General features: G+C 73.4%; 84 protein-coding genes and 1 CRISPR repeat array (1 of these 85 cut by a window edge). Of the genes, 53 read left to right on the top strand and 31 right to left on the bottom strand.

The window, feature by feature from the left end:
* Positions 1–1,137 precede the first annotated feature (1,137 nt).
* The 11 genes from cas3 (at position 1,138) to ACWEPF_RS10520 (ending at position 15,280) form a co-directional block, all read left to right on the top strand.
* The gene (gene cas3 / locus ACWEPF_RS10570) at positions 1,138–3,981 is read left to right on the top strand and encodes a CRISPR-associated helicase Cas3' (RefSeq protein WP_452172292.1); all 2,844 of its coding nucleotides are present in this window, start codon (positions 1,138–1,140) and stop codon (positions 3,979–3,981) included.
* 212 nt (positions 3,982–4,193) lie between these two features.
* Positions 4,194–5,792 carry a type I-E CRISPR-associated protein Cse1/CasA gene (gene casA / locus ACWEPF_RS10565; protein WP_452172291.1) on the top strand — a complete coding sequence of 533 codons (1,599 nt, stop codon included), beginning with the start codon at positions 4,194–4,196 and terminating at the stop codon, positions 5,790–5,792.
* Positions 5,789–6,559, top strand: a complete 771-nt coding sequence (casB, locus tag ACWEPF_RS10560) for a type I-E CRISPR-associated protein Cse2/CasB (RefSeq protein WP_452172290.1) — start codon at positions 5,789–5,791, stop codon at positions 6,557–6,559. Before casA ends, casB begins: the two co-directional genes overlap by 4 nt.
* 148 nt (positions 6,560–6,707) lie before the next feature.
* Positions 6,708–7,865 (top strand): type I-E CRISPR-associated protein Cas7/Cse4/CasC, encoded by a 1,158-nt coding sequence (cas7e, locus tag ACWEPF_RS10555; protein WP_452172289.1) that lies wholly within the window; start codon positions 6,708–6,710, stop codon positions 7,863–7,865.
* Positions 7,862–8,689, top strand: coding sequence for a type I-E CRISPR-associated protein Cas5/CasD (gene cas5e / locus ACWEPF_RS10550; RefSeq protein ID WP_452172288.1), 828 nt, complete (start codon positions 7,862–7,864; stop codon positions 8,687–8,689). The genes cas7e and cas5e overlap by 4 nt, the downstream gene beginning before the upstream one ends.
* A complete protein-coding gene (gene cas6e, locus ACWEPF_RS10545; protein ID WP_452172287.1) occupies positions 8,686–9,342 on the top strand; it encodes a type I-E CRISPR-associated protein Cas6/Cse3/CasE in 657 nt (218 codons plus the stop codon). The genes cas5e and cas6e overlap by 4 nt, the downstream gene beginning before the upstream one ends.
* A gap of 62 nt (positions 9,343–9,404) precedes the next feature.
* On the top strand, positions 9,405–10,322 hold the full coding sequence (gene cas1e, locus ACWEPF_RS10540; protein ID WP_452172286.1) for a type I-E CRISPR-associated endonuclease Cas1e: 918 nt from the start codon (positions 9,405–9,407) through the stop codon (positions 10,320–10,322).
* 46 nt (positions 10,323–10,368) lie between these two features.
* On the top strand, positions 10,369–10,683 hold the full coding sequence (cas2e, locus tag ACWEPF_RS10535) for a type I-E CRISPR-associated endoribonuclease Cas2e (protein WP_452172285.1): 315 nt from the start codon (positions 10,369–10,371) through the stop codon (positions 10,681–10,683).
* Positions 10,684–10,704: 21 nt separating this feature from the next.
* Positions 10,705–11,404: direct repeats of the CRISPR family, unit length 29 nt; unit sequence GTCAGCCCCGCGCGAGCGGGGGTCAGCCG.
* A 405-nt stretch (positions 11,405–11,809) separates the two neighbouring features.
* A complete protein-coding gene (locus tag ACWEPF_RS10530; protein ID WP_452172284.1) occupies positions 11,810–12,355 on the top strand; it encodes a SigE family RNA polymerase sigma factor in 546 nt (181 codons plus the stop codon).
* A gap of 63 nt (positions 12,356–12,418) precedes the next feature.
* A complete protein-coding gene (locus ACWEPF_RS10525) occupies positions 12,419–13,570 on the top strand; it encodes a hypothetical protein (protein WP_452172283.1) in 1,152 nt (383 codons plus the stop codon).
* Positions 13,571–13,684: 114 nt separating this feature from the next.
* Positions 13,685–15,280, top strand: a complete 1,596-nt coding sequence (locus ACWEPF_RS10520) for a penicillin-binding transpeptidase domain-containing protein (RefSeq protein WP_452172282.1) — start codon at positions 13,685–13,687, stop codon at positions 15,278–15,280.
* Between the two features lie 124 nt (positions 15,281–15,404).
* Here the strand turns inward: ACWEPF_RS10520 and ACWEPF_RS10515 are convergent, their stop codons facing one another.
* From ACWEPF_RS10515 to ACWEPF_RS10505, 3 genes are all read right to left on the bottom strand, one after another.
* A complete protein-coding gene (locus ACWEPF_RS10515; protein WP_452172281.1) occupies positions 15,405–16,019 on the bottom strand; it encodes a hypothetical protein in 615 nt (204 codons plus the stop codon).
* A gap of 84 nt (positions 16,020–16,103) precedes the next feature.
* A complete protein-coding gene (locus ACWEPF_RS10510) occupies positions 16,104–18,287 on the bottom strand; it encodes an RICIN domain-containing protein (protein ID WP_452172280.1) in 2,184 nt (727 codons plus the stop codon).
* Positions 18,288–18,519: 232 nt separating this feature from the next.
* Positions 18,520–18,843, bottom strand: coding sequence for a putative quinol monooxygenase (locus ACWEPF_RS10505; protein WP_345282270.1), 324 nt, complete (start codon positions 18,841–18,843; stop codon positions 18,520–18,522).
* Positions 18,844–19,048: 205 nt separating this feature from the next.
* Here ACWEPF_RS10505 and ACWEPF_RS10500 point away from each other — a divergent pair, with 205 nt between their 5' ends.
* Positions 19,049–20,791 carry a glycoside hydrolase family 16 protein gene (locus tag ACWEPF_RS10500; RefSeq protein ID WP_452172279.1) on the top strand — a complete coding sequence of 581 codons (1,743 nt, stop codon included), beginning with the start codon at positions 19,049–19,051 and terminating at the stop codon, positions 20,789–20,791.
* 73 nt (positions 20,792–20,864) lie between these two features.
* Here ACWEPF_RS10500 and ACWEPF_RS10495 read toward each other — a convergent pair whose 3' ends face one another.
* Both ACWEPF_RS10495 and ACWEPF_RS10490 read right to left on the bottom strand, forming a co-directional pair.
* Positions 20,865–21,338, bottom strand: a complete 474-nt coding sequence (locus ACWEPF_RS10495) for a hypothetical protein (protein ID WP_452172278.1) — start codon at positions 21,336–21,338, stop codon at positions 20,865–20,867.
* 285 nt (positions 21,339–21,623) lie between these two features.
* Positions 21,624–22,346 carry a hypothetical protein gene (locus tag ACWEPF_RS10490; RefSeq protein ID WP_452172277.1) on the bottom strand — a complete coding sequence of 241 codons (723 nt, stop codon included), beginning with the start codon at positions 22,344–22,346 and terminating at the stop codon, positions 21,624–21,626.
* 136 nt (positions 22,347–22,482) lie between these two features.
* Between ACWEPF_RS10490 and ACWEPF_RS10485 the strand changes: the two genes are divergently transcribed.
* From ACWEPF_RS10485 to ACWEPF_RS10460, 6 genes are all read left to right on the top strand, one after another.
* Positions 22,483–23,739: an MFS transporter gene (locus ACWEPF_RS10485; protein ID WP_452172276.1), complete on the top strand. Its 1,257-nt coding sequence runs from the start codon at positions 22,483–22,485 to the stop codon at positions 23,737–23,739.
* A gap of 139 nt (positions 23,740–23,878) precedes the next feature.
* Positions 23,879–24,154 carry a hypothetical protein gene (locus ACWEPF_RS10480; protein WP_452172275.1) on the top strand — a complete coding sequence of 92 codons (276 nt, stop codon included), beginning with the start codon at positions 23,879–23,881 and terminating at the stop codon, positions 24,152–24,154.
* Entirely contained in the window at positions 24,151–24,612 is a 462-nt protein-coding gene (locus ACWEPF_RS10475) for a type II toxin-antitoxin system VapC family toxin (RefSeq protein ID WP_452172274.1), read from the top strand. Before ACWEPF_RS10480 ends, ACWEPF_RS10475 begins: the two co-directional genes overlap by 4 nt.
* 101 nt (positions 24,613–24,713) lie before the next feature.
* Complete coding sequence (locus ACWEPF_RS10470; protein WP_380149954.1) at positions 24,714–25,454, top strand: ABC transporter ATP-binding protein; 741 nt, start codon at positions 24,714–24,716, stop codon at positions 25,452–25,454.
* A gap of 1 nt (position 25,455) precedes the next feature.
* Entirely contained in the window at positions 25,456–26,853 is a 1,398-nt protein-coding gene (locus tag ACWEPF_RS10465; protein ID WP_452172273.1) for an FtsX-like permease family protein, read from the top strand.
* 43 nt (positions 26,854–26,896) lie between these two features.
* Positions 26,897–28,081 (top strand): sensor histidine kinase, encoded by a 1,185-nt coding sequence (locus ACWEPF_RS10460; RefSeq protein ID WP_452172272.1) that lies wholly within the window; start codon positions 26,897–26,899, stop codon positions 28,079–28,081.
* A gap of 7 nt (positions 28,082–28,088) precedes the next feature.
* Here the strand turns inward: ACWEPF_RS10460 and ACWEPF_RS10455 are convergent, their stop codons facing one another.
* Both ACWEPF_RS10455 and ACWEPF_RS10450 read right to left on the bottom strand, forming a co-directional pair.
* A complete protein-coding gene (locus ACWEPF_RS10455; protein ID WP_452172271.1) occupies positions 28,089–28,754 on the bottom strand; it encodes a response regulator in 666 nt (221 codons plus the stop codon).
* A 383-nt stretch (positions 28,755–29,137) separates the two neighbouring features.
* A complete protein-coding gene (locus ACWEPF_RS10450; protein WP_452172270.1) occupies positions 29,138–29,845 on the bottom strand; it encodes a substrate-binding domain-containing protein in 708 nt (235 codons plus the stop codon).
* Between the two features lie 47 nt (positions 29,846–29,892).
* Between ACWEPF_RS10450 and ACWEPF_RS10445 the strand changes: the two genes are divergently transcribed.
* From ACWEPF_RS10445 to ACWEPF_RS10395, 11 genes are all read left to right on the top strand, one after another.
* Positions 29,893–30,660: an IclR family transcriptional regulator gene (locus tag ACWEPF_RS10445; protein WP_452172269.1), complete on the top strand. Its 768-nt coding sequence runs from the start codon at positions 29,893–29,895 to the stop codon at positions 30,658–30,660.
* Between the two features lie 169 nt (positions 30,661–30,829).
* Positions 30,830–32,053 carry a 4-hydroxybenzoate 3-monooxygenase gene (locus tag ACWEPF_RS10440; RefSeq protein WP_452172268.1) on the top strand — a complete coding sequence of 408 codons (1,224 nt, stop codon included), beginning with the start codon at positions 30,830–30,832 and terminating at the stop codon, positions 32,051–32,053.
* Between the two features lie 31 nt (positions 32,054–32,084).
* Positions 32,085–33,119 carry an amidohydrolase family protein gene (locus ACWEPF_RS10435; RefSeq protein ID WP_452172267.1) on the top strand — a complete coding sequence of 345 codons (1,035 nt, stop codon included), beginning with the start codon at positions 32,085–32,087 and terminating at the stop codon, positions 33,117–33,119.
* Between the two features lie 54 nt (positions 33,120–33,173).
* A complete protein-coding gene (gene ligK, locus ACWEPF_RS10430) occupies positions 33,174–33,863 on the top strand; it encodes a 4-carboxy-4-hydroxy-2-oxoadipate aldolase/oxaloacetate decarboxylase (RefSeq protein WP_452172266.1) in 690 nt (229 codons plus the stop codon).
* 2 nt (positions 33,864–33,865) lie between these two features.
* Positions 33,866–34,795 (top strand): amidohydrolase family protein, encoded by a 930-nt coding sequence (locus ACWEPF_RS10425; RefSeq protein ID WP_452172265.1) that lies wholly within the window; start codon positions 33,866–33,868, stop codon positions 34,793–34,795.
* Between the two features lie 5 nt (positions 34,796–34,800).
* On the top strand, positions 34,801–36,102 hold the full coding sequence (ligA, locus tag ACWEPF_RS10420; protein ID WP_452172296.1) for a protocatechuate 4,5-dioxygenase subunit alpha: 1,302 nt from the start codon (positions 34,801–34,803) through the stop codon (positions 36,100–36,102).
* 1 nt (position 36,103) lies between these two features.
* Positions 36,104–37,066 (top strand): Gfo/Idh/MocA family oxidoreductase, encoded by a 963-nt coding sequence (locus ACWEPF_RS10415; RefSeq protein ID WP_452172264.1) that lies wholly within the window; start codon positions 36,104–36,106, stop codon positions 37,064–37,066.
* 52 nt (positions 37,067–37,118) lie between these two features.
* Positions 37,119–37,883 (top strand): SOS response-associated peptidase, encoded by a 765-nt coding sequence (locus ACWEPF_RS10410; protein ID WP_452172263.1) that lies wholly within the window; start codon positions 37,119–37,121, stop codon positions 37,881–37,883.
* Between the two features lie 65 nt (positions 37,884–37,948).
* Positions 37,949–38,746, top strand: a complete 798-nt coding sequence (locus ACWEPF_RS10405) for a DUF5984 family protein (protein WP_452172262.1) — start codon at positions 37,949–37,951, stop codon at positions 38,744–38,746.
* A 154-nt stretch (positions 38,747–38,900) separates the two neighbouring features.
* Positions 38,901–39,545: a DUF1062 domain-containing protein gene (locus tag ACWEPF_RS10400; RefSeq protein WP_452172261.1), complete on the top strand. Its 645-nt coding sequence runs from the start codon at positions 38,901–38,903 to the stop codon at positions 39,543–39,545.
* Positions 39,546–39,610: 65 nt separating this feature from the next.
* A complete protein-coding gene (locus ACWEPF_RS10395; protein WP_452172260.1) occupies positions 39,611–40,207 on the top strand; it encodes a DUF309 domain-containing protein in 597 nt (198 codons plus the stop codon).
* 24 nt (positions 40,208–40,231) lie between these two features.
* Here ACWEPF_RS10395 and ACWEPF_RS10390 read toward each other — a convergent pair whose 3' ends face one another.
* The 5 genes from ACWEPF_RS10390 to ACWEPF_RS10370 all read right to left on the bottom strand — a co-directional run bounded on the left by ACWEPF_RS10390 (position 40,232) and on the right by ACWEPF_RS10370 (position 44,128).
* On the bottom strand, positions 40,232–40,453 hold the full coding sequence (locus tag ACWEPF_RS10390) for a DUF6458 family protein (protein WP_452172259.1): 222 nt from the start codon (positions 40,451–40,453) through the stop codon (positions 40,232–40,234).
* A 119-nt stretch (positions 40,454–40,572) separates the two neighbouring features.
* Positions 40,573–41,229, bottom strand: a complete 657-nt coding sequence (locus tag ACWEPF_RS10385) for a class F sortase (RefSeq protein WP_452172258.1) — start codon at positions 41,227–41,229, stop codon at positions 40,573–40,575.
* A 16-nt stretch (positions 41,230–41,245) separates the two neighbouring features.
* Positions 41,246–41,887 carry a hypothetical protein gene (locus tag ACWEPF_RS10380; RefSeq protein ID WP_452172257.1) on the bottom strand — a complete coding sequence of 214 codons (642 nt, stop codon included), beginning with the start codon at positions 41,885–41,887 and terminating at the stop codon, positions 41,246–41,248.
* 144 nt (positions 41,888–42,031) lie between these two features.
* Positions 42,032–43,297 (bottom strand): pyroglutamyl peptidase, encoded by a 1,266-nt coding sequence (locus ACWEPF_RS10375; protein WP_452172256.1) that lies wholly within the window; start codon positions 43,295–43,297, stop codon positions 42,032–42,034.
* A gap of 69 nt (positions 43,298–43,366) precedes the next feature.
* Positions 43,367–44,128 carry a globin domain-containing protein gene (locus ACWEPF_RS10370; protein ID WP_452172255.1) on the bottom strand — a complete coding sequence of 254 codons (762 nt, stop codon included), beginning with the start codon at positions 44,126–44,128 and terminating at the stop codon, positions 43,367–43,369.
* Positions 44,129–44,321: 193 nt separating this feature from the next.
* Here ACWEPF_RS10370 and ACWEPF_RS10365 point away from each other — a divergent pair, with 193 nt between their 5' ends.
* Entirely contained in the window at positions 44,322–45,347 is a 1,026-nt protein-coding gene (locus tag ACWEPF_RS10365) for a phosphatase PAP2 family protein (RefSeq protein ID WP_452172254.1), read from the top strand.
* On the opposite strand, the gene ACWEPF_RS10360 is transcribed toward ACWEPF_RS10365, so the two are convergent.
* The 5 genes from ACWEPF_RS10360 to ACWEPF_RS10340 all read right to left on the bottom strand — a co-directional run bounded on the left by ACWEPF_RS10360 (position 45,316) and on the right by ACWEPF_RS10340 (position 50,057).
* On the bottom strand, positions 45,316–46,515 hold the full coding sequence (locus ACWEPF_RS10360) for an alpha/beta hydrolase (RefSeq protein WP_452172253.1): 1,200 nt from the start codon (positions 46,513–46,515) through the stop codon (positions 45,316–45,318). The genes ACWEPF_RS10365 and ACWEPF_RS10360 overlap by 32 nt on opposite strands.
* Positions 46,516–46,640: 125 nt before the next feature.
* The gene (locus ACWEPF_RS10355; RefSeq protein WP_452172252.1) at positions 46,641–47,327 is read right to left on the bottom strand and encodes a response regulator; all 687 of its coding nucleotides are present in this window, start codon (positions 47,325–47,327) and stop codon (positions 46,641–46,643) included.
* On the bottom strand, positions 47,324–48,577 hold the full coding sequence (locus ACWEPF_RS10350) for a sensor histidine kinase (RefSeq protein ID WP_452172251.1): 1,254 nt from the start codon (positions 48,575–48,577) through the stop codon (positions 47,324–47,326). Before ACWEPF_RS10350 ends, ACWEPF_RS10355 begins: the two co-directional genes overlap by 4 nt.
* On the bottom strand, positions 48,574–49,326 hold the full coding sequence (locus tag ACWEPF_RS10345; RefSeq protein WP_452172250.1) for an SDR family NAD(P)-dependent oxidoreductase: 753 nt from the start codon (positions 49,324–49,326) through the stop codon (positions 48,574–48,576). The genes ACWEPF_RS10350 and ACWEPF_RS10345 overlap by 4 nt, the downstream gene beginning before the upstream one ends.
* A gap of 110 nt (positions 49,327–49,436) precedes the next feature.
* Positions 49,437–50,057 (bottom strand): hypothetical protein, encoded by a 621-nt coding sequence (locus tag ACWEPF_RS10340; protein WP_452172249.1) that lies wholly within the window; start codon positions 50,055–50,057, stop codon positions 49,437–49,439.
* A gap of 186 nt (positions 50,058–50,243) precedes the next feature.
* Between ACWEPF_RS10340 and ACWEPF_RS10335 the strand changes: the two genes are divergently transcribed.
* Positions 50,244–50,777 carry a hypothetical protein gene (locus tag ACWEPF_RS10335; protein ID WP_345281506.1) on the top strand — a complete coding sequence of 178 codons (534 nt, stop codon included), beginning with the start codon at positions 50,244–50,246 and terminating at the stop codon, positions 50,775–50,777.
* Between the two features lie 153 nt (positions 50,778–50,930).
* Here ACWEPF_RS10335 and ACWEPF_RS10330 read toward each other — a convergent pair whose 3' ends face one another.
* Positions 50,931–51,749 carry an alpha/beta fold hydrolase gene (locus tag ACWEPF_RS10330; RefSeq protein WP_449796427.1) on the bottom strand — a complete coding sequence of 273 codons (819 nt, stop codon included), beginning with the start codon at positions 51,747–51,749 and terminating at the stop codon, positions 50,931–50,933.
* Between the two features lie 96 nt (positions 51,750–51,845).
* Between ACWEPF_RS10330 and ACWEPF_RS10325 the strand changes: the two genes are divergently transcribed.
* Complete coding sequence (locus ACWEPF_RS10325) at positions 51,846–53,438, top strand: phytoene desaturase family protein (protein ID WP_452172248.1); 1,593 nt, start codon at positions 51,846–51,848, stop codon at positions 53,436–53,438.
* A gap of 92 nt (positions 53,439–53,530) precedes the next feature.
* On the opposite strand, the gene ACWEPF_RS10320 is transcribed toward ACWEPF_RS10325, so the two are convergent.
* Genes ACWEPF_RS10320 through ACWEPF_RS10305 form a run of 4 tightly spaced genes read right to left on the bottom strand, consistent with a single transcriptional unit; the run spans position 53,531 to position 57,423 of the window.
* Positions 53,531–54,379: an ABC transporter ATP-binding protein gene (locus tag ACWEPF_RS10320; protein ID WP_452172247.1), complete on the bottom strand. Its 849-nt coding sequence runs from the start codon at positions 54,377–54,379 to the stop codon at positions 53,531–53,533.
* Complete coding sequence (locus ACWEPF_RS10315; RefSeq protein ID WP_452172246.1) at positions 54,366–55,406, bottom strand: taurine ABC transporter substrate-binding protein; 1,041 nt, start codon at positions 55,404–55,406, stop codon at positions 54,366–54,368. Before ACWEPF_RS10315 ends, ACWEPF_RS10320 begins: the two co-directional genes overlap by 14 nt.
* A 47-nt stretch (positions 55,407–55,453) precedes the next feature.
* Positions 55,454–56,281 carry an ABC transporter permease gene (locus tag ACWEPF_RS10310; RefSeq protein WP_452172245.1) on the bottom strand — a complete coding sequence of 276 codons (828 nt, stop codon included), beginning with the start codon at positions 56,279–56,281 and terminating at the stop codon, positions 55,454–55,456.
* On the bottom strand, positions 56,278–57,423 hold the full coding sequence (locus ACWEPF_RS10305) for an LLM class flavin-dependent oxidoreductase (protein WP_452172244.1): 1,146 nt from the start codon (positions 57,421–57,423) through the stop codon (positions 56,278–56,280). Before ACWEPF_RS10305 ends, ACWEPF_RS10310 begins: the two co-directional genes overlap by 4 nt.
* A 652-nt stretch (positions 57,424–58,075) precedes the next feature.
* Here ACWEPF_RS10305 and ACWEPF_RS10300 point away from each other — a divergent pair.
* Complete coding sequence (locus tag ACWEPF_RS10300; RefSeq protein ID WP_380149964.1) at positions 58,076–58,798, top strand: LURP-one-related/scramblase family protein; 723 nt, start codon at positions 58,076–58,078, stop codon at positions 58,796–58,798.
* Between the two features lie 110 nt (positions 58,799–58,908).
* Here the strand turns inward: ACWEPF_RS10300 and ACWEPF_RS10295 are convergent, their stop codons facing one another.
* Positions 58,909–59,577 (bottom strand): HAD family hydrolase, encoded by a 669-nt coding sequence (locus ACWEPF_RS10295; RefSeq protein ID WP_452172243.1) that lies wholly within the window; start codon positions 59,575–59,577, stop codon positions 58,909–58,911.
* Between the two features lie 183 nt (positions 59,578–59,760).
* Between ACWEPF_RS10295 and ACWEPF_RS10290 the strand changes: the two genes are divergently transcribed.
* The 4 genes from ACWEPF_RS10290 to ACWEPF_RS10275 all read left to right on the top strand — a co-directional run bounded on the left by ACWEPF_RS10290 (position 59,761) and on the right by ACWEPF_RS10275 (position 62,934).
* The gene (locus ACWEPF_RS10290; protein ID WP_452172242.1) at positions 59,761–60,519 is read left to right on the top strand and encodes a DUF4190 domain-containing protein; all 759 of its coding nucleotides are present in this window, start codon (positions 59,761–59,763) and stop codon (positions 60,517–60,519) included.
* Between the two features lie 216 nt (positions 60,520–60,735).
* Positions 60,736–61,482 carry a hypothetical protein gene (locus ACWEPF_RS10285; protein WP_452172241.1) on the top strand — a complete coding sequence of 249 codons (747 nt, stop codon included), beginning with the start codon at positions 60,736–60,738 and terminating at the stop codon, positions 61,480–61,482.
* A 274-nt stretch (positions 61,483–61,756) separates the two neighbouring features.
* Entirely contained in the window at positions 61,757–62,509 is a 753-nt protein-coding gene (locus tag ACWEPF_RS10280; protein ID WP_452172295.1) for a glycosyltransferase family 2 protein, read from the top strand.
* 110 nt (positions 62,510–62,619) lie between these two features.
* The gene (locus ACWEPF_RS10275; protein ID WP_452172240.1) at positions 62,620–62,934 is read left to right on the top strand and encodes a hypothetical protein; all 315 of its coding nucleotides are present in this window, start codon (positions 62,620–62,622) and stop codon (positions 62,932–62,934) included.
* Positions 62,935–62,982: 48 nt separating this feature from the next.
* Here the strand turns inward: ACWEPF_RS10275 and ACWEPF_RS10270 are convergent, their stop codons facing one another.
* From ACWEPF_RS10270 to ACWEPF_RS10260, 3 genes are all read right to left on the bottom strand, one after another.
* On the bottom strand, positions 62,983–63,570 hold the full coding sequence (locus ACWEPF_RS10270; protein WP_452172239.1) for an SMI1/KNR4 family protein: 588 nt from the start codon (positions 63,568–63,570) through the stop codon (positions 62,983–62,985).
* 2 nt (positions 63,571–63,572) lie between these two features.
* Complete coding sequence (ligA, locus tag ACWEPF_RS10265; protein ID WP_452172238.1) at positions 63,573–65,627, bottom strand: NAD-dependent DNA ligase LigA; 2,055 nt, start codon at positions 65,625–65,627, stop codon at positions 63,573–63,575.
* A gap of 92 nt (positions 65,628–65,719) precedes the next feature.
* Positions 65,720–66,361, bottom strand: a complete 642-nt coding sequence (locus ACWEPF_RS10260) for a WHG domain-containing protein (protein WP_452172237.1) — start codon at positions 66,359–66,361, stop codon at positions 65,720–65,722.
* 131 nt (positions 66,362–66,492) lie between these two features.
* Here ACWEPF_RS10260 and ACWEPF_RS10255 point away from each other — a divergent pair, with 131 nt between their 5' ends.
* The gene (locus ACWEPF_RS10255) at positions 66,493–67,524 is read left to right on the top strand and encodes a medium chain dehydrogenase/reductase family protein (protein WP_452172236.1); all 1,032 of its coding nucleotides are present in this window, start codon (positions 66,493–66,495) and stop codon (positions 67,522–67,524) included.
* Positions 67,525–67,672: 148 nt separating this feature from the next.
* Positions 67,673–70,051: a cellulose binding domain-containing protein gene (locus ACWEPF_RS10250; RefSeq protein ID WP_452172235.1), complete on the top strand. Its 2,379-nt coding sequence runs from the start codon at positions 67,673–67,675 to the stop codon at positions 70,049–70,051.
* A 16-nt stretch (positions 70,052–70,067) separates the two neighbouring features.
* Here the strand turns inward: ACWEPF_RS10250 and ACWEPF_RS10245 are convergent, their stop codons facing one another.
* Positions 70,068–70,847: an IclR family transcriptional regulator gene (locus ACWEPF_RS10245; RefSeq protein ID WP_345281529.1), complete on the bottom strand. Its 780-nt coding sequence runs from the start codon at positions 70,845–70,847 to the stop codon at positions 70,068–70,070.
* A gap of 120 nt (positions 70,848–70,967) precedes the next feature.
* On the opposite strand from ACWEPF_RS10245, the gene ACWEPF_RS10240 reads away from it, so the two are divergent.
* The 9 genes from ACWEPF_RS10240 (at position 70,968) to ACWEPF_RS10200 (ending at position 81,701) form a co-directional block, all read left to right on the top strand.
* The gene (locus ACWEPF_RS10240; RefSeq protein ID WP_452172234.1) at positions 70,968–72,308 is read left to right on the top strand and encodes a sugar ABC transporter substrate-binding protein; all 1,341 of its coding nucleotides are present in this window, start codon (positions 70,968–70,970) and stop codon (positions 72,306–72,308) included.
* The gene (locus ACWEPF_RS10235; protein WP_452172233.1) at positions 72,308–73,285 is read left to right on the top strand and encodes a carbohydrate ABC transporter permease; all 978 of its coding nucleotides are present in this window, start codon (positions 72,308–72,310) and stop codon (positions 73,283–73,285) included. Before ACWEPF_RS10240 ends, ACWEPF_RS10235 begins: the two co-directional genes overlap by 1 nt.
* Positions 73,282–74,157 (top strand): carbohydrate ABC transporter permease, encoded by an 876-nt coding sequence (locus ACWEPF_RS10230; protein WP_452172232.1) that lies wholly within the window; start codon positions 73,282–73,284, stop codon positions 74,155–74,157. The genes ACWEPF_RS10235 and ACWEPF_RS10230 overlap by 4 nt, the downstream gene beginning before the upstream one ends.
* A 63-nt stretch (positions 74,158–74,220) precedes the next feature.
* A complete protein-coding gene (locus ACWEPF_RS10225) occupies positions 74,221–75,159 on the top strand; it encodes a 5-dehydro-4-deoxyglucarate dehydratase (protein WP_452172231.1) in 939 nt (312 codons plus the stop codon).
* Entirely contained in the window at positions 75,159–76,415 is a 1,257-nt protein-coding gene (locus tag ACWEPF_RS10220; protein ID WP_452172230.1) for a glucarate dehydratase family protein, read from the top strand. Before ACWEPF_RS10225 ends, ACWEPF_RS10220 begins: the two co-directional genes overlap by 1 nt.
* Positions 76,412–77,578: a hypothetical protein gene (locus ACWEPF_RS10215; RefSeq protein WP_452172229.1), complete on the top strand. Its 1,167-nt coding sequence runs from the start codon at positions 76,412–76,414 to the stop codon at positions 77,576–77,578. The genes ACWEPF_RS10220 and ACWEPF_RS10215 overlap by 4 nt, the downstream gene beginning before the upstream one ends.
* Positions 77,575–78,396, top strand: coding sequence for an NAD-dependent epimerase/dehydratase family protein (locus ACWEPF_RS10210; protein ID WP_452172228.1), 822 nt, complete (start codon positions 77,575–77,577; stop codon positions 78,394–78,396). Before ACWEPF_RS10215 ends, ACWEPF_RS10210 begins: the two co-directional genes overlap by 4 nt.
* A 28-nt stretch (positions 78,397–78,424) precedes the next feature.
* Positions 78,425–79,954: an aldehyde dehydrogenase (NADP(+)) gene (locus ACWEPF_RS10205; RefSeq protein ID WP_452172227.1), complete on the top strand. Its 1,530-nt coding sequence runs from the start codon at positions 78,425–78,427 to the stop codon at positions 79,952–79,954.
* 154 nt (positions 79,955–80,108) lie between these two features.
* Positions 80,109–81,701 carry a M4 family metallopeptidase gene (locus tag ACWEPF_RS10200; RefSeq protein WP_452172226.1) on the top strand — a complete coding sequence of 531 codons (1,593 nt, stop codon included), beginning with the start codon at positions 80,109–80,111 and terminating at the stop codon, positions 81,699–81,701.
* A gap of 69 nt (positions 81,702–81,770) precedes the next feature.
* On the opposite strand, the gene ACWEPF_RS10195 is transcribed toward ACWEPF_RS10200, so the two are convergent.
* On the bottom strand, positions 81,771–82,421 hold the full coding sequence (locus ACWEPF_RS10195) for an AAA family ATPase (protein ID WP_449796444.1): 651 nt from the start codon (positions 82,419–82,421) through the stop codon (positions 81,771–81,773).
* Between the two features lie 184 nt (positions 82,422–82,605).
* Between ACWEPF_RS10195 and ACWEPF_RS10190 the strand changes: the two genes are divergently transcribed.
* Together ACWEPF_RS10190 and ACWEPF_RS10185 are read left to right on the top strand one after the other, a co-directional pair.
* Positions 82,606–83,184: a TerD family protein gene (locus ACWEPF_RS10190; protein ID WP_345281550.1), complete on the top strand. Its 579-nt coding sequence runs from the start codon at positions 82,606–82,608 to the stop codon at positions 83,182–83,184.
* A gap of 115 nt (positions 83,185–83,299) precedes the next feature.
* Positions 83,300–83,542 carry a hypothetical protein gene (locus ACWEPF_RS10185; RefSeq protein ID WP_452172225.1) on the top strand — a complete coding sequence of 81 codons (243 nt, stop codon included), beginning with the start codon at positions 83,300–83,302 and terminating at the stop codon, positions 83,540–83,542.
* A gap of 46 nt (positions 83,543–83,588) precedes the next feature.
* Here the strand turns inward: ACWEPF_RS10185 and ACWEPF_RS10180 are convergent, their stop codons facing one another.
* Complete coding sequence (locus ACWEPF_RS10180) at positions 83,589–84,383, bottom strand: metal-dependent hydrolase (RefSeq protein WP_345281552.1); 795 nt, start codon at positions 84,381–84,383, stop codon at positions 83,589–83,591.
* A 244-nt stretch (positions 84,384–84,627) separates the two neighbouring features.
* On the opposite strand from ACWEPF_RS10180, the gene ACWEPF_RS10175 reads away from it, so the two are divergent.
* Complete coding sequence (locus ACWEPF_RS10175) at positions 84,628–86,499, top strand: CASTOR/POLLUX-related putative ion channel (RefSeq protein ID WP_452172224.1); 1,872 nt, start codon at positions 84,628–84,630, stop codon at positions 86,497–86,499.
* 82 nt (positions 86,500–86,581) lie between these two features.
* On the opposite strand, the gene ACWEPF_RS10170 is transcribed toward ACWEPF_RS10175, so the two are convergent.
* Together ACWEPF_RS10170 and ACWEPF_RS10165 are read right to left on the bottom strand one after the other, a co-directional pair.
* A complete protein-coding gene (locus tag ACWEPF_RS10170; protein WP_452172223.1) occupies positions 86,582–87,373 on the bottom strand; it encodes an SDR family NAD(P)-dependent oxidoreductase in 792 nt (263 codons plus the stop codon).
* Between the two features lie 62 nt (positions 87,374–87,435).
* Positions 87,436–87,972 carry an ArsR/SmtB family transcription factor gene (locus ACWEPF_RS10165; protein ID WP_452172222.1) on the bottom strand — a complete coding sequence of 179 codons (537 nt, stop codon included), beginning with the start codon at positions 87,970–87,972 and terminating at the stop codon, positions 87,436–87,438.
* A gap of 109 nt (positions 87,973–88,081) precedes the next feature.
* On the opposite strand from ACWEPF_RS10165, the gene ACWEPF_RS10160 reads away from it, so the two are divergent.
* The gene (locus tag ACWEPF_RS10160; protein ID WP_452172221.1) at positions 88,082–89,341 is read left to right on the top strand and encodes an MFS transporter; all 1,260 of its coding nucleotides are present in this window, start codon (positions 88,082–88,084) and stop codon (positions 89,339–89,341) included.
* 252 nt (positions 89,342–89,593) lie between these two features.
* Positions 89,594–93,210 carry the 5' portion of an RHS repeat-associated core domain-containing protein gene (locus ACWEPF_RS10155; RefSeq protein ID WP_452172220.1) on the top strand. The gene runs 2,611 nt beyond the window's last position, so only the first 3,617 of its 6,228 coding nucleotides appear in the window; it begins with the start codon at positions 89,594–89,596; its stop codon lies beyond the right edge, outside the window.

The raw sequence follows: 93,210 nt of genomic DNA, 5'->3' as shown, positions 1-93,210 counted from the left end.
CCACAACCACCTCCGCGATCACAACCTGGAAGCAGCCTGCCGCGCAACAGACGAAGGATCAATTACCCGGCCAAGGAACCGAGACGAGCCACTAGATAGAGCCGCGCGGCTGACCCCCGCGCTTGCGGGGAGGACCATCTCGGTGCTCTCCACGGGGTCGGGGACGGCGGCTGACCCCCGCGCTTGCGGGGAGGACGCGGCGAGGGCGGCGAGGTCGATGTAGCCGAGCGGCTGACCCCCGCGCTTGCGGGGAGGACCAAAGCGAAGTTGCGGGGGGCTCGCGCCTGATCGGCTGACCCCCGCGCTTGCGGGGAGGACCCTTCGCGACCTGCGGCGCGACAGTGCCTTTGCTGTTTCTTTGCCTGGGTGTTGGTGGTGCTGTGTTGTCAAGGAGCGGTCGTCAGCGTGCCATGAGCTGATCCAGTGTTTTGGGTGCCCTGCCTGTGGCAGGGCACCCAAAACACTGTCGACGTTGTGTCAGGCGCCGTGGCGCAGTTGGAAGTACCAGCCACCTGCGGCGCCCAACACCGTACAGGCGGGGGTGAGGAAGAGCCGGAGCCTGGGGCGCTTATGGAGGGTGAAGGTCAGGGTGCCCACCTTAAGCGAGAAGTAGGGCTGCCGAGTGGTGGCGGGGGCCTTGGCTGTGGTCACGAGGTGTGCACCGCCTGGCTGGCTGTGGCGTCGGCGGTCTGACGGCCTGGCGCTGTCGTGTTGGCCCGGTGCCAGGCCACGGCGGCTGACCCCCGCGTCTGCGGGGAGGACTCCGGCAGCACCTGCCGTGCGACGGTAGTCAGCGGCTGACCCCCGCCTACGCGGGGAGGACCACTCGCCCTTGTACCGGCCTCAGGTCTCCTTCGGCTGACCCCCGCCTACGCGGGGAGGACAGCGAGCGAGGGAGCAGCACCATGAACGACGACGGCTGACCCCCGCCTACGCGGGGAGGACCCTTCGCGACCTGCGGCACAGCAGTGCCTTTGTCACTTCTGTGCCTGGCTATTGGTGGTGCTGTGTTGTCAAGGAACGGTCGATATCGTGCCACGGTGTGGGGGCGGCGGTTGTGGTGGGCTGTTGTCAGTGGGTGGTGGTAGCTGTCTGTTCATGAGTGCTGTGCGGGGTGTGGTGGGGGGTTCCGGCGGGATGGTGCCGGATGTGCGGTTGGCGGGGAAGCGGGACGGTCTGCCCGCGGCGTACCCGGTGATCTGTCATCTGCTGGATGTCGCGGCGGCGGCGGGGGCTCTGTGGGATGGGCTGCTGAGTGAGCGGATGCGGGTGCGTCTGGCGGATGAGCTGGGTGTTTCGTTGGGGATGGCTCGTCGGATGGTGATGTTGTGGGCGGGCTTGCACGATGTCGGGAAGATCATTCCGGAGTTTCAGGAGCGGATCGCCGACGGGTCACTGCAGCACCTGGCGGGGCCCGGGTACGAGGCGGGTCCGCGTGGTGAGTTCTTGACCCACCAGGATGCGACGCACTGGTCGTTGGTGGAGTTCTTCGAGGGCTGCGGGTATGGGCGGGTCGACACGTTGGTGAAGTCGTCGCCGAGCCATCAGATCGCACAGCTCCTCGGTGGCCACCACGGCTCCTTCAGTCCGGTGTTGCAGAGCGCGCAGTTGAAGGCCCCGGCGAAACACCAGCCGGGGCTTGGGATTGGGGCCGGCTGGCGGGAGCAGCGGTTGGTGCATGCGGAGGTGGTGCGTCGGCTGACGGGGGCTGGTGGGGTTCCGAAGAAGGTGCTGCCGGGGTGGGCCGCGGTAGTGGTGGCCGGGCTGGTGGTGGTCGCGGACTGGCTGGCGAGCCAGGAGGAGGTGATCGTCGACCGGATGCCACCCGAGGGGTGGGTCGCGGGGGAGCCGGAGCTGGGCGGGCACTTCGAGGCGGCGGTGGGGGTTGCCGACGGGTGGGTGCGTGAGGCTGGGCTGGGGCGGGCGGTGTTCGAGAAGCGAACCTTCGGCGAGCAGTTCGACTTCAAGGCGAATCCGCTGCAGAAGAGCCTGGCCGAGGACTTGCCGAAGGTACTGGCGGAGGCGAGAGCGGGAGCGAAGCCAGAGGCTGGCGCTGGTGTCGGGTCGGGCCTGCTCCTGGTGACGGCGCCGACGGGGGACGGGAAGACGGAGGCGGCGCTGCACGCGGCGTCGGTGCTGGCGCGGTCGTCAGGTGCGTCGGGGTTGTACTTCGCGTTGCCGACGATGGCGACGGCCGACTCGATGTTCAAGCGGGTCAGGAAGTTCTCGGGGCGAAACGTCGGCGGGGACCGGGCGCTGGCATTGCTGCACAGCATGGCGTGGCTGAGTCCGGAGTACGCCCTGCCGGCCCAGGTGGTGGACGGCTCTCGGGTGCTGGCCGACCTGGAGGCGAGCGAGTGGCTGCGGACGGGTAAGCGCGGGCTGCTGGCGCCGTTGGCGAACGGCACGATCGACCAGGTACTCGCTGGTGTGCTGCCGCTGAAGTACGGGTTCCTGCGGTTGTTCGGCCTGTCGGACAAGGTGCTGGTCGTGGATGAGGCGCACGCGTACGGGCCGTGGATGCACAGCCTGCTGGTGCGGCTGCTGCAGTGGCTGGGTGCGCAGCGGGTGCCGGTGGTGTTGTTGTCGGCGACGTTGACGGGGTCGGTGGCCGCGTCGTTGGTGAACGCGTACCGGCGGGGGGCGGGGCACCGGGTGCCGGCGGTGGTGGAGCCGTGCTACCCGGGGTGGTTGTTCGTGGACGCTGCGAGCGGGGAGGTGTCGAAGCCCCGCGAGGTGAAATCGGAACGTGAGCGGACGTTGCACGTCCGGACGGTGCGGGTGGAGTGGGACGTGCGGGCCGAGCCGGGTAGCGCGGTGGCTGCGGGTGGGCGGCGCGAGGTGTTGCGGCGGCTGCTGACTCCGGTGGCGGCTGAGGGCGGGTGCGTGCTGGTGGCGTGCACGACGGTGGACGAGGCGCAGCGTACGTACCGGGATCTGCAGGCGGCGTTGCCTGAGTTGGCGTGCCGGGACGGGGGCTTGCGGTTGCTGCACTCGCGGTTCCCGGCGTTCGAGCGGGAGCGGATCTCGGGAGAGTGCGAGGCCGCCTACGGGAAGCCCGTAAGCAAGGAGGCGGCGGCCGGGGTGCGGACGGGTTCGGTGCTGGTGGCCACTCAGATCGTGGAGCAGTCGCTGGACTTGGACTTCGACCTGGTGGTGTCCGACCTGGCGCCGTTGGCGCAGCTGCTGCAGCGGGCAGGCCGGGGCAAGCGGCATGAGCGGGAGGGGCGGCCCGGTTGGTGCCGCGCCGATGGCGCGGAGTTGGGGGATCCGCGGTTGGTGGTACTGGAGCCGCTCGGCGCGGATGGAACGGTGGCCGCGCCGCGCAGTTGGGGGACGGTGTACGACGCTTCGCTGTTGCGGCGCACCAGTGTGTTGCTGGGCCGGCCGGGGTCGGCGGCGATCGCGGTGCCCAGGGACGTGCAGCGGTTGGTGGACGAGGTGTACGCCGAGGACTTCGGCGCCGGTCTGGACGATGCCGCGAAGCGGGAGCTGGCCCGGATGGACGCCGAGCGCCTCGCCGGCGAGGTGGCTGAGGGCCAGTTGGCTGACTTCACGGCAATCCGGCCGCCGTACGAGGTGAGGGGGGATCTGTCGCTTCTCAGTCAGCGGCCGGTGGCGGAGGAGTTGCTGACGACCCGTCTGGGGGCGGACAGCGGCAGGGTGGTGTGCGTGTACGTGCAGGAAGGCAAGCGAACCCTGGACGCCGAGGGCAGGGTGCCGGTGCCGGGGGAGGGACCGGGCGGTGGCCGGATGGGGCGGGAGGAGATCGCGCTCGTCATGCGGCACACAGTGCCGCTGCCCGGCCGCTGGCTGGAAGGAGCGGGGGAGGGGTGCGCGGTGCCGGATGCCTGGAAGAAGTGGCCTGTGCTCGCGGGGCTGAAGGTGCTGCCGATGCGGCAGGACGGTCAGGGGGCGTGGAGCTGTGTGGTTGGGGGGCGCGCGATGTCGATCTCGGACATCGGAATTTCCTCCAACTAGCTTTTCAAACACCACACTTCCGCTAGGTTTGGATACGCCGTACCGGGAAGGGCCAACTGCCCTTCCCGGCAACGGTGTTGCCCCCCGCTCGCGCGGGGAGGAAGAACGCCGTCGTGGGCTGCTCCAAACCCCACACGGCTCACCCCCGCTCACGAGCGGGGACCGCGCAGAGCCTACCGATCGCCACCATCCCCTGCCTCGCCGGAGGCCGCATGTCCAGCGCACCAGCCCCGACGTTCAACCTGTTCGACGAGCCGTGGATCCCCGTCCGATGGCTCCCTGCGGCAGGGCCTGCCGGCAGTCACCCGCCCGAAGTGGGGCTGCGGGAACTCCTCCTGCGGGCCCACGAGATCGAGCAGATCGCCATCGCCGTCCCGCCGGCCCTGTCCGCGCTCTACCGCGTCCTGTACGCGATCACGGCCCGCACCACCGGCCTGGACGAGGCCTACAAGGACGACGAGGACGACGACTGGTCGGAGCGCCGCGACGCGCTCACCGAACAGGCCGGCGGTGCCGGCCGGATCGACCCCGCCCGCGTCGAGGCCTACATCGAGAACTGGCACCACCGCTTCGACCTGTTCGACCCCGAGCGCCCGTTCCTGCAGGACCCGCGGCTCGCCCGCCAGTGCGACCCGGCGAACACCGCCGGCGTGGACAAGCTGATCACCACCCGGCCCGCCGGCAACAACCACGCCTGGTTCCAGCACGTCGACAGCGCCAGCCCTGACCTGCCCACCCCCGCCCAGGCCATCCTGCACCTGCTGGTGTGGCACTACTACGGGCCGTCAGGACGCTGCTCCAGCCGCACCGTTGACGGGGTGAGCGCAGCCAACAGCACCGCCGGCCCCCTGCGCGGCAGCCTCTCCTACCACCCGGAAGGCACCTCCCTGTTCGAGACGCTGCTGGCGGGACTGCCGGAGCCCGGACAGGACGACGACCCGGCCACCGACCTGTGCCCCTGGGAGCAGGAGGAACTGCCCCACCCGATCAAGGCGCCGCTCGCTCTGCGCGGGCCGTGCTCAGGGCTGACGGCCCGCTCCCAGCACGCCCTGCTGCTGGTCCCTGCCGAGGACGGCCGAAGGGTCCAGGACGCGTTCATCACCTGGGCCTGGCACACCGGCAAGGTCCCCCGCGTCGGCGACCCCTACCTGATCTGGCAGACCAGCAAGGAAGGCAACCCCTATCCGCGGCCCGCCGACGCCCACCGCGCGCTGTGGCGCGACCTGGACGCCCTGCTGCTGAAACACCCGCCGGGATCGGCCAAGCCCCAACAGCCGGACGTGTTCCGGACGGCGGTGGAGGTCTCCGAGTACCTGCGGGTGCGGGCGCTCGGCTTCGAGCAGGACGGCCAGGCGAAGGACATCACCTTCGTCGACGCCACCACCCCGCCCGTGCTCGAACTCGCGGAGAAGGACGACGACGAGGGCCAGGCGGTGATGGTCGGCCGGCTACGGGTCGCCGGCGAGCTGTATGGCCGGCGTCTGGAGCGGGCGGTGAACAAGGCCTGGGCCCAGTTCAGCGACGCCCCCAAGGTCCGCGACTGCACCTGGACCGACGAGGCGGGCGCCCGTTACTGGCCCGCCGCCGAGGCCGAGTTCTGGAAGCGCGTCGCCACCCGGGACTTCGACAACGCCGCCGCCTCCTTCCGCAGGCTGGCCGAGCAGGCCTACGACACCGTCACCCACCGCGTCACCGCGACCCTGCGCGGAGCCAAGGCGTGCACCGCCGCCCGCATCGAGCTGTACGGCGGCCCGGTGAAGTCCATCCCGAAGAGCGGCGGCCGCCGCACCCCCAGCACGGAGACCCCATGAGCGACACCGCTGCCGACACGGCAGCCACCCCCGAACCGACCCCAGCCCACAACCCCGGTGCGAGCGGCGGCACCACTCCGTCGCTCGGCCGTGCCCGGGCCTTCACCACCTGGATCGACAAGCGCAGCTTCGAGGACCCCGGCGTGCGTTCGGCCCTGCGCCGCGGTGTCGGCAAGGACATCGATGCCGTTCCCTTCATGCACCGCTACGTCGCCTCCTGGCTCACCGACGCGCAGGCCCGCGACCTGGACGTGCAGCGCGCGCACTACACCGTCGCCTCCCTCATCGCCGTCCAACGCCGCGATCAGTACGCAGCCGCCCACACCCCCAGCACTTTTAACGTGGAGACCGGCAGCGAGAACACCCCCGCCACCGCCGCGCCCACGAGAAACCCGGCCAACCGCACGCGCAGCCTCGGGCACGCCTTGGCGGACGGCGTCGCCCGGGGAGCAGCCGGCAACGGGCTGAGGGAGTCCAGCGCGGAGACGCGCCTGGGCATGCTCACCCGGCAGAGCCCCGAGGGCCTGCACCGCCACCTGCCCGGGGTGGTGCGCCAGTTGCGCTCCAGCGGTGTGGAGGTCGAGTGGGCGCAGTTGCTCGTCGACCTGGCCAGGTGGCGGCGTCACTCCGGCGAGGTCAAGCGTCGGTGGTTGCAGGACTACTACCGGGCGCGGCAGGCCGACGGCGTGGCCCGGGCCCGGGCCGCCGACGACCAGGCCGATGACCAGGTCGCCGGGCAGGACCCGGAGGGGACGACCTCTGCCTGACCTGGCCGGCGGCGAACTGCCTGCTGCCCTTCTGCCGGTCGTGGCCGGCACCGACCGACCCACCGGCACCAGCGCCCAACCGCCCTCGCGGACCAACTCGACCTTCCCGAACCCTCGTTCATCCGTACCGTGTCCCAGGAGAAGAACAGTGCCCTCGTCCCACACCGCGCCCGCGCGCTTCCTCGACCTGCACGTCGTCCAGAGCATCCCGTTCGCCAACCTCAACCGCGACGACAACAACTCCGTCAAGACGGTCCGCTACGGTGACGCCGAGCGCACCCGCGTCAGCAGCCAGTCCTGGAAGCGCGCCATCCGCACCTACTTCCAGGACTCCTTCGGCGAGCGGGCCCTGCGCACCCGCCGCATCGGTGCCCGCGTCACCCGCCTGCTGGAGGAGCGCGGCTGGCCCGCCGACCTCGCCCAGCGGGCCGGACAGCACGCCGCCGCCGGCAGCAGCATCAAGTTCGAGACCGCCGCCAACTCGCCCGTGGTGACCACCAACGCCATGGTCTACGTGCCCGAGAGCGCCGTCGCGGAGCTCGCCGACCTCGCCGAGCAGCACCGCCCCGCCCTCGAGGCGGCCAAGGACATCAAGAAGAGCAACGACAAGAGCGTCCTGCCCAAGGACGCCGTCGACGCCATCCTGCGCAGCCGCAACGGCGTCATCAACCTCTTTGGCCGCATGCTCGCCGAGGTCGACGACGCGGGCGTCGACGGCGCCGTCCAGGTCGCCCATGCCCTGACCACCCACGGCACTGACGTCGAACTCGACTACTTCTCCGCCGTCGACGACGTCACCTCCGCCTGGGGCGACACCACCGGCAGCGCCCACATGGGCCACGCCGAGTTCAGCGCAGGCGTCTTCTACCGCTACGCCACCATCGACCTCGCCGACCTCGCCACCAACCTCGGTGACGACCCGTCAGCCGCACGGGACCTCGCCGAAGGCTTCGCCGAGGCGTTCATCCTCTCCCTGCCCCGCGCCAAGAAGACCGCCACCGCGCCCCACACCATTCCCGACCTCGTCCACCTCGCCGTCCGCGGCGACCGCCCCCTGTCCTACGCCGCCGCGTTCGAGCAGCCCGTCCGCTCCCACGACCTCGGCGGCTACGCCGCCCCCTCCCGCACCGCGCTGGCCCACTACGCGCACGCCGCCAACCGCCTCCTCGGCGGCCGGGGCCTCCTCGCGGCCGGTTGGGCCAGCGTGGAGGACAAGGACCTGGACGGTCTCGGCACCCGCGCCGACTCCTTCCCCGACCTGCTCACCCTCGCGCTCGACGCGGCGTTCCCGAAGGCCGACGCGTGAGCCTGGAACCGGTCGGCCAAGGCCTGCTGCTGCGCCTGGCCGCGCCGCTGCAGTCATGGGGGGAGAACAGCCCCTTCAACGAGCGTGGCACCGCCGCATTCCCCACCCGCTCCGGTGTCATCGGCCTGCTCGCCGGCGTCCTCGGCCTCGCACGCGGCGACGACATCTCCCACCTGACCGCCCTGTCGCTGACGGTGCGGGCGGACCGGCCCGGTGTCCTGCTGCGGGACCTGCACACCGTCGGCGGCGGCCTGCCCGCCGCCCGCACCGTCACCACCGCCGACGGCAAGAAGCGCTCCGGCGCGACCGCCACCCTGCTCTCCCACCGCTACTACCTCGCCGACGCGGCCTTCACCGCCGTCGTCACCGGCACCCCGGAGCTCCTCCAGCAGTGCGCGAACGCACTGCGCACCCCGCGCTGGCCGCCCTACCTCGGCCGCCGCTCCTGCCCGCCGGAGGGCCCACTGCTGCTCGGCCTGGTCGACGACCCGCTGCGGCACCTGGTCGACCTGCCCCTGGCCCGGCGCCGCACGAGCACCGGACAGGGAGTGCGGGTCGACTTCCACGGCGACCAGCCCCTCGGCCACCTCGCACCGCACCCCGCCGGCCAGCAGCACGACAGCGGCGATGCCCCGGTCGGGACGGTGACCGACGAGCCCGAGACCTTTCACCCCCGCCGCCGCGCCTACCGGGCCCGCACCCGCTACCAGCGCACCCTCACCCTGCCCGCCGAACAGTGCGCCGGCCTCGGAACCGCCTACCTCACCACCCTCGGCACCTACCTCCGAGCGCACACCACCGACCCCGAGAGCCCGAACGCATGAACCTGTGGCTGACCCGCATCGTCCCCGACCAGCGCAGCCGCGACGCCCGCCGCGACCACACCAACGCCGTCGACCTTCACCACCGCCTCATGTCCCTCTTCGACGACGACATCCCCGCCACCGAACCCCGACGACACCTGGGGGTTCTCTTCCGCACCGAGACCACCGACACCGGCGTGCACATCCTGCTGCAGAGCGCCCGCGAACCCGACCTCGACCGGCTCCCCGCCGGCTACGGCATCGCCGCCACCAAGTCCCTCACCCCGCTCCTGGATGCCATGCGCCCCGGTCTGTCCGTCAGCTACCGCATCGCCGCCAACCCCATCCGCAAGCCCGGCCGCACCACCCGCGAGCTCTACAAACTCAGCGCCATCGTCCCCCTCCACGGTGCTGCCGCCGACGAATGGTGGACCCGCCAAGCCGAAGCCTCGGGCCTTGCTCTGACCGCCCTCCGCTCCACCCCCATGGACGCCGCCCAGGGAACCCGCCGAAGCGACCAGAACCGCATCAAGCACGCCCGCGTCCTGTTCGAAGGCACTGCCACCATCACCGACACCGACGCGCTGCGCACCCGCCTCACGGAGGGCATCGGCAAAGGCAAGGCCTACGGCTGCGGCCTCCTCAGCCTCGCCCCCCACCGGCCCGGCCGATGACACCCCGACGAGCCCCCGATGCGGGCAGCGCACGCCGACGCCTGGCCGCACCAACCGTCGCCATGCTCCCGCGCATCGCCGACTCCCTCTCCTTCCTCTACATCGACATCGCCCGCATCACCCAGGACGACACCGGAGTCTGCGCCGAAGTCACCACCACCAACCGGGGCACCGAACGCGTCTACTTACCCACCGCCGCCATCAGCTGTGTCCTGCTCGGCCCCGGCACCTCCATCACCTCCCGTGCCATGGCCACCCTCGCCCGGCACGGCACGACCCTCCTGGTCGCCGGCTCCGGCGGTGTGCGCTGCTACGCCGCGGCCCTCCCCGAATCCCTCAGCACCACCTGGCTCGAACGCCAAGTCCGTGCCTGGTCCGACGACACACAGCGCCTGGCGATCGCGACCCGCATGTACGCACGACGGTTCGGCTCAGCCCCACCCGGCTCCAACCTCGACAGACTCCGAGGACTCGAAGGCCAACGCGTCAAGGCCCACTACCGCCTCCTCGCCCAGCAGTACCGCATCGGCCGATTCCGGCGCAGCTACGACCCTGACTCCTGGGACACCCAAGACCCCGTCAACCTTGCCCTGTCCTCCGCCAACACCTGCCTTTACGGCATCGTCCACGCCGCCACCCTCGCCCTCGGCTGCTCACCCGCCCTCGGCTTCATCCACAACGGCAACCAACAAGCCTTCGTCTATGACATCGCCGACCTGTACAAGGCCGAACTCACCATCCCGCTCGCCTTCTCCCTCCACGCCTCAACCAACCCCGAGGCCGACGCCCGCAGAGGATTCCGGGAAGGCCTGCGTCTCTTCCGTCTGCTGCCCCGAATCGTCACTGACATCCAGCAACTGCTCAGCCCGGAGCAGGACATCGAGCTCCCCGATCCAGAGGAGCAGCTCGTGGACCTGTGGGACCCGGTGGCCGGTGTCGTGCCCGGCGGAACCAACTATGCGGGAGGCGAGCATTCGTGAACTGCCGTGCGGTACAGGGGTGTAGGGACAACTGCGAGGCGACGCCATGCCATCCATGATTGTCCTGTCTGTCACCGCCGTACCCGACCACGTACGCGGCGCCCTCACCAGGTGGCTTCTCGAAGTCACACCCCACCTCTACGTCGGCACCGTCTCCGCCCGGGTCCGCACCGAGCTCTGGCACACCGTCAGCGCCTGCATCGGCGACGGCGTCGCGGTCCTGGCATACCCAGCAGCGAACGAGCAGGGCTTCGAGCTCAGCACCGCAGGAGACCAGCGGAGACGCCCGGTCGATTTCGACGGGTTGACCCTTGTGGCGGTTCCTGTCGTGACAGATGGTCAAGAACTGGCAAAGCCGTAGAAACGTCGCAGCTCACGAAGGGTCAGCCCCGCGCGAGCGGGGGTCAGCCGAGCGCGTCGCGGTGCTCGGCGTCGATGGTGGCGTCAGCCCCGCGCGAGCGGGGGTCAGCCGACGAGGCTCCCCCCGCCCGCCCCGGAGCCGAAGTCAGCCCCGCGCGAGCGGGGGTCAGCCGTGGGAGGAGACCCGCCCGCAGCGCACCGCCGAGTCAGCCCCGCGCGAGCGGGGGTCAGCCGGCGGTCCGCGACCTCCACCGCCCCGGTGACGCGTCAGCCCCGCGCGAGCGGGGGTCAGCCGTACCGCGTCCAGGCCCACCTCTACGGCCTCGGGTCAGCCCCGCGCGAGCGGGGGTCAGCCGCGGTTCGAGGTGCGGATCTGGGCGCCGTACTGGTCAGCCCCGCGCGAGCGGGGGTCAGCCGATCTCGTCGAGGTAGTCCCGCACCGATCGATTGTCAGCCCCGCGCGAGCGAGGGTCAGCCGAACTCCCTCACGTCGTGCCCGAGTTGCCCGGAGTCAGCCCCGCGCGAGCGGGGGTCAGCCGGAGCTGATGTCGAACCGGGCGACCTGGCCGGTGTCAGCCCCGCGCGAGCGGGGGTCAGCCGGCCAGTAAGAGCCCCGAGGATCTCGTTCGCGAGTCAGCCCCGCGTGAGCGGGGGTCAGCCGGACCCGGCCAACAACGCTCGGGCCGCCAAGGTGTCAGACCCACGCGAGCGGGGGTCGGCCAGCGGAGTCGGGCGGCCGGGTGGCCGAGGTTGGCGAGTGCCGCCCGGCTGAGCGCGGGGTTGCCGCGGGTGAGACGGAGCGCAGGACTCGGATGGCCGGGGGCCGAGGGTGCGGGCCTGAGGGGTGCTCAGGGTCGGGGCCGGGGTGGGCGGTTTCGTGGTGCGGTGCGTGGCGAGGGCAGGCCGGGGATCGCCGTCGGCAGGGTCGGGGCATCGCGCCCGGCGGCGTGCCGCTGGTCCGGCTGCAGGTGGAGCACCACCTCCTGCGCCTTTGGCGGTCGGCGTCTGCGGCGTCGCCCGCGTTACCGGCGTGTGCTGCACGCCACACGGGCCTCGAAAAACTCGTGTGTAACGTTCGGACCTGGTCGGTTGCTCTGCTCATATGTACGGACCGTTAGGGGGTGGGCATGGCTGGCAATCACGTCGCCGCAGAGTCGAGGGACGCCGGGTTCCTTGAGCTGACGGCTGGGCGGACGGCCCAGCTGTACCGCTCGGCGTGCCTGCTGACGGGTGGGGACAGGTATCTGGCCGAGGATCTGGTGCAGGAGACGCTGGCCCGGATGTACGTGATCTGGCGGCGGCAGAACTCCTGGCTGACGGGCCGTTCGCGGATCGAGGATCCGGGGGCGTACGCGTACCGGGTGCTGGTCCGTACGTTCCTGGCGCACCGCAAGCGGCGGTCCAGCAGCGAGCTGCCGATCGGCGAGCTGCCGGAGGTGAGCGGCGAGGAGGGTGACAGCGCGCTGCGGCTGACGCTGCTCCAGGCGCTCGCGCAGCTGCCGCCGAGGGACCGGGCGGTGGTGGTGCTGCGGCACTGGGAGGACCGCAGCATCGAGGAGACCGCCGAGGTGATGCGGTCCAGCCCGGGCGCGGTCCGGACCAGGACGACCAGGGCGCTGGCCCGGCTGCGGGGCCTGCTCGGGGATTCGCTCAGCACGCTCGCGTCCAGCTGAGGCGCTTCCTTCCCGAGGTGATGGGGCCGATGACGACCACGACGACAGTGACGAGGCTTCCGCGTGTCGAGTGACCAGAAGTTCGAGGATGAGCTGACGTACGCCATGTCGCGCGCCGGTGAGGCGTTCCGCACCGAGACGATGCGGCTGGACCTGGCCGGGCTGGAGCGCGGTCGGCGGGCCTGGCGGCGGCGCAGGGCGGCGGCCGTGGTGAGCGGTGCGACGGTGCTGGCCCTGGCCGGCGGGGCCGTGTACGTGATGGGCCCGGGGGCTCCGACCGTCTCTACCGGGCCGGCGGCGCCGGTCACGGCCGAGCGGCTGCGGCCGGTGCTGCGGGCAGCGCTGCCGGCGGGGTTCCTCGCGGAGGTGAAGGGCGCCGAGGGCCTGGAGGTCACGGTCGACGGGGCCCGGGTCAACGTGGGCTTCGGCGGTAGCGCGACGGTCGGTCCGCTGTCCCTGCTGGTGGAGCGGAGGACCCCTGAGGCGGCGATGCAGGCGCCCGAACTGCGCTGCGCGAACGCGAGGATCGGCCCGCAGGACGACTGCCGCACCGAGACCCTCGCCAACGGGTCGAAGCTGATACTGGTTCAGGGGGTGGCCTCCGCCGACGGGGTGGAGCGAGGCCTGTCGGCCAGGCTGGCCGCCCCGGACGGGCGACTGATCGAGATCACCACGTCGAACAAGTCGGCCTCGCCGGGCGGGGCCGCGCTGCCGCTGACGGCCGATCAGGCGACTGCTGCCATGACCTCACCCGCCTGGGACGCCGTGGTGGCGGACCTCCCGACCGTCGAGGCGTCCGGCTCTGCGGAGTGGTTCCCGAGCGAGGAGGTCCTCGCCGTCGCGACCCCCCTCCTGCCGAGCGGGCTCGTTCCGGCCGACGTCACGGGCAAGGACGGGTACGTCAGCTTCACCGTGAAGGACGCCGAGGGCCCGGGTCTGGTGGAGGTCGACGTTCGGGACGGGCGCTTCTACCTGCTGAACCCGCCGGTCGAGTACGCCGACGCGCAGACCCTGCCGGACGGCACCCGGTTGCTGGAGAGCAAGGACGAGGGCTGGTGGACGGTCCGCGCACTGCGGCCGGACGGGCTGATCGTCATCGTGGCGGCGCACCGGAGCGCCGACCTGATGCGGCCCCTCACGCGCCACAGCCCGGTGCTGACCATGGATCAGCTGAAGGCCGTCGCGACCGCTCCCGCGTGGAAGCTCCCGGGCTGAGCGGTCCCCGCCGACGGGCGGGCCGATGGACATGTCTTTCGAACGTACGTCATCCCAGGGGGGAACCAGATGCACAAGGCTGCCAAGGTCGGAATCGCCGTCGTGACGGCGTCCATGTTCACAGGGGGTGGCCTGGCCGCGTACAACCTGTGGAACGGGATCACCGGCGGTTCGAAGGGCTCGGACGGGACGTCCGCCGTGGCGTCGGCGGCGACGCCGGTGGCCGAGGCCCCGTCGGCCGAGACGGCCGCCAAGGAGGCGAAGGCGTTCCTCGCCGCCTGGGCGGCGGGCGACTACGAGGAGGCCGGGCAGCACACCGATCAGCCGGGAGCCGCGAACCTCGCCCTGGCCCGGTTCCGGGACGACCTCAAGCCGACGGCGGTGGCGCTCGTCCCGGCCGCCGCGACGGGCGCGACCATCGGGCCGGACGGCTTGACGGTGAGCTTCAAGGCCCGGGTGGAGTTCGCCGGAGCGGCCCGCCCCTGGGAGTACGACGGCAGGGTCGCCATGGTGAAGCTGAGCGACGGCCGGGCCGTGGTGCACTGGGACCCGAGCGTGGTGCACCCGAAGCTCACCAACGCGGGTAAGGCGCTCGCGGTGCGGCCGGTCACCGCGTCGCTGTCCAAGGTGGTCGAGCGGAAGGGCCGGCCGGTGGCCGAATTCCCGTCCATCGCGGCCCTGTTGGGGCAGGTGGACTTCGGCACGACGGGTGCCCCGACGGAGGCCGGCCAGGGAGTGGTGGTCACCCAGTCGGGCGGCGCGACGGCGCCTGAGCCCCTGTTCACCATCACCGAGCCCAAGAACGGGGAGCAGCGGAAGCTCACCATCGACGCCGACCTCCAGCGCGCCGCCGAGGCGGCCGTCAAGGAGCGGTCCGGGCCCGCTTCGATCGTCGCGATCGAGCCCAGCACCGGCCATGTGCTCGCGCTGGCCAACAATCCGGCGTCCAGCCAGAACCGGGCGTTCACCGCCGTCATCGCCCCCGGCTCGACCATGAAGGTGGTCACCGCCGCCGCCCTGCTGGAGTCGGGCCTGACCCCCGACACCCCGCTGGCCTGCCCGAAGAACACCGACGCCGGTGGCCGCCTGGTGCCCAACGACTTCCCGGACGCCCGGCTCGGCTACACCTTCAAGGACGACTTCGCGCAGTCCTGCAACACCGCCTTCATTGAGGCCGGGCGGACCAGGCTCTCCGCCGGCAGCCTGCCGGCCATCGCCAAGGACGTCTTCGGGCTCGGCCAGGTCTGGCGGACGGGCCTCAGCAACTTCGACACCAAGATCCCGGCCGAGACCAACGCCGAGCAGATCGCGATGGCGTACATCGGGCAGGGCCGGATCCAGACCAACGCGCTGGCGATGGCCTCGGTCTCGGCGACGGTGCAGAGCGGTGTCTTCCGCCAGCCGATCCTCGTCCCCGGCCTGCCTCAGTCCAAGGCCGCCCGCCGCCTCGACGGCACGGTCCTCGGCCAGCTGCAGTCGATGATGCGGCGCGCCGTCCAGAGCGGCACCGCCGCCGAGGCCCTGGGCGGCATCTCCGGCGCGGCCGGAAAGACCGGCACCGCCGAGGTCAGCGGCCGGACGGCGAACAGCTGGTTCACCGGGTACCGGGGAAACCTGGCAGTGGCCGCCGAGGTCGAGGGCGCCGGCCACGGCTCGGACGCCGCCGCGCCCGCGGTGGGCAAGCTGCTCCAACTGGGCAACAACGGCTGAGCCTGCCCGACCCGTGCCCGGGCCTGCCCCGCGCGAGCGGATGGCCCGCACCGTGCTCGGTGGCTGCTGTGCCGGGCCGCCCATCGGTTGGTGCGGTGTGCGCTGCGGCAGTTGACGTCGTGGGTCAGCGGGAGCGTCGGCGGCGGCGGGCCACCAGGGGGGCGCCGATGGCCACGGCGGCCGTGCCGGCTCCGGCGACGACGAGCGTGGCGATGAGGGTCCCGTGGCCGGTGGTGGGGGGCGTTCCGGTGGTCGTGGTGGTGGTCGGGGTGGCTGAGACGGTAGCTGCGACGCTCGGGGAGACGGTAGGGGAGACGGTAGCGGGGCCCGGGGTGGAGGGGGCGGCGGTGGGGCTGGGGGCGGTGCCGGGGACGGCGGTGACGTCGAGTTCGGCCTCGCCGTGGCCGAGGGCCGGGAAGCCCGAGTCGACGGCCACCGACCAGTGGCCGGGCGGGAGTTGGCGGGCGGTGGTGTAGGTGCCGGGCGGGCCCGGGACGGGGACGAGGGGCCAGGGCCCGACGGTGCGGCCGTCGGTGCTGGTGGCGTTGACGGTGGCGGCGACCTTCTCGTCGACCGGGTCGTGGTCGTTCTGCCAGGTGGCCGTCACGGTGAGGTGGCCGTCGACCAGGGCGGTGACGGCGAAGGCGATGGTGTCGCCGTGGGCGGCGGCGGAGTGGGCCGTGCCGAGGGAGAGGAGGGCGATGGCGGCGAGGGCGGCGGCGAGGGGGCGGCGGCGCACGGGAGCTCCTGGGGCGAGGGAGGGGGAAGGCCGGTGGTGGTGCGGGGAGGCACCCCGCACCACCACCGGCCGAGGGACGGTGCGTCAGGCCGCGGCCTGGATGCTCCAGTTCTGGTACGACTGCCCGTTGGGCTGCTGGAGCTCCAGCAGCCAACCACCGTAGTACCAGCGCTTGCTGGTGCCGAGGACCAGCGTGGAGCCCTTGGCGGTGAGGACGAAGCTGTGGTCGGCCGCGCCGATCCGCCACTTCTGGGCGTCGGAGGCGGAGCACGGCTGCTGCGCCACGTACTGCCCGGCGACCGCGGAGCCGCCGAGCTGGAGGCACTTGTCCGACTTGGCCGAACGGATCCGCAGGTAGCCGTCACCGGCGTCGTCGAAGAGCCACTGCTGGTTGCTGTACCCGGTGCGCTGGTAGCCGATCAGCACGGCGCCGTCACGGGTGGAGCCGCCCCACATGTCGGCCGCCTGGCCGGTGAGGTCGTTGGTCACCAGGTAGCGGGTGCCCGGCGTGGTGGGCGAGGGGCCGGCGGCCTTGAGGCTGCGGAACGCGGTGGCCTGGCCCGGGCGGCCGACCTTGCCGGAGGCGTCCTGGACGGCGACGGCGACCTTGTACTGGGTGTCCGGCTGCAGGCCCACCAGGCGGACCACGGTGGAGCCGACGATCGCGAGCGAGCGCCCGTCGACCTGGACGTCGTAGCCGCGCGCACCGGCGACCGCGGGCCAGCTGAGCACGGCCGAGACGGCGGTGGTCTGGCCGACCGTCACCCGGGGGCCGGTGCTGGGACCGGTCGGGGAGGGCGAGGCGGTGGGGCTCGCGGTGGTGGGGGTCGGCGTCGGGGAGGCGGTCGCCGAGCGGCTGGGGCTCGGGCTGGGCGTCGCGCTCGAACTCGGGCTGGGCGAGGCTGACTTGGTCGGGCTCGGGCTCGGGCTCGCGGTGGTCGGGCTCGGGCTCGGCGTCGGGTTCGGGGTGGTGCCGCCGTCGCGGAGCAGGAAGCGGTTGTCGGCGACGTTCCAGTGCGTGGCCAGGTAACTACCGGGCTGCGGCGCGGTGTTGTAGTAGTCGTCGTGGTTGCAGTCGAGGCGGTCGTCCGAGGCCCGGTTCGGGCAGACGGTCTGCATCTTGGGGTAGTACGGCGAGTCCGAGTAGCACATGATGTCCCACTCGTCGACGCAGTGCGCGCCCCTGCTGGTGTGCGGGGCGCTGTTGTTGACGGCGCCGAGGTTGTGGCCGAGCTCGTGCGCGGCGGTCGAGCCGCCCCAGCAGCCGTTGTCGGTGCGGCCGTAGGAGGGGCCGAAGTTGGAGAGGTTGTCCTGGCCCGGGCGCTCGTCGCCGTTGAAGGTGCCTATGCCGCAGTACACGTTCGCCTCGGCGAAGATCATGTACTTGCGGTCCTTGCGGTTGAAGCCCTGGGCGGCCAGCGCCTTGTTGCTCGCGCCGAACTCCTGGAGCGCCGCGTCGGACAGCTCGACGTTCAGCACCGAGGCCGAGCAGTCGGACTCGGTGACGTAGCGGACGTGCCGGGTGCCGCCGGTCTCCTGGGCGCTGGCGTTGTAGATGACGTCGGTGTCCGCGGCCCACTTCTTGAACGAGGCCAGGTACTGCCCGAAGCGGTCCTTGCCGGGCCCGTGCACGTACAGCACCTGGACGCGGTTGCCGGTCGAGCCGTCGCCGTCGCAGACCACCTTGGAGCCCTCGGCCGCGGCAGCGGCCGGTGCGGCGCCGGAGGCGTCGGCGGCGGGTGCGGCGGCCGCGGCCGTGAGCTGGCGTCCGCTGCGCAGGTCGATGACGGGTGCGGCGGCGGTCAGCAGGTCGGCGGGAGAAGGGAGTTCGCCGCCGGAGGCGGTCGGGTCCGCGGCCTTCTGTCCGCCGGTGACGGCCGGCGCGGTGTCCTTCTGCACGTCCTTGCCGGGCGGCGGGGCGTCCGGGCCGTGGGTGCACTGGTGCTCGCCCTCGCCGGCCTTGTAGACGCCCGCGCAGCGGTCACCGGCCTCGGCCGGGACGAGGCCGGTGTAGACGAGGCCCTTGGCCGGGTCGTTCTTCGGGACCGAGCTGACCGGGACGGGCTTGTCCTTGTGCTGCGGTGCACTGGCGGCGGTCGGTTCCACCAGCTCCTGCACCACCGGCGCGTCCGCCGAGACGTGCGGGGCGTTGTCGTAGCCGGTGGTGAGGGCGAAGGTGCCCGCGATCAGTCCTGCCGCGACCGCCGCGGCGGCGAAGGCCACTCCGCGACGGCTCCGGCGGCGGTGTGACTGCCTCTTGCGTGACATGGGTCTCCTCGTCGGCAGACGGGGAAGTAATGCGTGCCGACGCGTAGGAGACCCGTGGCGGAGCGGGGATAACGGAAATGTCGCCCGGTTCTTCGAAGAAAATCTGCCGGACGCCGCCCGGCCGCAGACGGTAACGGCCGGGCGGCGCAGGGTAGTTGCGCATCCGATGTCGGATGCGGGGGTTCTGTGTCGGTGCCGGGCGCAACCGGTGGGCGGTGGTCGCCGGGCGGGGTCAGTCGATCTGGAGCTCGCCCATGCGGCTCCAGCCGTGGGCGCCCTCGATGGTGGTGCTGACGATCTCGGGGGTGCGGGTGACCAGGGGGCGCATGGTCTCCAGGCCGGCGGCGAAGTGCGGGGACGTCACGTGGGCCTCGGCGGCACCGTCGGCGAAGGCCTCGACCAGGACGTAGGTGTCGGGCTCCTCGAGGCTGCGGGACCACTCGAACCAGAGGTTGCCCTCCTCGGCGCGGGTGGCGCGGGTGAACTCCGCGACCAGCTCGGGCCAGGCGTCGACGTACTCGGGCTTGACGGGGAATTTCACCACAATGAAGATCATTCGCCGATTGTAGGCATCTCCGGCGCCGCCCGTGGACGGGCGTCGGGGTCCGGGCGCGGGGAAGGGGAACGTGGCAGGTCAGGACGGTCACCGGATGGATCCGTGCGGTTGTGGCCGGTACGGGGTGTCACTAGCGTTCGATGCGTCCTGCCCGGTCCGGGCCCGGCCGGTTGTCCTCCTCGTGTCGTGTGCCATCGGAGATACCGTGCTCAGTTCGTTCCCACGCGCCGTCAGACTCTGCGCGCTCACCGGCAGTCTGCTCCTGCTCGCCGCCCCGGCCGTCTCGGCCGCCCCCTCGCCCCAGGTCACCGTGGAGTCGCTGACCCCCGCCACCGCGCTGCCGGACACCCCCGTCACGGCCCGACTGGCCGTCAAGTCCTCCACCTGCTTCACGGTCGCCGTGCTGGGCGTGGGCATCCGGGACGCGGCCGGGAACAACCTGGACTTCCCGGGGGCGGCGGCCAACCAGCGGATCTGCCCGCAGGGGCTGACGGTCACCACCGGGGCGCGGTCCTTCCCCGCCGGGACGTACCGGATGTTCGGCTTCTACCAGGAGCAGGGCGGGGCGTGGAAGAACCTGCCGGAGCAGGTCCTCACGGTGGCCGAGCCTCCGCTGGAGGTGACGGCCGACCGGCTGGAGCCGAAGAGCGCCGAGCCCGACGCGCCGGTGGCGGGGCAGCTGACGCTGCACGCCTCGAAGTGCTTCACGGCGGCCGTGGTCGGCGTCGGCGTGCGCGACGCGGCCGGGAACAACCTGGACTTCCCGGGGGCCGCGGCCAACCAGCGGATCTGCCCGCAGGGGCTGACGGTCAGGACCGGAACGCGGACGTTCCCGGCCGGCACGTACCGGGTGTTCGGCTTCTACCAGGACCAGGCCGGGGCGTGGAAGAACCTGCCGGAGCAGGTCCTCACCGTGGCCGAGCGTCCGCTGGTGGTGACGGCGGACCGGCTCGCCCCGGACGGCGCCGTCGCCGACGCGCCCGTGGTGGGGCAGCTGACGCTGCACGCGTCGAAGTGCTTCACGGCGGCGGTGGTGGGCGTCGGCGTGCGGGACGCGGCCGGGAACAACCTCGACTTCCCCGGTGCCCTGACCGACCGTCGGATCTGCGGCGAGGACGTGACCGTGAAGACCGGCACGCGGGCGTTCAAGGCCGGCACGTACCGGATGTTCGGCTACTACCAGGACCAGGCCGGGGCCTGGCACAACCTGCCCGAGCACGTCCTCACCGTGACGCCCTCGTCGACGGCGGACCCGTCCGCCCCGGTGGACGGCAAGAAGCTGGTCTGGCGGGACGAGTTCGACGGCCCGATCTCGCCGACCAAGTGGAACCGCGCCACCAGCAGCGCCTACCGGTACGGGAACTACAACCCCGACGACGACAAGCTCGACCGGATCGACCCCGACAAGGTCGCCGTCAAGGACGGCGCGGCGGTCTTCTCCGCCACCGCGAGCAACTTCACCCTCCCCAACGGGCGCAAGGCCTGGGACACCGGGCTGATCACCACCGAGTACACCTCCGAGCGCTTCATGGTGAAGACCGGCGACTACGCCGAGACGCGGATCCTGATGCCGAAGGAGATGGGCGCCTGGCCCGCGCTGTGGACCTGGCACCAGGGCGGCAGCGAGATCGACTCCTTCGAGTACCACCCGGACAACCCGAACCTGCTGGAGCTGACCAACCACGTCAACCCGGCGCAGAAGTTCTGGAACGACCACACCGCCGTGAAGCCGGGGGAGTGGACCACCATCGGCACGTACTACGGCGCGGACTCGGTCGACTGGTACGTCAACGACGTGAAGGTCTTCTCGGACAGGACCGGGGTCGGCCCCCGGTGGTCCGCCTACCTGATCCTCAACCTCTCGCTCTGCTCCGGGGACTACCACCCCTCCCCGAAGGGTCCCGGAACGGTGAGCTTCGCCTCCGACTACGTCCGGGTGTACCGCTGAGACCAGGCCGGCGGAGCGGTGCCGGAGGGGTGGTGACGGGGCGATCGTGATGCCCCGTCACCACCCGTTCGGGCTACCCGGTCGTCTCCGGGTCGGCCACCGCGACGGCGAACTCACCGGTGTCGACCGCGTCGGGCGCGTCGTCCGTGAAGACGGCCACTCTGCCGCCCTCCAGCACGCCGGTGGCGTCGGCGGCGATCCGGCCCGGGACGGTGGCGGTCGCCGTGTTGCCGGCCGGGAGGCCCCGGCGGTAGTGGCAGGTGACCGTCTGCCGCTCGGCCGCACAGTTCTCCGGGAAGTACGGACCCTCCGGCGTGACTCCCTCCGGGAACGTGACCACGACGGTGAAGGCGCCGCTGCGCGCCGACCCCTCGTTGACCACCAGGGTCCGGAGGGTCGCCGCCTCACCGGCCGGAGCCGGGTCGGGGTCCTGGGCGATCACCTTCAGGGGCCCGCCCGCCGCCACCGCGCCGGGCGCCGCCTGGACCACCGCCCCCGTCAACGCGCAGCAGACGGCTGCTGCCACCGTCACCAACCTTCGAACCATCGGACCAGCTCCTCACCGGACGGGCCGTCACCTGGACGGCAGACGGACGTCCGTCCACGTAAGCAGCCGCCCGCCGCCCGTCTCCGCACCGCGACGCCCGCCACACGGAGCCCTCGCCCGATGGGCCCAGCGGCGCGCGGTCAGAAGCCGCAGTACGTTCCGGAACCCGTGCTGCCGGGCAGGTTCCCGTCCTTGACCCACCCGTACAGGTTCCTGGGACGGTCCTCCAGGTAGGTCCAGCGGGAGCCGTCGCCCGTTCGCTCCGCATGGTCCGCCAGGCGGCCTTCAGAGCGAGCGAGTTGGGTGGGAATGCGGTAGGGGACCCTCCCCTTCCCCGGTGCGGGGGACGGCGGCGAAGACCGGGGCGTCGGCGGCGCGGACCAGGCGGTACCAGGGGAGGTGGCGGTCGAAGCGGGCCCGGCTGCCGGGGGCGGCGGCGCGGAGGTCGGCGATCAGGGCCGACTCCGGTACGCGGTGGGCGAGTTCGGTCAGCACCGGATCGACGGCAGGGGCGCGCAGGGCGGCGGCCGGGTGGAGCGGGAGCTCGGGGCCCTCGGGGTGGAGGGCGTCCCAGAAGTCGTCCGCGTAGGACTGCGGGTCCTCGTCCGGGCCGTACTCGTCGGCGAGGTCCTCGGCGGTGGTGAGCAGGCGGTCCAGCCAGGAGGCCAGGGAATCGGCCTGGACGAAGAGGCCGCCCTCGCGGTACTGCATCAGCACCTGCCCCCAGCCGCCGTCCGGGGCCAGGTCGACCCAGGTGAGACCGCCGCCGCCGTCGTCCGAGACCACCCAGTGCGGCTCGGGCAGTCCGTGGTCGGAGCCCTGGCGCGGATGGCCGGTGAGGGTGAACTCCACCGGCGGGACGGTGAACCCGCCGATCCGGCCGACCAGTTCGGCCACCTCGGCGGGTGCCGGGACGGGCAGCCGGGCGCCCGGGAGGACGCGCGGGTCGTAGGGCACCCGGGCGGCCAGGGCGTGCAGGCGGGCGAGGACGGACTCTCCGGTGATCACGCCCGCGAGGCTACCCGGCGGGCGCCCCGGCCGGTGGCCTCCGGCGCGGGCCGTGCGGGGAAACTCAGGAGACAGGGAGGGAGGGCGCTCCCTAGCATCGGGCTGCTCATGCCCGCTCCTGCCGATTGGTCCCGCCGTGAAACCCCTGCTGCCCCCGGTGCTCCGCGAGGAGCCGCAGTTCGCCCGGCTGTTCGCCGGGCAGGCGCTCTCGGTCCTGGGGGACCGGATCACCATGGTGGCGCTGCCGTTCGCGGTGCTGGGCATCGGCGGATCCATGGCCGACGTCGGGCTGGTGGCCGCGGCCGGGCTGGTCCCGATGCTGCTGTTCACGCTCGCGGGCGGGGTGTGGGCGGACCGCTTCCCCCGGCACCGGATCATGCTGGTCTCCGACCTGGTGCGCTGCCTCACCCAAGGGGCGGTGGCGCTGCTGCTGCTCACCGGTCAGGCTCAAGTCCCCTACCTGGTCGTGTTGATGACGGTCTTCGGCACGGCCGACGCGTTCTTCATGCCGGCCGCCACCGGGCTGCTGCCGCTGCTGGTCCCCACGGAGCGGCTGCGGGAGGCGAACGCCCTGCGGGGCCTGGTGCAGTCGGCGAGTCTGGTGCTCGGCCCGGCGCTGGCGGGCGGACTGGTCGCGCTGGCCGGGCCCGGGGGAGCGCTCGCCGTCGACGCGGTCAGCTTCGCGGTGAGCGCGGCCTTCCTGGCCCGGCTGCGCCCGCGCACCGCACCGGCCCCGGACGCCCCGGCCGGGGCGAGCTTCCTGGCGGAGCTGCGGGAGGGCTGGAGCCAGGTGCGGACCCGGAGTTGGGTCTGGTCCGGCATGGCGGCGATGGGCGTCTACCACGTGGTGGTGCTGCCCTCGATCTTCGTCCTCGGGCCGGTCCTCGCCGAGCGGGAGTGGGGCGGGGCCGAGGGCTGGTCGATCGTGACGGTGGCCTTCGGCATCGGCGCGGTGGCGGGCGACCTGCTGGCCTACCGGCTGCGCCCGGCGAAGCCGCTGGCCCTCGGCGCCGCCGCGCTGGCGGTGGCCTCCTGTCAGGCCGTCATCATCGGCGCCGGTCCGTCGGTCTGGGTGGTGGCCGTCCTGGAAGCCGTCACGGGGGTCGGGGTCTCGCTCTTCTTCGTCCTCTGGGAGACCAGCCTCCAGACCCACATCCCCGAGCACGCCCTCTCCCGGGTCAGCTCCTACGACTTCCTGCTCTCCTCCGGCCTGATGCCCCTCGGCCTGGTCCTGGCCGGCCCCATCGCCACCGCCGCCGGCCTGCGCCCCACCCTCTACACCATGAGCGCCATCGGCGTGGCCTCCGCCCTCCTCCTCCTGGCCGTCCCGGCCGTCCGCCACCTCACCGACCACACCGAACCGGCCGCCGACCCGGAGACCGTGGCGGCCTGAGCCCCCGAGCAGTCGGTCGACAGCCACGACAGGGTGAAGCCGGACGGATCAGGCCCTGGGAGAGCTCTGGCCGAGGGACACTTCCCTCCGAGGACCGGCCACCAGCCCGGAGCTGGTGGGTGCAGACGAGGAGGCCGGGATGGACGGGCAAGGGCAGTCGGCGGAGGAGCCGCCGCCGCGACCGATCACCGCTGCGGTGACGGTCACCGGGCCGGAGGCCGCCGCGCTCCGCGAACTGGCCGCTGTTCTCGGTCGGTCGGCGGAGGCACTCGCGCTGGAGTACACGGTGGGTACCCTGAAACTGCCGGCCACCAGCATCGGTGAGAGCGAGTTCGCCGACTGGGCCCTGTTCGACGGCCCCGAGGACCTGGCCAGCAGCGTGGATCGTGACCTTGCCGAGGGATTCGGCCGGTGAGCGGGGACGCACCGGTGGCGCAGCCGGGTCTCGCGGTGACCGACACAGGTGTGTTGCTGGCTGCGTTCAACGCACGCGACAGCCTCCACCAGGCCGGGGTGGTCACGCTCAACCTACCGAAGACCCTGATCATCTCGCCGTTGGTCCTGGCCGAGTTGGACCACCTGCTCCAATCCCGGTCCGGGGAGCAGGCCGCCGTTGACGCCATCGCCCGCATCGGCGCGCTTGCCGGGCAGGGACGAGTTCAGGTCGCCCTGGTCGACCGTTCGGTCTTGGCGGAGGCGGAGCAGTTGATGCGCCGTCACCTCGGCCAGGCGCTCGGCCTAGCCGACTGTGTCAACGCGGTGCTCGCCTGGCGCCTCACCCGGCCTGCGCTGTTGACCTTCGATAAGCACTACAGCAGCCTCCTCGCCCCGCGTCGTCCCGGGGAGAAACCGCTCGAGGTACATCCCGGCTGACGGGAGGGCCACACGTGGCGGGGCGGGGTACGGAAAACCGAACCCCCGGGTCGGGTGTGAGCACGGTCGATCGTGGTGGGCGGGGTGTCGAGGATGGGGGCATGGAAACCAACGAATCCCTCGTCACCGCCTCCGTGCGGGAGTTGCACCGGTCCTACGGGCGCGGCGGTCGGACCGTCCACGCCCTGCGCGGGGTGAGCCTGGAGCTGCGCCGGGGGAGCTTCACCGCGGTCATGGGGCCCTCCGGGTCGGGGAAGACCACGCTGCTGCACTGTCTGGCCGGGATGGACCGGCCGAGCAGTGGGTCGGTGTGGTGGGGCGGGACGGAGGTCTCGCGGCTGCCGGAGCGGCGGTTGGCGGAGCTGCGGCGCAGTCAGGTCGGGTTCGTCTTCCAGGCGTTCAACCTGATGCCGGCCATGACGGCGGCGCAGAACGTGGAGCTGCCGGGGCGGCTCGCGGGGCGGCGGGTGGAGCGCGCGGCCGTACGGGAGGTGCTGGCGCGGGTCGGACTGGCCGGGCGGGAGGGGGACCGGCCGGGGCAGCTGTCCGGGGGGCAGCAGCAGCGGGTGGCGATCGCCCGGGCGCTGCTGGCCCGTCCGTCGGTGCTCTTCGCGGACGAGCCGACCGGGGCGCTGGACCGGACCACCGGACACGAGGTGCTCGGACTGCTGCGCGAGGGCGTCGACCGGGACGGGCAGACCTGTGTGATGGTCACCCACGACCCCGTCGCGGCGGGGTACGCGGACCGGGTGGTGGTGCTGGCCGACGGTCTGCTCGTCGACGACCTCGACCGCCCCTCGGCGCAGCTGGTCGCCGACCGCCTGGCCCGGACGGGAGCCTGAGATGGCCGACACCACTGCCGTGCTGCGCCTCGCCCTCGGGCAGCTGCGCCTGCGCCCCGCCTCCTTCCTGGGCCTCGGGGCGGCGCTGCTGCTCGCCCAGGCGACCGTCACCCTGTTCGGCTCCCTGGTCGCGGCCCAGGTCTCGGCGCCGCCCGGCACGCGGGCGGCGGAGGCCGGGCCGGGGCTGGTGCTGATCGCCGGAGCGTTCGGCGAGATCGCCGTACTGGTCTCGCTCTTCACCGTGGTCAACGCCCTCGGCTTCACGGTCCGTCAGCAGTACCGGGACCTCGCCCTGCTGCGCACCGTGGCCGCCACGCCCCGGCAGGCCAGGCGGCTGGTGCGGCGGCAGGTGGTGGCCGTGGTGCTCGCCGTCGGCCCGGCGGGGTGGGTGCTCGGGACGGCGGGGGCGCGGTGGTTCCTGCGGGAGTTGACGGTGCGGGGGATGGCGCCGGTCGGCCTGGAGGTGCCGGGGACGCCGCTGCCGTCGGTGGTGGCGCTGGTGGCGGCGCTGCTGGTCGCCCTGGCGGCCACCGAGCTCGCGGTGCGCCGGATCTCCCGGATCGCCCCGGCCGCGGCCCTGGTGGAGAGCGGGGACGAGGCGGGCGGGACCGGTCTGCTGCGGGTGGTGGCCGGATTGGCGGGTCTGGCGGGAGGCGCGGCGCTGGTGCGGCTCGCCGCCACCTCGACGCCCGACAAGTCGGGCCAGGCCGCGCTGTTGGCGGCCCTGGTCCTGCTGGCGGCCGTCGGGCTGCTGGGGCCGCCGGCGGCCCGGGCGGTGACGGCCCTCCCCGGTCTGGTGGTGCGGCTGTCCTCCCGCCGGACGGGCTGGCTCGCCGACGCCAACCTGCGCGGCTACGCGCACCGCCTGTCGTCGGCCGTGGTCCCGATCGCACTGCTCACGGGCCTGGCGGGCACCATGGTCCTCATGACCACCACCGTCGAGCGGCTGACCGCCGCCGCCCTTCCGCCTGGCAGCGGGCTCGAGACCGTCACCTCGGAGACCGACACCTGGCTGCGGCAGTCCGAGTTCGGGATGCTCGCCGGCTTCGCGGCGGTGGCGACCGTCAACACCCTGGTGGCCCTCACCGCCGACCGGCGCCGTGAGTTCGCCCTGCTCACCCTGGTCGGGGCGACGCGCCGTCAACTGGCCCGGATGCTCGGTGCGGAGGCGTTGCTGACGGCCGTCGCCGGGGTGCTGCTCGGGTCGGCGGTGGCGTTCACCGCGGCCGGGGCGTTCAGTCGCGCGCTCACCGGGTCGGTGCTGCCGGCGGTGCCGTGGGGGACCTTCGGGTGGATCGTGGCCGGGGCGGCCGCACTGACGCTGCCGAGCGTCCTGGGGACGGGCCTGCTGGTCTCGGCCGGCCCGGCGGTGGCGGCAGTGGGCGGTCGGCGTGGCTGAGGTGGCGAGGGCGGGGAGGGCGGGGAGGGGAACGGGCCGGTTCGTGTTCGCCGTCCTGGGGCTGCCGGTGGCGGTGCTCGGCGGGGTGTACGCGCTGGCGGTGCTGTACGCGGGGACGCTGCTCTCGCTCACCCTGCTCGGGCTGCCCCTGGTGGCCGCCGGACTGTACGGTGCGCGCGGGCTCGCCGGGCTGCAACGGCGGCTGGTGGGGCAGCTGTTGGGGGAGGTGGTGGAGCCGCCCGCCCCGCTGCCGCGCGGCGGCGGGGCCCTCGCCCGGATCAGGGCGGGGCTCACCGATCCGGTGGGCTGGCGCAGCCTGCTGTACCTGGGTCTGCGGCTGCCGGTCGGCGTGCTGACCTTCGCCGTGGCCGTCCCGCTGCCGCTCGGCGGCGCCTGGTTGGTCGCCTTCCCGTTGGTCGCGCTGGCGATGCCAGAGGCGGAACGGCCGCAGTGGTGGTTCACCGCCGCCGGTGTCGTGCTGGGTGTCGGGGTGCTGGTCGCCGTGCCGGCGGCGCTCCGGGCGATGGACCGTCTGAACCGGTACCTGGTGCGGCAGTTGCTCGGACCGGCCGGGACGCAGCAGCGGGTGCGGCAGCTGGAGCGGGCGCGTTCCGCCCTGCTGGCGGGGGCGACCGACGACCTGCGCCGTCTGGAGCGGGACCTGCACGACGGCACTCAGGCCGAGCTGGTGGCCATCGCCATCACGCTCTCCCTGACCGACGACGCGCTCGGTGCCGGGGCTCCGGACGCGGTCGACCCGGAGCGGATGCGCGTCCTGCTCGACCGGGCCAGACAGCAGACCGACTCGGCCATCACCGGCCTGCGCCGCCTGACCCGGGGCATCCACCCCGTCGCCCTGGACGAGGGGTTGGCGGCGGCGTTGCCCACCCTGACCGGGGCCGCCCCCGTCCCGGTCAGCACGACGGTGGACCTGCGGGAGCGGCCGGACCCGGCGATCGAACGGGCCGTGTACTTCTGCGCCGCCGAGCTCCTCACCAACCTCGCCAAGCACAGCGGCGCCGACCGGGCCGAGGTGGGCCTGCGGTCGCGGGCGGGGAGGGTGCGGCTCAGTGTCAGCGACAACGGGCGGGGCGGGGCGGTGGCCGCACCGGGTGGCGGGCTGGCGGGGCTGCGGGAGCGCTTGGCGGCCGTGGACGGCACGCTGCGGGTGGACAGCCCGCCGGGTGGGCCGACCACCGTCACGGCCGAACTGCCGACCGCGCTCTGAGCGCGCGTCAGGCGGACTCGGCGAGGTAGGTGAGGACGGCCTTGACCCGGCGGTTGTCCGAACCGGTGGCCGGAAGGCCGAACTTGGCGAACACCGCCGCGACGTGCTTCTCCACCGCCCGCTCCGAGACCACCAGCGCCTCGGCGATCGCCCGGTTGGACCGGCCCTGGGCCATCAGCTCCAGCACCTCGCGCTCGCGCGCGGTGAGCTCCTCCACCACACTGCGGCGGCGCCCGTTCCGCAGGACGGCCGTGAGGATCTCGGGGTCGAGCGCGGTGCCGCCGTCCGCGACCCGGTGCAGCGCCTCGACGAACTCGGAGGTGCGGGCGACGCGTTCCTTGAGCAGGTAGCCGACCCCGGTGGCCCCGTCCTCCAGCAGCCGTGCGGCCCAGGCGGCTTCGAGGTGCTGCGAGAACACCAGCACCGGCCGCCCGGGCCGGGCCGCCCGCAGCTCCACGGCCGCCCGGATGCCCTCGTCGGTGTGGGTGGGCGGCATCCGGATGTCCAGCACGCAGACGTCCGGGTCGTGCGTGGTGACGGCGGCCGTCAGCTCCGCCACCGTGCCCACCGCCGCGACCACTTCGCACCCCCGGGCCCGGAGCAGCTCCACCATCCCCTCGCGGAGGATGACGGAGTCCTCGGCCAGCACCACCCGCAACGCACGCTCGTTCATGCCCCGATTAAACGCGGATCGGGCGCAGCCCGTGACACGGGGGTTGCCGGGGCACCCCCTCGGTGACCTGCCCGTCCGCTGTGGCAGGCTCGGCCGGATGATCGGTGGACCTGATGGTGAGAACTCGTCGGCAGCGGTGCGGGAGCCCGCCCCTGTCGCGGCCTGCGGGGTGAACGGCGTGCCCGGGGTAATGCATGCCCTCGGGCCGCGAGGGGGCACCCTGTGCGGGGTCGCGGCGCGGTGCGTCACCGTCCACCTGACCCACTTCGACCCCGCCTTCCCGGGGTCGTGCCGTCGCTGCTGCCGGCTGGTGGAGGCGGCGGGATCGGCGGAGGCGGTGGGTGAGCGGTGACCTCACACCTCCGTTGACGGGCGCGCGCACGTCACCGGGGGCGGTGGGGGCTCAGGCCGTGGGTGCGGGGTGACGCCTCGTCGGCGGCGAGGAGGCGGAGGAGGTGGCGCGCCTCGGTGGGGTGGGGGGAGGTGGCGAGGACGGCGGCGGAGAAGGTGGTGGTGATGGCGGTGGGGCCGGGGAGGGGGCCGAGGAGGTGGATGCCGGGGTGGCCGGTGAGTTCGCTGCGTTGTTGGAAGGCGAGGTCGGCGGTGCCGTCGCGGAGGAGGGTGGCGACGGGGACGCCGGGCGGGGTCTGACGGAGGGTGAGGCGGCCGGTCAGGCCGAGGCGGTCGAGGAGGTCGAGCAGGGCGGTGCCGCTGGGGCCGGTGGAGTGGGCGACGGTGCGGGCGGAGAGGAGGAGGTCGTACAGGTCCTCGGGGGTGGCGAGGGGACGGGCCGCGGTGGTGTCGGGGACGGCGGCGACGGTCTCGGAGTCCCAGAGGGGGAGGGGTGTGGTGGCGAGGTGGCCTTCCCGGTGGAGAGCGGCGAGGGCGTCGGCGCCGAGCACGGCCACGTCCGCCCGGGCGCCGGCCCGGATCCGGCGGGCGGTCTCGACGCCCCCGGCGGCCTCGAAGCGGACGGGCAGGCCGGGCGTGCTGCCGAGGCGGGCGGCGAGTTCGGTGAGCAGGGGGCGGACGGCCATCGAGGAGAGGCCGAGGAGGGCGGGCGGGGTCGGGAGGAGGCCGGGCTCGTTCAAGGGGATGCCTTCGCTGCTGGTGGGAGGAGGTCTGGAAGACTGGCGGGATGAGTACGACCCGGGTCACGGCGGCCGGCAAGGTCCTCCAGGTGCTGGCGCTCTTCGACCGCGAGCATCCGTCGCTGACGCTGTCCGAGATCGCCCGCCGCACCGGCCAGGCGGTCAGCACCACGCACCGGGTGGTGGCCGAGCTGGCGGCCTGGGGCGCGCTGGAGCGGGCCGAGGACGGCTCCTGGCACGTGGGGCTGCGGCTGTGGGAGATCGCCTCGGGCTGTCCGCGGACCCAGATCCTGCGCGACGCCGCGCTGCCGTTCATGCAGGACCTGTACGAAGTCACGCACGAGAACGTCCAGTTGGCGGTCCGGGAGGGCACCGAGCTGGTCTTCGTGGAGCGGATCGCCGGGCACCGGTCGGTGGACCTGCTGACCATGGTGGGGACCCGCTTCCCGGTCGGGTCGACCGGGATGGGCCGGGTGCTGCTGGCGTACGCGCCGCGGGAGCTGCAGGAGGAGGTGCTCGCCGCGCCGCTGCGGGCCTGGACGGAGCACACGGTGACGGACCCGAAGGAGCTGCGCGCGCAGCTGGACCTGATCCGGCGCGAGCAGGTCTTCGTGAGCGACCGTCAGCTCCAGGACGCGACCGTCGCAGTGGCGGCCCCGGTGCGGATCGGCCGGACCGGGCCGGTCGGCGCGGTGCTGGGGATCGTGATCGCCGCGCGGGGCGCGGACCGGGCGCGCGGGCTGCGCGAGCCCCTGCTGCGGGCGGTGCACGGGATCTCCGAGGAGTTGGGACGGCGGGCCCGGACGGCGCTCTGAGGACGTCCTGAGGGTGCCGATCCTGCCCGCGCGGGGCCGGTTGCGGGCCCGCCTTTCCGCCTGACGGAAAGGGTGGCGACGCGGCGGGGTGCGGGGTGTCAGCGTTCGGGGCGTCCCCGGTGCGACCCGCCCGGGGCGTTCCCAGACCCCCACCCTCCCGGGAGCCGCCGTGCCCGCAACGACCGTCGACGAGACGCCCGTCGACACCGTGACCGAGGTGCCCGTCGCCGTGGTCGGGGCCGGTCCGGCGGGCCTGATGCTGGCCCACCTGCTGGGCCGGGCGGGCGTGCCCAGCGTGGCCGTCGACCTGCGCACCCGGCAGGAGATCGAGACCACCCACCGGGCCGGCATCCTGGAGGCCGACGTGGCCCGGGACCTGGTGGAGACCGGGGTGGGCGACCGGATCCTGCGCGAGGGCCACGAGCACACCGGCACCGAACTGCGGGTCGCCGGCCGCCCGCACCGGATCGACTTCCGGGAGCTGGCCGGTGCCTCGGTCTGGCTGTACCCGCAGACCGAGGTCTTCAAGGACCTGGCCGACGCCCGCGAGCGCGACGGCGGGACGGTGCACTTCGGCGTCCGCGACACGGAGGTGCTGGACGTCGGCACGACCGCGCCCCGGGTGCGGTTCACCGCCGTCGACGGGACGCGGCACGAGCTGCGGGCCCGCTACGTGGTGGGCGCCGACGGCTCCCGCTCCAGCTGCCGCGACCTGGTGCCCGAGCGGCACCGGACCCGGCACGGCGCCGAGTACCCGTTCGCCTGGTTCGGTGTGATGGCCCAGGCACCGTCCAGCGCGCCGGAGTTGGTCTACGCGCACTCCGCCCACGGCTTCGCGCTGATCAGCCAACGGACCGAGGCCGTCCAGCGGATGTACTTCCAGTGCGCCCCGGACGAGCGCGTCGAGGACTGGCCGGACGAGCGGATCTGGGCCACCCTCCAGGCCCGGGTGGCGGGCGAGGACGGCTTCCGGCTGACCGAGGGCCCGATCCTGGAGCGGACGGTGCTGCGCTTCCGCTCCTTCGTCCAGGAGCCGATGCGCTGGGGCTCGCTGCTCCTCGCCGGGGACGCCGCGCACACCGTGCCGCCGACCGGTGCGCGCGGGCTGAACCTGGCGCTGCACGACGTCAAGGTGTTGGCCGGGGTGCTGGTGCGCGCCCTCGGACCGGAGGGCGAGCCCGCGTTGGACGACTACCAGCCGGCCGCGCTGCGCCGGGTCTGGCGGGCCCAGCACTTCTCCTCCTGGATGACGCGGCTGCTGCACACCCCGCCCGGCGCCACCCCCTTCGAGCTGCGCCGCCAACTCGGCGAACTGGACTGCGTGGTGGGCACCCGGGCGGGCCGCGCCTACCTGGCCGAGCAGTACACCGGCTGGCCCTCCGCCGACCGCTGACCCACCCTCCGACCCCTCAGGAGCGCCACCCGTGATCATCGACAGCCACGGCCACTTCACCACCGCCCCGGCCCAGCTCGCCGCCTGGCGCGAACGCCAGATCGCGGCGGCCGAGTCCGGGGCCGAGGCCCCCGACCCCGACGAACTCTCCATCTCTGACGAGGAGTTGCTCCAGGCGGTCGGGGAGAACCAGCTGCGGATGATGGACGAGCGTGGGACCGACCTGATGGTCTTCTCCCCGCGCGCCAGCTTCATGGCCCACCACATCGGGGACTTCGCGGTCTCCGCCGCCTGGGCCCGGATCTGCAACGACCTGGTGCACCGCGTCGCCACCCTCCGGCCCGACCGCTTCGCGATGGGCGCGATGCTCCCGCAGTCGCCGGGCGTCGACCCGGCGAGCTGCCTGCCGGAGCTGCGGCGCGCGGTGGAGGAGCTCGGCGCGGTCGCGGTGAACCTCAACCCGGACCCCTCCGGCGGCAGTTGGACCGCTCCACCGCTGACCGACCGGAGCTGGTACCCGCTCTACGAGGCGCTGGTGGAGTACGAGGTCCCCGCGATGGTCCACGTCTCCACCTCCTGCAACCCGGCCTTCCACACCACCGGCGCGCACTACCTGAACGCCGACACCACCGCCTTCATGCAGCTCCTCCAGGGCGACCTGTTCGCCGACTTCCCCACCCTGCGCTTCGTCATCCCGCACGGCGGCGGCGCCGTCCCCTACCACTGGGGCCGCTTCCGCGGCCTGGCACAGGCGCTCGGGCGCCCCGAACCCGAGGAACTCCTCGGCCGCAACGTGTACTTCGACACCTGCGTCTACCACCAGCCCGGCATCGACCTGCTCACCCGGGTGGTCCCCGCCGAGGCCCTGCTCTTCGCCAACGAGATGATCGGCGCCGTCCGCGGCACCGACCCGCGCACCGGCCACCACTACGACGACACCCGGCGCTACCTCGACGCGACGCCGCACCTCAGCGCGGAGCAGCGGGCCGCCGTCCTCGGCGGCAACGCGCTGCGCGTCCACCCCCGCCTGGCCGCCCGCCTCGCCCCTCGCTCCTCGTCCCGCTGAACGCCCCGCCGACCTCGCCGGCCTCGACGGCTGACCACCCTTCAGGAGAACACCGTGGAACCCACCGAACTCGGTCTGGTCCGGACCTCGATCACCCGCGCCGACCCGGCCGCCGTCGCCGCGCTCTCCGCCTTCGGCGTGGCCACCGTCCACGAGGCGATGGGCCGCACCGGCCTGACCCGCCCGTACCTGCGCCCCGCCTACCCCGGCGCCCGCCTCTGCGGCACCGCCGTCACCGTCCTCCTCCAGCCCGGCGACAACTGGATGCTGCACGTCGCGGCCGAGCAACTGCGGCCCGGGGACGTGGTGGTGGCCGCCTGCACCACCGAGAGCGAGGACGGCTTCTTCGGCGAACTGCTGGCCACCTCCTTCCGGGCCCGCGGCTGCGCCGGCCTGGTCATCGACGGCGGCGTGCGGGACGTGGCGGACCTGGCCGCGATGGACTTCCCGGTCTTCGCCCGCGCCGTCCACGCCCGGGGCACGGTGAAGGCCACCCTGGGATCGGTCAACGTGCCGGTGGTGTGCGCCAACGCGCCGGTGCGGCCCGGCGACGTGGTGCTGGCCGACGCCGACGGCGTGGTGGTGGTGCCGCGCGAGCGGGCCGGTGAGGTGGCCGAGGCCGCGGCGGCGCGCGAGGCCGACGAGGCCGGAAAGCGCGAGCGGCTGCGGGCCGGCGAGCTCGGCCTGGACATGTACCGCATGCGGGGCCCGCTGGCCGCGCTCGGACTGCGCTACGAGGACTGAGAGTGGACACCGAGACCGTCGAGAAGACCCCGGGCTGGCTGGACTGGCACCCCGATCCGTCCCGGCCCCGGCTCGCCCTGCCGGAAGGGGCGGTGGACGCGCACTGCCACGTCTTCGGCCCGGGCGACGTCTTCCCCTACGCCCCCGAGCGCAGGTACACCCCGTGCGACGCCTCCGCCGACCAGCTCTTCGCCCTGCGCGACCACCTCGGCCTGGCCCGCAACGTGATCGTCCAGGCGACCTGCCACGGCGCCGACAACCGGGCCCTGCTCGACGCCCTGCGCCGCTCCGGCGGGCGCGCCCGGGGCGTGGCCACCGTCCGCCCCGAGGTGTCGGAGGCGGAGCTGCGGGAGCTGCACGAGGCGGGGGTGCGCGGGGTCCGGTTCAACTTCGTCCGGCGGCTGGTGGACGTCACCCCGGCCGAGGAGCTGCGGGCGGTGGTGGAGCGGATCGCGCCGCTGGGCTGGCACGTGGTCCTCTACTTCGAGGCCGCCGACCTGGCGGAGTTGGCCGAGTTCTTCCTCTCGATACCGGTGCCGCTGGTGGTCGACCACCTCGGCCGGCCGGACGTCTCCAAGGACGTGGACGGTCCGGAGTTCGGCGCCTTCCTCGACTTCCTCCGGGCCCGGGAGGACATCTGGTGCAAGGTCAGCTGCCCGGAGCGGCTGTCGCTGACCGGCCCGCCGGCGCTGGACGGCGAGCGGGACGCCTACCGGGACGTGGTGCCGTTCGCCCGCCGGGTGGTCGAGGAGTTCCCCGACCGGGTGCTCTGGGGCACCGACTGGCCGCACCCCAACCTGAAGGGCCACATGCCCGACGACGGCCTGCTGGTCGACCACCTGAGGCACGTGGCCCCGGCGGGCGAACCGCTGCGCCGACTGCTCGTTGACAATCCGATGCGCCTGTACTGGCCCGAGGAAGAGGGGAGTTGAGACCAGTGGACCGCAGCTACCGGCTGGTGCCGGGGACCACGATCTTCGACGCCGAACAGTCGGCCAAGGGCTACCACCTCAACCAGTTCTGCATGTCGCTCACCACGGCCGAGAACCGCACCGCCTACCTGGCCGACGAGCGCGGCTACCTGGACGCCTGGCCGCTGCGCGAGGAGCAGAAGCGGGCACTGCTGGAGCGCGACCTCAACGCGGCCATCGCCGAGGGCGGGAACATCTACTTCCTCGCCAAGTGGGGTGCCACGCTGGGGCTCTCGTTCCAGCAGATGGCGGGCTCGATGACCGGCATGACCGAGGAGGAGTACCGCGCGATGATGGTCGGCGGCGGCCGGCCGGCGGGGCAGCGCCTCGACCACGCCGTACTGGAGGCCGCTCACGCCGAGCCCGCCGATCCCGCCGGGCGGGCCGGGATCACGGCCGCCGTCTTCACCTCGCACGTGCCCGCCATCGGTGCCGCGATGGACCACGGCAAGACCCGGGAGCCTTACTGGCAACCGGTGTTCGAGGGATACGAGCACACCCGGCAGTGGGCCCGGGAGAACGTCCCCGACGTGGTCGTGCTGGTCTACAACGACCACGCCACCGCCTTCGACCTCTCCCTGGTCCCCACCTTCGTGCTCGGCACCGGCGCCGCCTTCCCCGTCGCCGACGAGGGCTACGGCCCCCGTCCGGTGCCGGACGTCGAGGGCGATCCGGAGTTCGCCGCGCACCTCGCGCACTCCCTGATCCGGGAGGACTTCGACCTGACGCTGGCCCAGGAGATGCCGGTGGACCACGGGTTGACCGTGCCGCTGTCGCTGGTCTTCGGCGAGGTGGAGCGCTGGCCGTGCAGGGTGATCCCGCTGCACGTCAACGTGGTGCAGTACCCGGTGCCGTCCGGAGCGCGCTGCTTCGCCCTGGGCCGGGCGCTGCGCCGGGCCGTCGAGTCCTACCACCGGCCGCTGAACGTCCAGGTCTGGGGCACGGGCGGGATGAGCCACCAACTCCAGGGCCCGCGCGCCGGGTTGATCAACCGGGAGTGGGACAACGCCTTCCTGGACCGGCTGGTCGCCGACCCGGAGGGCCTGTCCCGGGTGCCCCACCTGGAGTACGTCGAGCAGGCCGGTTCGGAGGGCATCGAGCTGGTGATGTGGCTGATCGCGCGCGGCGCGCTGAGCGACGTCGACGGCGGCGGCGCCGTCTCGGCCGACCACCGCTTCTACCACGTGCCGGCGTCGAACACCGCCGTCGGCCACCTGATCCTGACCAACCACCCGCAGGTGCCCGCCGGGCCCGCGGACGAGGAGTGACATGACCGAGCAGCAGCCCCTGCGGATCGCCCTGGCCGGCGGCGGCGCCTTCGGTGCCAAGCACGCCGCGGCCCTGCGCCGGATCGAGGGCGTGGAGGTGGCCGCCGTGGTCAGCTCCGGCCTGGAGAGCGCCCGCCGGTTCGCCGCCGAGCAGGGCATCGGGCGGGCCGCGGCCGACCTCGACGAGGTGCTGGCGATGGACGACGTCGACGCCGTCGTCCTGGCCACCCCGACGCCGATGCACGCCGCCCAGACCCTGGCCTGTCTGGAGGCCGGCAAGCACGTCCAGGTGGAGATCCCCGTCGCCGCCTCGCTGGCGGACGCCGAGGCCTGCCTGGCCGCCCAGCGGCGCACCGGCCTGGTCGCGATGGCCGGCCACACGCGCCGCTTCAACCCCAGCCACCAGTGGATCCACCGGCGGGTGGCGGCCGGGGAGTTCGCCATCCAGCAACTGGACGTGCAGACCTACTTCTTCCGCCGCAGCAACCTCAACGCCCTGGGTCAGGCGCGGAGTTGGACCGACCACCTGCTCTGGCACCACGCCGCCCACACCGTCGACCTGTTCGCGTACCAGACCGGTTCCCCGATCGTGCGGGCCAACGCCCTCCAGGGCCCGGTCCACCCCGAGCTCGGCATCGCGATGGACATGTCCATCCAGCTCCAGGCCGAGAGCGGAGCCATCTGCACCCTCTCGCTCTCCTTCAACAACGACGGCCCGCTCGGCACCTTCTTCCGCTACATCGGCGACACCGGGACCTACCTGGCCCGCTACGACGACCTGTTCACGGGGACGGAGGAGAAGATCGACGTCAGCGGGGTCGACGTCTCGCTGGACGGCATCGAGCTGCAGGACCGCGAGTTCGTGGCCGCCATCCGGGAGGGCCGGGAGCCGAACGCCTCGCTGGCGCAGGTGCTCTCCTGCTACCGCACCCTGGCGGAGCTGGAGCGGCAACTCGCCGGCTGACCGTCGGTGGTTCGGCGGACGGGAGGAGGGGCGGGAGGGGAGGATGGGACCCATGTGCGGTCGCTTCGTCTCCACCTCCTCCCCGTCCGACATCGCCTCGCTGCTGCGGGCGGTGGTCTGGCCCTCGGCCGAGACCCTGCTGCCCTCCTGGAACGTCGCGCCCACGGACCCGGTCGCCGCCGTCCTGGAGCGCGTCGACCGGGAGACGGGCGAGTTGGTGCGGCGGGTGGAGGCGCTGCGGTGGGGGCTGGTGCCGTCCTGGTCCAAGGACCCCAAGGCCGGCGCCCGGATGATCAACGCCCGGGTGGAGACCGCCCACGAGAAGCCCTCCTTCCGCAAGGCCTTCGCGGCCCGGCGCTGCGTGGTGCCGGGCGACGGCTACTACGAGTGGAAGCCGGTCGGGGCCGCGGAGGGGCGCAAGGCCTTCAAACAGCCCTACTACCTCCACCGCCCGGACGGTGCCCCCCTGTTGATGGCCGGCCTGTACGAGTACTGGCGCGACGGGTCGGTCCCCGAGGACGAGGACCCGGCCGCCTGGCTGGTCACCTGCACCCTCCTCACCACCGAGGCGGTCGACGCGGCCGGCCGCGTCCACGACCGGATGCCCGTCACCCTCCACCCCGACCACCTGGACGCCTGGCTCGACCCGGACCTGTCGGAGCTCGCCGAGGTCCGCGCCCTCCTCACCGTCCCCGCCGCCGAGTTGGCCATCCGACCGGTGAGCACCGCCGTCAACAGCGTCCGCTCCGACGGAGCCGTCCTGCTGACCGAGGTGGCCGACCCCCTGGCGGGCATCACGGGTGGACACTTCGCCTGAGGCCGTGCCGCCCCGACCTCCCGAATCCCGGTTGACGAACGGTCAGCGACCGGGAGACTGAACCGGTGACCGACGTCGAACCCGCGCTGCGCTTCCGTTTCGGACTGACCCCGCTGGACCGGGTACGGCCGTGGGGCTCCGAGCGCCCCGTCCTGCACTGGTTCGGGCTGACCGACGGCTGGTACGGCATCGACCTGGGCGGCCACGAGCTGCTGCGCTACTCCGAGCGAACGCTCCGCGCACTGCGGGCCACCGGCGACGGGCGGGCGTGCCCGTACGTGGACCACTACGTGGTCCGGCTGTGGGAGGACGTGCTCGAACTCGTGTCGGAGGCGATGGAGCCGGTGCCGGCGGACCTCGCGGACCTCGCGGGCGACCTCGCGCCGGGCTGGGCGTGGGAGGACGCACCGGAGGAGGCCGACGCCGCGCTCGCCTGGTACGGCGCGGGCTTCCTGAACACCAGCTACCTGCGGGTCGCGCCTCACCTGCGGTGCCGACGCACCGTCAGCGGTCCGGACGACACGGTGACCCTGGTCTGGGAGCACCGGGCGGACCCGGAGGGCGTGGTCGAGTTCGCCGGGCCGCAGCGAGGGCGGGTGACCATGCCGACGGAGGATTTCGTCGCGGCCGTGGCCGCGTTCGACCGGGCGCTGCTGGCCGCGATGGAGCAGCGCATCGGTGCGTTGGAGCAAGCGCCCCCGGCGCCCGGTGTCGAGCTCGACCTTGGACAGCTGCGCCGTGAGCAGCGGGAGCGGGCGGGTGGGTTGCGGCGGGCGCTGGAGCACCGGCCGGGCACCGACTGGGAGGCGGTGCGGGCCGGTGTCCGGATCCTCCTCGGTGCGAAGGCGACCGGGCGGGACTGACCGGCCGGAAAACCGGTTGCCCCGGCTGCCGGTCCTGAGCAGGATCGCGTCCATGGACAAGTGACGGCTGCCACGTAGCAACCACCCTCGGCGCGCTCGGCCTTCGCAACGGCGAGCGGCGTGCCTCCGTCATGTCCAGAGAGCGATCACCCACATGCATACCAATCGCAAGGCCCGTTGGGCCGTGCGCCGGTTCGGCCTGCCCACCGTCGTCCGGCCCTGCCCGGACTGTCCCTCGACCCGGCACCGCGCCTCCGGCAAGATCCGGGTCAACGCCAGCGGCAAGCTGCTCGATGTCTGGCTGCTGCTCAGCTGCGCGGGCTGCGACCGCACGTCGAAGGTGCCCGTCCACGATCGGGCCCACGTCTCCTCCCTCGACCCGGCTCGGCTGGTCGCGTACGAGAACAACGACCCGGGCGTGGTGCGGGAGTTGACGATGAGCGCGTCGCTCGCCACCAAGAACGGCTACCGCCTGGACTGGGCGGGCACCTGGGAGCTCGACACCCGGATGCCGCTCTACGCGCTGGACGACCCGCGCGCCTTCGAGGTCGAGGTCCGCTTCGACCTGCCGGCCCCGATCCGGGCGGAGCGGCTGCTCTGCCTCGGGCTCGGCCTCAGCCGGGGCGAGGTCCGCCGTCTGGTGGACGAGGGCCGCATCCACCTCCCCCTTCCGCTGGACGCCAAGGCCCACCGGGAGTTCACCTTCACCCTCCACGGCCCGGGAGCGGTCGACTCCGCCCGTCTGCCGGCGGCTGCTCCCGGCGACGTGTCGGTGCCACCGCTGCGGCGCTCTGCCTAGGTGACGTGGGGGCGGGGATCCTCCGGGGCCCCGCCCCCACGCGGGCCGCGGGGGAGAATGGGTTCATGAGCGAGATGGAGCCCGAGGGCGGCGAGGCGGCGTGCTGGGTGGGGGAGGTCTGCCCGGAGTGCGGGCGGCTGCGGGCCGAGTGCGGGCACGGGGAAGAGCCGAGGGCGCGGGTCGGCGGTGTGCCCGGGCGGGACCGGGACGCGAAGGGGCGGGCGCGGAACGGGCGGCCCAGGGACGGCTTGGGGCGGCCGTTGGCGTACGGGAGTCAGGGCGCGCCGCGGCAGCCGGAGGGGGTGGTGCGGTCGGCGGGGCGGACGCTGGAGGAGGCGCAGCAACTGCTGGACGCCGGGCGGCCGTTCCACGCCCACGAGGTGTTGGAGGACCGCTGGAAGAGCGCTCCGGAGGAGGAGCGGGCACTGTGGCGGGCGCTGGCGCAGTACGCGGTCGGGCTGACGCACGCCGCGCGGGGCAACCCGAAGGGGGCGGTCGCGCTGCTGGCCAGGGCCGCGGAGGGGCTGGCGCCGTTCGAGGCGCGGCCGCCGTTCGGGATCGACGTGGCGGGGATCCGCCGCTGGGCGCTCCGTGCGGAGGCGCCGGTGACCGTGGTGCCCTCGGCGGACCTCCCCGCCCTCCGCGCGCGGCAGGAGGGCTGACGGGACGTCCGGCCGCCGGGTCGGTCAGAGCTCCTCGCGGTAGCGCTCCCGGACGACGGGGGCCTCGACCGTGCCGCGCAGGCGGCGCCGTCGGTAGACCCGGGCGTAGACCACCAGGCCGAGCAGGCCGGCGATCATCATGATGACGCCGATCACGTCGAGGTTGACCCCCGAGAGTTCCCAGTCCACACCGAACGTCAGGATGGCTCCTGCCGCGAACAGGAGGATGCAGCCACCGATGCCCACCGTTGCTCTCCTTCCGGACGGCGCCGTACCCCGTCGGCCCGGCGCTCCGGTCCGCGCCTACCCCCTTCCCGGCGGATCACCCGTGCGGGATCGGGGAGTTGGCGGTCGGCGGGTGGGGGTCAGCGCGTGGACGTGAGGCGGGCGGAGACCACGACGTTGGAGTCGTAGCCGCCGTTCTTGCGGTCGAAGTGGCCGCCGCAGGTGAGGACCCGGAGTTCGGGACGGCCGGTGGAGGCGTAGACGGCCTCGGTGGGGAAGGCGGACTTGGGGTGGGTGCGGACGTCGGTGACGGTGAAGACGGCGGTGCGGTGGTCCTGGCGGGTGATCTCGACGGTGTCGCCGCGGCGGAGCAGGCCCAGGCGGTGGAAGACGGTGGGGCCGGTGCGGTTGTCGACGTGGCCGAGGACCACGGCGGTGCCGTTCGCGCCCGGGGCGGCGGCGTCGCGGTACCAGCCGGCCAGGTTGCGCTCGGCCATCGGAGGGGACGTCAGATGGCCGGCGGCGTCCAGGCCGACGCCGGAGACGGGGGCGTCCACCTTGATCGAGGGGATCCGGATCCGGCTCGGCGGGGAGGGCGCCAGCGCGGGCGCGTAGGCGGGGAGGGTGACGGTGGGGGAGGGCGCGGCCTCGGCCGCGACGGGCGCGGGCTGGGGCGGTCCGGCGGTGGCCGAGCCGTCGTGCACCAGCCAGCCGCCGATCAGCACTGCCACCGCCACGGCCCCGGCGGTGAGGACACCGGGGCCGCAGCGGACGGGGGAGCGCTCAGTGCTCGGCAACTCGGTGCTCCGCCGCTCAGTGCTCCGCATGGCGTGCGGCGCGGCGCCGCAGGTACCGCACGCTGACGGCGGCGGCACCGATCAGCAGGGCCGAACCTCCGGCGATCTCGGCCGGGTTGGGCCCGCCGGAGCTGCCGCCGCCGCCCGCGTCCACGCCGCCGACGGGGAGCCCGTCGGAGCCGGTGCCCGAGCCGCCGGCGCCGGTCGGCGTCGCGCTGGGCTTGCCACCGCCCGGGACGCCGCTGATGGGCAGGTCGGTGTCCACGGGCGAGCAGTCCACCGTGAAGACCTTCTGCTTGGCCTTGCCGTTCTCCCCGGCGAAGGTCCACTCGAGCTTGTAGTGGCCCTCCGGCAGGGTGTAGTCCTGCGAGCGTCCGTTACCGCCGGCCAGCACCACCTGACCGGCCGCCACCTGGGCGTTCCCGGTGGGCGGTTGCTGGGTGAGGGTGTAGCTGACCAGCTGGATGACGTCGAAGTTGAGCGCGGCGACGTAGAACTTGCAGACCTTCGGCTCGGTGTTCTGGTCGAGGGTCGGCGTGGTGGTCTTGTGGATCTTCACGTCGCCGTTGTCGCCCGGCGCCGCGTGGGCGGCGGGCGCGGTGGCGAGGCCGAGGGCGGCGGTGAGCAGGACGGCTGGGAGGGCGAGGCTTCGTCTCATGGCGGGCTCCAGACCTGGGGACACGGCGCGGGGGCCGCAGGATTCCTCAGGTTCACCCGCCCTCCGGCCGGGGCCGGGGCGCCTCGCCCTCCCGTACTACTTTTTCACCTCACCGGCCGATACCCCGCCCGGCCGGACGGCCCGTCAGCCGCCCTGCCGCCAGCCCGCCTTGAGCAGGACCAGGACCTCGGCGGTGATGGCGGCCTCGTTCTGCTCGAAGGCCGGGCCGGTCAGCTGGGTGCGGTCGGCGGGCAGGCCGGTCAGCACGGGGGTGTGCAGGTGGCCGCCGGGCAGGGTGGGGCGGAGCTCCTGGCGCAGGCGGTTGCTGCGGTAGGCGACCTCGTTGGAGAGGTAGCCGCCGCCCCCGCCGGCCACGGCGCGCGAGCCCGGGGTGGGGCCGTCCTCGCGGTCCACCGGCTGGGTCCCGCCGGCCGGTATCTCGGTGACCTCGGGGTTGACCAGCACGGGGTACGGGGTCTGGGCGGCCTGCTCCAGGGCGGCGCCGGGGAGGGTGGTGCGGATGAACTCCGGGCCCGGGCCCATGCCCGGTGCCACCACCGGGTTCTGGTACGTCCCGCCGGAGAGCGCGCCGGTGTTGTCCGGGTACGGGTCGGCGGAGCGGGCCCGGCCGGCCCACTCCTCCACGGTGAACAGGCCCGGGTAGCCCTGGCTGATCGAGGTGATGCGGTCGGCCGAGCGCGGACCCGTCACCAGCCGGGGGCCGTAGGCCCGCTCCACGATGCCGCGGTCGAAGTCGCCGTAGCGGACCGGCAGCACCACGGCGCGGATCTCGGCGGCGGAGCCGTCGTCCAGGGTGACGCGGCGTCCGTTGAGGGTGAGCGCGGCCGAGCCGGAGGGGTTGGCGGTGCGCAGGTCGCCGTCCAGGCCGAAGGGGTCGAATCCGCTGACGAAGATGCGCTTCAGGCCGGGGGCGGGGCTGAAGTCGTTCTCCTTCAGGCCGCGCGAGGCGTCCTCGAAGCGGGCCCGGAGTGCGGCGGCGTCCACCGCGAACTGCGGCTTCCAGCCGTTCAGTTGGTCCACCATGGCGAGCCGCGCCCAGTACAGCGGCCGGTCGTCCCCGGGCGCCAGGTCGCCACCGGGGCGCCGCCCCTGGGCGCGGTTGACCGCCGACTGCCAGAGGGCGACGCCCCAGGAGTCGGCCAACTCCTCGGCCTCGTGGGCGTTCCGGGTGGAGCACAGCGCGGCGGGGAACCGTGCGGTGAAGCTGCCGAGGCCGCCCCGGGTCACCAGGTCGGCGCTGCGCGGATCGGTCAACCGCCGTTCCTCCACGCCTCGTTGGGCTGGTGCGGTGACGGTGCAGCCGCCGTCCAGGGCCTGGGCCGGGGAGGCGGAGAGGGTGGACAGCAGAGCGCCCGCCACCAGGAGGGCGGCACCGAAGGAGGGTTTCATGGCATGTGACATTACACAGAGCGCGCCCGGCGCGGAACGGGGCGTCTCACCCCTCGGCCGCGGCTCGTGTCACGGCCGGTACGGCGGGGTGATGCCCCAGTCCCAGCGCGGCATCGGGGTCTCGGGCAGCGGCGGCGGGTTGAGGCCGGAGTAGATCACGGCCATCCGGGTGCCCCACTCCAGGTAGTACGCGAGCACCCCGCGGAACTCCGGGTCGGCGGGCAGGTCGACCTCGTCGGCGGTCTCCAGCAGCAGGGCCACCCAGCGGCGGCGCTGCTGCTCGGTCACGCCCCGGCCCAGGTGGCGGGAGGCCATGTGCCGGTGGCCGCCGTGCTCCGTGCTGTACCGGGCCGGGCCGCCGAACACCTCGCCCAGCCAGGCCGCGACGTGCTCGGCGTGGTGCGGGTCCATCCCGGCGAACACCGGCGCCAGCACCTCGTCCTTGCCGACGTGCTCGTAGAAGCGGGTGAACAGCCGCTCGAAGGCACCCGCCCCGCCCGCCCACTCGTACAGGGTCGGGGCCGACCCGCCCCGGCCGGCCACCTCGGTGACCTCGTAGTGCCGCATCTCCTCGATGTCCCGCACGTAGGGCCCGATCTCGGCCAGGAAGGCGGCGAACTCCGGGCCGGTGCGGAAGCCCCGGAGGTGGTCCTCGGCGGAGGTCCAACGGATCCGCAGGACGTAGGCGTCGGGCTCCTCGGCGCAGCGGGAGAGCTCGTAGTCCACGCACTGCTCCGCCGCTCGCAGCGAGCCCGCGGCGCGGGCGTACGCCTCCTCGCAGGCGGTGCGGCGGCCTTCGGTGACCCGGTACCGGATGTATTCGACAATCATGCCCCGACCCAACCGCACCGGAGGGGTCAGATCAAGTCGATTCCCGTGTGGTGAAGGTGAATTGACTGATCGTCAGGGACGGAGCGGAATGGTTCCTGTACGTTCCCGAGGAGGCCGGAGGGTCCCGTTCAGCTACCCCTCATGATCGCGTGCCAGGCTCGGTGACCCCGTACCTACACGAAGGGACACGCCCGTGGCCCAACAGCAGCTCTCCGCTCGCTCGGCCGGCTGGTGGCCGGTCGTCCGCCGGGCCGCCTGGCCGGTCTACCTGGTCGCGCTCGCGCGCTGGACGTGGGTGAACGGCCTGCCCTACACCGAGGACCTGGTCTTCCTCTGGCTGATCGGCGCGCTGCTGGCCGCCGCCGTGCACAGCGGCCACGGATGGCGCCGGGCGCTGCTGGTACTGCGGGACTGGGTGCCGGTGATGGCCGCCGTGCTGACGTACTCGCTGCTGCGCGGCTTCGGCGCGCACACCCCCTGGGCGCCCCACCTCCGGCCGCAGCTGGACTTCGACACCGCCCTCGGCCTCGGCCAGACCCTGACGGTGCGTCTGCAGCACGCCCTCTACACCCCCGGCACCGCCCACGTGTACGACTACGCCGCCGTCACCGTCTACATGTCGCACTTCTTCGTGGTCTTCGTCCTGCTGGCCGTGCTCTGGCGGCGCGACCACGCCCGCTTCCGGCGGCTGCTCGCCTGCTACCTCGCCCTGACCTACGCGGCCTTCCTCACCTATGTGCTCTACCCGGCCGTGCCGCCGTGGATGGCCGGGGAGCAGGGCGCCCTGCCCGAGGTGACCAGGATCGTGGCCGACGTGCTCAACCAGAGCGGACTGCCGCGCGCCGCCTCGGTGTTCGAGGGCGGCAGCCGGTTCGCCAACGACGTGGCGGCGATGCCCTCGCTGCACGCCGCGTACCCGATGATGATCGCGCTGTTCTTCTGGCCGGTCGCGAGCCGGCGGGTCCGGGTGCTGCTCGCCGCGTACCCCGCGGCGATGGCCTTCACGCTGGTGTACGGCGGCGAGCACTTCGTGATCGACATCCTGGTCGGCTGGACCTACGCCGCGGTGGTCGTCCTCGGCGTGAACCGACTGCTCGACCGCAGGGCCGCCCGCCGTGCCCTGCGGCCGGGCGCGGCGGTCGCGGCGGGCGCGGGGGTGCCGGAAGGCGCGGCGGCGGCGCCGGAGGTCAGGCGGGGAGCACCTGCCCGAACCAGCTGAGGATCTGCGGGAGGGCCGCCTTCTTGGACGGCGAGTGGCCGATCGGGCCGAGGTCCAGCAGCGGGGCCTCCGTCCCGTGGGAGGCCAACCGCTCCGCGCAGTGGCGGGCGTTCAGGATCGTCACGTCCCGGTCGCCGCTCGCCGCGTAGAGGCGGACCGGGACGGCGGGCGCCCAGTCACAGGTGGAGTCCTGGGCGCGCAGGGCGTCGAGCAGGGCGCCGGTGGGGTGGGCGGCTCGCGCGGTGAATTCCGGGGTGAGCAGCTCGGCCGGGGTGGCGGGCAGTGCCCCGGCCACCTCGGCGCTGCCGTGGGTGCCGTCGAACAGGCCTTCCACGGTGGCCGCGTAGGGCGGGCGGAAGACCTCGGCCGGATCCGCGTAGATCGGGTGGAGCCGGTTCATCGCCACCAGCCAGTAGGCGAAGTAGTAGGTGGCACTCATCGGGTCGAGGGTGCCGTCGAAGCCGGCGGGCATCTCGGCGTGCTCGGCGTCGTAGGGACCGCTGATCGGCGCGAGCGCGCCGAGCCGGAAGTGCCGGTCGGCCCCGTCCTGGAGGGCGCGGCCGAGGGCCATCGCGGCCGGGCCGCCCTGCGAGAAGCCGGTCACCAGGACGCGGGGGTCGAGCCGGTGGCCGCGCCCGGCGGTGAACGCGCGGGCGGCGCGCAGCAGATCGAGCGAGGCGGTGGTCTCCGAGGCCGTGTCGGCGTACGGGTGGAGACCGGGGCCGGTGCCCAGGCCCAGGTAGTCCGGGGCGGCGGCCGCGTAGCCGGCGCCCGCGAAGAGCAGGCTCTCGCCGCGCGCGTCCGGACCGGTGGAGGGGGCGTCGGCGCGGCCGGTCATGGTGCCGTGCTCGAAGACCACCGGGCGCAGGCGGCGGGGTCCGTCCTGCGGGAGCGCGAGCAGACCCGAGGCGGTGGTCGGCCGCCCGTCCGGGGTGACGGTGCGGTAGACGAGCCGGTAGGTGTCGGTGCCCGTGGTGGGAGCGGCGGACGGGTAGCCGTGGCGGACGAGGTAGTCGGCGGTGGCCTCCCGGGAGAGGGAGGTCAGCGCCTCGGCGGAGACCAGGCTCCCCCGGGTGTCCTGCGGGGCGGCGACGGCGGCCGCCGGGGTGAGGACCGGGGTGAGGGCCAGGGCGAGGGCGACTGCGGTGGTGAGTACGGCGGTTCGCACGGAGGTCTCCAGCGGGTCGGGCGGCCGGGAGCGGCCGTCTGCTCCGCCATGGTCCTTCGCGGGGGAGGCCGGGCGAATCGCGCTGCGGAGTGGTCCGTGGTGTCACTCCCACGAGTGACGAGGGCTCAGGTGTCCGCCCCGGGGACCACCAGGCCGCACTCGTAGGCGAGGATCGCGGCCTGGGCGCGGTCGCGCAGCCCGAGCTTGGTCAGGATGCGGCTGACGTGCGTCTTGACGGTGTGTTCGGTGACCACCAGGAGCGCCGCGATCTCCGCGTTGGAGAGGCCCCGGGCCAGGCAGCGCAGGGTCTCGCGCTCGCGGGCGGTGAGGGCGCCGAGCCGCGCGCCGCCGTCGGACGGGGAGGTGCGGGGGAGGGGCGCGCGGGGGATCCGGCGGGTGTAGTCGGCGATCAGGCGGCGGGTGACCGAGGGCGACAGCAGCGCCTCGCCCGCCGCGACCACCCGGACGGCGTGGACGAAGTCGTCCCGCCGCACCGTCTTCAGCAGGAAGCCACCGGCCCCGGCGTAGAGCGCGTCGTAGACGTACTCGTCCGCGTCGAAGGTGGTGAGCACCAGCACCCGGCACCGGGAACCCTCGGCGGCCAGCGCCTTCGCCACCTCGATGCCGTCCGTTCCGGGCATGCGGATGTCCAGCACCAGCACGTCCGGCCGCAGCGACCGCACCAGCGCGAGCGCCTCGGCGCCGTCGGCTGCCTCGCCCACCACCTCGATGTCGGGCTGCACGTCGAGCATCATCACGAAGCCGCTGCGCACCAGCTCCTGGTCGTCCGCGACCACCACCCGGATCGTCACCGCGGACCTCCGGTGGGCAGGGGGAGACGGAGGACGAGCTCGAAGCCGGGCAGCCCGTCGGCGCGGGGCCCGGCCGTGGCGGTGCCGCCGCAGCCGGCGGCGCGTCGGCGCAGCCCGGCCAGGCCCCGGCCGCCGCCTGTGGTCGGGGCGGTGGTGGGAGCGGTGGCCGGGCCGGGTCCGTCGTCGGTCACGGTGACGGTCAATTCGCCCTCCTGCCAGTGGAGTCGGACGGCCACGGAGGCGGCCCGGGCGTGGCGGACGGCATTGGTCAGGCCCTCCTGGACGGCGCGGTAGACCGCCAGCTGGACATCGGGCGGCAGGCGCCGGGGTTCACCGGACACGTCGTGGGACACGGCCAGGCCGGTCCGGCGCACGCCGTCCACCAGGGCGGGCAGCTCCGCGAGGGTGGGCTGCGGGGCGCGCGGAGCGGGGTCGTCCTCCTCGGTGCCGAGCGCGGTGAGGATGCGCTGCAGCTGGACGGTGGCGTCGCGGCCCGCGTCGGCGATCGCCTCGAAGGCGGCGAGAGCCCGGTGCGGGGCGTGCTCGACCATCAGCGGGCCCGCCTCCGCCTGAACGGTCATCAGGACGACGGCGTGGGCCAGCACGTCGTGCATCTCGCGGGCGATCCTGGCCCGCTCCTCCGCCGCTGCCCGCTCGGCCTCGGCGGTCGCCCGCCGGGCCTCCGCCGTCGCCCGCTGCGCCTCGGCGGTCGCCCGCCGGGCCTCGGCCTCGGCGCGGGCCGCCTCCAGGTCGCGTTCGGCCTCGACGCGGCGCAGGTGGTCCCGCCGCACCCGGGCGGCGGTGCCGGAGGCGGCGGCAGCGGCGAAGGACATCAGGTAGAAGGCGGCGTCCTGGACCTGATGGTGCTTCAGGGCCTCCACCAGGAGCACCACCGGCACGGCCACCACCGCGATCCCGGTCAGCGCCAGGCGGCGGTGGCGCGAGCCGTACGCGAAGGCGCTGTACATCGCGACGAACGCCGCGTACGGGAACGGCTGCCCCGGCCGCTTGTACAGCACCGCCGTCGTCCCGACCACGGCGACGAACAGCAGCACCGCGAACGGCCACCGGCGCCGCCACACCAGGGCCCAGACGGCGCCGCTGGTGAGCAGGAAGCCGAGCAGGCTGAGGTCCGCGGTGCCCGGGGCCAGGAACGGGATCGCGACCAGGGCCTGGACGAGCAGCGCGATCCCGAGGTCCGTGGGGTACGGGCTGCGGTCGCGGTCGCGGTCCGGGTGACGGCCGGTCAACGGCCCAGCACCGCGCCACCGTTGAGGCCGATGATCTGGCCGGTGAGGTAGCCGGCGGCGGGGGAGGCGAGGTAGGCGACGGCGGCCGCCACGTCCTCCGGGGTGCCAGCCCGGCCGACCAGGGTGTCGGCGACCTTGGCGGCGTGGAACTCCGGGCTCCACTGCTCGCCGAAGATCTCGGTGTCGGCGATGTAGCCGGGGGCCAGCACGTTCACCGTGATGCCCTCGGGGCCGAGTTGGCGGGCCAGGCCGAGCGCCCAGCCGTGCACGGCCGCCTTGGCGGCGGCGTAGGAGCCCGCCGAGTGCGGGCCGGCGCCGCCGCGCTGGGCGGCCGCCGAACTGATCATCACCAGCCGGGCCCCGGGACGGCGGAACTGTGCCGTCAGTGCGGTGGTGAGCAGCACGGTGGTCAGCAGGTTGGTGTCCAGGTCGTGCCGCCAGGACGCGGCGAGCGCGGCGAGCGAGTCGTCGGCGGGGCGGGTGATGATGGCGCCGGCGTTGTTCACCAGCACGTCCACGGGCCCGAGTTCGGCGATCCGCTCGGCCGCCCGGCCCACCTGGACGGGGTCGGTCAGGTCGGCGGCGACCGGGACGACGTGGTCGCCGCCGATCTCCTCGGCCGCCGCCGCCAGCACCTCGGCCCGGCGGCCGATCACCACCACCCGGTGCCCGGCCTCCGCCAGCTCCCGGGCGATCGCCTTCCCGATCCCCGTCCCGCCGCCCGACACCACCGCAAGCCGGTCCGACATGCGCTCCCCCTTGATCAACAGTCAGTCAGGGGCGAAGCCTAGCCCGGCCCGGCGGCCGCCCCGCGAGCCGGGCGTGCGGACCGGGCGTGCGGACCGGGCGCGCGTGCGGCTCAGCTGGTGGGCGAGCCGAGGAACTTGGCCGGGGCCAGGGCGAGGAACCGCTCCACCGCCGTGCCCAGCAGGGCCTCCGTCGGGTCCCCGGTCTCCGTCACCAGGCTGCGGAAGGTCAGTTCCAGCGCCCGGTCGCCGTCGCGCACCAGCAGGGTGGTGATCCGGGCCTGCGGGGCGTCACCGGCGAGCATCGTGCGCATCAGCGCCTCGTCGCCGAAGCGCTGCTCCACCGAGAGCGGCTCGCAGGGGTCCGCCTCGGGGTCGACCAGCCGCACGGCGAACTCCTGGTCACCGAAGCTCATCGTCCAGTTGGTGCAGTCGGTGTACACCCGCCGCATGTCCGCCATCCAGGAGACGGCGGCTCCCGCCACCCGCTCCGAGACGCCCACGTCCACGACGACCGACGCGTCGGCGTTGACGAACGAGGTCCTGACCTCCCGTGCCGCCTTGTCGCCGAACGCCCGGTTCAGCACGGCCGTGAGCTCCGGCGTCGGGCCGGTCATCGGCGGCGGGTCCTCGTCGGACGACGCGGCGGCCATCTCGGTGAAGTCCCCCAGGCCCGCCGGGGCCAGGTCCGCCGCTGCGGCCAGCAGCCGCACGAGGTCCTCGGGACGGACCACCGAGGATGACGAATCGTCAGATATGTTCACAGGAGCCCCCATCGTCGTGTGACGCACACAGCTTGATGATCAACACCGTAGTGCACGGCCTCCCCGCGCGGCCCGATGGCCCGGTCAGGTGAACCGGCCGCATGCGGGCGACCGTACGGGGCAGGCTGGTGGTGAGCCGAGGGAAGGGAGTGAGGGGTGGGAGAGCGCGAGGCGGACCACGCCGAGCAGTTGAGTGAGGCCCTCACGGTGCTGGGAGTCGGCTGGCAGCCGGACCGGGTCACCGACGAGGTGACGCGGGCGGTGATGCTCGCCACCGCGCTGCTCGGCGCGGCGGAGGCGCACCTGGTCCGCGCCGAGCTGGACGCGCGGCGTTCGGGCGCCGACACCGCGGCGCTGCGCAGCGCGTACGGGCCGGTCCGGGGCGAGGTGGTCGCCGACGCGCTGCCGCAGGCGCCGGACGCTGAGCGGCTGCTGCTGGTGCTGCGGCTCGGGCTGCTGGTCGCCGACCTCAGCCGGGCCGCCGGGCCGGACGAACGGGCCCCGGACATCGAGGCCCTGGCCGCCGCCCGTGACCTGGTCAGCGCGGCGGTCGCGACCGTCACCCACCACTACGCCGCCTCCTTCGCCGCCGACTCCGGCGTGCTCTCGGCCGCCGAGGCGCTCGAACTGGCCCGCACCATGGCCTCCCAGGCGGCCGGCCGCCTCACCCGGCTGACGGGAGACGGCTGACGGGAGACGGCTGACGGCTGGTGCGTGATGGCTGGTGGGTGACGGCTGACGAGGCCGGGTCGGCAGAAGGGGATGGCACCCGACGGGTGGGGACGGCCCTCCGGCGAGGTCCGTCCCGGGCCGTCCCGGCGAGCGCCGTCGAGTCGGCGACCCCTACCCCAGGAAGGCGGCCAGTTCGGCGTTGAAGCGGGCGGGCTGCTCCAGGTTCGGGTAGTGGGCGGCGTTCGGGATGCTGACGGTGCGTCCGCCGGGGATGCCCGCCATCAGCCGGGCGGCCATGGCGAGGTTGTCCGGGCCGTCGACGGCGCCGTTGATCGCCAGGGAGGGGAGGGCGAGGCCGGTGGCGCGCTGCCAGGTGTCGGTGACGGGGAGGCGGTGGTCGGGCTCGTCGAGGGTGTGCTTGGCGATGGTGTCCAGGGTCATGGTCCGCAGCAGGGCCATGGCGGTGGGGTCGACCTCGGACGGCTCGCGTTCCGGGCCGGCGGCGAAGCGCAGCAGCACGTCGGCGGTGGCGTCCGGGTCGGCGGCCGCCATGGCCTCCGCCAGATCGGCGAACACGGCCAGGTTCCACGGGTGTTCGAACTCCGGCTCACTGGTGCCCGCGCCGCTGACCACCAGCGCGCGGGTCAGCTCCGGGTACTCCAGCGCGCAGTCGACCGCCGTCGCCGCACCCATCGAGAGCCCGACCAGCACGGCGGGGCCGGTGTCCAGTCCGTTCACCAGCGCGGCGAGGTCGTCCACCGGGCGGTAGGGGCGGGTGGCGTTGGAGGAGGTGCCGTGCCCCCGGGCGTCGAAGGCGATCACCCGGTGGGTCGGCGCGAAGTGCCGGAACTGCTCCTCCCACAGGCGGTGGTCGAGGAACCCACCGTGCAGGAAGACCAGCGGCGGGCCGGAACCGGCCTCACGGTAGCTCAGGTGACCGTCCTCGGTGGGGAGTTGGCGGATCGGTACGTCAGCGAAGTATCCGGGCATGGCACCCAGGGTGCCACCCCGCGGCCGCCGTGGCGACCGACCCGTCCGGGGTGTCGCGTGGTTCCCCGGGGCGGCCCGTCGGCGTAGCGTGGCCCCGTGAACACGGAATCGTCCTCCCGGCACGACGTCGTGATCGTCGGTGGCGGGCACAACGGGTTGGTCGCGGCGGCGTACCTGGCACGGGCCGGGCAGCGGGTGCTGGTGCTGGAACGCCTGCCGCACGTGGGCGGGGCCGCCGTGTCGGCCCGGGCCTTCGCAGGGGTGGACGCGCGGCTGTCGCGGTACTCGTACCTGGTGAGCCTGCTGCCGCACCGCGTGGTGCGCGAGCTCGGGCTGAAGCTGGACCTGCGCCGCCGCCGGATCTCCTCGTACACGCCCGTCGTCCGGGACGGCAAGCCGACCGGGCTGCTGGTGGACGCCGCCGACGCCGAGCGCACCCGGGAGTCGTTCCGCTCCCTGACCGGCGACGAACGGGAGTGGCGGGCCTGGCAGGAGTTCTACGGCACCACGGCGCGGCTCGCGCAGCGGGTGTTCCCGACGCTCACCGAGCCGCTGCCGTCGAAGGCGGCGCTGCGCGGGCTGGTCGGTGACGACGCCGCCTGGGAGGCGTTCGTCGAGCGGCCGTTGGGCGAGGTGGTCGAGCGGACCTTCGCCGACGACACGGTGCGCGGGGTCGTCCTCACGGACGCGCTGATCGGCACCTTCACCCACGCCCACGACCCCTCCCTGCGGCAGAACACCTGCTTCCTCTACCACGTGATCGGCAACGGCACCGGCGACTGGGACGTCCCGGCCGGCGGCATGGGGGCGGTGACGTCCGCGCTGGCCGAGGCGGCGCTGGCGGCCGGAGCGGAGATCCGGACCGGCTGCGAGGTCACCGCCGTGGCCACCGACGGCGTCGGCGAGGCCGAGGTGACGTACCGTCACCGGGACGGCGAGGGCCTGGCGGTGGGCCGGCGGGTGCTGGTGAACGCCGCCCCCGCCGTGCTGGAGCGCCTGCTCGGGCAGGAGCCGGGCCCCGGGCCGGGGCCGGAGGGCGCCCAGCTCAAGGTCAACATGGTGCTGCGCCGCCTGCCGCGACTGCGCGACGCCGCCGCCGACCCGCGCGACGCCTTCGCGGGCACCTTCCACATCGCCGAGGGCTACCGGCAGTTGGCCACCGCCTACACCGAGGCGGCCGCGGGACGGATCCCCTCCGCGCCGCCCTCCGAGATCTACTGCCACACCCTCACCGACCCGTCGATCCTCGGGCCCGAGGCGCTCGGGCAGGGCCTCCAGACCCTCACCCTGTTCGGACTCCACATGCCCGCACGGCTGTTCACCGACCCGGCGGCGAAGGAGCGCGCCCTGGCGGCTGGCCTGGCGGAACTCGACGCGGTGCTGGCCGAACCGATCGCCGACTGCCTGGCCCTGGACGCGGACGGGCGCCCGTGCGTGGAGGCGAAGACCCCGCTCGACCTGGAGCGCGAGATCGGCCTCCCGGGCGGCCACATCTTCCACCGCGACCTCGCCCTCCCCTTCGCGGCCGACGGGGAGGAGAACTCCGGTGGCGCCGCCGCCCGCTGGGGCGTGGCGACCGCGCACGCCAACGTGCTGCTCTGCGGGGCGGGCGCGGTCCGCGGCGGCGGTGTCAGCGGCATCCCCGGGCACAACGCGGCCAAGGCCGTGCTGGAGGAGTCGACGGGCTGAGCACGGACGGCTTCCGGGCCGGCGGTTCGGCGGGCCTGCCCGGGCAGCGGGGCCGTTGACGACGGCACCGGGCAGACGGAGGTCTGCCGCTCTCAGGACACCGCTTCCCCCTCGGAGCCGCCGCCCCCGCCGGAGGCGGTGAGCAGGGCACGGGTGAGCTCGGCTCGCAGGCGGGCGAACTCGGCGGTGCCGCGCAGGGCCGCCACGTCCGTGTGCTCGCCGCGTTCCAGGCCGATCGACACCTGGGCCGCCACCCGGCCCGGGTCGGCGGCCATCACCAGGACCCGGGAGCCGAGCAGCACCGCCTCCTCCGCCGAGTGGGTCACGAAGAGCACGGTGGTGCCGGTGCGGTCGGCCAGGGTGCGCAGCTCCTCCTGGAGCCGCTCCCTGGTGATCGCGTCCAGTGCGGCGAACGGCTCGTCCAGCAGCAGGAGCCGGGGCTCCCCGGCCAGCGCGCGGGCGATCGCCACCCGCTGTTGCTGGCCGCCGGAGAGCTCCCAGGTGCGGCGCCCTTCGAACCCGGGCAGGCCGACCAGATCGAGCAACTCCTCGGTACGGGACGCCCGCAGGCCCCGCGGCAGCCCGTGGCGGGCCAGGGCGAAGGAGAGGTTGCCGCCGACGGTGCGCCAGGGGAAGAGCCGCGGCTGCTGGAAGACCAGCCCGGTGCCCCGGCCGGGTGCGGGGTCCGTGCCCCGGACCAGGGCCGTTCCGGTGGTCGCCCGTTCGAATCCGGCGACCACCCGCAGCAGGGTGGTCTTCCCGCAGCCGGACGGGCCGACCAGCACCACGAACTCGCCCTCCGCCACTGTGAGCGAGACGTCCTGGACGGCGGTGACCGGTGAGCGTGCGGGCCCGTAACGGACGCCGACCGCGTGCAGGTCGATCGCGGGCACGTCCGTGGCCGGTGCGGCGTGCGGCGAGGGGAGTTCAGCCGTTGGCACGGGCCAGCTCCTCCACTGCCAGGCCCCTGGCGAAGACCGAGGCGTCCGGGACGGCGTCGATCTTCTGCTGGGTCTTCAGGAACTCTGCGGCGTCGCGCAGGTTGGCCGCCAGCCTGCCCGGCGCGCCGGGCTTGCCGAGGTACTCCGGGCCGGCCTGCTCGGCGGCGGTGAGCAGGACCAGCTGCCCGAGTTCGGCCTTGGCCTGCGCGGCGGGGATGTCGAGCTGCCGTCCGATCGACTCGGCGGCGGCCGCCGGATCGCCCTTCGCCAGCTTCACGGCCTGGTCCTGCGCCTTGACCCAGGCGGTGACCACCTCGGGGTGCGCGGCCGCGAAGGAGTCGGTCACCACCCCGAGGTCGGCGGTGGGCTTGCCCTGCTCGGCCAGCTGCTGACTGGTGATCAGGACCTTGCCGGTCTTCTCCAGCTCGGTGAGCACCGGGGTCCAGACGTACGCGGCGTCGATGTCGCCGCGGGTCCAGGCGGCCTGGACGTCCTGCGGCTGGAGGTCGACGGTCTGCACCTGGGCCGGGTCCACCCCCGCGGCCTTGAGCGCGGCCAGCAGGGAGTAGTGCGCGGTGGAGCCGAACGGGGTGGCCACCTTCTTCCCGGCCAGCTGCCTGACGTCGGTGACCCCGCCGCGGGCGACCAGGGCCTCGTTGGCGCCGATCAGGTCGTGGATCCAGAGCACCTTGTAGGGGATGTTCAGCGGCGCGGACAGACCCTTGGTGACCGGGCTGGACCCGGCCAGGCCCAGGTCGACGGCGCCGGCTATGACGGCTGTGTTGACGTCCCCGCCGGAGCTGAACTTGACCCACTTGACCTCGGCGTCGGGCAGCGCCTGCTCCAGCAGGCGCCTGTCCTTCACCACGAGGTCGGCGTTGGGGATGTCCTGGTAGGCGATCCGGACCACCGTTCTGCCCTTCCCGCCGCTGCCGCCGGAGTCGTCACCGCCGAGCCCGCAGGCGGAGGTGGCCAGCAGGGTGACGGCGGTGGTGGCGGCGAGCAGGACGAGGCGGCGGGAGGGCATGGTTGTTCTCCTTGAACGGTGACGGTTGGTGGCGGAGTCGGCTGTTCTCAGGCCCGGCCGCGCCATGGCACCAGGGCGCGCTCGGCGGCCTTCAGCAGGCCGTCCAGCGCCAGGCCGGACAGGCCGATGGTGATGATCCCGACGATGACGACGGCGGTGGCGTTGTAGCGCTGGGCGTCGCGGATCATGCCGCCGATGCCCGGGACGCCGTTGACGGTCTCGGCCGCGACCACCGAGGTGTAGGCGATGCCGACCGCGATCCGCACGCCGGTGAGGATCTCCGGCAGCGCGGCCGGCAGCATCACACCGCTGAGCAGCGAGGCGCGCCCCGATCCCAACGCCCGTGCCGCCTCGACCAGATCGCGCGGGACGCCGCGGACCGCGGCGGCGGTGGCGGCCGCGACCGGGGGGAGGGCGGCGATCAGCAGCAGCCAGACCTTGGGCTGCTCGTCGATGCCGAACCAGATCACCAGCAGGCTCAGGTAGGCCAGCGGTGGCAGGGTGCGCAGGAAGGTGACCGCCGGTTCGAGCACCACGGCGAGCGGGCGGACCAGACCGATGGCCAGGCCGAGCGGAATCCCGAACAGCACGGCGTAGCCGGTGCCCAGGCCGATCCGGCGCAGGCTCACGGCCAGGTGCTCGATCAGCAGGTGGCCGCCGTAGCCGCGGGCGCCGTCGTGCACGGTGGAGGTGACCACGAACTGGTGCCAGACCGCCCCGGGAGAGGGGACCAGGACCGGGGGCCAGACCTCGAGCGTGACCACCGCCTGCCAGGTGGCGAGCAGGGTGGCCAGGGCCAGCGCACGGAGCGCGATCCAGCGCAGCGCAGTGGTCTTCGGCGTGGGCTTGAGCCCTCGTGCCGGCTTCGGTGTCACGGTCGGGCCGCCCGGGTCCGGACCAGGTCGCGGAAGAGGGGCGCGACCTGTTCGCCGACCCGGTAGGCCTCCTCCAGGTGCGGGTACCCGGAGAGGATGAACTCGTCGATGCCCAACTCCCAGTACTCAGCGAGGCGTTCGGCCACCTCGCGGTGGGAGCCGACCAGGGCGGTGCCGGCGCCCTCGCGGACCAGGCCGATTCCGGCCCAGAGGTTGGGCGACACCTCCAGAGCCGCTGTCCCGCCCTCGGCCCGGCCGCCGTGCAGGGCGGTCATCCGGGCCTGGCCGGTGGAGTCCATGCCGGCGAAGCGGCGCTGACTGGCCGCCACGGCGTCCGGGTCGAGCCCCGAGAGGATCCGTCCGGCCTCGCTCCAGGCCTCGGCCGAGGTGTCGCGGGCGATGACGTGCAGTCGCAGGCCGTAGCGCAGTCGCCGGCCGTGCGCGGCGGCCAGCGGCCGCAGGCGTTCGATCCGCTCGCGCAGCGCCGACGGTGGTTCGCCCCAGAGGAGTTGGACGTCCGCGCGGCGGGCGGCGACCTGCTCGGCCGCCGGGCTGGCGCCGCCGAAGTACAGCGGGACGGGGTGGTCGAGGGCGGGCGCCACGAGGGCGGCGTTCTCCAGCCGGAGGTGGGCCCCGTCGTGGTCGACCGTCCGGCCGTCGAGCAGGTCGCGCAGTACCGCCATCACCTCGTCGGTGCGGGCGTAGCGGTCGTCGTGGGCCAACTGGTCGCCGTAGGCTCGCTGTTCGGCCGGGTCGCCGCCGGTGACCACGTTCAGGCGGAGCCTGCCGCCGGCGAACCTCCGGAAGGCGTCGGCCTGTTGGGCCAGCAGGGTGGGGCTGGTGAAACCGGCCCGGAAGGCGATCAGGAAGCCGATCGTGCTGGTGTGCTGGGTCAGCGCGGCGCCGAGGATCCAGGGATCCACGCAGCCCAGGCCGACCGGCGCGAGCAGCGAGGTGAACCCGGCCTGTTCGGCCGCCTTCGCCACCTGGGCCAGGTAGCCGATGTCGGCGGGCCGGCTGACGGCCGCCCCGGTCCGGCCCTGGACGGCGGTGACCCCGCCGGGGTCGCGGCCGTCGCCTCCGGTGGGCAGGAACCAGTGCAGTAGGGGGTCGGGGCGGGTGGCTGGGGTGTGCGCGGGCATGGCGGGTCCTCGTGCGGAGAGGTACGGGAGTGCACCGGATGCGCCGACCGTGCCGCTTGCGGCGGCGGACGGGCGGACGGGCGGTCGGTTGCTCGGACGGGCGTGACCAGGACGACGGCGCCGGAGGCGACGGCGGGAGCGTGCGGAGGGGGATGCGGGAACGGGCGGGGCCACGACGGCCGTGCGGCGGTTCCGGTGGGTCAGTTCACTGCCTGCGCAGGGGTCAACAGCAGGCGCGGCGAACGCTGACGGCCCGACACATCATGGTCGTGACACGCAGGAGGTCCACGTGGCGACGGGTGATGAGGTAGGGGGCCATGCGGCGATCCTGGGCGGACCGGTCGGGCACTGGCAACACCGTCTCACATACTGGTTCGGAACGTTCCGATCCCTGGTCGGCGCGATCGAGGGGTGACGCGGGATCAGGCGGGACTCCGCGCAGGGCCGGAGGTCACGGAGACGGGCGCCGGACCTGCGGCAAAACGTCTGACGGGCTGTGACTTCCGCCACAGTGGCCCTGTGTGAGGCTTGTTCAACTGCCGTGCAGGACAAGTGAAAGCGCAGGTCGGGGCCGTTCTCGGAGGTCTGGACCAGGCGGCGGTGTTCGAAACGGCTTGGCGTGCGCGAAGCGCGGGGCCCTAACCTGCCCGCCATGTCTCAGAACACGAACACCCCGGGCATCCCCGGGCAGCCGGCCGCGGCGGCCGGTGACTCCGCCAAGATCCAGCGCCAGGTGCAGCAGCAGGCCGGCGTCGGCCCGATCGGCGGGGGCGGCGGCACCCTCTTCTCCGAGCCGGTCCTGGTGGTGAACCAGAAGGCCAAGCTCATCGAGCTGACCAACGAGTACTCGGTCTTCGACCAGCAGGGCGCCACCCTCGGCTCCGTGGTCCAGGTCGGCCAGAGCGGTCTGCGGAAGGTCATCCGCCTGCTCTTCTCGATCGACCAGTACCTGACCCACAAGCTGGAGATCCGGGACGCGCAGGGCACCCCCGTGCTGCTGCTCACCCGCCCGGCGAAGTTCATCAAGTCCCGTGTCATCGTGGCGCGTCCGGACGGCACCGAGATCGGCCAGATCGTCCAGCAGAACGCGATCGGGAAGATCAACTTCGCGCTGGAGGTCGGCGGCCGGAAGATCGGCGCCGTCAAGGCCGAGAACTGGCGCGCCTGGAACTTCGCCATCGTCGACGAGACCGACACCGAGATCGCCCGGATCACCAAGACCTGGGAGGGCCTGGCCAAGACCATGTTCACCACGGCCGACAACTACGTCCTCCAGGTCCACCGCCCGCTCCCCGACCCGCTGATCAGCCTGGTCGTGGCGACCGCCCTTACGGTGGACACCGCCCTCAAGCAGGACGCCCGCGGCCTCGGCTGACCGCCGCCCCCGCAGATCCTCCGCCCCACCCCCGACCGGGGGTGGGGCGTTTGGGCTTCAACTCCCCTGCGACTGCCGGGAGTAGGCTCGACAGACCAGGCCGTCCGGTGTCACGGAGCGGGTGTGGCGAGCAGGCGCGCGCCGAATGCGGAGGCCTCGAAATCCTCGAGGGACTCCAGTACCAGCGTGGCAATCGCGAAGCGCGGATCGCGGCGATCAGCGGCCTCCGGAACGGCGACGACCGTCATCCGGGCCGACACGCCGGCGATGACGCCGTTGAGCGAATCCTCGAACACGAGACATTCGTCGGGTGACGCACCGAGGGCGGCGGCTGCGCGGAGATAGGCGCCCGGGTGGGGCTTGCCGTGTTCGTCGTCCTCGGCCGAGAACACGGCATCGAAGAACCGGTCGAGACCGGTGCTCGCGAGCGCGGCCCGGATCACCGACTCCGGCGACGACGACACGACGGCCATGACCCTCGACGCACGCGCGCACGCCGCGACGGCGTCTTCGGCACCGGCTTTCGGTGCCACTCCCTCCAGCCCACGGCACACGGCGGCCACGATCTGCCGCTCGACGTCGTCGGGGTCGGCTCGAAGGGCGGCCCGCTCGAACCAGTAGGCCACCATGTCCCTCTGCCGGAGCCCGCGCGTCGCCGCCTGCATCTCCGCTGTGAGGTGCAGGCCGAGCGGGCCGAACACCTCACGCTTCGCCGCGTCCCAGATCGGCTCGGAGTCGATCAGAAGGCCGTCCAGGTCGAACAGGACTATCGGGTGCATCAGTTGCTCTCTCGTGGGCGACAGTGACGGGCGGCAGGCGATCCGCGGGTCGGCGGGCCGAAAGTCCGTCGACTGTACTGCCGGGGTGTGATCAACTGTGCGGCGGCCTGCCGGGCGAGGCGGATTCAGGTGTCGTTCCCGGGCCCGACTCGCCGCTCGATCACGACTGCCTTGGAGACTCTCGTGTCCGCTGACGGACGGAACGCACAGGAGGTCGGTGCCGTCGAGGCGGCGACCGCGCACACGGACCACACCGACCGCGTGGAGGAACGGCCCGAGCAGAGCGAGGCGTTCAGGGCGTTCGTGCGCGGCCCCGAGCAGGACGATCCCGGTGCGAGGCCCGGCTGGAGCCTCCTGGCGTACGCCTCGCTGGTCCCCGGATTCGTCGGTTTCCTCTGGCCGTTGGGCCTGCTGCTGGGCGTCGCGGCACTGCTGCGGATCCGGCGGACCAAGCAGACCGGCCGCTGGGCGGCGGTGGCGGGCCTGGTGCTCTGCTCGATCTGGGGGATCATCGGAACCTCCGTGTTCGGCACCGGGATGTCCGACGACCAGCACGCCCGGACGGTGAGCGGGCACGACCTGAAGGTCGGTGACTGCTTCGGCCTCCCGTCGTCCGGGGTGCATCTGGCCCGGGAGGTGACGGCTGTCCCGTGCGCGCAGCTCCACCACGGCGTGGTGTTCGCCCTCGCGGACCTGGGCGACGCGGTGAACGGCGGCGCGGCCGACCAGGCGGACGGGGCGGGCAAGGCCTGCGCGGGACTGGCGGCCGACCACCTGCGACGGGGCGGGGCGGTTCCCGCCTCGGCCGGGATCGAATACCTCCTGCCGTTGGGCAACACCGTGACGCTGCGGACGCGGCGCACGGTGGTCTGCGCCTTCGTGGAACCGACAACCGGCTGGACGGGAGGCCTGCCTGAGGGTTCGTCCACGTCGAATCGGTAGGCGTCCGGCAGTCTGAGGTCGATGGAGAGAAAGTTCCTGCCCCTGCGGTCTGTGGTGTTTTCCCGAATGGGCAGGAATTGGCTGCGGATTGTGCCCTGGAGGGACGTTGGCGGCCCAATTTCCAGCTGTGGCCGACGAGTTCCGCCGAATGCCGCTGTTACAGTTCCGCCTCCGTATCCCGATCGGATTGTCGACCCAGGTGATTTGGAGTTTTCGTTGAACGTTCGTAAGCCGGCTGCTGCGGCTGCTCTGGTGTGTGCCGTCCTCGCGTTGTCGGCCTGCGGTTCCGGCAGCAAGCCCGCCGCCGCTCCGGCCGCGTCCACGCCCGTTGCCCCGGTGTCGCCGACGGCGGGTGGCGGTGCTCAGGCGTCCGCTCCGGCGGCGTCAGCGGGTGCGTCGGCGGGTGTCTCGGCGGGTGCGTCGAAGAGCGCTCCGGCGAACGGCGGGAAGGCGGCCGCGGATCTGCAGCCCTGCTACAGCGCGGAGAAGCAGAGCGACGCCAAGGCGGAGGTGATCGCGCTGGACGCGAGTGCGAGCCCGCGGATCACGGCGGTGCTGAAGATCACCAGCACTGCCGCCCAGGACTGCGTGGTGTACGGCGGTCCGGACGTCCGGATCGAGAACGGTGCGCCCGTGTTCTCGAAGCTGAACTCCGCTCAGCTCGGGAGTGGCACCTTCGCCGGTGACAAGGCCCACGGCGTGGTCCTGCACAAGGGTGCGGCGCTCTTCCAGCCGGTCGCCTGGTGGGCCTCCCCGCCGGTCGCCGACACCCCGAACGCCGCGTGCACCACCGGCACGATGCTGGCGTTCTCGTACGCGGAGGAGGCCATGGTGCTGGCCGCGCCGGTGAAGGACCTGCGGGTCTGCCCGGAGCGGCAGCAGGGGTCGGTGCAGGCGCGGATCGGTGTGCCGCAGGCGAGCGAGGCGGAGGCCAAGGCCCAGCTGAAGGCTGCCGCGAAGTAGGGGTGGGCGGCGCTCCCCGGCGGACCTCTGCGGCGTCGGCCGGGTCCGGTCCGGCGGGGAGCCCGTTCGGTCGTGGCGGTTGGCCTGCGGAGGTCCGGCCGGCCGGGTGGACGTGAACCGGGTCCCGGGGTGGGTCGGTGGTGGTCAGGGGCTTGGTACGGTTCTGGTGCACGTCCTGGCCGGTGGGAGTCCTGCGTGGTCTCGGGCGGTGGCGGGGGCAACCATGACGACTCCGATCTGAGTAATGAGGACTGCGGTGCTGGTTTCTGTGGTGATGCCGGTTCACAACTCGGCGGCCACGCTGGGGGCGTCGGTGCGCTCCGTGCTGGCGCAGACCCACGCCGACGTGGAGCTGCTGGTCACCGACGACGCGTCCACGGACGCGTCGATGGAGATGCTGCGGGAGCTGGCGCGCCAGGACGAGCGGGTGAAGCCGGAGGCGGCGCCCGGGCAGGGCGGTGCGGCCAAGGCGCGGAACCTGGCGCTGGCGCGGGCGCAGGGCGACTACGTGGCGTTCCTCGACAGCGATGACATGTGGCTGCCGGAGAAGCTGGAGAAGCAGCTGGCGTTCGCGGCGGAGGGCGATGCCCCGCTGACGTTCACCTCGTACTACAAGGTGGACGGGGACTACGTCGGCGAGGCCGCCGACTTCGTGCCGAACGGGCGCGTCGTCGAGGCGCGGGAGCGCGTGACGTACCGGGAGATGCTGCAGCAGGACCACATCGGGGCGCTGACCGCGATGTACGACCGGGCGGCGCTCGGGACGCGGCTGATGCCGGACATGCCGAAGCGGCAGGACTACGCGCTCTGGCTGGCGATCATGCGGGACGGGCGCCCCGCCCGGGGCCTGCGGGAGCCGCTGGCGGTCTACCGGGCCGGGCGGGCGGGGTCGCTGTCGTCCAACAAGCTGAACCTGGTCGGGCACAACTGGCGGCTGTACCGGGAGTTCGAGCACCTGTCGCTGATGCGGTCGACGCGGGCGCTGGCCGGTGCGGCCTGGCACTCGGTGCGGAAGTCCCGCATCTGACGCTCCGTCCGGGCTGGTGACCGGGACGGTTCACCGGGCTGGCGCCGGTCGGGAACGGCCGGTTGGATGGCGTCAGCCGTTCCCATCCCGACGGAGCCAGGAGTCGGCACGTGACCGCTGACGAGCTGTTCGACGAGATCGCCACCGACCTCGCCCCGCGCGGTGCCATCGCCGGGGCGATGTTCGGCAAGCGTGCCCTCAAGGCGCACGGCAAGGCCTTCGTCTGCCTCAAGGACAACCTGCTGGCCTTCCGGCTCGGTGCCGGCACCGCCGCCCACGCCGAAGCGCTCGCGCTGCCGGAGGCCGAACTCTTCGACCCCTCCGGCAAGCACCGCCCGTTCAAGGACTGGGTCGCCGTCCCCGCGGCCCAGGCGCACACCTGGCCCCACTACGCGGAGCTCGCGCTCGGCGGCCTCGACGGATGATTGCGGGCCCGCGGTGCTGTCGCCGCGCTGGACCCGGGGGACGGCCGGTCAGGCGTCGCGCAGGTCACCGTTCCAGTCGCCGATGGCGTGCCAGAGGCGCCCGCGGTCCATCAGGATCTCGCCGGCCATGCGGTACTCGCCCGTGAGCAGCGAGAAGAGGAAGGCGGCCAGGCCGCCGTCGAAGACGTCCCAGACCTCGATCTCCTGGAACCAGACGACGACCGGCCAGGTGTCCGGGTCCTGATCGTTGGTCAGCCAGAAGAAGTAGTTGCCGAAGGTGTCCCCGCCCCAGGAGAGCAGGCCGCCCGGGGCGGGGAACATCGGGTACGGGGGCGTCGGGGACGTCTCGTCGGGGAACTTGGGCTCCTCGTGGACGTACTCGACCTGGTCACCGACGTCGGCGGTCGCCGCGATGACGGCTGCGAACCCCTCCCCGTAGTAGTTCTTCCGGGACGGGCCGTGGATCCCGAGGTCCTCGCGGATGCGGATGGATCCGTAGGTGTCGATCAGCCGGCGGTAGTCCGAGGGGAACCGGAGGTCCGGGTGGGCCGCCGGGGCCAGCTCCCACGGGACCGGGGCCGGGTGGTGGGTGGGCGGGCCGAGGAGGTCGGTGAGGTGGTCGATGGGCTGGTGCACCGTCAGGCCTCGGGGAGGTGGGCGGCGACGAGGGTGGCGAAGTCCTCGGGGGTGAGGATGCGGATGTTGAGCTCCTCGGCCTTGGTGCGCTTGGAGCCGGCCTTCTCGCCGGCGACCAGGAGGGTGGTGCGCTTGGAGACGGAGGAGGAGGCCTTGCCGCCGGCGCGCTCGATGAGTTCGTTCATCTCGTTGCGGGAGAGGGCGGCGAGGGCGCCGGTCATGGAGCCGGTGACGACGACGGCTTCGCCGGAGAGGGGGCCGGTGGGGGCGGTGGGGGAGTCCGGGGAGGGGGTGGCGGGGAGGACGGGCTCGGTGATCTGGGTGCCGACGTTCTGGGCCGTCAGCTTGTCGAGGAGGGGGGCGAGTTCGAGGAGTTCGGCGGCGACGACGCGGGCCTTCTCGGTGCCGATGCCGGGGACCTGGGCGAGGGTGTCGGCGTCGGCCGCGCGGATGGCGGCGAGCGAGCCGAAGTGGGCGGCGAGGCGGCGGGACATGGTGCGGCCGGTGCCGCGGACGCCGAGGGCGCAGAAGACGCGGTTGAGCGGCTGGCTGCGGGCGGTCTCGATGGCGGCGAGGAGGTTGTCGGCGGAGGTGTCGCCCATCCGCTCCAGCGTGAGGAGCTGATCCCGGGTCAGGGTGAAGAGGTCGGCGATGTCGGTGACCAGGCCGGACTCGACGAGCTGGACGGCGCGGGTGTGGCCGAGGCCCTCGATGTCGAGCTGGTCGCGGCCGGCGGCGTAGATGACCGAGGCGACGGCCTGGCAGTTGCGGCCGCGGACGCAGCGCCAGCGCTGCTCGGAGGCGTCGATCTCGTCGCCGCAGCGGGGGCAGGCGGTGGGGAAGACGATCGCGGTCTCGGCGCCGGTGCGCTGGTCGGCGAGCGGGGCCTCGACGCGGGGGATGACGTCGCCGGCGCGGTAGACGAAGACCTGGTCACCGATCATCAGGTCGCGGCGGGTGATGTCGGCGGGGTTGTGGAGGGTGGCGTAGGTGACGGTGACGCCGTCGATGACCACCGGCTCCAGGACGGCGCGCGGGGCGATGATGCCGGTGCGGCCGACGTTCCACTCCACCTCCAGCAGGCGGGTGACCTTGTGCTCGGCGGCGAGCTTGCGGGCCACCGCCCAGCGCGGGGCGCGGGAGCCGGAGCCGGCCTGGTGGCGGTCGGCGGCGGTGTCGGCCTTGACCACGACGCCGTCGATGCCGAAGGGGAGGGCGCTGCGCAGCGCGGCGATCTCGTCGATGCGCTGCTGGGCGGCGTCCAGGGTCTCGCAGCGGAGCGGGGCGGCGGCGGTGGTCGCGGCGGTGTTGGCGCCGAGCACGGCCAGGGAGGCGAGCAGCTCGCTGTGGGAGAGGCCGAGGTCGAGGCCGATGGCGTCGTAGGCGAAGAAGGTGAGCTCGATCCGGTAGGGGCGGTCCTTGGCGCGGAGCGTCCCGGCGGCGCCGCTGCGCGGGTGGGCGAAGGCGGGGGCCTCGTGGGCGAGGCGGATCCGGTTCGCCTCCTCGAACTGGGCGGTGGTGAGCAGGACTTCGCCGCGCAGCTCGACGTCGATCGGCTCGCTGAGGACGGCGGGCAGGCCGAGGATCGCGTCGGCGGCGTGGGTGATGTCCTCACCGGCCAGGCCGTCGCCGCGGGTGAGCATCTGGACCAGCTTGCCGCCCTGGTAGCGGGCCGCCATCGCGAGGCCGTCGAGCTTGGGCTCCACGCACCAGGCGGCCACCGGGCGGCCGAGGCGGCGCTCCAGGCCGGCGGCCCAGTCGGTGAGCTCCTGGGCGTCGAAGACGTTGTCGAGGGAGAGCATCGGCACCGAGTGCGGCACGTCGCCCTGGACGGCGCCGCCGGCCACCTTGCCGGTGGGGGAGTCGGGCAGGACCTCGGTGGGGTGCTCGTCCTCGTAGGCGGTGATGGCGCGCAGGAGGGCGTCGTACTCGTCGTCGCCGAGCGGCGTGGAGCCGTCGGTGTAGTACGCGGCCGAAGCCGCGACCGCGGTGGCGACCGCGTCGGCGTAGTCGGCAGGGGAGAGCAGCGGCGAGGTGGTGTCCGTCATGGGAACCATCATCCTGACCAGCACTGACAATCGAGCGGAGCGCGCACCGCGCGCGTGGGACGTGTTCTGACGAGGCTTCATCCGGCGGGCCTCCGCAGCGGTCAGCCGGCCGCGAGGGCCTCCGCTTCGGCGGTGTAGAGCTCGGCGGGGTCGAAGCCCATGCCGGTGAAGTGCCCCGCCAGTTCGAGGGAGATCACGCCGTGCAGGCGGGTCCAGAAGGTGAGGGCGCGGCGGAGGGCCGAGGGCGGGGCCGGGTGCTCTCCGGCCCAGGCCCGGTGCTCGGCCAGGTGCCGGTCGAGCGGGGTGGGCGGCGTGGCGGGGGGCTGCGCGGCGGTGTGGGCGTCGAGGAGCACCGTCATGACCTCGGCGGCGATCCGCGTGGTGGCCTCGGGGGCGTGGTAGCCGGGCACGGGCGTGCCGTAGATCAGGAAGTAGCGCTGGGGGTCCGCCAGGGCCCAGCGGCGCAGGGCGTGGGCGAGGCCGACGAGGTCGGCGCCGGCCCCGGCGGCCTCCTGGACGGCGTCCGCCATGCCGCGGTAGGCGTCCTTGACGAGTTCGCTGATCAGCTCGTCGCGGTTGGCGAAGTAGCGGTAGAGGGCCGGTCCGCTCATGCCCATCTGCTTGGCGATGGCGTTGAGGGAGAGGGCGGAGGCCCCGGCGGCGGCGACCTGCGTCCAGGCGTGCTGCTTGATCTCTTCCTGCACCTGGGCGCGGTAGCGCTCCCGCGGCGTCCTGGTGTCCACGTCGTTGCTCCCCGGGTTGCGGACCGTCAGTTCAGTTAGAGGTTATCACTGGAGCTCTTGACTCTCACTCAGCCGGTTCGTTAGAACTTATAACGAACGCGAAGGCATCTACCGAGAAGGTCGTGAGGATCATGGGAAACGCACAGCTCGTCGAGGTCGTCCTGCCCGGCGTCGTGGCTCCGGAGGGCCTGCAGATCCGTCAGGGAGCCGTTCCGGCGGCCGGTCCGGGGCAGGTCGTGATCGCCATGGAGGCGACGGGCGTGTCGTTCGCCGAGCAGCAGATGCGCCGTGGGCGGTACTACGACCAGCCGCCGTTCCCGTTCGTGCCGGGGTACGACCTGGTGGGCCGGGTCCTGACGGCCGGTCAGGGTGTGGATCCGGCCCTGGTGGGCCGCCGGGTCGCCGTGCTGATGAAGGTGGGCGGGTGGGCCAGCCACGTGGTGGTCGACGCCAGGGACGCGGTCGAGGTCCCGGACGGCCTCACGGCGGCGGAGGCCGAGACCGCAGTGCTCAACGGGATCACCGCCTGGCAGATGCTGCACCGCAAGGCCCGGGTGCGCGCCGGGCAGACCGTGCTGGTGCACGGCGCGAGCGGCGGCGTGGGCTCCGTCCTGGTCCAACTCGCCCGTGCGGCAGGCGTGAAGGTGATCGGTACCGCCTCCGTCCGGCACCACGACAGCCTGCGCGAGCGGGGGGTGGTCCCGGTCGACTACCGCGACGGCGACGTGCCCGCCCGGGTCCGGGAGCTGGCGCCCGGTGGCGTGGACGCCGTCTTCGACCACCTCGGCGGCCGGAGCGTCATCGACTCCTGGCGCCTGCTCGCCCCCGGCGGGGCCCTCGTCGCCTACGGAAGCGCCTCCACCCGTGACGACACCGGCTCCAAGCAGTGGCCCGTTTTGAAGATCCTCGGCCGCGTCTGGCTGTGGAACGCCCTGCCCAACCGGCGCCGCGCGTACTTCTACAACGTCTGGGCTGGCCGGGCCGTGAGCGCGGCCCGCTTCCGTGCCCGGCTGCGGGCCGACCTCACCGAGGTCTTCGCCGCCGTGCTCCGGGGTGAGGTCACCGCCCCCGTCGCCGCGACCCTGCCGCTCGCCCAGGCCGCCGAGGCGCTGCGCCTCGCCGAGTCGAGCACCGTCACCGGCAAGATCGTCCTCACTCCCTGAGATGCTCCGGCTGTCCACATACATGGACGGTGAATTTATTTCCGCCTCCCGTCTTGACCTGTGGAGGACTGGTCTACACCATGAGGGCCATCCCTTTCCCCCACACCAGGGAGGAACTACCTTGCCCAGCAAGCCCCTTGGGGCCCTCATGTCCGCAGCGGCGCTCGCCACCACGGCCGCCCTGCTGCTCTCCTTCGGGCCGGCCGCCCAGGCCGGCGCCACTGCCGCTGCCGGCGGCCTGGACCTGTCCGCGGCCAACCGCCGTGCCCCGATCCCCGGCCTGTACGACTGGTCGAAGGCCGGGTACCGGGGCGGCGCCGACCTGCCCGGGCCCGCCCAGACCACCCCGGACGCGGCCTGTCAGATCACCGCCGCCGAGCTGGCCGGCCAGTTCGGCGTGAAGCCGGACGACGGGGCCGACGACACCGCCGGCCTGCAGCGGGCGATCGACCAGATCAGCACCGGCTGCTCCCCGGCCGCCGGGTACGACCGGCTCTCACTGATCACGCTGCCCGTCGGGGTGCTCAACGTGTCCCACCAGATCGGTGTGGATGCCGACTTCCTGACGATCCGTGGAGCGGGCAGCGGTGCTGGCGGCACCCGGATCGTCTTCCGGCCGGACGCCGACACGCGCTACGACACCCTGACCGAGGACGGTTCGGACTGGGACGAGGACGGCATGACCTCGGGTTCGGCCAAGGGCGGCTGGACGTGGCCGGGCCGCGGGGTCTTCCGGGTCCAGTCCCGGGCGGTGCACTCGAGTTACGCGTCCGAGTACGCGGCCGCCGCCGCCAACCGCAAGGACCTGTTCGAGGGGACGGTCAACGTCCACTGGAAGGCCGGCCTGAAGCTCCGCGAGAAGGCGGGCGGGGCGGGCTTCGCGGCCCGGACCGGGGACACCGTGGTCCCGCTGGCCACCGGCAGTGCGCTCACCGGGCTCCAGGTCGGCGGGCTGGTGAACATCCGGGCGGCCAACTCGCTGAAGTTCTACGCCGAACAGGACATCCAGCCGGGCGACGGCACGCTCCAGAACATCCACATGCGGCAGCAGATCTTCACCGTGACCGCGATCGACTCCGCCAACCGGACCATCACGCTGAACAAGCCGCTGGAGTACGACGTCCCGGTCGACTCCGTCTCGGACGGCTCCGCGCCGATCGACGGCGCGGCATACGCCTCGAAGGCCTCCCCGATCGTCGACCCGGTGCTCGGCGTGGGCCTGGAGGACTTCGCGCTGACCCAGGACGAGCCCGGGCTGAGCGCCGCCGACGCCGTGCACAACTACGGCAACATGTCGCCCGCCGAGGCCATCCACGGCATCGTCCTCAAGTGGGCGGCCGACTCCTGGGTGCGCGGGGTGCGGACCGAGATGACCGGCTCCCACCCGATCGTCACGGAGGAGGCGTACCACGTCCAGATCGTGAACAACCAGCTCGACGGGTCGTGGAACAAGGGCAAGGGCGGCAACGGCTACTTCCGCGGCTCCCGGGTCTGGGACTCCCTCTACGCCGGCAACACCTCGCGGAACCTGCGGCACTTCACCTTCCAGTGGTCCGCCTCGGGCAACGTCGCGATCGGCAACGACTTCGACTCCGACCTGAACCTGCACGGGGGTTGGGAGCGCAACAACCTCTTCGAGCTGAACACGGTGGCGGTGCCGTACGACCACCGCTCCGCCAACTGCCGTGCCAACTGCGGCGAGGAGGGCGGGGGAGGCACCGACGCCTCCACCTGGTACCCGATCTGGTGGGCCGCCGGGAAGAAGGCCGTGAAGTGGTCGGGCTCCAGCGGGCCGCGCAACGTTTTCTTCGGCAACACCATGACCAAGCAGACCGCGGTCGGTGCGGCGTACACCCCGTACTACGCGGACCGGCAGCGGATCTACCAGTTCGGCTGGAGCGGGACCGCCTGGAAGCACCTGGACACGGGTGGGACGGCGATCCCGGACTGGGCCGGTCGTGAGCAGCTCGACTACACGGGCGGGCACGGCGTCGACGCGACGAGGACGGACGGCGGGCCCTCGCTCTTCCTGAAGACGGTGGGCACCTCCACCCCGAGCCCGAGCCCGAGTCCGAGCGCGAGCCCGAGTCCGAGCGCGAGCCCGAGTCCGAGCGCGAGCCCGAGTCCGAGCGCGAGCCCGAGTCCGAGCGCGAGCCCGAGCGCGAGCCCGAGCCCGAGCACGTCGCCGTCGAGCTCGCCGTCCCCGTCCCCGTCGCCGTCGACGTCGCCGACCACCGGCTGCCTGACGGCCCGGACGGTGAAGTCCTCGACCTGGAGCTCGGGTTACGGCATGGACGTGTTCGTGAAGAACAACTGCGCCGCCGCCCGCCAGGGTTGGACGGTGGAGTTCGACCTCCCGGCGGGCACCACCGTGTCCTCCAGCTGGTCCGCCGTCAGGACGCAGAGCGGGCAGCACTACACGTTCACCAACGTGGGCTGGAACGGCACCATCGCCCCCGGAGCCGAGCAGGGCTTCGGGTTCAATGCCGCCGGGACGGGTCTGCCCACCGCGCTGACCGCACGGTGACCCGGGCCCTGCGCCGTCAGCGGATGCCGTGACGGCGCAGGGTGGTGGCCAGGGCGGTGGCGTGCGACGTCACCGCCCTGGCCACCCGCGCGACCTCCTTGTCGGTCGCGGCGGCGGCCGGCATGGAGCAGCTCAGCGCGTCGGTGGCCGGGATGCGGTAGGGCACCGCGGCCGAGACGCAGGTGACGCCGACGGTGCCCTGCTCGCGCTCCAAGGCCCAGCCCCGGTCCCGGACTTCGGCCAGCGTCGCGTCGAGCGCGGCCCGGTCGGTGATGGTCTGCGGGGTGTAGGCGGGCAGCTCGCCGGGGAGCAGGGCGTCCACCTCCTGCTCGGTGAGGTCTGCGAGCAGTGCCTGACCGAGGGCGGTGAGGTGGACGGGCAGCCGGCGGCCGACCCGTGAGACGGCGCGGACGTTCTCGCGCGAGTCGCGGGTGGCGAGGTAGAGCACGTAGGCGTCGTCGCGGCGGGCGAAGTGCACGGTGTAGCCGATCGCGTCGCGCAGCGCCTCCAGCGCCTCCTGGGCGTACGGCAGGGCCGGGTCGCGGTCGAGGTAGGCGGTGCCGGAGAGCAGCGCGTGCGGGCCGACGCCGAAGGCGGAGCCGGTTTCGTCGGCCTCCACCCACTTGAGCTCGCGCAGGGTCCTGACCAGCGCGTGCAGGCTGCTGCGCGGGTAACCGAGGCGCTCCTGCAGGTCGTTGACGGTGAGTCGGGTGGGCGAGGCGGCGAGGGTCTCCAGGATGCGCACGGTGCGTTCCGCGGACTTCACCGTCGCGGCCTCGGGCTGGCCAGTGGCCATCGGTTCTCCATCCACATCCGTGTACCGGGACTGTTGACTCGCATCGTACAGCTGCCCTACTTTCACCTGGCAAGGTTCCACGCACAGAGATATCGTCCACATATGTAGACAGGAACGCCGATGCTCAGCAGAGCCGCACGAGCCTTCGCCGTCTCCCTCGCCGTCACCTTCGCCCTGAGTTCCGTGGCCGCCTGCGGCAGCGACGGCAGCGGGTCCACCGCATCCGGTGACGACAAGGCCCCCCTGGAGATCTGGGTGCGCAAGCCCCCGGGTTCCAACACCGAGAAGACCCACCAGAAGCTGGCCGCCGACTTCACCGCCGCCACCGGTGTCCCGGCCCACGTCACCGCGCTGTTCGACGACTTCGAGACCAAGCTGCAGCAGGCCGCCGCGCAGAAGAAGCTGCCGGACCTGATCGTCAACGACACAGCGCAGCTGGGCACCCTGGTCAAGCAGGGCCTGGTCCGCCAGGTCGACAAGGGCAAGGTGGCCGGCGGGGACCAGCTGATCCCGCAGGCCTGGGACGCCGCCCGGGCCGCCGACGGCAAGTACTACGGCGTGCCGTTCTCCGCGCAGACCTTCGCCCTGCTGGTCCGCAAGGACTGGCGGGAGAAGCTCGGCCTGGCACAGCCCACCAGCTGGGACCAACTCGACGCGCTGGCGAGCGCGTTCACCACCGGCGACCCGGACGGCAACGGCAAGGCCGACACCTACGGCTACGTCGTCCCCGGCAGCACCAAGCGCGGCTACCTGGACTGGTACGCCTCCAGCTTCCTGTGGTCCGCGGGCGGCGACTACTTCACCGGTGAACCCGGCAGCCTCAAGCCCGCGATCGCGGGCGAGCGCTCGGTGGCGGCCGTCGAGCGGCTGAAGAAGCAGTTCTGCGCCGACAAGAGCGTGGTCCCCGGCGCCGTCACCGCCGAGACCACCCAGGCGCACCCGCTGTTCGAGACCGGCAAGGGCGGGATCTACCTGACCGGGCCGTACAACATGGCCCGGTTCGACAAGAGCCTCGGCAAGGACAAGTACGAGGTGGTGCCGCTGCCCGCCGGGCCCGGCGGGAAGAGCGCGGTGCTGGCGGAGGGCGAGAACGTCTACCTGATGGCGGGCTCGAAGAACCCCAACGGCCAGCAGAGGTACGCCGAGTACCTGGCCGGGCCGCAGGGACAGCGGACCGGCATGGCGGGCGACACCGACGGCACCGTGGTCCGCCTCCCGGTGAACCGGACCGTCGACCTGGCGGCCGAGCGCACCGACGCCCGCTGGCAGGTGTTCGACAAGGTGTACCGGGAGGCCGGACGCTACGCCCCGGCGGTCCCCGAGTGGACCCCGTTCCGGCAGGCCTCGGCGGAGACGCTCAACGCCGTGGTCGCCGACTGCGGCTCCGACCCCAAGGCCGCCCTCGACAAGCTCGCCTCGACCTTCGCGGCGGAGCTCAAGAAGCAGGGGGCCGGCTCCTGATGGCGGCCACCGGCGTGGACCGCGCACCGAGGCCCGCCCCCGCCGGCCGGAGCCCCCGCCCGGCGGGGGCGCTGCCCGGGCGGCCGGCCCGCCGGTGGTACCGGCGGGGCCGACCCGCCCTGGTCCCCTGGCTGTTCCTGGCCCCCGCGCTGCTCCTCTTCGCGCTGTTCAAGTTCGTCCCCGCCGGCCGGGCGGTCGCGATGAGCTTCCACGAGGTTCGCCCCTACCTGGGCGACCGCTGGGTGGGGGCGGAGAACTACCGTCAGGTGCTCACCGACGACGCCTTCCTGACGGCGGTCTGGCACACCGTGCTGCTGGCGGTGGGTCAGACCGGCGGCTCGGTGCTGGTCGGGCTGGCGCTGGCGCTGCTGCTGGAGGGGCAGGCCCGGCACCTCTGGTTCGTCCGCACGGCCGTCTTCCTGCCGACCGTCGCCGCGATGGCGGTGGTGGCCGAGGTCTGGCGGATCCTCTACTACCCGGCGGCCGACGGGGCGGTGAACACCCTGCTGGGCTGGCTCGGTTCGGGCCCGTCGCAGTTCCTCAACAGCGAGGACAGCGCGCTCGGTTCGGTGATGGCGGTCGGGATCTGGCGCGGCGCCCCCTACGACATGATGATCTTCCTGGCGGCGCTGGCCGGGGTCGACCGGACCCTGTACGAGGCGGCCGCCGTGGACGGTGCGGGCGTCCGGCGCCGGGTGTGGCACGTGACGCTGCCCGCGCTGCGCCCCGCCTTCGCCATCCTGGTCACCCTCGCGGCGATCCGGGGGCTGCGGGTCTTCACCGAGATCTTCCTGCTCACCAACGGCGGGCCCAACGGCTCGACCGACGTGGTGATGACGCTGATCTACCGGCTCGGCCTGGAGCGCAACGAACTCGGCGTCGCCGCCGCCGGATCCGTGGTGCTGCTGGGCGCGACCGTGGTCCTCACACTGGCCGTCCGCGCCCGCCGGGGCGGAAAGGGAAGGGAGTCGCAGTGAACGCCGAACGGACCGGCCGCAGGGCCCGGGTCACCGACACCGCACTCGGGCTGGACTCCCTGAGGGGGCCGGTGAGTTGGGCGGCACGGGGCGTCCTGTACCTGGCCCTGGTGCTGGTCTTCGCCGGCCCGCTGCTGGCCCTGGTCTCCAGCGCCTTCTCCAAGGTCACCGACCCGACCTCGCTCACCCTGCTCCCCACCCACCTGACCCTGGCCAACTTCCGGGCCGCCGTCGACCGCGACGTCCTGCTCTACCTCACCAACTCCTTCCTGGTGGTGGGCGGCGGACTGCTGCTGCAGATCGCGGTCAGCGTCAGCGCGGCCTACGCCCTGGCCCGCAAGCGCTTCCGCGGCATGCACCTGGTGCTGCTGCTGGTCCTCAGCACGATGATGCTGCCGGAGGAGGTGCTGGCCATCCCGCTCTCCCTGGTGCTCTCCGACCTGGACCTGGTGGGCAGCCTGTTCGGGATGATCCTCCCGGTCGGGGCCTGGGCCTTCTCCATCCTGGTTACCGCCGAGTTCATGAAGGAGATCCCGGTCGAGCTGGAGGAGGCCGCCCGCCTGGACGGCGCCGGCGACCTGCGGATCTTCTGGTCCGTCATCCTCCCGCTCTGCCGCCCCGCCCTGGGCGTGATCGGCATCTTCGGCTTCACCATGATCTGGGACCAGTACCTGCTCCCGCTGCTGGTGGCCACCGACGCCCGGCAGTTCACCCTGCCCATCGCGCTGCGCACGCTGCGCGCCGACGAGGAGGTCGGGATCGGCGTGCTGCTCGCCTCCTCGCTGCTCGCCCTGCTGCCCAGCGTGCTGGTGTTCCTCGCCATGCAGCGGCAGTTCATGCGCGGCCTCACCTCCGGCGCCGTCAAGGGCTGACGCACGTCAAGGGCTGACGCACCCTCACCCCACCAACCGGCACCACCGACCCAAGGAGACCCCATGTACTCGAACGGGCTGCTGTCCTTCCCACTGACCCCGTTCACCGCGGACGACACCGTCGACCTCCCGGCCTTCGCCGAGCACGTCGAGCGGCAGGTCGCGGCCGGCCCGGACGCGCTCTTCGTCGCCTGCGGCACCGGCGAGTTCACCGCCCTCTCGCACGCCGAGTACCGGGACGTGGTGAGCACCGCCGTCAAGGTGGCCGGCGGCCGCCTGCCGGTGATGGCGGGCTGCGGCGGCGGGCCGCGCGCCGCCCACGAGTTCGCCCGCACCGCCGCCGAGGCCGGTGCCGACGGCCTGCTGCTGCTCCCGCCCTACCTGGTCTCCGCGCCCCCCAGCGGCCTGGTCGACCACGTCCGCTACGTCGCCGGTGCCACCGACCTGCCGGTCACCGTGTACCAGCGCGCCACCGCCGTGCTCGACGAGGCGGCGGCCGTCGCCCTGCTGGACATCCCCACCGTGGCCGGCATCAAGGACGGCCGCGGCGACGTCGACCACATGCTGCGCCTGGTCACCGCCGTCCGGTCCAGCGGCCACCCCCGGGCCGCCGCGTTCGGCTTCCTCAACGGCCTGCCCACCGCCGAACTCTCCGTCCAGGCCTACGAGGCGATCGGCGTGGGCAGTTACTCCTCCGCCGTCCTGTGCTTCGCCCCGGAGATCGCCACCGCCTTCAACCGGGCCGTGCGCAGCGGCGACCAGGCGACCGTCCAGCTGCTGCTCAGCGAGTTCTACCTGCCGTTCGTCGCCCTGCGCGACAAGGTGCCCGGCTACGCGGTCGCGCTGGTGAAGGCCGGGGCCCGGCTCTCCGGCCTCGACCTCGGCACCGTCCGCCCCCCGCTGGTGGACCCCACGCCCGAGCACCTGGAGCAGCTGGCCGGCATCCTGGCCCGCGGCCGCGCCGCCCTCACCGCCGCGGCCACCACCACCGCGGCCGCCTGATGCGGGTCCGCGCGGTGACCGTCACCCCGGTCGCCTTCCCCGACCCGGCGCTGCTCAACTCGGCCGGTGTGCACCAGCCGTGGGCGCTGCGCGCGATCGTCCAGCTGGACTGCGGCGACGGCCTCACCGGCCTCGGCGAGACCTACGGCGACGCCTCCCACCTGGAGCTGCTGCGCACCGTCGCACCCGCCCTGGTCGGCCTCGACCCCTTCCACACCAACGACCTGCTGCGCCGGACCACCCGGGCGCTCGGCGGCACCGACGCACCCGACCGGCACGGCCTGACCGGCGGCTCCAGCCCGCAGAAGACCGCGCTCAAGGTGGTGAGCCCGTTCGAGGTCGCCTGCCTGGACCTGCAGGGCCGGATCACCGGCCGGCCGGTGGCCGACCTGCTGGGCGGCCCGGTCCGCGACCAAGTCCCGTACTCCGGCTACCTGTTCTACAAGTGGGCGGGCCATCCGGGTGCGCCGGAGGACGAGTGGGGCCCGGCGCTCGACCCGGACGGGATCGTCGCCCAGGCCCGCCTGATGGTGGAGCGGTACGGCTTCGGCTCGCTCAAGCTCAAGGGCGGCGTCCTCCCGCCGGAGCAGGAGATCGAGGCGGTCCGGGCGCTGCGCGAGGCCTTCCCCGTCCACCCGCTCCGACTGGACCCCAACGCGGCCTGGACGGTGGAGACTTCGCGCAAGGTCGCGGCCGACACGGCGGGCCTGCTGGAGTACCTGGAGGACCCGACCCCCGGCATCCCTGGGATGGCCGAGGTCGCCCGGGAGGCGCCGATGCCGCTGGCCACCAACATGTGCGTGGTCGCCCCCGACGACCTCGCCCCGGGCTTCGCCGCGGGGGCGGTCGGGGTGGTGCTCGCCGACCACCACTACTGGGGCGGGCTGCGCCGCTCCGCCGAGCTCGCCGCGATCTGCCGCACCTGGGGCGTCGGCGTCTCCATGCACTCCAACAGCCACCTGGGCATCAGCCTGGCCGCCATGACCCACCTCGGCGCGGCGCTCCCCGAACTGAGCTACGCCGCCGACACCCACACCCCCTGGCAACTCGGCACCGACGTGGTCGCGGATCCGCTGCCGATCGTCGACGGCGCGGTGCGGGTGCCCGAGGGGCCCGGGCTCGGCGTCGAGCTCGACCCGGACGCCCTGGCCCGGCTGCACGAGAACTACCTGCGCTGCGGGATCCGGGAACGCGACGACACCGGCTACCGGCAGCAGTTCGAGCCCGACTTCCGCAAGCGGAGGCCCCGTTGGTGAACCACCCGACCGTCTCCGTGCACGCCTACCCGTGGGACGTCCTCGGCGATCCGGCCTTCGCCGACCGCTTCCGCGCCTGCGGTGCCGACGCGGTCACGCTGGCCCTCAGCTACCACTCCACCCGGGCGGCCACCCCGCTCCACCCGGAGCGCTCCTTCGTCGACGCCCGGTACGCCGCGCTCTACCGGCCGCTGCGGCCCGAGGCCTGGGCCGGCCACCGGCTCACCCCGCTCACCGCGGACTGGATGGCGCAGCCCGACCCGGCCGGCGAGGCGGTGGCGGTCCTCGCGGCCGAGGGGATCCCGGTCAACGCCTGGATCGTCCTCGCCCACAACTCCCGCCTCGGGTACCTGAACCCGGCCGTGTCCGTGGTCAACTGCCACGGCGAGCACTACCCGTACGCGCTCTGCCCCTCCCACGAACCGGTCCGGCAGCACTGCGCGACCCTGGCCGCGGAGGCCCTGCACGGGCTGCCGGGCGAGGCGGTCCGGACGGTGTCGCTGGAGTCGGCGGGCCAGCTCGGCGCCGTCCACCTGGGATGCCACGAGAAGAGCGACGGCGCCTACCCGCCGGAGGCCCTGCGGGCGCTCTCCGTCTGCTGCTGCGGGGCCTGCCGCCACGGCTGGCGCCGGCACGGCCTGGACGAGGAGAAGACGGTGGAGCTGCTGCGCAGCACCGCCCGCGGGGGCGGCCCGCTGCCGGAGGAGACCGCGGCCGCCCTGCTGGCGGTCCGTCAGGCCGCCACCGACGGGCTGCTCGGACGGGTGACGGCCGCCGTCCGTGCTGCGGCGCCCGGGGCCTCTCTCACCCTGCACGCCCACCCGGACCCGTGGGCCACCGGCCCCTCCCCGGGCCTGACCGCCAGCGCGGCCGGCCAGGTCGACGCCCTGCTGGTGCCGTGCTGGCCGACCGGGGAGGCCGGCGCGGACCTGGTCCGCGCGGCGGCCGCCACGGGCACCGCCGTCGACGCCTACGTCACCGCGCTCCCGCCCGCCGACCCCGACGCGCTGGCCGCGCACGTCCGGGGCCTGCGCGAGGCGGGCGCGAGCCGGCTCAGCCTCTACCACCTCGGCCTGCTGCCGGGGCACCGTCAGCACCTCCTGGCCGAGCTGGCCCAGGAGTTCCGATCGACTCCCGCCCGACCGGAGGGCCCACCGCGATGACCGAGCCCCGCACCGTCCTGCTCACCGGCGCCGCCGGTGGAGTCGCCGCCCACCTGCGGGCCCGGCTGCCCGCCCTGGGCCACCGGCTGCGCCTGGCGGACGTCCGGCCCCTCGCCGACGCACCCGACGCCCTCGCCTTCGACCTGCGCGACCCGGACGCCGTCCGTGAGGCCGTGCGCGGGGTGGACGCCGTGGTCCACCTCGGGGGAATCTCCCTGGAGGACACCTTCGAGAACATCCTGGGCGCCAACGTCCAGGGCACCTACCACCTCTACGAGGCCGTCCGGGCCGAGGGCGTCCGCCGGGTGGTGGTGGCCGGCAGCAACCACGCGGTCGGGTTCACCCCGCTGCCCGCCCCGGGGAGCGGCGACCTGATCGGCGCGGACGCGCCGCAGCGGCCCGACACCAACTACGGCCTCTCCAAGTCCTTCGCCGAGAACCTCGCCTCGTTCTACGCCGACCGGTACGGCATCGAGACGGTGACCATCCGGATCGGGTCCTGCTTCGAGGAGCCGCGCTCGGTCCGGATGCTCTCCACCTGGCTGAGCCCGGGCGACTGCGCCCGTCTGGTGCACGCCGCGCTCACCGCCCCCCTCGCACCCCCGCTCGCCCGGCACACCGTCGTCAACGGCATCAGCGCCAACACCCGCGCCTGGTGGGACCTGAGCACGGCCCGCGCGCTCGGCTACCGGCCGCAGGACGACGCCGAGGAGTACGCCGAGAAGGTGCTGGCCGTGCACGGCCCGCTCGACCCCGGCCATGTGGACGCCCGGCTGATCGGCGGTCACTTCACCGAGCTGGAACCCCCGCGCGCCTGACCCGCGCCCGACGACCCGAGGGAGTCCCATGGAAACCACAGCAGTTGAGCCGCAGCCGGTCCGCACCTCCGACCCGAGGACCGGCTCGCCCGGGGCGGTGGTGGCCGCCGAGGCGGGCCCGGCCGAGGTCGACCGGGCCGTCCGGGCCGCCGCCGCGGCCCTCCCCGCGCTGGCCGACCGCGCGGTGCGGTCCGCGCTGCTGCGCGCCGCCGCCGACGGGCTGGAGGCGGCGGCCGAACAGGTGGTCGCCGCCGCCGACGCCGAGACCGCGCTCGGCCCGGCCCGGCTGGCCGGTGAACTCGCCCGCACCACCTACCAGTTGCGGGCCTTCGCGGAGCAGGTGGAGCGGGGCGCCTTCCTGGACGTGGCGATCGACCACGCCGACCCCGCGCTGAACCGCCCCGACCTGCGCCGGATGAAGGTCCCGCTGGGCGTGGTCGCGGTCTTCTCGGCCAGCAACTTCCCGCTCGCCTTCAGCGTGCCCGGCGGCGACACCGCCAGTGCCCTGGCGGCCGGCTGCCCGGTGGTGGTCAAGGCCCATCCGGACCATCCGGCGACCAGCGAGCTCTGCGCCGGCGTGCTGCGCGCGGCGGCGGGTCACGTGGGCCTGCCGGAGGGGGTGGTGGGCCTGGTGCACGGCTTCGCGGCCGGGCCGGAGCTGGTCCGCCACCCGCTGGTGGCGGCGGTCGGCTTCACCGGCTCGGTGCGCGGCGGGCGGGCCCTGCACGACATCGCCGCCGCCCGGCCGGTGCCGATCCCCTTCCACGGCGAGCTCGGCTCGCTCAACCCGGTGGTGGTCACCGAACGGGCCGCCGCCACCCGGGCGGAGGAGATCGGCGCCGGGCTCGCCGCCTCCTTCACGCTCGGCAGCGGCCAGTTCTGCGTCAAGCCCGGCCTGGTCCTGGTCCCGGCCGGGGCAGACCGACTGGAGGAGGCGGTGGTCGCGGCGGCCGCCGCGACCGGGGCGGGGCCGCTGCTGGACCGCCGGATGCGGGAGGCGTTCCTGACGGGTGTCGGGCGCCGGGCCGCGGTGCCGGGCGTCAGGGTGCTGCTGGCAGCCGGCCCGGCACCGGTCGAGGGGGCCGGCCTCGCGGTCCGCGCCGGGGTGCTGGCGGTGGACGCGGCGGAGCTGACCGAGGAGCTCCGGGAGGAGTGCTTCGGCCCGGTGACCGTCCTGGTCCGCTACCGGGACCGGGGCGAACTGGAGTCGGTGCTGGGCCGGTTGGCCGGGAACCTGACCGCGACCGTCCAGCTGGCGGCCGACGAGCGCGGCCCCGAGGCGGCCGCCCTGCTGGAGCGGCTGCGCCCCTTGGCGGGCCGCCTGGTGGTGGACCAGTGGCCGACCGGCGTCGCGGTCGCCCCCGCCATGCACCACGGCGGCCCGTACCCGGCCACCACCTCCGGCTCCACCTCCGTCGGCGCCACCGCGGTCGAGCGCTGGCTGCGCCCGGTGGTCTACCAGAACACCCCGCCCGAACTGCTGCCGCCGGAGCTGCTGGACGGCAACCCGCTCGGCGTCCCGCAGCGCGTCACCGGCGCAATACCGCCTGGTCGGTGAGGGGGTCAAGTACTTCGACCGGTCGGGTAATTGAACGGTTTCGGTCGTTCTTGGACACGGTCTGATCAAGATGGACGGGTAAGGATGGCCTTCTTTGGCGGCTCACCGTCAAGCTCTGTCGCAGCTCTTCACAGCTACCCCGACTGGAGTCAGAGTGAGCCCCACCTCCTCTCAGCGCCGCCACCTCGCGGCCGGAGCCATCGCGGTCACCGCCGCGCTCGTCGCCGTCACCTTCCAGACCGGAGCGGCGACCGCCGCCTCCGGCCGTGACGCGGCGATAGCCGACGCCAAGGCCAACGTCGCCCACAACCCCGGAGTCTTCGGCTTCGGCGTGGGCCAGGACCTGGTCGTCAAGGACGTCATCGTCGACGCGGACGGCACCCAGCACGTCCGCTTCGACCGCACCTACCAGGGCCTGCCGGTCGTCGGCGGCGACCTGGTGGTGCATCAGAACGCGCACGGCAAGCTGCTCGACAAGTCGGCCGGCAAGGCCCACGACCCCAAGGTCAAGTCGACCAAGCCGGCCGTCCCCGCCCAGGCCAGCGCCGCCCACGCCCTCGGCCAGGCCGAGGGCATCACGGCCGCCACCTCCACCCCGGAGCTGATCATCTGGGCCGCCGACGGCACCCCGCGGCTGGCCTGGCGCACCACCGTCGCGGGCGTGGGCGACCACGGCCAGCCGGCCGGGAAGATCGTGGTCACCGACGCCGGCAGCGGCGAGCAGATCGAGGCCTACGCCGCCGAGCACCAGGCCGTCGGCACCGGGCACTCGGAGTACACCGGTGACGTCTCCATCGACACCACCGCGCAGACCTCCGGCGGCTACGCGCTGATCGACCCGACCCGCGGCCACGTCACCAAGGACGCCAAGAACGTCTCGTCCTCCTCGATCAACGCGAGCTCCGGCACGCTGTTCACCGACGCGGACAACGTCTGGGGCGACGGGAGGAAGTTCTCCACCGACCGCTCCACCGCCGCCGTCGACGCCCACGCCAACACGGCCTGGACGTACGACTACTACAAGAACACCTTCAACCGCCGGGGCATCAAGAACGACGGCAAGGGCGCCACCGTCTTCGTCCACGTCGGCACCAAGTGGGACAACGCCCAGTGGTCCGACAGCTGCTTCTGCATGATGACCGGCGACGGCGACGGCGTCACCGACCCGGAGCAGGTCGACCTCGACACCATGGGCCACGAGATGACCCACGGCGTCACCAGCGCCACCGCCAACCTGCGCTACAGCGGTGAGTCCGGCGGCCTCAACGAGGCCACCAGCGACATCTTCGGCACCATGGTCGAGTGGTACGCCAACAACGCGGTGGACAAGGGCGACTACCTGTTCAGCGACCAGTCCACCCCGCCGTGGCTGCGCCGGATGGACAAGCCCTCGCTCGACGGCCGCTCGGCCGACTGCTGGACCAAGAAGGTCGGCCAGCTCGACGTGCACAACTCCTCGGGCGTGGGCAACCACTGGTTCTACCTGGCCAGCGAGGGCAGCGGCAGCAAGACCGTCAACGGCGTCACCTACAACAGCCCGACCTGCAACGGCTCGACCGTGACCGGCATCGGCAACCAGAAGGTGGCCGCGGTCTGGTACCGCGCGCTGACCGTCTACATGACCTCCACCACGGACTACAAGGGCGCCCGCACCGCGTCCCTGAACGCCGCGAAGGACCTGTACGGCACCGGCAGCGCCGAGTACAACGCGGTGGCCGCGGCCTGGAGCGCCGTCAGCGTCGCCTGACCCGAAGGGCCCTGAGGCCCCGACAGCCCCTGCGGGCCGAGCTTCCGGGCTCGGCCCGCGGGGGCTCCGTCATGCCGCGTCGAAGGTGACCCGGGGCAGCCGCTCGCGGGCCGAGCGGTCGAGCAGGGTGACGGAGGCGGTCTCCGGAGCGGCCGCCGCCCCGTGCGCGCGCAGGGCGCGGACCAGCCGGCCGAGACCGCGGTCGTGCTGGGCGAAGGTGCGGCGCGGGGCCGAGCGGCCCCGGGCTCGCTGGCCGGTCAGGGCCTCGGCGCTGCCGACGTCGAGGATGACCAGGTGGAGTTCGCGGCCCTGGGGTGCGAGCAGCCGGGCCAGGTGACGGCGCAGCCAGGAGCGGCTGCCGCAGTCGTGGACCAGGAGTTCGGCGCCGTCGCGCGCGCTGGTGTGCAGCCGGTGGAAGTGCCGCAGCCGGGCCCAGGGCCGGTAGACCGGGTAGGGGAGCCAGGCGGGCATCACGGCCTCGCAGGCCAGGTGGGTGGTGCGCGGGTCTATCACCGGGGCGGCGGCCGCCCACTGGTGGAGCGCGGTGCTCTTGCCGCTGCCCGGCAGGCCGGAGACGACGACCACCGCGCCGGGCGGGTAGGTGAGGGCACGGGGGACGGCGCCGCCGCCGCGCAGGTCGACCAGGCCGCGCGGGCGCAGACCGGCCGGTGCGCGCCGGGCGGTCGCGGTGGTCCGGGGGTCCTCTAGGTCATGCGGCACGGGGATCAGTCCTGTTGGGCGGGCGTATCGGGCATTTACAGCGACGTAAATTAGCACGGGGCGGTTGCGGTGCTCCGGGCGTCCGGGCGGTGCCGCCGCGTTTCGATCTACAGTGTTGTAGATTCGCAGGAACGTACGGTGCCCGTGGGTCGACCTGCGGGCAGGACACACCTGGAGGGGCGACGTGGGAGTCACGCTGGCCAAGGGCGGCAACGTCTCACTGACGAAGGAGGCGCCCGGCCTGACCTCGGTCATCGTCGGACTGGGCTGGGACGTGCGCACAACGACGGGTGCCGACCACGACCTGGACGCCAGCGCGATCCTCTGCGACGCGCAGGGGCGGGTCCTGACGGACCAGCACTTCGTCTTCTTCAACAACCTGCGCAGCCCGGACGGTTCGGTCGAGCACAGCGGCGACAACCTCACCGGCGGCGGGGACGGCGACGACGAGCAGATCAAGGTCGACCTCGCCACGGTGCCCGCGGCGGTGGCGAAGGTGGTCTTCCCGGTCTCCATCTACGACGCGGACAGCCGCAACCAGAGCTTCGGCCAGGTCCGCAACGCCTTCATCCGGGTGGTGAACCAGGCGGACGGCCGCGAGATCGCGCGCTACGACCTGACGGAGGACGCCTCCACCGAGACCGCCATGATCTTCGGCGAGCTCTACCGGCACGGCGCCGAGTGGAAGTTCCGCGCCATCGGCCAGGGGTACGCCTCCGGCCTGCGCGGCATCGCGCTGGACTACGGGGTCAACGTCGGCTGACGCGCGGGAGGGCGGGCCGGGACCTGGAGGTGTCCGGCCCGCCGCTTGTCAGGTCCGCCCGTGGGCATCTACAGCTCTGTAGAGTTTTTCGGATCCGGGCCGAGGAGGGCGAACCATGACGGACGGTCAGCAGAAGAGTGCCTGGCAGCCTCCGGAGGAGGAGGTCGAGCCCGCCTACCAGCCGGTCGAGGTCGACTTCGCCGACGGTGACTGGGCGGTGGGGCGGATCAACGCCTGGTGGCGCCCGGCCGATGGCCAGTCCTGGTGCCGCGTACGGCTGTTGGGGCGCGGCGAGGAGCCGCGCTGGATGCCGTTCGACCCCGACCGCCTCGTGCTGCTCCCCGCTTCGGGGATCTGACGGGGCGGCCGGGGCCGGGTGGTCGTCGGCGCTCTCCGGCGCCCGGTCAGCCGATCAGCTGGAGGGCGGCCAGCGCGCCGATGCCGCCGAGACCGGCGAACACCGGCATCAGGACCTTGAGTTCGACCCAGCTGCCGGCCCGGAAGCGCATCGGCTTCGGCGGGCCGATCGGGTACCAGCGCTTGCGCCCGATCGGGATCGGCCACAGCACCGGGCAGCCGGAGACGGTCAGCGCGTCACCGATGCAGTGCACCAACGCGCCCAGGGCGACGGGGAGTCCGACCCACATGTACTCCTGGCCGGCGCCCTCGAACAGCCAGCCGGATCCGTTGCCGGGCCGGTCCAGCACCTCGGCCAGCATCCAGGCGCCGGCCGCGCCGAGCAGCCAGACCAGCACGTCGCTGGAGGCCCGCGCGTGACGCCACAGCAGGCCCTCGATCGCCAGCACCATGTGGACGAAGAGCACCGCGAGCACGCCCCAACGGCCGCCGTAGACGCAGGCCGCGGCCGCTCCGGCGCCGCACAGCAGCGCCCAGGGCCAGGTGTGGGTGAGGGTGCGGTGGCCACCGGAGCGGCGCGGGTCGGCCTTCGTCCGGGTGGCCTTGTAGGTGGCGTACGAGAGCCTGTCGATGATCTCGCAGAGCGTGCGGGAGACCGGCCCGAAGGCCCGGGATATCGTCGCGGCCTTGTGGTCGAGGTCCGGGGCGAGGGCCGCCCCGGCACAGATCAGCGCTCCGGCGAGCAGGACCGGCCAGGGCATCGGCTGGTCCAGGAGGGCCGCGGCGGCGCCCACTCCGAGCCAGGCGGCGGCGCCCGACAGCGAGTGCGCTGGTCCCATCATGCTGGTGTCCCCCTCGGCCCGCCGGTGCGGGCTGGTACGTGCGTTCGGTGTCACCGCAGCATACGGCAGACGATCTTCACGGTGGCCTCGACGGGTGCCCGCGCGGTCAACCCGGTGAAGGCGGCCCGCCACTCGGCCGGGTGACGGTCGGTCGGTCCTCGGTGTCCGAACGGCCTGTCGGCGGAGGGGGGTTGGCCCGCGCGGGGTACCGTGCTCGGGCCGAGGGCGGCGTGAGGGGGGTTCGGTGGTGTTCAGACGGCTTCGCGGTCGGCTCCGGTACTGGTTCGACGGCACGATGGACCGGGGCACCCCGGCCCTGATCGGCTGGCTCGGGCTCGCCTCGGTGCTGCTGATCGCCCTGGTCTCCACCTCGGTGGTGCTGCTCACCGACACCGACGCGGAGAGCAACGGCGGTTGGCCCGGCGTGGCCTGGATGAGCCTGCTGCGCACCCTGGACCCGGGCACCATGGGCGGCGACACCGGAGGGCCGCTCTTCCTCTTCCTGATGCTGGTGGTGACCATCGGCGGCATCTTCATCGTCAGCGCGCTGATCGGCGTGCTCACCACCGGACTCGACCAGCGCATCCGGCAGTTGCGCAAGGGCCGCTCCCCGCTGATCGAGAGCGGGCACACCATCGTGCTCGGCTGGTCGGACCAGGTCTTCACGGTGATCGGGGAGCTGGTGGAGGCCAACCAGAGCGAGCGGCGCTCCTGCGTGGTGGTGCTGGCCGACCAGGACAAGGTGGCGATGGAGGAGGCGATCCGCTCCCGGATCGCCGACACCGGGCGCACCCGGGTCATCTGCCGTTCCGGAAACCCGTTGGTGCGCGGTGAGTTGGAGCTGGTCAGCCCCGACACGGCCCGGTCGATCCTGGTGCTGCCGCCGGTCGGCGACGACGGCGACATCGACGTGGTGAAGATCCTGCTGCTGCTCAGCGGCCGCACCTGGGGGCCGACCCGCCCCGGGCTGGTCGCCGCGGTGCAGGACTCGGAGAACCTGCCGGCGGCCCGACTGGCCGCCGGGGAGGGCGCGTTGGTGATCGACGGCGACGACATCGCGGTGCGGCTGATCGCCCAGGCGCACCGGCAGCGCGGCCTGTCGAGCGTGCTGAACGAGCTGCTGAGCTTCGTCGGCAACGAGTTCTACCTGCGGGCCGAGCCCTCGCTCGCCGGATCGACCTACGGCGAGGCGCTGCACGCCTACGAGGTCGGCGCACTGGCCGGGCTGTGCCGGAGTGCCGGTGATGTGCTGCTCAACCCGCCGATGGGGACGGTGATCGCCGCCGAGGACGAGCTGATCGTGGTCGCCGAGGATGACCTGATGATCCGCCTCGGCCACGGGAGGCCGCCCGTGGCCGAGGCGGCGATCACCTCCGCGCCGCGCCAACGCCGGGTGCCCGACCGGACCCTGGTGGTCGGTCAGAACTCCCGCTCGACGAAGCTGATCCGGCTGCTGGACAGCTTCGTCGAGCCCGGCTCGGTGCTGGACGTGGCCGCTCCCTGGGAGCCCCGGGAGACCGTCCGCGACCTCGCCAACCTGACCGTGGGGCACCGCCGTTGCGAGCCGACCAAGCGCTCCTCGCTGGAGGCGCTCGGCCTCGGCGACTACCAGCACGTGGTGGTGCTCAGCGACGAGACGGTGGCGCCCGACGCGGCGGACGACCGCACCCTGGTGACCCTGCTCCACCTGCGCGACATCGAGGACGGCCTCGGTGACCCGTACTCGATCGTCACCGAGATGAACGACGACGCGAACCGGGAGGTCGCCCAGGTCACCAAGGCCGACGACTTCATCGTCTCCACCAAGGTGATCACCCTGCTGCTGACCCAGCTGGCCGAGAACCCCAAGCTGCACGCGGTCTTCACCGACCTGTTCGACCCCGACAGTTCGGAGATCTACCTGAAGCCGGCCGCCGACTACCTCCGCCCCGGCCACCCGGCCGACTTCACCACCCTGGTCGAGGCGGCGCGCCGGCGGAACGAGACCGCCATCGGTTACTGGCGGGCGGACCGCAGCCACGAACCGCCCTCCTACGGGGTCTACCTCAACCCGGCGCGGGGCGCACCGCTGCTGCTCGGCGCGCAGGACGCGGTGGTGGTGCTGGCGGAGCGCTGAGCCCGCGTCAGGTGTCGGACTCCGGGCGGCGGGCTCCGGGCGGTGGGTGGCGGGCCGGGCCCCGGGCGGCGGGCTTCCGGGATCAGACCGCGAAGCCGCCGTCGACGTCGAGCTCGGCGCCGGTGACGTAGCGGGCGCCCTCGCCGGCCAGGTACGCGACGGCGTCCGCCACCTCCGCGGGGGTGCCGAAGCGGCCGAGGGCGGTGAAGCCGTGCTGGAACGCGGCCGACTCGCCGTCGGCCGGGTTCATGTCGGTGTCGACCGGGCCGGGGTGGACCAGGTTGACGGTGATGCCGCGCGGGCCGAGCTCGCGGGCCAGGGCCTTGGTGAGTCCGGACAGCGCGGCCTTGCTGGTGGCGTAGAGCGAGCCGCCGGGGAAGGCGGTGCGCCGGGCCATGCAGCTGCCGATGCCGACGATCCGTCCGCCCTCGCCCAGGTGCTCGGCGGCGGCCTGGGCGTAGAGGTACGGCGCCCGGACGTTCACCGCCAGCACCCGGTCGACCTGGTCCGCCGTCATCTCCCCGATCGGACCCACGGCGCCGACCCCGGCGTTGTTGACCAGCACGTCCAGCCGCCCGAACCGCCCGGCCACCGCCGCCACCGCGGCGCGCACGGCCTCCGGGTCGGCGCTGTCGGCGCGGACGGCCAGCGCGGTGCGGCCCATCGCGGTGATCTTCGCGGCCACCGCCTCGGCCGCCTCGGGCGAGCCCTGGTGGGTCAGCGCCACGTGGGCGCCCTCCTCGGCCAGCCGCAGCGCCACCGCCGCCCCGATGCCGCGGCTGCCGCCGGTCACCAGCGCCACCTTGCCGTCGAGCGCCATCACACCGTTGGTCATCGTGGTCTCCTTCGAACTTCCCGTTCCGGTCTCGGACATGACTCGATCCTCGGCCAGGGCGCCCGGTGGAGCTGGCGGTAATCCGACGTGGCGTTGAACGTTCAACGATCGGGGTCGGGGTGGGGGTCGGGGTCGGGGTCCGCGCGGAGGGGGAAGGCCATCAGGCTGACGCCGACCGGTTCGGTGCCCGGGGTGCGGGCGGGCCGGGCGGCGGCGTGCAGTTCGAGCGCCAGGGCGGCCAGGCGGCTCCTGACGTCCCGCCAGGTCTCGGGGTCGACCCAGAGTTCGGCGTCGACGGTCACGCCCTCGGCCGCCGGGGCGCGCCGGGCGGCCCGCTCCCGGAGGGTGAGCGCCATGGTCTCGGCCAGCAGGGGATCGGCGTCCTGGCGGTCGGAGAGCGGGGTGCCCCGGACGGTGCGGTAGCGACGCTCCTTGCCGCCGCGCCGGGTGCGCTCCTCGGCCAGCTCGACCAGGCCGGCCCCGTCCAGGCGGCGCAGGTGCTGGCTGGCCAGGGCGTGCGAGACCGCCAGCTCGCGGGCCAGCTCGGCGGCCGACATCGGCCCCGGCCACATCAGGCTGAGCATCCGCAGCCGCAGCGGATGGGCGAGTGCGCGCAGGACGGGATCGGTCTCGGTCATGGACGCCAGTAAACCGCGTGCGGGTGACCCGGCCGCGATCGGCGCTACCCCCAAGCAAATGATTGGAGGTAGGGTGTGCCGCTGATCGTCCTACGTCGAGGGGGAACTGATGGGCCGACAGTTGAGGGCAGTCCTGCGCGACCGCGAGGCCGCGCTCTACCTGGGAGGGGTCGTCGTCTCCGGATTCGGTGACACGGCCATGGCGCTGGCGGCCGGGGTCTGGGTCAAGACGCTCACCGGATCGGACGCGCTCGCGGCCTTCGTCGGCTTCGGGCTGTGGCTGCCCACCCTGTTCGGCCCGCTGATCGGGCCCCTGGCCGACCGGGTCCGGCGCCGGCCGCTGCTGGTCGCGGTCCACCTGGCCCTCGCGGTGGTGATGACCGCGCCGCTGGCCGTGCGCACCGCGGACGACGTCTGGCTGCTGTTCGCGGTGCTGGTGGCGGTCGGCGGGGGAGTGGTGCTCGCCGACGCGGCCGAGAGCGCGCTGGTCGCCACGGTGGTGCCCGAGGAGCTCCGGGGCGACTTCAACGGCCTGCTGTACACCGCGATGGAGGGCATGAAGCTGATCGCGCCACCGGTCGGGGCCGCGCTGTTCACCGCCTTCGGCGGCCCGGCCGTGGCCGCCCTGGACGCCTGCACCTTCCTGCTGGCCGCGGCCGCCTACCGCCTCCTGCGGGTGAGCGAGGCGCGGCCCGCCGCGCGCGAGCGACGGGACTGGAGGGCCGAGACCGCCGAGGGGGCGCGGTTCCTGTGGCGGCACCCCGTGCTGCGCCCGCTGGTCCTCGCCGGCGGGGCGGCCATGCTGCTGGCGGGGCTGAGCAGTTCGGCCACCTTCGCGCTGATCGACTCCGGCCTGGGGCGCGGTCCCGCGTTCTCCGGCGTGCTGATGCCGGTCCAGGGCGCCGGATCGGTGGTGGCCGGGCTGGCGGCGGGGGCGCTGATGCGGCGGCTGCCCGAGCGCGCCTTCGCCGCCGCCGGGCTCGCCCTCTTCGCCCTCGGGGTGCTGGCCCGGGCCACCCCGTGGCTGCCGGTGGTCCTCGGCGGCAGCCTGGCCATCGGGCTCGGGCTCCCCTGCGCGCTGGTCGTCGCCATGACGGCCGTTCAGCGCGAGACCCCCGGCGAGCTGTTGGGCCGGGTGGCGGCCACCGCCAACACCCTGCTGTTCGCCCCGACCGGCCTCGCCCTGCTCATCGGCGGGGCGATGGTGGCGGGCCTGGACTACCGGGTCCAGACCGTCCTCGCCGGGACGGCCGGGCTGGTGGTCGCGGGCGCGCTGGCGTTCACCGGGAGGCGGGAACGCGGCGCGGGCATGGGCGCGGGAGACGACCGGGGGGACGAGCGGAGCCGGGCCGCTTCGGGCGCGCCCTGATCCGGTCGGGGGCGTTGAAGCCGGAGGGCGGCAGTCGGCGGGAGGAAGGGCCCGGCGCCCCGCGCCGTGGGTCCGGCCGCTTTCGGAGGTCTGGCATGGCGCGTTCAGATGAATGTCAGATGAAGATCGCCGGGATCCCGCGTCGATCATGATCATTTGACCGTTTTGACGCCGCCCCGTGTACATCCGGCTCGCCTACCCTCCGCCGCTCAGCCACTCGTCGCCTGACGGTGGATCAGAGGAGCGTGTTCGATGAGGCATCAACGAGTCGTCACTTCCCGCAGGCCGGGCGGCCTGCCGGGGGTGCGGCCGGTCAGCGGTCTGCTGGCCCTGGCGGTCGCGGTGTCGGCGCTGGCGGGGTCGGAGGTGGCGCTCGCGCCGCTCGCCGCCGCCGCGCCGAAGGCGAAGCAGCAGTACGCGACCGCGGCCCAGGACCTGGCGTCGGCACGGGTGTTGGCCCGTCTGTCGGGGCAGCGGGTGGAGGTGTTGGGGGAGCGCAGCGAGACCTCCACGACCTGGGTCAACAAGGACGGCTCGCTCACCACCGAGCTCTCCGCCGGTCCGGTCCGGTTCCAGCGGGACGGCCAGTGGGCCGACGTGGACCTGGACCTGGTGGCGGGTCAGGACGGCTCGGTGGCGCCCAAGGCGCACCCGCACGGCCTGAAGCTGGGCGGCGCGGGCGGCACCGCCGTCCGCTCGCTCGCCGAGGCCGGGGAGGGCCGGGGCGAGGGGCGCCCGCTGGTCACGCTCGGCTCGGGCGAGCAGCAGGTGGAACTGCGCTGGCGCGGCGGCCTGCCGAAGCCGGTGCTCAAGGGCAACCGGGCCACCTACCGGAACGCGATCGCCGACGGCTCGGCCGACCTGGTGGTGGAGGCGACCCGGACCGGCTTCGAGCAGTTCGTCACGCTCAAGCAGCGGCCGGCCGCCGGGGGCTTCTCGTACACCATGCCGGTGCGGGCCAAGGGCCTGCGGGCCCAGGCTCAGCCGGACGGCAGCGTGGTGCTGACCGACGCCGGGAGCGGCGAGCAGCGTGCGGTGATGCCCGCCCCGGTGATGTGGGACTCCACCGTCGACCCGGCGGCCGGTGACAAGGTCCGCAAGGCCAAGGTCCAGGTCCGGGTCGAACAGCGGGGCGAGGACCTGGAGTTGGTCTACACCCCGGACGCCGCCTTCCTGGCGGACCCGAACACCCGCTACCCGGTGACGGTCGACCCGGCCACCGCCTCGCTGGGCAACGTCTTCGACACCTACGTGCAGCAGGGCGAGACCGTCGACTGGTCCACCGACGTGGAGCTGGACCTCGGCAACCCGGGCACCAAGAACGCCGACGGCACCTTCCGCACCGCGCGCTCCTACCTGACCTGGAACACCGCGCCGATCGCCGACGCGCTGATCTCCTCCGCCACGCTGAGCCTGTGGAACTTCCACTCCGGCAACAACGTGGACTGCAAGCCGTACGACTGGGAGGTGTGGGCCACCGGCCGGGCGAACACCGCCAGCCGCTGGACCAACCAGCCCGCCTGGAACACCAAGTACGCCACTTCGAGCGAGACCAAGGGCAACACCGCCTGCGCCTCGGCCCCCGACGGCTGGGTCAACGCGGACGTCAGCAACCTGGTGCAGGTCTGGGCCTCGGCGAAGAACGGCCTCTCCGACATGGGCCTGCGGGCCGCGTCCGAGGCCGGGGTGAGCGGCTGGAAGCGGTTCAACTCTTCCAACGCCTCGGGCAACGTGCCCAAGCTGACGGTCAATTACAACTACCGCCCGCGCACCGGCACCGACCAGCAGGCCGGCTCGCCGTTCTTCAAGGACGCCGCCGGCACCTGGTGGGTCAACTCCACCACGCCGACCCTGCGGGACACCTTCGCGGACCCGAACAACGACAAGGTCAACGGCAGCTTCCAGATCTTCGACGCCGCCACCGACACCCAGGTCGGCGGCATCCTGGTCTCCCCGTTCGTCTCCAGCGGCCGGCCCGCCGCGGTGACCGTCCCGGCCGGGGTGCTCACCAACGGCAGGACCTACAAGTTCCGCACCTCGCCCTACGACGGCACCCACTACAACCTGGGCTGGTCGCCGTGGGCGACCTTCACGGTCGACACCTCGGCGCCCTCCGCCCCCGTCTCGGTCACCTCCTCCGACTACCCGTCGGGCCAGTGGGTCAAGGGCGCGGGCAAGTCCGGCGTCTTCACCGTCACCCCGCCCGCCGGTGACCAGAGCGGCCTGGAGTGGTCGCTGGACGGCACCAGCTGGACCAAGGCGGCGACCAACGGCAGCACCGCGCCGGTCGCCCTGACGGTCACCCCGGCCAGGGCGGGCACCAACGTGCTCCAGGTGCGCGCGGTGGACCGGGCCGAGAACAAGTCCGAGCCGCTCTCCTACGTCTTCCAGGCCGGCGCCGGCGGCGTCACCACCCCCAACGACGGCACCCGGACGGCCGCCCGCCTGCCGCTGGCCGCCGAGGCCGACGCCGCCAAGTACGACAGGGTCGGCTTCTCCTGGCGGCGCTCCGACGCCGATGCCTGGACCACCGTCCCGGCGGCGCACGTCACTTCGGCCGGTGCGCCCGTCACCTGGCCGGTCGCCCTCACCGCGGGCAAGAGCCCCGCGCTGACCTGGAACGCCACCTCGACGGTGACCCCGGACGGCACCGTCCAGGTCCGCGCCGACTTCACCGGCCCCGGCGGCGCCGCCGTCTCCTCCGAGCCGGTGCGGGTGGTCGTCGACCGCAGGGCCGACGGCGCCGCCACCGAGAACGTCGGCCCCGGCGCGCTGAACCTGCTCACCGGTGACCTCAAGGTCCCCGCCACCGACGTGTCGCTGTTCGGCATGGCCGTCAGCCGCACCCACTCCTCGCGCGACCCGAAGGCGGCGGCCAACCAGGAGGGCCAGGCGGCGATCTTCGGCCCGAACTGGGTCTCCAGCGTCTCCTCCTCGCTCTCCGCCTCGGAGTACACCGAGATCCGCCGGACCTCGAACACCTCCCTGAGCGTGTCGACCGCGGACGGCGCCACCGTCGCCTTCACCTCGAACGCGGCCGGCACCGCCTGGACCCCGGAACCCGGCAGCGAGGGCCTGAGCCTCACCGGCGCCTTCGCCGCCGGTGACTTCACCCTCTCCGGCACCGAGGGCACCACCACCACCTTCGCCAAGGTGGACCCGGCGGCCACCACCTGGACCGCCACCTCCACCCTCCTGGGCGGCCTGGCCAACACCACCACCAGCATCGTCCCGGAGAAGGTCGTCGAGGGCGGCCGCACGCTGGCCCGCCCGAAGCTGGTCGTCGCCCCCACCTCCGCCGCCACGGCGTCGGCCTGCGCGGCGGACGTCACCACCAAGGGCTGCCGCGTCCTCCAGCTGGTCTACGCCGGCACCACCACCGCCACCGGCGTCAACACCGGCGCCGAGTTCGGTGACTTCGCCGGCCAGGTCAGCGCCGTCAAGCTGTGGAGCACCGCCCCCGGCGCTTCCGCGGCCACCGGCACCGAGGTCGCCGTCTACCGCTACGACAGCGCCGGCCGGCTGCGCCAGACCTGGGACCCGCGGGTCGGCCAGAGCGCGCAGAGCCAGTACACCTACTACACCCAGGGCGCGGACGACGGCCTGCTCTCCTCCGTCCAGCTCGGCGGCACCCTGCCGATCTCGCTGGCCTACGGCACCGTCGCCGCCAACCCGGCCGCCGGGCCCGGCATGCTGACCAAGGCCTGGCACAGCACCCTGGCCCCCGGCACCGCGAGCACCGTCAACGGCACCGCCACCGACACGGTCGTCTACGGCGTCCCGCTCTCCGGGGCCAAGGCGCCGGAGAACCTCTCCGCCGCCGCGGCCGGCGCCTGGGGCCAGACCGACCTGCCCACCGACGCCACCGC

The organism is Kitasatospora sp. NPDC004289, assembly GCF_053602875.1.
The sequence above is the reverse complement of the archived record's forward strand: the minus strand, read 5'-3'. Positions and strand labels throughout refer to the sequence as shown.

Coding starts and splice junctions, on each gene's coding strand:
- ACWEPF_RS10510 (WP_452172280.1), bottom strand. CDS start 18,287: ATGTCACGCAAGAGGCAGTCACACCGCCGCCGGAGCCGTCGCGGAGTG.
- casB (WP_452172290.1), top strand. CDS start 5,789: ATGAGCGACACCGCTGCCGACACGGCAGCCACCCCCGAACCGACCCCA.
- ACWEPF_RS10205 (WP_452172227.1), top strand. CDS start 78,425: ATGGAAACCACAGCAGTTGAGCCGCAGCCGGTCCGCACCTCCGACCCG.
- ACWEPF_RS10240 (WP_452172234.1), top strand. CDS start 70,968: ATGCTCAGCAGAGCCGCACGAGCCTTCGCCGTCTCCCTCGCCGTCACC.
- ACWEPF_RS10170 (WP_452172223.1), bottom strand. CDS start 87,373: ATGTCCGAGACCGGAACGGGAAGTTCGAAGGAGACCACGATGACCAAC.
- ACWEPF_RS10165 (WP_452172222.1), bottom strand. CDS start 87,972: ATGACCGAGACCGATCCCGTCCTGCGCGCACTCGCCCATCCGCTGCGG.
- ACWEPF_RS10370 (WP_452172255.1), bottom strand. CDS start 44,128: ATGATTGTCGAATACATCCGGTACCGGGTCACCGAAGGCCGCCGCACC.
- ACWEPF_RS10225 (WP_452172231.1), top strand. CDS start 74,221: ATGTACTCGAACGGGCTGCTGTCCTTCCCACTGACCCCGTTCACCGCG.
- ACWEPF_RS10495 (WP_452172278.1), bottom strand. CDS start 21,338: ATGGTTCGAAGGTTGGTGACGGTGGCAGCAGCCGTCTGCTGCGCGTTG.
- ACWEPF_RS10245 (WP_345281529.1), bottom strand. CDS start 70,847: ATGGCCACTGGCCAGCCCGAGGCCGCGACGGTGAAGTCCGCGGAACGC.
- ACWEPF_RS10185 (WP_452172225.1), top strand. CDS start 83,300: ATGACGGACGGTCAGCAGAAGAGTGCCTGGCAGCCTCCGGAGGAGGAG.
- ACWEPF_RS10445 (WP_452172269.1), top strand. CDS start 29,893: ATGAGTACGACCCGGGTCACGGCGGCCGGCAAGGTCCTCCAGGTGCTG.
- ACWEPF_RS10530 (WP_452172284.1), top strand. CDS start 11,810: ATGGCTGGCAATCACGTCGCCGCAGAGTCGAGGGACGCCGGGTTCCTT.
- ACWEPF_RS10395 (WP_452172260.1), top strand. CDS start 39,611: ATGAGCGAGATGGAGCCCGAGGGCGGCGAGGCGGCGTGCTGGGTGGGG.
- cas1e (WP_452172286.1), top strand. CDS start 9,405: ATGCTCCCGCGCATCGCCGACTCCCTCTCCTTCCTCTACATCGACATC.
- ACWEPF_RS10315 (WP_452172246.1), bottom strand. CDS start 55,406: ATGCCCTCCCGCCGCCTCGTCCTGCTCGCCGCCACCACCGCCGTCACC.
- cas3 (WP_452172292.1), top strand. CDS start 1,138: ATGGTGCCGGATGTGCGGTTGGCGGGGAAGCGGGACGGTCTGCCCGCG.
- cas2e (WP_452172285.1), top strand. CDS start 10,369: ATGCCATCCATGATTGTCCTGTCTGTCACCGCCGTACCCGACCACGTA.
- ACWEPF_RS10470 (WP_380149954.1), top strand. CDS start 24,714: ATGGAAACCAACGAATCCCTCGTCACCGCCTCCGTGCGGGAGTTGCAC.
- ACWEPF_RS10455 (WP_452172271.1), bottom strand. CDS start 28,754: ATGAACGAGCGTGCGTTGCGGGTGGTGCTGGCCGAGGACTCCGTCATC.
- ACWEPF_RS10220 (WP_452172230.1), top strand. CDS start 75,159: ATGCGGGTCCGCGCGGTGACCGTCACCCCGGTCGCCTTCCCCGACCCG.
- ACWEPF_RS10410 (WP_452172263.1), top strand. CDS start 37,119: ATGTGCGGTCGCTTCGTCTCCACCTCCTCCCCGTCCGACATCGCCTCG.
- ACWEPF_RS10160 (WP_452172221.1), top strand. CDS start 88,082: ATGGGCCGACAGTTGAGGGCAGTCCTGCGCGACCGCGAGGCCGCGCTC.
- ACWEPF_RS10280 (WP_452172295.1), top strand. CDS start 61,757: ATGCCGGTTCACAACTCGGCGGCCACGCTGGGGGCGTCGGTGCGCTCC.
- ACWEPF_RS10235 (WP_452172233.1), top strand. CDS start 72,308: ATGGCGGCCACCGGCGTGGACCGCGCACCGAGGCCCGCCCCCGCCGGC.
- ACWEPF_RS10415 (WP_452172264.1), top strand. CDS start 36,104: ATGACCGAGCAGCAGCCCCTGCGGATCGCCCTGGCCGGCGGCGGCGCC.
- ligA (WP_452172238.1), bottom strand. CDS start 65,627: ATGGTTCCCATGACGGACACCACCTCGCCGCTGCTCTCCCCTGCCGAC.
- ACWEPF_RS10520 (WP_452172282.1), top strand. CDS start 13,685: ATGTTCACAGGGGGTGGCCTGGCCGCGTACAACCTGTGGAACGGGATC.
- ACWEPF_RS10465 (WP_452172273.1), top strand. CDS start 25,456: ATGGCCGACACCACTGCCGTGCTGCGCCTCGCCCTCGGGCAGCTGCGC.
- ACWEPF_RS10505 (WP_345282270.1), bottom strand. CDS start 18,843: ATGATCTTCATTGTGGTGAAATTCCCCGTCAAGCCCGAGTACGTCGAC.
- ACWEPF_RS10400 (WP_452172261.1), top strand. CDS start 38,901: ATGCATACCAATCGCAAGGCCCGTTGGGCCGTGCGCCGGTTCGGCCTG.
- ACWEPF_RS10250 (WP_452172235.1), top strand. CDS start 67,673: ATGTCCGCAGCGGCGCTCGCCACCACGGCCGCCCTGCTGCTCTCCTTC.
- cas6e (WP_452172287.1), top strand. CDS start 8,686: ATGAACCTGTGGCTGACCCGCATCGTCCCCGACCAGCGCAGCCGCGAC.
- ACWEPF_RS10300 (WP_380149964.1), top strand. CDS start 58,076: ATGTCTCAGAACACGAACACCCCGGGCATCCCCGGGCAGCCGGCCGCG.
- ACWEPF_RS10210 (WP_452172228.1), top strand. CDS start 77,575: ATGACCGAGCCCCGCACCGTCCTGCTCACCGGCGCCGCCGGTGGAGTC.
- ACWEPF_RS10180 (WP_345281552.1), bottom strand. CDS start 84,383: ATGATGGGACCAGCGCACTCGCTGTCGGGCGCCGCCGCCTGGCTCGGA.
- casA (WP_452172291.1), top strand. CDS start 4,194: ATGTCCAGCGCACCAGCCCCGACGTTCAACCTGTTCGACGAGCCGTGG.
- ACWEPF_RS10345 (WP_452172250.1), bottom strand. CDS start 49,326: ATGTCGGACCGGCTTGCGGTGGTGTCGGGCGGCGGGACGGGGATCGGG.
- ACWEPF_RS10375 (WP_452172256.1), bottom strand. CDS start 43,297: ATGAAACCCTCCTTCGGTGCCGCCCTCCTGGTGGCGGGCGCTCTGCTG.
- ACWEPF_RS10330 (WP_449796427.1), bottom strand. CDS start 51,749: ATGCCCGGATACTTCGCTGACGTACCGATCCGCCAACTCCCCACCGAG.
- ACWEPF_RS10255 (WP_452172236.1), top strand. CDS start 66,493: ATGGGAAACGCACAGCTCGTCGAGGTCGTCCTGCCCGGCGTCGTGGCT.
- ACWEPF_RS10295 (WP_452172243.1), bottom strand. CDS start 59,577: ATGCACCCGATAGTCCTGTTCGACCTGGACGGCCTTCTGATCGACTCC.
- ACWEPF_RS10305 (WP_452172244.1), bottom strand. CDS start 57,423: ATGCCCGCGCACACCCCAGCCACCCGCCCCGACCCCCTACTGCACTGG.
- ACWEPF_RS10480 (WP_452172275.1), top strand. CDS start 23,879: ATGGACGGGCAAGGGCAGTCGGCGGAGGAGCCGCCGCCGCGACCGATC.
- ACWEPF_RS10380 (WP_452172257.1), bottom strand. CDS start 41,887: ATGAGACGAAGCCTCGCCCTCCCAGCCGTCCTGCTCACCGCCGCCCTC.